104 protein-coding genes and 3 tRNA genes (2 of these 107 running past the window's edge) are annotated in these 113,743 nt (G+C 64.5%); 51 read left to right on the forward strand and 56 right to left on the reverse strand.

Translation table 11 applies throughout. The annotated features are described in order from the left end of the window. From BG457_RS00285 to BG457_RS00295, 3 genes are all read left to right on the forward strand, one after another. Positions 1–62 carry the 3' end of a thiamine ABC transporter substrate-binding protein gene (locus BG457_RS00285; RefSeq protein ID WP_071794947.1) on the forward strand. It extends 913 nt beyond the left edge of the window, so only the last 62 of its 975 coding nucleotides appear in the window; its start codon lies beyond the left edge, outside the window; it ends in the stop codon at positions 60–62. A gap of 68 nt (positions 63–130) precedes the next feature. Further along, positions 131–1,633 carry a thiamine/thiamine pyrophosphate ABC transporter permease ThiP gene (locus BG457_RS00290; protein WP_245770900.1) on the forward strand — a complete coding sequence of 501 codons (1,503 nt, stop codon included), beginning with the start codon at positions 131–133 and terminating at the stop codon, positions 1,631–1,633. Continuing rightward, positions 1,620–2,312 (forward strand): thiamine ABC transporter ATP-binding protein, encoded by a 693-nt coding sequence (locus BG457_RS00295; protein WP_071794949.1) that lies wholly within the window; start codon positions 1,620–1,622, stop codon positions 2,310–2,312. The genes BG457_RS00290 and BG457_RS00295 overlap by 14 nt, the downstream gene beginning before the upstream one ends. A gap of 33 nt (positions 2,313–2,345) precedes the next feature. Here the strand turns inward: BG457_RS00295 and mtaB are convergent, their stop codons facing one another. Continuing rightward, positions 2,346–3,596: a tRNA (N(6)-L-threonylcarbamoyladenosine(37)-C(2))-methylthiotransferase MtaB gene (gene mtaB, locus BG457_RS00300; protein WP_071794950.1), complete on the reverse strand. Its 1,251-nt coding sequence runs from the start codon at positions 3,594–3,596 to the stop codon at positions 2,346–2,348. Further along, a complete protein-coding gene (gene dapF, locus BG457_RS00305) occupies positions 3,593–4,426 on the reverse strand; it encodes a diaminopimelate epimerase (RefSeq protein ID WP_071794951.1) in 834 nt (277 codons plus the stop codon). Before dapF ends, mtaB begins: the two co-directional genes overlap by 4 nt. A gap of 130 nt (positions 4,427–4,556) precedes the next feature. On the opposite strand from dapF, the gene BG457_RS00310 reads away from it, so the two are divergent. Beyond that, positions 4,557–4,632, forward strand: a tRNA-Lys gene (locus BG457_RS00310). Positions 4,633–4,899: 267 nt separating this feature from the next. Here BG457_RS00310 and ykgO read toward each other — a convergent pair. Further along, positions 4,900–5,025 (reverse strand): type B 50S ribosomal protein L36, encoded by a 126-nt coding sequence (ykgO, locus tag BG457_RS00315; protein ID WP_071479794.1) that lies wholly within the window; start codon positions 5,023–5,025, stop codon positions 4,900–4,902. A gap of 67 nt (positions 5,026–5,092) precedes the next feature. After that, positions 5,093–5,167, reverse strand: a tRNA-Val gene (locus BG457_RS00320). A 150-nt stretch (positions 5,168–5,317) separates the two neighbouring features. Between BG457_RS00320 and BG457_RS00325 the strand changes: the two genes are divergently transcribed. Beyond that, positions 5,318–6,181 carry an N-formylglutamate amidohydrolase gene (locus BG457_RS00325; protein ID WP_071795107.1) on the forward strand — a complete coding sequence of 288 codons (864 nt, stop codon included), beginning with the start codon at positions 5,318–5,320 and terminating at the stop codon, positions 6,179–6,181. 88 nt (positions 6,182–6,269) lie between these two features. Continuing rightward, a complete protein-coding gene (locus BG457_RS00330) occupies positions 6,270–8,822 on the forward strand; it encodes a cation:proton antiporter (protein WP_071794952.1) in 2,553 nt (850 codons plus the stop codon). Here BG457_RS00330 and BG457_RS00335 read toward each other — a convergent pair. After that, entirely contained in the window at positions 8,798–9,418 is a 621-nt protein-coding gene (locus BG457_RS00335) for a glutathione S-transferase (protein WP_071795108.1), read from the reverse strand. The two genes, BG457_RS00330 and BG457_RS00335, sit on opposite strands and share 25 nt — an antisense overlap. A 7-nt stretch (positions 9,419–9,425) precedes the next feature. Continuing rightward, positions 9,426–10,295, reverse strand: a complete 870-nt coding sequence (locus BG457_RS00340; RefSeq protein ID WP_071794953.1) for a branched-chain amino acid aminotransferase — start codon at positions 10,293–10,295, stop codon at positions 9,426–9,428. A 154-nt stretch (positions 10,296–10,449) separates the two neighbouring features. Between BG457_RS00340 and BG457_RS00345 the strand changes: the two genes are divergently transcribed. Both BG457_RS00345 and BG457_RS00350 read left to right on the forward strand, forming a co-directional pair. Beyond that, complete coding sequence (locus tag BG457_RS00345; RefSeq protein ID WP_071794954.1) at positions 10,450–10,956, forward strand: MarR family winged helix-turn-helix transcriptional regulator; 507 nt, start codon at positions 10,450–10,452, stop codon at positions 10,954–10,956. Next, positions 10,953–11,672 carry a response regulator gene (locus tag BG457_RS00350; protein WP_071794955.1) on the forward strand — a complete coding sequence of 240 codons (720 nt, stop codon included), beginning with the start codon at positions 10,953–10,955 and terminating at the stop codon, positions 11,670–11,672. Before BG457_RS00345 ends, BG457_RS00350 begins: the two co-directional genes overlap by 4 nt. Before the next feature lie 63 nt (positions 11,673–11,735). On the opposite strand, the gene BG457_RS00355 is transcribed toward BG457_RS00350, so the two are convergent. The 3 genes from BG457_RS00355 to ahcY all read right to left on the reverse strand — a co-directional run bounded on the left by BG457_RS00355 (position 11,736) and on the right by ahcY (position 16,587). Continuing rightward, on the reverse strand, positions 11,736–12,665 hold the full coding sequence (locus tag BG457_RS00355) for a calcium-binding protein (RefSeq protein WP_175546692.1): 930 nt from the start codon (positions 12,663–12,665) through the stop codon (positions 11,736–11,738). A gap of 195 nt (positions 12,666–12,860) precedes the next feature. Further along, the gene (pnp, locus tag BG457_RS00360; RefSeq protein ID WP_071794957.1) at positions 12,861–14,990 is read right to left on the reverse strand and encodes a polyribonucleotide nucleotidyltransferase; all 2,130 of its coding nucleotides are present in this window, start codon (positions 14,988–14,990) and stop codon (positions 12,861–12,863) included. Between the two features lie 208 nt (positions 14,991–15,198). Further along, on the reverse strand, positions 15,199–16,587 hold the full coding sequence (gene ahcY / locus BG457_RS00365; protein ID WP_071794958.1) for an adenosylhomocysteinase: 1,389 nt from the start codon (positions 16,585–16,587) through the stop codon (positions 15,199–15,201). 171 nt (positions 16,588–16,758) lie between these two features. Between ahcY and BG457_RS00370 the strand changes: the two genes are divergently transcribed. The 6 genes from BG457_RS00370 to BG457_RS00395 are packed head-to-tail and all read left to right on the forward strand — an operon-like array spanning position 16,759 to position 24,520. Continuing rightward, complete coding sequence (locus BG457_RS00370; protein WP_139257481.1) at positions 16,759–18,591, forward strand: autotransporter assembly complex protein TamA; 1,833 nt, start codon at positions 16,759–16,761, stop codon at positions 18,589–18,591. After that, entirely contained in the window at positions 18,591–22,442 is a 3,852-nt protein-coding gene (locus BG457_RS00375) for a translocation/assembly module TamB domain-containing protein (protein WP_084657342.1), read from the forward strand. The genes BG457_RS00370 and BG457_RS00375 overlap by 1 nt, the downstream gene beginning before the upstream one ends. A gap of 12 nt (positions 22,443–22,454) precedes the next feature. Next, positions 22,455–23,069: an enoyl-CoA hydratase/isomerase family protein gene (locus BG457_RS00380; protein WP_071794960.1), complete on the forward strand. Its 615-nt coding sequence runs from the start codon at positions 22,455–22,457 to the stop codon at positions 23,067–23,069. A 44-nt stretch (positions 23,070–23,113) separates the two neighbouring features. Next, a complete protein-coding gene (locus tag BG457_RS00385) occupies positions 23,114–23,467 on the forward strand; it encodes a hypothetical protein (protein WP_071794961.1) in 354 nt (117 codons plus the stop codon). A gap of 43 nt (positions 23,468–23,510) precedes the next feature. Then, positions 23,511–24,014, forward strand: a complete 504-nt coding sequence (locus BG457_RS00390) for a copper chaperone PCu(A)C (RefSeq protein ID WP_071794962.1) — start codon at positions 23,511–23,513, stop codon at positions 24,012–24,014. A gap of 20 nt (positions 24,015–24,034) precedes the next feature. Further along, entirely contained in the window at positions 24,035–24,520 is a 486-nt protein-coding gene (locus tag BG457_RS00395; RefSeq protein ID WP_071794963.1) for a low molecular weight protein-tyrosine-phosphatase, read from the forward strand. A 12-nt stretch (positions 24,521–24,532) separates the two neighbouring features. Here the strand turns inward: BG457_RS00395 and BG457_RS00400 are convergent, their stop codons facing one another. The 13 genes from BG457_RS00400 to BG457_RS00460 all read right to left on the reverse strand — a co-directional run bounded on the left by BG457_RS00400 (position 24,533) and on the right by BG457_RS00460 (position 49,159). Continuing rightward, positions 24,533–24,844, reverse strand: coding sequence for a hypothetical protein (locus BG457_RS00400; protein ID WP_071794964.1), 312 nt, complete (start codon positions 24,842–24,844; stop codon positions 24,533–24,535). Positions 24,845–25,118: 274 nt separating this feature from the next. Continuing rightward, positions 25,119–25,796 carry a 4'-phosphopantetheinyl transferase family protein gene (locus BG457_RS00405; RefSeq protein WP_071794965.1) on the reverse strand — a complete coding sequence of 226 codons (678 nt, stop codon included), beginning with the start codon at positions 25,794–25,796 and terminating at the stop codon, positions 25,119–25,121. Then, on the reverse strand, positions 25,793–30,280 hold the full coding sequence (locus tag BG457_RS00410; protein ID WP_071794966.1) for a MupA/Atu3671 family FMN-dependent luciferase-like monooxygenase: 4,488 nt from the start codon (positions 30,278–30,280) through the stop codon (positions 25,793–25,795). Before BG457_RS00410 ends, BG457_RS00405 begins: the two co-directional genes overlap by 4 nt. Positions 30,281–30,285: 5 nt before the next feature. Then, positions 30,286–31,278 (reverse strand): glycosyltransferase family 2 protein, encoded by a 993-nt coding sequence (locus BG457_RS00415; protein WP_071794967.1) that lies wholly within the window; start codon positions 31,276–31,278, stop codon positions 30,286–30,288. Further along, positions 31,275–37,580 carry a type I polyketide synthase gene (locus tag BG457_RS00420; protein ID WP_071794968.1) on the reverse strand — a complete coding sequence of 2,102 codons (6,306 nt, stop codon included), beginning with the start codon at positions 37,578–37,580 and terminating at the stop codon, positions 31,275–31,277. Before BG457_RS00420 ends, BG457_RS00415 begins: the two co-directional genes overlap by 4 nt. Further along, positions 37,577–39,067 (reverse strand): hypothetical protein, encoded by a 1,491-nt coding sequence (locus BG457_RS00425; protein ID WP_071794969.1) that lies wholly within the window; start codon positions 39,065–39,067, stop codon positions 37,577–37,579. The genes BG457_RS00420 and BG457_RS00425 overlap by 4 nt, the downstream gene beginning before the upstream one ends. Positions 39,068–39,084: 17 nt before the next feature. Next, complete coding sequence (locus tag BG457_RS00430; protein WP_071794970.1) at positions 39,085–40,368, reverse strand: GumC domain-containing protein; 1,284 nt, start codon at positions 40,366–40,368, stop codon at positions 39,085–39,087. Positions 40,369–40,401: 33 nt separating this feature from the next. Continuing rightward, positions 40,402–41,262 (reverse strand): P-loop NTPase family protein, encoded by an 861-nt coding sequence (locus tag BG457_RS00435; protein ID WP_071794971.1) that lies wholly within the window; start codon positions 41,260–41,262, stop codon positions 40,402–40,404. 170 nt (positions 41,263–41,432) lie between these two features. Next, on the reverse strand, positions 41,433–42,038 hold the full coding sequence (locus BG457_RS00440; RefSeq protein ID WP_071794972.1) for a LolA family protein: 606 nt from the start codon (positions 42,036–42,038) through the stop codon (positions 41,433–41,435). Positions 42,039–42,152: 114 nt separating this feature from the next. Beyond that, a complete protein-coding gene (locus BG457_RS00445) occupies positions 42,153–45,413 on the reverse strand; it encodes a DNA translocase FtsK (protein WP_071794973.1) in 3,261 nt (1,086 codons plus the stop codon). A 13-nt stretch (positions 45,414–45,426) separates the two neighbouring features. Next, positions 45,427–46,605: an aminotransferase class I/II-fold pyridoxal phosphate-dependent enzyme gene (locus BG457_RS00450; protein WP_071794974.1), complete on the reverse strand. Its 1,179-nt coding sequence runs from the start codon at positions 46,603–46,605 to the stop codon at positions 45,427–45,429. A gap of 174 nt (positions 46,606–46,779) precedes the next feature. After that, positions 46,780–47,829, reverse strand: coding sequence for a hypothetical protein (locus BG457_RS00455; RefSeq protein ID WP_139257482.1), 1,050 nt, complete (start codon positions 47,827–47,829; stop codon positions 46,780–46,782). Then, on the reverse strand, positions 47,822–49,159 hold the full coding sequence (locus BG457_RS00460; protein ID WP_071794976.1) for an amidase: 1,338 nt from the start codon (positions 49,157–49,159) through the stop codon (positions 47,822–47,824). Before BG457_RS00460 ends, BG457_RS00455 begins: the two co-directional genes overlap by 8 nt. A 129-nt stretch (positions 49,160–49,288) precedes the next feature. On the opposite strand from BG457_RS00460, the gene BG457_RS00465 reads away from it, so the two are divergent. Next, positions 49,289–50,515 carry an FAD-dependent monooxygenase gene (locus BG457_RS00465; protein ID WP_071794977.1) on the forward strand — a complete coding sequence of 409 codons (1,227 nt, stop codon included), beginning with the start codon at positions 49,289–49,291 and terminating at the stop codon, positions 50,513–50,515. Here the strand turns inward: BG457_RS00465 and BG457_RS00470 are convergent. Next, a complete protein-coding gene (locus BG457_RS00470; protein ID WP_071794978.1) occupies positions 50,512–50,988 on the reverse strand; it encodes a VOC family protein in 477 nt (158 codons plus the stop codon). The genes BG457_RS00465 and BG457_RS00470 overlap by 4 nt on opposite strands. Positions 50,989–51,156: 168 nt before the next feature. Between BG457_RS00470 and msrA the strand changes: the two genes are divergently transcribed. After that, positions 51,157–51,792: a peptide-methionine (S)-S-oxide reductase MsrA gene (gene msrA, locus BG457_RS00475; RefSeq protein WP_071794979.1), complete on the forward strand. Its 636-nt coding sequence runs from the start codon at positions 51,157–51,159 to the stop codon at positions 51,790–51,792. Here the strand turns inward: msrA and BG457_RS00480 are convergent. Further along, positions 51,772–52,650: a PfkB family carbohydrate kinase gene (locus BG457_RS00480; protein WP_071795110.1), complete on the reverse strand. Its 879-nt coding sequence runs from the start codon at positions 52,648–52,650 to the stop codon at positions 51,772–51,774. The two genes, msrA and BG457_RS00480, sit on opposite strands and share 21 nt — an antisense overlap. 221 nt (positions 52,651–52,871) lie before the next feature. Between BG457_RS00480 and mutS the strand changes: the two genes are divergently transcribed. Next, complete coding sequence (mutS, locus tag BG457_RS00485; protein ID WP_084657344.1) at positions 52,872–55,466, forward strand: DNA mismatch repair protein MutS; 2,595 nt, start codon at positions 52,872–52,874, stop codon at positions 55,464–55,466. Between the two features lie 21 nt (positions 55,467–55,487). Here the strand turns inward: mutS and BG457_RS00490 are convergent, their stop codons facing one another. Both BG457_RS00490 and hrcA read right to left on the reverse strand, forming a co-directional pair. Continuing rightward, entirely contained in the window at positions 55,488–56,048 is a 561-nt protein-coding gene (locus tag BG457_RS00490; protein WP_084657367.1) for a nucleotide exchange factor GrpE, read from the reverse strand. Positions 56,049–56,065: 17 nt separating this feature from the next. Next, the gene (gene hrcA / locus BG457_RS00495) at positions 56,066–57,145 is read right to left on the reverse strand and encodes a heat-inducible transcriptional repressor HrcA (RefSeq protein WP_071794982.1); all 1,080 of its coding nucleotides are present in this window, start codon (positions 57,143–57,145) and stop codon (positions 56,066–56,068) included. Between the two features lie 134 nt (positions 57,146–57,279). On the opposite strand from hrcA, the gene rph reads away from it, so the two are divergent. The 4 genes from rph to hemW all read left to right on the forward strand — a co-directional run bounded on the left by rph (position 57,280) and on the right by hemW (position 60,224). Then, positions 57,280–57,993 (forward strand): ribonuclease PH, encoded by a 714-nt coding sequence (gene rph / locus BG457_RS00500; RefSeq protein ID WP_071794983.1) that lies wholly within the window; start codon positions 57,280–57,282, stop codon positions 57,991–57,993. Beyond that, positions 57,990–58,598: an RdgB/HAM1 family non-canonical purine NTP pyrophosphatase gene (gene rdgB, locus BG457_RS00505; RefSeq protein WP_071794984.1), complete on the forward strand. Its 609-nt coding sequence runs from the start codon at positions 57,990–57,992 to the stop codon at positions 58,596–58,598. Before rph ends, rdgB begins: the two co-directional genes overlap by 4 nt. Positions 58,599–58,692: 94 nt before the next feature. After that, entirely contained in the window at positions 58,693–59,067 is a 375-nt protein-coding gene (locus BG457_RS00510; protein WP_071794985.1) for a RidA family protein, read from the forward strand. Between the two features lie 2 nt (positions 59,068–59,069). Next, complete coding sequence (gene hemW, locus BG457_RS00515; RefSeq protein WP_071794986.1) at positions 59,070–60,224, forward strand: radical SAM family heme chaperone HemW; 1,155 nt, start codon at positions 59,070–59,072, stop codon at positions 60,222–60,224. Here hemW and BG457_RS00520 read toward each other — a convergent pair. The 7 genes from BG457_RS00520 to hemJ form a co-directional block, all read right to left on the reverse strand. Then, positions 60,214–61,092 (reverse strand): ParB/RepB/Spo0J family partition protein, encoded by an 879-nt coding sequence (locus BG457_RS00520; protein WP_071794987.1) that lies wholly within the window; start codon positions 61,090–61,092, stop codon positions 60,214–60,216. The genes hemW and BG457_RS00520 overlap by 11 nt on opposite strands. Next, complete coding sequence (locus BG457_RS00525) at positions 61,092–61,916, reverse strand: ParA family protein (RefSeq protein ID WP_425434894.1); 825 nt, start codon at positions 61,914–61,916, stop codon at positions 61,092–61,094. Before BG457_RS00525 ends, BG457_RS00520 begins: the two co-directional genes overlap by 1 nt. Continuing rightward, on the reverse strand, positions 61,900–62,517 hold the full coding sequence (gene rsmG, locus BG457_RS00530) for a 16S rRNA (guanine(527)-N(7))-methyltransferase RsmG (RefSeq protein WP_071794989.1): 618 nt from the start codon (positions 62,515–62,517) through the stop codon (positions 61,900–61,902). Before rsmG ends, BG457_RS00525 begins: the two co-directional genes overlap by 17 nt. After that, positions 62,514–64,385: a tRNA uridine-5-carboxymethylaminomethyl(34) synthesis enzyme MnmG gene (gene mnmG, locus BG457_RS00535; RefSeq protein WP_139257483.1), complete on the reverse strand. Its 1,872-nt coding sequence runs from the start codon at positions 64,383–64,385 to the stop codon at positions 62,514–62,516. The genes rsmG and mnmG overlap by 4 nt, the downstream gene beginning before the upstream one ends. A 2-nt stretch (positions 64,386–64,387) precedes the next feature. Further along, on the reverse strand, positions 64,388–65,674 hold the full coding sequence (gene mnmE / locus BG457_RS00540) for a tRNA uridine-5-carboxymethylaminomethyl(34) synthesis GTPase MnmE (RefSeq protein ID WP_071794990.1): 1,287 nt from the start codon (positions 65,672–65,674) through the stop codon (positions 64,388–64,390). Position 65,675: 1 nt separating this feature from the next. Continuing rightward, complete coding sequence (rho, locus tag BG457_RS00545) at positions 65,676–66,977, reverse strand: transcription termination factor Rho (protein WP_084657369.1); 1,302 nt, start codon at positions 66,975–66,977, stop codon at positions 65,676–65,678. A gap of 137 nt (positions 66,978–67,114) precedes the next feature. Then, positions 67,115–67,552: a protoporphyrinogen oxidase HemJ gene (gene hemJ / locus BG457_RS00550; RefSeq protein WP_071794991.1), complete on the reverse strand. Its 438-nt coding sequence runs from the start codon at positions 67,550–67,552 to the stop codon at positions 67,115–67,117. 379 nt (positions 67,553–67,931) lie between these two features. Here hemJ and BG457_RS00555 point away from each other — a divergent pair, with 379 nt between their 5' ends. The 4 genes from BG457_RS00555 to dnaQ are packed head-to-tail and all read left to right on the forward strand — an operon-like array spanning position 67,932 to position 70,643. After that, positions 67,932–68,525, forward strand: coding sequence for a Maf family protein (locus tag BG457_RS00555; RefSeq protein ID WP_071794992.1), 594 nt, complete (start codon positions 67,932–67,934; stop codon positions 68,523–68,525). After that, positions 68,522–69,340 (forward strand): shikimate dehydrogenase, encoded by an 819-nt coding sequence (locus tag BG457_RS00560; protein ID WP_071794993.1) that lies wholly within the window; start codon positions 68,522–68,524, stop codon positions 69,338–69,340. Before BG457_RS00555 ends, BG457_RS00560 begins: the two co-directional genes overlap by 4 nt. Beyond that, positions 69,337–69,915 carry a dephospho-CoA kinase gene (gene coaE / locus BG457_RS00565; protein ID WP_071794994.1) on the forward strand — a complete coding sequence of 193 codons (579 nt, stop codon included), beginning with the start codon at positions 69,337–69,339 and terminating at the stop codon, positions 69,913–69,915. Before BG457_RS00560 ends, coaE begins: the two co-directional genes overlap by 4 nt. Further along, positions 69,915–70,643 carry a DNA polymerase III subunit epsilon gene (gene dnaQ, locus BG457_RS00570; protein ID WP_071794995.1) on the forward strand — a complete coding sequence of 243 codons (729 nt, stop codon included), beginning with the start codon at positions 69,915–69,917 and terminating at the stop codon, positions 70,641–70,643. The genes coaE and dnaQ overlap by 1 nt, the downstream gene beginning before the upstream one ends. A 34-nt stretch (positions 70,644–70,677) precedes the next feature. On the opposite strand, the gene secB is transcribed toward dnaQ, so the two are convergent. Both secB and BG457_RS00580 read right to left on the reverse strand, forming a co-directional pair. Then, complete coding sequence (gene secB, locus BG457_RS00575; protein WP_071794996.1) at positions 70,678–71,199, reverse strand: protein-export chaperone SecB; 522 nt, start codon at positions 71,197–71,199, stop codon at positions 70,678–70,680. A 65-nt stretch (positions 71,200–71,264) separates the two neighbouring features. After that, entirely contained in the window at positions 71,265–71,711 is a 447-nt protein-coding gene (locus BG457_RS00580) for an FxsA family protein (RefSeq protein WP_071795113.1), read from the reverse strand. Positions 71,712–71,818: 107 nt separating this feature from the next. Between BG457_RS00580 and BG457_RS00585 the strand changes: the two genes are divergently transcribed. The 6 genes from BG457_RS00585 (at position 71,819) to BG457_RS00610 (ending at position 75,901) form a co-directional block, all read left to right on the forward strand. Beyond that, the gene (locus BG457_RS00585; protein WP_071794997.1) at positions 71,819–72,487 is read left to right on the forward strand and encodes a Tim44/TimA family putative adaptor protein; all 669 of its coding nucleotides are present in this window, start codon (positions 71,819–71,821) and stop codon (positions 72,485–72,487) included. Next, positions 72,484–73,083: a Smr/MutS family protein gene (locus BG457_RS00590; RefSeq protein ID WP_071794998.1), complete on the forward strand. Its 600-nt coding sequence runs from the start codon at positions 72,484–72,486 to the stop codon at positions 73,081–73,083. Before BG457_RS00585 ends, BG457_RS00590 begins: the two co-directional genes overlap by 4 nt. An 83-nt stretch (positions 73,084–73,166) precedes the next feature. After that, positions 73,167–74,291, forward strand: a complete 1,125-nt coding sequence (tgt, locus tag BG457_RS00595) for a tRNA guanosine(34) transglycosylase Tgt (RefSeq protein WP_071794999.1) — start codon at positions 73,167–73,169, stop codon at positions 74,289–74,291. A gap of 16 nt (positions 74,292–74,307) precedes the next feature. After that, the gene (locus tag BG457_RS00600) at positions 74,308–75,009 is read left to right on the forward strand and encodes a phosphatidylserine decarboxylase (protein ID WP_071795000.1); all 702 of its coding nucleotides are present in this window, start codon (positions 74,308–74,310) and stop codon (positions 75,007–75,009) included. A 1-nt stretch (position 75,010) separates the two neighbouring features. Beyond that, on the forward strand, positions 75,011–75,745 hold the full coding sequence (gene pssA, locus BG457_RS00605; protein ID WP_071795001.1) for a CDP-diacylglycerol--serine O-phosphatidyltransferase: 735 nt from the start codon (positions 75,011–75,013) through the stop codon (positions 75,743–75,745). Positions 75,746–75,824: 79 nt separating this feature from the next. After that, a tRNA-Asp gene (locus BG457_RS00610) sits at positions 75,825–75,901 on the forward strand. A gap of 81 nt (positions 75,902–75,982) precedes the next feature. Here BG457_RS00610 and BG457_RS00615 read toward each other — a convergent pair. The 3 genes from BG457_RS00615 to BG457_RS00625 all read right to left on the reverse strand — a co-directional run bounded on the left by BG457_RS00615 (position 75,983) and on the right by BG457_RS00625 (position 77,691). Next, positions 75,983–76,348 carry a Fur family transcriptional regulator gene (locus BG457_RS00615; protein WP_425434895.1) on the reverse strand — a complete coding sequence of 122 codons (366 nt, stop codon included), beginning with the start codon at positions 76,346–76,348 and terminating at the stop codon, positions 75,983–75,985. A gap of 143 nt (positions 76,349–76,491) precedes the next feature. Continuing rightward, the gene (locus tag BG457_RS00620; RefSeq protein ID WP_071795003.1) at positions 76,492–77,238 is read right to left on the reverse strand and encodes an SDR family oxidoreductase; all 747 of its coding nucleotides are present in this window, start codon (positions 77,236–77,238) and stop codon (positions 76,492–76,494) included. Positions 77,239–77,283: 45 nt separating this feature from the next. Beyond that, positions 77,284–77,691 carry a hypothetical protein gene (locus BG457_RS00625; protein WP_139257484.1) on the reverse strand — a complete coding sequence of 136 codons (408 nt, stop codon included), beginning with the start codon at positions 77,689–77,691 and terminating at the stop codon, positions 77,284–77,286. Positions 77,692–77,832: 141 nt separating this feature from the next. On the opposite strand from BG457_RS00625, the gene BG457_RS00630 reads away from it, so the two are divergent. Next, positions 77,833–78,792, forward strand: a complete 960-nt coding sequence (locus BG457_RS00630) for a LysR family transcriptional regulator (RefSeq protein WP_071795005.1) — start codon at positions 77,833–77,835, stop codon at positions 78,790–78,792. Between the two features lie 81 nt (positions 78,793–78,873). Here the strand turns inward: BG457_RS00630 and BG457_RS00635 are convergent, their stop codons facing one another. Genes BG457_RS00635 through BG457_RS00650 form a run of 4 tightly spaced genes read right to left on the reverse strand, consistent with a single transcriptional unit; the run spans position 78,874 to position 82,702 of the window. Beyond that, positions 78,874–79,899, reverse strand: a complete 1,026-nt coding sequence (locus tag BG457_RS00635; RefSeq protein WP_071795114.1) for an extracellular solute-binding protein — start codon at positions 79,897–79,899, stop codon at positions 78,874–78,876. A 20-nt stretch (positions 79,900–79,919) separates the two neighbouring features. Continuing rightward, the gene (locus BG457_RS00640) at positions 79,920–80,723 is read right to left on the reverse strand and encodes an ABC transporter permease (RefSeq protein WP_071795006.1); all 804 of its coding nucleotides are present in this window, start codon (positions 80,721–80,723) and stop codon (positions 79,920–79,922) included. Beyond that, on the reverse strand, positions 80,716–81,636 hold the full coding sequence (locus tag BG457_RS00645) for an ABC transporter permease (RefSeq protein ID WP_071795115.1): 921 nt from the start codon (positions 81,634–81,636) through the stop codon (positions 80,716–80,718). The genes BG457_RS00640 and BG457_RS00645 overlap by 8 nt, the downstream gene beginning before the upstream one ends. Beyond that, positions 81,629–82,702 (reverse strand): ABC transporter ATP-binding protein, encoded by a 1,074-nt coding sequence (locus BG457_RS00650; RefSeq protein WP_071795007.1) that lies wholly within the window; start codon positions 82,700–82,702, stop codon positions 81,629–81,631. Before BG457_RS00650 ends, BG457_RS00645 begins: the two co-directional genes overlap by 8 nt. Before the next feature lie 94 nt (positions 82,703–82,796). Between BG457_RS00650 and BG457_RS00655 the strand changes: the two genes are divergently transcribed. After that, complete coding sequence (locus BG457_RS00655) at positions 82,797–83,483, forward strand: TetR/AcrR family transcriptional regulator (RefSeq protein WP_071795008.1); 687 nt, start codon at positions 82,797–82,799, stop codon at positions 83,481–83,483. Then, on the forward strand, positions 83,480–85,126 hold the full coding sequence (locus tag BG457_RS00660) for an amidohydrolase (RefSeq protein WP_071795009.1): 1,647 nt from the start codon (positions 83,480–83,482) through the stop codon (positions 85,124–85,126). The genes BG457_RS00655 and BG457_RS00660 overlap by 4 nt, the downstream gene beginning before the upstream one ends. A gap of 67 nt (positions 85,127–85,193) precedes the next feature. Here BG457_RS00660 and cobD read toward each other — a convergent pair whose 3' ends face one another. The 7 genes from cobD to BG457_RS00695 all read right to left on the reverse strand — a co-directional run bounded on the left by cobD (position 85,194) and on the right by BG457_RS00695 (position 92,275). Continuing rightward, positions 85,194–86,159 (reverse strand): threonine-phosphate decarboxylase CobD, encoded by a 966-nt coding sequence (gene cobD, locus BG457_RS00665; protein WP_071795116.1) that lies wholly within the window; start codon positions 86,157–86,159, stop codon positions 85,194–85,196. An 87-nt stretch (positions 86,160–86,246) separates the two neighbouring features. Further along, complete coding sequence (locus BG457_RS00670; protein ID WP_071795010.1) at positions 86,247–87,119, reverse strand: dimethyl sulfoxide reductase anchor subunit family protein; 873 nt, start codon at positions 87,117–87,119, stop codon at positions 86,247–86,249. A 3-nt stretch (positions 87,120–87,122) separates the two neighbouring features. Next, positions 87,123–87,866: a 4Fe-4S dicluster domain-containing protein gene (locus BG457_RS00675; protein ID WP_071795011.1), complete on the reverse strand. Its 744-nt coding sequence runs from the start codon at positions 87,864–87,866 to the stop codon at positions 87,123–87,125. 74 nt (positions 87,867–87,940) lie between these two features. Then, complete coding sequence (locus BG457_RS00680; RefSeq protein ID WP_071795012.1) at positions 87,941–90,760, reverse strand: molybdopterin-dependent oxidoreductase; 2,820 nt, start codon at positions 90,758–90,760, stop codon at positions 87,941–87,943. Between the two features lie 129 nt (positions 90,761–90,889). Beyond that, positions 90,890–91,204, reverse strand: a complete 315-nt coding sequence (locus BG457_RS00685) for a hypothetical protein (RefSeq protein ID WP_071795013.1) — start codon at positions 91,202–91,204, stop codon at positions 90,890–90,892. Further along, the gene (locus tag BG457_RS00690) at positions 91,201–91,875 is read right to left on the reverse strand and encodes an NUDIX hydrolase (RefSeq protein WP_071795014.1); all 675 of its coding nucleotides are present in this window, start codon (positions 91,873–91,875) and stop codon (positions 91,201–91,203) included. The genes BG457_RS00685 and BG457_RS00690 overlap by 4 nt, the downstream gene beginning before the upstream one ends. Continuing rightward, positions 91,859–92,275: a DUF983 domain-containing protein gene (locus BG457_RS00695; protein WP_071795015.1), complete on the reverse strand. Its 417-nt coding sequence runs from the start codon at positions 92,273–92,275 to the stop codon at positions 91,859–91,861. The genes BG457_RS00690 and BG457_RS00695 overlap by 17 nt, the downstream gene beginning before the upstream one ends. A gap of 183 nt (positions 92,276–92,458) precedes the next feature. On the opposite strand from BG457_RS00695, the gene BG457_RS00700 reads away from it, so the two are divergent. Genes BG457_RS00700 through BG457_RS00715 form a run of 4 tightly spaced genes read left to right on the forward strand, consistent with a single transcriptional unit; the run spans position 92,459 to position 94,390 of the window. Then, positions 92,459–92,923: an EF-hand domain-containing protein gene (locus tag BG457_RS00700; RefSeq protein WP_175546693.1), complete on the forward strand. Its 465-nt coding sequence runs from the start codon at positions 92,459–92,461 to the stop codon at positions 92,921–92,923. Between the two features lie 53 nt (positions 92,924–92,976). After that, a complete protein-coding gene (locus tag BG457_RS00705) occupies positions 92,977–93,555 on the forward strand; it encodes a sigma-70 family RNA polymerase sigma factor (RefSeq protein ID WP_071795117.1) in 579 nt (192 codons plus the stop codon). Then, positions 93,545–93,910, forward strand: a complete 366-nt coding sequence (locus BG457_RS00710; protein WP_071795017.1) for a hypothetical protein — start codon at positions 93,545–93,547, stop codon at positions 93,908–93,910. The genes BG457_RS00705 and BG457_RS00710 overlap by 11 nt, the downstream gene beginning before the upstream one ends. 12 nt (positions 93,911–93,922) lie before the next feature. Continuing rightward, positions 93,923–94,390, forward strand: a complete 468-nt coding sequence (locus BG457_RS00715) for a periplasmic heavy metal sensor (RefSeq protein WP_175546694.1) — start codon at positions 93,923–93,925, stop codon at positions 94,388–94,390. A gap of 10 nt (positions 94,391–94,400) precedes the next feature. Here the strand turns inward: BG457_RS00715 and BG457_RS00720 are convergent, their stop codons facing one another. Continuing rightward, on the reverse strand, positions 94,401–95,783 hold the full coding sequence (locus BG457_RS00720) for a diguanylate cyclase (protein WP_071795019.1): 1,383 nt from the start codon (positions 95,781–95,783) through the stop codon (positions 94,401–94,403). A gap of 127 nt (positions 95,784–95,910) precedes the next feature. Between BG457_RS00720 and BG457_RS00725 the strand changes: the two genes are divergently transcribed. Together BG457_RS00725 and aspS are read left to right on the forward strand one after the other, a co-directional pair. Continuing rightward, positions 95,911–96,198, forward strand: a complete 288-nt coding sequence (locus tag BG457_RS00725; RefSeq protein ID WP_071795020.1) for a DUF3572 family protein — start codon at positions 95,911–95,913, stop codon at positions 96,196–96,198. Positions 96,199–96,271: 73 nt separating this feature from the next. Further along, positions 96,272–98,053 carry an aspartate--tRNA ligase gene (gene aspS / locus BG457_RS00730; protein ID WP_071795118.1) on the forward strand — a complete coding sequence of 594 codons (1,782 nt, stop codon included), beginning with the start codon at positions 96,272–96,274 and terminating at the stop codon, positions 98,051–98,053. Between the two features lie 62 nt (positions 98,054–98,115). Here aspS and BG457_RS00735 read toward each other — a convergent pair whose 3' ends face one another. Beyond that, positions 98,116–98,811, reverse strand: coding sequence for a response regulator (locus tag BG457_RS00735; protein WP_084657352.1), 696 nt, complete (start codon positions 98,809–98,811; stop codon positions 98,116–98,118). Positions 98,812–98,975: 164 nt separating this feature from the next. Here BG457_RS00735 and mce point away from each other — a divergent pair, with 164 nt between their 5' ends. Continuing rightward, on the forward strand, positions 98,976–99,380 hold the full coding sequence (gene mce / locus BG457_RS00740) for a methylmalonyl-CoA epimerase (RefSeq protein ID WP_071795120.1): 405 nt from the start codon (positions 98,976–98,978) through the stop codon (positions 99,378–99,380). Next, positions 99,380–99,646, forward strand: coding sequence for a DUF1467 family protein (locus tag BG457_RS00745; RefSeq protein WP_071795021.1), 267 nt, complete (start codon positions 99,380–99,382; stop codon positions 99,644–99,646). Before mce ends, BG457_RS00745 begins: the two co-directional genes overlap by 1 nt. On the opposite strand, the gene BG457_RS00750 is transcribed toward BG457_RS00745, so the two are convergent. The 3 genes from BG457_RS00750 to BG457_RS00760 are packed head-to-tail and all read right to left on the reverse strand — an operon-like array spanning position 99,630 to position 101,610. Next, a complete protein-coding gene (locus BG457_RS00750) occupies positions 99,630–100,334 on the reverse strand; it encodes an EI24 domain-containing protein (RefSeq protein WP_071795022.1) in 705 nt (234 codons plus the stop codon). The two genes, BG457_RS00745 and BG457_RS00750, sit on opposite strands and share 17 nt — an antisense overlap. Next, positions 100,331–101,044: an EI24 domain-containing protein gene (locus tag BG457_RS00755; protein WP_071795023.1), complete on the reverse strand. Its 714-nt coding sequence runs from the start codon at positions 101,042–101,044 to the stop codon at positions 100,331–100,333. The genes BG457_RS00750 and BG457_RS00755 overlap by 4 nt, the downstream gene beginning before the upstream one ends. Beyond that, positions 101,041–101,610 (reverse strand): nitroreductase family protein, encoded by a 570-nt coding sequence (locus tag BG457_RS00760; RefSeq protein ID WP_071795024.1) that lies wholly within the window; start codon positions 101,608–101,610, stop codon positions 101,041–101,043. Before BG457_RS00760 ends, BG457_RS00755 begins: the two co-directional genes overlap by 4 nt. Positions 101,611–101,689: 79 nt before the next feature. Between BG457_RS00760 and BG457_RS00765 the strand changes: the two genes are divergently transcribed. Both BG457_RS00765 and BG457_RS00770 read left to right on the forward strand, forming a co-directional pair. After that, the gene (locus BG457_RS00765) at positions 101,690–101,938 is read left to right on the forward strand and encodes a DUF167 domain-containing protein (RefSeq protein ID WP_071795025.1); all 249 of its coding nucleotides are present in this window, start codon (positions 101,690–101,692) and stop codon (positions 101,936–101,938) included. A 63-nt stretch (positions 101,939–102,001) separates the two neighbouring features. Continuing rightward, positions 102,002–104,185, forward strand: coding sequence for a response regulator (locus tag BG457_RS00770; protein ID WP_071795026.1), 2,184 nt, complete (start codon positions 102,002–102,004; stop codon positions 104,183–104,185). 11 nt (positions 104,186–104,196) lie between these two features. On the opposite strand, the gene yaaA is transcribed toward BG457_RS00770, so the two are convergent. Further along, the gene (gene yaaA, locus BG457_RS00775) at positions 104,197–104,970 is read right to left on the reverse strand and encodes a peroxide stress protein YaaA (protein WP_071795027.1); all 774 of its coding nucleotides are present in this window, start codon (positions 104,968–104,970) and stop codon (positions 104,197–104,199) included. 160 nt (positions 104,971–105,130) lie between these two features. On the opposite strand from yaaA, the gene BG457_RS00780 reads away from it, so the two are divergent. The 7 genes from BG457_RS00780 to BG457_RS00810 all read left to right on the forward strand — a co-directional run bounded on the left by BG457_RS00780 (position 105,131) and on the right by BG457_RS00810 (position 113,444). Further along, positions 105,131–105,418: a YggT family protein gene (locus BG457_RS00780; RefSeq protein WP_071795028.1), complete on the forward strand. Its 288-nt coding sequence runs from the start codon at positions 105,131–105,133 to the stop codon at positions 105,416–105,418. Positions 105,419–105,422: 4 nt separating this feature from the next. After that, entirely contained in the window at positions 105,423–107,468 is a 2,046-nt protein-coding gene (recQ, locus tag BG457_RS00785; protein ID WP_071795029.1) for a DNA helicase RecQ, read from the forward strand. Between the two features lie 67 nt (positions 107,469–107,535). Continuing rightward, on the forward strand, positions 107,536–108,066 hold the full coding sequence (locus BG457_RS00790; protein WP_071795030.1) for an acyl-CoA thioesterase: 531 nt from the start codon (positions 107,536–107,538) through the stop codon (positions 108,064–108,066). A 146-nt stretch (positions 108,067–108,212) separates the two neighbouring features. Continuing rightward, positions 108,213–109,199: a cytochrome-c peroxidase gene (locus BG457_RS00795; protein WP_071795121.1), complete on the forward strand. Its 987-nt coding sequence runs from the start codon at positions 108,213–108,215 to the stop codon at positions 109,197–109,199. Positions 109,200–109,435: 236 nt separating this feature from the next. Continuing rightward, positions 109,436–109,855: a c-type cytochrome gene (locus BG457_RS00800; RefSeq protein WP_071795031.1), complete on the forward strand. Its 420-nt coding sequence runs from the start codon at positions 109,436–109,438 to the stop codon at positions 109,853–109,855. 172 nt (positions 109,856–110,027) lie between these two features. After that, positions 110,028–110,780: an SDR family NAD(P)-dependent oxidoreductase gene (locus tag BG457_RS00805; RefSeq protein WP_071795032.1), complete on the forward strand. Its 753-nt coding sequence runs from the start codon at positions 110,028–110,030 to the stop codon at positions 110,778–110,780. A gap of 15 nt (positions 110,781–110,795) precedes the next feature. Continuing rightward, positions 110,796–113,444 (forward strand): cation-translocating P-type ATPase, encoded by a 2,649-nt coding sequence (locus BG457_RS00810; protein ID WP_071795033.1) that lies wholly within the window; start codon positions 110,796–110,798, stop codon positions 113,442–113,444. 120 nt (positions 113,445–113,564) lie between these two features. Here BG457_RS00810 and BG457_RS00815 read toward each other — a convergent pair whose 3' ends face one another. Further along, on the reverse strand, positions 113,565–113,743 hold the 3' end of the coding sequence (locus tag BG457_RS00815) for a ring-cleaving dioxygenase (RefSeq protein WP_071795034.1). It continues 730 nt past the right edge of the window; 179 of the gene's 909 nt are visible here — the last part of the coding sequence; its start codon lies off the right edge, out of view; the stop codon is at positions 113,565–113,567.

Below are 113,743 nucleotides of genomic sequence, written 5' to 3' on the forward strand. Positions count from 1 at the left end.
ATCAGGCCGAAGCCCGTCGCAGCCCCGCGCTGGAGATCTGGCTGCAAGGCATGACGCGTTGAGCGACCCCGCCCGCCAAGCCCGCGCGCTGGCGCTTCTCTTCGGGGGGCTGGTGGCGGGCTGGCTGGTGATGCTGAATTTCGGCGCGCTGGGGGCTGTGACCTGGCGCGCGGAAGGGCTGAGCGCCCTGCGCGGCTCTGACTGGGCGGCGGTGCGGTTTACTGTGCTGCAGGCGCTGTTGTCGGCGGGATTGTCGGTGCTGCTGGCGATCCCGATTGCGCGGGCCCTGGCGCGGCGGGAATTCGCCGGGCGGGGGCTGTTGATCACGCTGATGGGGGCGCCTTTCATCCTGCCGACGCTGGTCGCGGTGCTGGGCCTGCTCGCGGTTTTTGGCCGCTCGGGGCTGGTCAATCAGATGTTTGAGGCGCTGGGCTTCGCGCGGTTCAATATTTTCGGCCTGCATGGGGTGGTGCTGGCGCATGTGTTCTATAACCTGCCCTTGGCGACGCGCATCCTGCTGCAGGGCTGGGCCGCAATCCCGGCAGAGCGCTTTCGTCTGGCAGCCGCACTTGGGTTCAGCGGGCGCGACACCTTCCGGCAGTTGGAGGCGCCGATGCTGCGCGATCTGGTGCCGGGGGCGTTTCTGGTGATCTTCCTGATCTGCCTGACCAGTTTTTCCGTCGCGCTGACCATGGGCGGGGGCCCTCGCGCGACGACAGTGGAACTGGCGATCTATCAGGCCTTCCGGTTTGATTTCGACATGGGGCGCGCCGCACTTCTGGCGCTGGTGCAATTCGGACTTTGTGCTGTGGCGGGGGTGATCGCGTGGCGCGTGGCTTTACCGTCGAGCCTTGGGGGCGGGCTGGACCGGCCTGTGCAGCGCTTTGATCTGGGCGCCCGCGGTCTGCGGCTGTGGGATGCGGCGCTGATTCTGGCGGGCGCGCTGTTTCTGCTGGTGCCGCTGGGGATGGTGATCCTGCGCGGGGCGCCCTATGTGGCGGGCCTGCCCGCCGAGGTCTGGCAGGCGGCCGGGCGGTCGCTGATGGTGGCGCTGGGGGCGACGGCTGCGACCATCGCCATGACGCTGGCGCTGGCGCATGCGGTGCTGGCGCTGGGAGGCACGCGCGGGGCGGTGCTGGAATGGCTGGGGCTGGCGGCGCTCGCGGCCTCGCCCCTGGTGATCGGCACGGGGCTGTTTTTGCTGATCCGCCCCTTGGCCAATCCGCGCGACTTCGCGCTTCTGGTGACGATGCTGGTGAATGCGGGCATGGCGATGCCTTTTGCGCTGCGGCTGATCCTGCCGGATCTGCGCGCGGAGATGGCGACGCAGGGCCGTCTGGCTGCGGCGCTGGGGTTGCATGGCTGGGCGCGGCTGCGCATTGTCACCCTGCCCCGCCTGCGCCGCCCGCTGGGTTTTGCCGCAGGCTTGACCGCGGCGCTGTCGATGGGCGATCTGGGGGTGATCATGCTGTTTGCCGAGCGCGAAGGGGCGACCCTGCCGATGCAGCTCTACCGGCTGATGAATGCCTACCGGCAGGATGATGCGGCGGGCGCGGCGCTGGTGCTGCTGGCGGCGAGCCTTGCGCTGTTTGTGGTCTTCGAGCGATGGGGGCGCGGACGTGCTGGAACTTGACGATTTGCGCATCCTGCAGGAGGATTTCAGCCTCTCTGCCAGTTGGAGCATTGCGCCCGGCGCGCTGGTGGCGGTGATCGGCCCGTCAGGGGCGGGCAAATCCACGCTTCTGAGCGCAGTGGCAGGGTTCGTGCCGGTCAGTGGCGGGCGGGTGCTGTGGCGGGGGGCGGATATCACGCGGGCCAGCCCTTCGGCGCGGCCTGTCTCGATCCTGTTTCAGGACAATAACCTGTTCCCGCATCTGACGGCATTTCAGAATGTCGCGCTGGGGCTGAGGCCCTCGCTGCGTTTGACTGCGGATGAGCGCGGGCAGGTCGAGGCCGCGCTTGCCCGCGTGGGGCTGGAAGGGTTCGGGGCGCGCAGACCGGCGCAGCTCTCGGGCGGGCAGCAAAGCCGGGTGGCGCTGGCGCGGGTGCTGTTGCAGCGCAGGCCGCTGGTGCTCTTGGACGAGCCGTTTGCGGCGCTTGGCCCGGCGCTGCGCATGGAGATGCTGGGGCTGGTGGCGGAGATTTGTCGCGAGACGGGGGCGACGCTGCTGATGGTCAGCCATGATATTCGCGATGCCGAGGCGATTGCGGATCATCTGGTGCTGGTCAGTGACGGGGTGGCGCTGGGCCCGGTGCCGACCGCCGAGATGCTGGCCGATCCGCCCGAGTCGCTGCGGCGCTATCTGGGGTGATGTAGGGTGCGTGCTCAGCACGCACCTTACCTGTCACGCCAGAAGCTGGCTGCCGTCATGGCCCCTGACCCGCGCGGCGATGATCGCGCCGACAGGCTGGGCAGTCTCAAAGCGTATCTCGGTGAATTGCGCGGTGCGGCCCATATCCGGCGCTTCCATCAGCACCTGATGCTCAAGCCCGATCTGCGCGCGCAGATGCCGCTCCAGTGCCTGCGCCCCCGCTGCGCGCAGCCGCGCCGCGCGCGCTTTCACCACATTGCCCGGCAGTTGCGGCATGCGCGCCGCAGGCGTGCCCTTGCGCGGGCTGAAGGGAAAGACATGCAGGAAGGTCAGGTCGCAGTCCTCGACCAGCCGCAGCGAATTGTCGAACATCGCATCCGTTTCCGTCGGGAAGCCCGCGATGATATCGGCGCCGAAGACCATATCCGGGCGCAGGCGTCGGGCGTCCTGACAGAAGCGGATCGCATCCTCGCGCAGATGGCGGCGTTTCATCCGTTTCAGGATCATGTCATCGCCCGCCTGCAGCGAGAGATGCAGATGCGGCATCAGGCGGGGCTCAGAGGCGATCGCCTCCATCAGCGCCTCATCGGCCTCGATCGAATCGATCGAGGAAATCCGCAGCCGCGCCACATCGGTGAGCCGCAGGATGCGCCGCACCAGATCGCCCAGACGCGGGCCACCCGGCAGATCCGCGCCCCAGGAGGTCAGATCGACCCCGGTCAGCACCACCTCCAGATAGCCCTGCGCCACCAGCCGGTTGATCTGATCGACCACCACGCCCGCAGGCACCGAGCGCGAATTGCCGCGACCATAGGGGATGATGCAGAAGGTGCAGCGGTGATCGCAGCCATTCTGGACCTGCACATAGGCGCGCGCCCGCGTGCCGAACCCATCGATCAGATGCGCGGCGGTTTCGCGCACCGACATGATATCATCGACCTGCACCCGTTCGGTGGCGCCGATCAGGTCGGGCACCATCTGCGCCCATGTCTCGGGGCGCATCTTCTCGGAATTGCCGATCACGCGGGTCACTTCGGGCATGGTGGCGAAGGTTTCGGGTTCGGTCTGGGCCGCGCAGCCGGTGACGATGATGGGCGCATCCGGGTTCTCGCGGCGCAAGCGGCGGATTTCCTGTCGCGCCTTGCGCACGGCTTCCGCCGTCACCGCGCAGGTATTGACGACCAAAGCATCGCGCAGGCCCGCTGTTTCGGCCATGTCGCGCATGGCCTCGGTCTCATAGGCGTTCAGTCGGCAGCCAAGGGTGGTGAAACGTGGCGCGCTCATGCCCCGTCCGCCAGAAATGCGGGCGTGAACAGCCCGTCATAGACATGCGCCACCGGGCCGGTGAGCCAGACGCCATCCTCGCGCCAGTCCACTTCCAGCCTGCCGCCATCGGCCTCGATCACCACGCGCCGCCCGGTCAGCCCGCGCTGATGGGCGGCCACGGCAGTCGCGCAAGCCCCGGAGCCGCAGGCCAGCGTGATCCCGGTGCCGCGTTCCCAGACGCGCAGGCGCAGATGGTCGGGCGCGATCAGCGAGGCGAATTCGACATTGGTGGCTTCCGGAAAAAGCGGGTCATGCTCGACCTCGGGCCCGCGCAGGGCGACAGGGGCCGCGTCGGCATCGGGCACGAAATGGATGCAATGCGGATTGCCCATGCCCACCGCCACCGGACCCCCAGGCAGCGGCAGATGCAGCAGATCCACTTCGCGCGCCAGAGGCACGCCCTGCCAGTCGAGGATCGGGGCGCCCATATTGACCCAGACCTGCGCCCCGCGCCGTTCGGCGTGCAAAAGCCCGCGCGCGGTGCGAATCGTCAGCCTGTCGGTGCCGCGCGCATTCATCACCGAGGCGGCCACGCAGCGGGTGGCATTGCCGCAGGCGCCCGCGCGCGAGCCGTCGCTGTTCCAGAAATCGAGATCGAGATCCGCTGTGTCCGAGGCGCGCAATTCGGCCAACTGGTCAAAGCCCACCCCGCGATGCCGGTCGCCGATGGCGCGCGCGAGTTCAGCCGTGACCACGCCGCCCGCGCGGGCGCGCGAGTCGATCACGACGAAATCATTGCCCGCGCCATGCATCTTGGCGAAGGCGAGAGGGGTGGTTTCTCCGAACATGGCGGCGATATAAGCGCGGGACGCGCATCTGACCAGACATCTTGCGCCACAGCCGATACGATTCCCGCATATTGCGGCAGATTAGCCCTTGACCCCGTGCCGGGGCTTTTCTAAGTAGCGCGCAATGTGTGGGCCCGTAGCTCAGTTGGTAGAGCAACTGACTTTTAATCAGTGGGTCACAGGTTCGAATCCTGTCGGGCTCACCATGTTTTAGAAACATGCAGCGATATCAATTTCTTGCGGCGCGAGTCGCGGATGGATGGCGCGTGTTTGCAGTGGCCCGGTCCGGCGCTCTCCCCCGTTACATGGTTTCACAGACCGCCGCCCCCGGCGGGCGGGAAATTTCGGTCCGGCTGCGGTGGCCGGGTCTGCAGGAGACTCGCGCCCGCCCCGGCCAATGGAGTCGCCACAAACGAAAACCGCCCCGGCGCAGGCGCGGGGCGGTTTTCATGAAATCCTGATCGCGGAAATCCTCAGCCCTGACGGGCCTTGAATTTCTTCTGGGTCTTGTTGATCACATAGACCCGGCCCTTGCGGCGCACGATCTGACAATCGCGGTGACGCTGCTTGAGCGACCGGAGCGAGTTTCTGACCTTCATCGGCCTATCTCCTGTTCGCGGCGCACGCGCGCCTTGAGGGTTATCCTGCCAGTGAAGCAGGGGTGAATGGTGGGCACGACAAGGTTCGAACTTGTGACCCCTACGATGTCAACGTAGTGCTCTACCACTGAGCTACGCGCCCTGAGCGGATCATTCCTGCGCCCCAAACAAAAGGGACGCGGCAACAAGCCCGCGTCAATTGAGATGCCCTATAAAAGGAGTCGCGGCCATGATCAAGGGCTTTCGAAACAGGAAAGGCTTGGTCTATAGTCAAAAAAACAGTGATCCCGAAATGCAAGCCTATCAATATATTCCGGCCCTCACCCCCAGCAGCGCTGTGGTCTTCGCCTCGCCCCATAGCGGGCGGGATTATCCGGCGGATTTGCTTGACCGTGCGATTCTGGAACCGACCGCGCTGCGCTCTTCCGAGGATGCCTATGTGGACTGTTTCCTGCGCGAAGCCAGCCCTGCGGGCGCGCCGGTCCTGCTGGGCGGCGTGCCGCGCGCCTATGTCGATTACAACCGCGCCGCAAGCGAGCTGGACCCGGCGCTGATCGCGGGTGTGGCCGCGCATGGGCTTAATCCGCGCATCACTTCGGGGCTGGGGGTGATTCCGCGCGTGGTGGCGGGCGGGCGTGCGATCTATCGCGGCAAGATCCCCCGCGCCGAGGCCGAGGACCGGTTGCGGCGGTTCTGGCACCCCTATCACGCCAAGCTGGATGAGCTGATGGCGGCGCAGCGCGCGCGATTCGGCCGCGCGATCCTGCTGGATATGCATTCCATGCCGCGCGATGCGGTCAGCATGAGCCGCCAGCATAATGCGCTGCGCCCCGATATCGTGCTGGGCGACCGATTCGGCGCGGCGGCCCATTCCGCCATCACCGAATCCGTCGCCGCTGTTTTCGCGGATGCGGGGCTGCGGGTCGCGCGCAACTCGCCTTTTGCCGGGGCCTATATCACACAGCGCCATGGCACGCCCTCGATCGGGCAGCATGCGATCCAGATCGAGATTGATCGCGGGCTCTATCTTGACGAGAGCCGCGTCGCGCCGAATGACAGTTTCGAGAGCTTCCAGCGCGTGATGGATCAGATCGTGCGCAAGCTTGTGGATCTGGGCCGCGCGCAGCCGGACAGGATGGCACTCGCGGCAGAATAGCTGCAGCACCGGCAAAAAATGCCCCAATTGCACGCAATTTGCAGTGAATCCCGTCGCTTGCGCTGATCTGTGGCTTATAGTGCAGGTTATGGATATCATCGCACTTGTCGGCGCTATTGCCGCATTGTTCATCATCATCGGCCTGTCCGAGCCGCTGGCCGAGCGCTTGCGCCTGCCATTTACCGTGATGCTCGCGATCATGGGAGCGGTGATCGGCGGGCTGGCAGTCTATATGCTGTCGAGCGATCTGGCGGGCACGATGAACCCGACCTATCTGCGCCTGCTGGAACTGCCGATCCGCTCGAATATCTTTCTCTATGTGCTGCTGCCGACGCTGCTGTTTCAGGTCGCACTCATGGTCAATGCAAGGCGGATGCTGGATGACTGGATGCCGATTCTGGTCATGGCGGTGGGGGCGGTGGTCGCCTCGACCGTGATCATCGGCTATGCGCTGACGCCGTTTACCACCCTGCCGCTGACGGCCTGTCTGCTGATCGGCGCGATTGTCTCGACCACCGACCCGTCCGCGGTGGTCAGCATTTTCCGCAATATCGCCGCCCCCCAGCGGCTGACGCGCATTGTCGAGGGCGAAAGCCTGCTCAATGACGCTGCCGCCATCGCGCTATTTGGGTTTTTCATGACTTTCGTGATGCTGGGCGTGCCGGATCCGAGCCTGAATGATGCGCTGGTGATCTTTCCCTGGCTGGTGATCGGCGGCGTGATGCTTGGGCTGGTCTTTGCCCGGCTGGCGATTGCGCTGATGTCGCTGATGCCGGGTTTCGAGCGCGCGCAAATCTCGGTGAGTCTGGCGCTGCCCTATCTGACCTATATCGTCGCCGAACAGCTGCTGCAGACATCGGGGGTGATTGCGGTCGTGGTATCGGGGCTGGCGCTGAATCTGATGGGGCCGGGGCGCATCGCCCCGGCAAGCTGGGCCTATCTGCGCGAGGTCTGGGATGTGCTGGCCTATTGGGCGGGGGCGCTGATCTTCATTCTGGCGGCCCTGCTGATCCCGCGCCTGATGGGCGATCTGCGCCTGTCGGATCTGTATCTGCTGCTGGTGATGATCGCTGCGGCCTTCGGGGCGCGGGCGCTGCTGCTATGGGGCATGCTGCCCGCGCTCAGTTTTCTGCATCTGTCGCCGCAGGTGGAACCAGCCTACCGCGCCGCGATCCTCTGGGGGGGGTTGCGCGGCGCGGTGACATTGGCGCTGGCGCTGGCTGTCACCGAGAGCGCGCTGGTGCCGCCGGATATCAAGCGCGAGGTGGGTATTCTGGCGACCGGGTTCACGCTGTTCACGCTGCTGGTGCAGGGGACAAGCCTGCGCTGGATGATCGCACGGCTGGGGCTGAACCGCTTGCCGCGTCTGGATCAGGCGCTGTCGCATCAGGTGATCGCGGTCGCGCTGCAGAATGTGCGCGAGGAAATCGCCGAGACCGCGCGCGACTACCAACTGCCGCAGGATGTGATCCGCTCGGAGGCCAAGCGCTTCGCCGAACGGCTGGACGAGGCGGTCGAACTGGCCGAGGCCGCTGAGGAAATCCCCGACCGCGACCGTATCACGCTGGGGCTGGTGGCGCTGGCCGGGCGCGAGCGCGATCTGATCATCGAGAATTTCCGGCAGCAGCTTTTCTCGGCGCGGCTGGTGGACCGGATGCTGTCGGATGTGGACCGGCTGATGGAACAGACCCGCGGCGGCGGGCGCAATGAATACCGCGCTGCGGCCCGCAGGAGCCTGGGCTATGGTGGCTGGTACCGGCTGGCGGTCTGGCTGCACAACCGGCTGCGCTGGTCGCTGCCCCTGGAACAGATGACGGCGGATCGTTTCGAGATCCTGATGAACCAGCGGCTGATCCTTGGCGAGTTGCATGGCTATATCGACAGCAAGATCCGGCGCATCCATGGGCGCCGGGTGGCCGATCTGCTGCATGAATTGCTGCGCCGGCGCGAAGAGGAAACCGATGCCGCATTGCAGGGGCTGCGGCTGCAATATCCCGGCTATGCCGAGGAAATGGAGCGCCGTTTCATCCGCCGCACCTCGCTGCGGCTGGAAGAGCGGGAATATGAGCAGCTACATGATGACGGGCTGATCAGCCGCGAATTGCATGCGACCCTGCTTGGCCGCATTTCCACGCGCCGCACCCGGATCGAGGCCCGCCCGCATCTGGACTTCGCACTGCAGAAGGATGCGTTCCTGCGCACATTTCCGCTGTTTCAGGACATGTCGGACATCCAGCGCCGCCAGCTTGCCCGTGCGCTGCGCACGCAGCATGTGGAACCCGGCACGATCCTGTTGCGCAAGGGGGACGTGCCCCATTGTGTCTATTTCATTGCCTCGGGCGCGGTCGAGATGGAGCGCAAGGGCCAGAAGCTGCGGCTGGGCAGCGGGGAGTTCTTCGGGCATATCGGGATGCTGACCCGCGAACCCCGCCGCGCCATGATCAGCGCCATCAGCCATTGCACGCTGCTGTCGCTGGACGAGACGCGCTTCAAGCGCCTGCTGGCGCGCAATCGCACGCTGTATGAGGCGGTACTGCACAGCGCTGAGTTGCGGGGCATCACGTTTGAGAAATCGGAAATCCCGGCAGCGCCGGTGCAGTGGCACAAGCGCCGCGTTCAGGGGAATGACAGGCCGGGCTGACCCTCTTGCCAGCGCGGGAATTTCGGCATCACGGCTGCGAAGGCATTTGATGCCATGAACCGCGCCAGCCAGCCCTGCAGGTGGGGCCAAGGTTGCGCATCGAACCACGGTTTGTCGATATGGGCGAACTGGCGGATGAAGGGCAGGATGGCCATATCCGCAAGCGTGGGGCGGTCGAATAGCCAGAGGTCAAGCTGCGCCTCCAGATCGGTGAGGAATGCGCGTGCTGCGGCCAGATGCTGCGCCGGGTCATCCTGCGGGTAGCGGCTGGCATATTTCACCCGGTCCAGCGCGTGCTTGAACGGCCCGTCGCAGCGCGTGATCCAGTCCGCCCCCTCGGGCGGCATGTCGCGCCATGCTTCGGGGTCATTCTGGCGCAGCGCCCAATGCATGATATCAAGACTTTCGTCGATCACGCGCTCGGGCGTGACCAGACAGGGCACGGTCGCGCTGGGCGAGGCGGCAAGGAAAGCGGGCGGCTTGTCGCGCAGCACGATCTCGCGCAACTCGACCGGCACGCCGCTGCACCGGATGGCCAGCCGCGCGCGGATGGCATAGGGGCAGCGGCGAAAGGACCAGAGGACCGGCCGGGGCATGGCGCGCTCAGGCGCGCACCAGCGCCTCATAGGTCTCGGCGACTTTGCGGGTCATCTGGCCGACCTGGAAATGATACTCACCGATCTGGCCCACCGGTGTTACCTCTGCGGCGGTGCCGGTCAGCCAGCATTCCGAGAAGCTTGCCAGTTCTTCGGGCAGGATATGGCGTTCATGCACCACGATCCCCATATCATGCAGCATCGCGATCACGGTCTGGCGCGTGATGCCGTTCAGGATCGCATCGGGGATCGGCGTATGCACTTCGCCATCCTTGACGAAGAACACATTGGCGCCGGTCGCTTCGGCCACATAGCCGCGATAATCCATGAACAATGCGTCCGAGCAGCCCTTTTCCTCGGCGGCATGTTTGGACATGGTGCAGATCATGTAGAGCCCTGCAGCCTTGGCGGCGGTCGGGATCGTCTCGGGCGAGGGGCGCTTCCATTTGGCGATATCGAGCTTCGCGCCCTGCCATTTGGCATCGCCGTAATAGGCGCCCCATTCCCAGGTCGCGATCGCCAGCCGGACCGGATTGCGCCGGGCTGCGACACCCATATCCTCGCCCGCGCCGCGCCATGCGACGGCACGCAGATAGGCATCGGTCAGACCATTGGCGGCCAGAACAGCGGCCTTGGCCTCTTCGATCTGATCGACCGTATAGGGGATTTTCATGTCCAGCAGACGCCCCGATTCCAGCAGGCGCTCGGAATGTTCGCGGCTTTTGAAGATCTTGCCCGAATAGCAGCGCTCGCCCTCGAAGACCGAGGAGGCATAATGCAGCGCATGGGTCAGGATATGCACATTCGCATCGCGCCAGGGCACGAGCTTGCCATCCATCCAGATCTGTCCGTCCCTGTCATCATACCCGCCAGCCATGCGTGCCTCCTCTAGACCGCGATTTTCATATATTGCGCAAATTAGGTCCGATACGGGCATAAAGTTACGCGATTTCGGGGAATCGCTACCAATTCGCACTTGGAATGTCAACAAGGCTGACATAAAATGCCCGCAGAGGTGAAGGGGCGTGCCAATGGCCGACGGACCAACAAATAGCAGCGGTGAGAACCTGCTGTTCCTGACCGACGAGCAGTTGCGCAAGGGGATCGAGGCGATGTTCTTCGCCTATCGCGGCTTCACGGCGGATCCTGACCGTATTCTGGACGAACATGGCTATGGCCGGGCGCATCACCGCGCGCTGCATTTCATCAACCGCACCTATGGCACGACGGTCAATAACCTGCTTCTGGTTCTGGGCGTGACCAAGCAATCGCTCAATCGCGTGTTGCGCACCCTGATCGAGGATGGGCTGGTCGAAAGCCGTATCGGCAAGACCGACCGGCGCGAGCGCAATCTCTATCTGACCGAAGCCGGTGCCGCGCTGGAGCGCGCCCTGTCCGAGGCCCAGCGCGAACGCATGCGCGCGGCCTATCGCGCCGCAGGGCCGCAGGCCGTGGCAGGGTTCCGGCAGGTGCTGGAAGCGATGATGGATGACGAGATCCGCCGCCAGTACAACACGCTGCGCGAGCGCCGGACATGAGTTCTGAAACGCCGGTCCATCTGCTGATCGTCGATGACGACACCCGCATCCGCTCGCTGTTGCAGAAATACCTGCTGCGCAACGGCTATCTGGTCACGGCGGCGCGCGATGCCGCCCATGCAAGGCGGCTGCTGCAGGGGCTGAGTTTCGATCTGGTCGTGCTGGATGTGATGATGCCGGGCGAGGACGGGATCAGCCTGACCCGCCATATCCGTGCGCAGGGGTCGATGCCTGTGCTGCTGCTGACCGCGCGGGGCGAGGCAGAGGACCGCATTACCGGGCTGGAAGCCGGGGCGGATGATTACCTGCCCAAGCCGTTCGAGCCGCGCGAATTGCTGCTGCGCATCAATGCGATCCTGCGCCGCAGCCCGCAGCCGGACCCGGTGGCGGTGCAGGTGAAGATGCTGGTCCTTGGTGCCCTGCGCTATGATCTGGAACGGGGCGAGCTGAAACGCGGCGATACCCCGGTGCGGCTGACCCAGACCGAGGCGGCGATCATGCGGCTCTTTTGCCAGAACCCCGGCGAGGTGATCACCCGCGAGGCGCTGGTCGAGCATCTGAGCCGCGACCGCGCCGCGCATGGCGGCATGGTCGGGCAGGAACGCGCGGTGGATGTGCAGATCACCCGGCTGCGCCGCAAGATCGAGCGCGACCCCAAGGCCCCGCGCCATCTGCAGACCGTGCGCGGGGCGGGGTATGTGCTGGTGACGGATTGATCCGCTGGTGACAGACCTTCGGATCAGAGCGGCGCGAAGGCCGCTCGGACCGCAGGCTGGATGTTAAACCGGAAGCGCTGGCAGAACAGGCACTTCGGGCGGTGTATTGACCGACAGAATGACCCCATCCTCGGTGACGCTGAGTTCCACATCATCCACGACATCGACATTCTGCAGCAAGATGGCCGCCCGGAATGTCGTCCCCTGCTCAAACTCGAAATAGGGGGCGATATCCACGCGCAGCAGGATGCGTGTATGCTCGCCCTCGCGCGAGATCGATTCCAGCTCTACATTCTCGCTGCCCTGAGGCGGTAGCAGCACGACGAGCCTGTCTTCTTCGGGGTCGAAGTCGCGAATCACGACATCTCCGATTCCAGGGAAACCACGCTCCAGCGGGAATGGAGGGGCTTGCTGATCATCAACTGCGGGGCGATCATATTCGAGAATGAATGTATCGGACCCCTCTCCGCCCCGGATGTCCGCATAGCCATTGACAACGGCAATCGTATCATCGCCATGACCGCCGCGCAGGGTCATCACCCGCGCTTCCTCGCCCAGATCGTATGAGCGCGCGATGATCAGGTCATCACCTGATCCGCCATGCATATCCGCACCGACCCCGATCAGCGTATCATCGCCTCCACCGCCATAGAGCGTGTTGGAAAAAGTGCCATGGCTGATGATCAGGTCATCTCCGGGCCCACCATAGATCCGCATCCCGTCCTGCCCGGAGAGATGGCGATCATCGTCGGGGTGGCCATAGGCATCCGCCACGATGGTATCATTGCCAGCGCCGCCGCGAATCTCGTCCAGACGCGCAAGGTGGTGTTCTTGCTCCTGGACCATCTGCTGCGCATTTTCGATATCCATTGGCAGGATCAGATCTGCCCCCGATGTGCCATGCAGAATGAAACGCCCGTCCTCGTCGCGCTCAAGCGTCAGGTCGTCGTCTTCCGGTTCGGGCTCTGAATTGCCGTCAAAGGAAACAGTCATCGCCAAAAGCGCGCCAATGCCTAAAAATAGAAACAAATATTCCATCATACCCCCAAAAATAACGCTTTTGTGAGAAGTCCCGAAAGCTTTTGATTCGTCAATCTTTTTTTCACCACGACTCAGTCCGGGCCTGAACGCAAAAAGAGCCCCGAGGCGATGCCCGGGGCTCTGTCTTTCAGTCCAGCGATGTCAGGCTTATTCCGCCTGCTCGCCCACGATTTCCTCGCCGGTTTCCTGATTGACCATTTTCATGGCCAGACGGACCTTGCCGCGGTCATCGAAGCCCAGAAGCTTGACCTTCACTTCCTGACCTTCCTTCAGCGCATCCGAAGGGTGGTTCAGGCGGCGGTTCTCGATCTGCGAGACATGCACCAGACCGTCGCGCTTGCCGAAGAAGTTCACGAAAGCGCCGAAATCGACCAGCTTGACCACGCGACCGGTGTAGATCTTGCCCACTTCCGGCTCTGCCACGATCGAATAGATCATGTCATAGGCTTTCTGGATCGCGGCCTGATCGTTCGAGGCAATCTTGATCGTGCCGTCATCGTTGATATCGACCTTCGCGCCCGACACTTCGACGATTTCACGGATCACCTTGCCGCCGGTGCCGATCACTTCGCGGATCTTGTCGGTCGGCACCTGCATCGTCTCGATCTTGGGCGCATATTGGCTGAAGCCCTGCGGCGCGGTCAGCGCCTGTGCCATCTCGCCCATGATATGCATGCGCGCATCCTTGGCCTGCGCCAGCGCCTGCTCCATGATCTCGAAGGTGATGCCTGCAACCTTGATATCCATCTGCAGGCTGGTGATGCCGTCCGAGGTACCCGCAACCTTGAAATCCATGTCGCCGAGGTGATCCTCGTCGCCCAGAATATCGGTCAGGACAGCGAAACGGCCATCATCTTCGAGGATCAGACCCATGGCCACACCGGCGACCGGGGATTTCAGCGGAACGCCCGCATCCATCATCGACAGCGACGAGCCGCAGACCGTGGCCATCGAGGAAGAGCCGTTCGATTCCGTGATCTCGGAGACGACGCGGATCGTGTAGGGGAAATCGGTCGCGGCGGGCAGCACGGCTTGCAGCGCGCGCCATGCCAGTTTGCCGTGACCCACTTCGCGACGCCCCGGAGGGCCGAAGCGGCCAACCTCGCCCACCGAATAGGGGGGGAAGTTGTAATGCAGCAGGAAGCTGGATTTCGAGGTGCCGGTCAGCGCGTCGATGAACTGTTCGTCATCGCCGGTGCCCAGCGTGGTCACGCAGAGCGCCTGCGTCTCGCCACGGGTGAAGAGCGACGAGCCATGCGTGCGCGGCAGAAGGCCGGTTTCGGCCACGATCTGACGCACGGTCTTGGTGTCGCGCCCGTCCACACGCGGCTCGCCATTCACAACGGCACCGCGCAGGATCGAGGCTTCCAGCTTCTTGATCGCCGAACCAAGGTTCTCATCGGCCAGCTGCTCTTCGCTCAGGCCCGCCTTGATCGCCTCGCGCGCGGCTGCAATCGCGCTCACGCGCTCTTGCTTGTCGCGCAGTGCGAAAGCGGCGCGCATCAGCGGCTCGCCTGCGGCTTTCACTGCGGCATAGAGCTCGGAATAATCCGGCGGCGTGAAATCGAACGGCTCTTTTGCGGCATCCTCGGCCAGAGCGATGATCAGGTCGATCACCGGCTGATAGCTTTCATGGGCGAATTTCACCGCGCCCAGCATCTCGGCCTCGGTCAGCTCATAGGCTTCGGATTCGACCATCATCACCGCGTCGCGGGTGCCGGCCACGACCAGATCCAGCCGCTGCTCGGGATTCTCGCGCAGCTTTTCCATGTCCTGACATTCGGGGTTCAGCACATATTCGCCATCAACAAAGCCCACGCGCGCCGCCGCAACCGGGCCCATGAAGGGCACGCCGGAAATCGTCAGCGCGGCCGAAGCCGCGATCAGGGCAACCACATCGGGTTCATTGACCAGATCGTGCGACAGCACGGTGCAGATGACCAGAACTTCATTCTTGAAGCCATCGACAAAGAGCGGGCGGATCGGACGGTCGATCAGGCGCGAGGTCAGCGTTTCCTTGTCGGAGGGACGCGCTTCGCGTTTCAGAAAGCCACCGGGCACCTTGCCTGCGGCATAGTATTTCTCTTGGTAATGTACGGTCAGCGGGAAGAAATCCTGCCCCGGCTTCGCGGCTTTGGCGAAGGTCACATTGGCCATGACGCTGGTTTCGCCCAGCGTGGCCACGACCGAGCCATCGGCCTGACGGGCAATCTTGCCCGTTTCCAGTGTCAGCGTCTCCTGCCCCCACTGGATGGATTTGGTAACGATATTGAACATCTCTTGCGGTTCCTCAGGGAAAGCGCCAGCCCTCTGGCCTTTCCGTTTCCTATGGCGGCCCCATTGCCGCCGACCCCAATCATCCAGCATCACGCCGGGGCCCCTGCGTCACGTCTCAGATGCGCCGCGCCATACAGGAAAACCGCGCATAAGAAAAGCGGGAAAGCCGTGGGGCTTTCCCGCTTGCGCGTCTGACATGGTGTCTGTGTCAGTAGCGATAATGCTCGGATTTGAACGGGCCCGCGACCGGCACGCCGATATACTCGGCCTGATCGTCGCGCAGTTCCGTCAGCTTCACGCCGATGCGCTCCAGATGCAGGCGCGCGACCTTTTCATCCAGCGCCTTGGGCAACAGATAGACGCCGGGCGCATACTCCTCGCCCTTGGTCCACAACTCGATCTGCGCCAGCACCTGATTGGTGAAGCTGGCCGACATCACGAAGGACGGATGGCCGGTCGCATTGCCAAGGTTCAGCAGGCGGCCCTGCGACAGCAGGATGATGCGATTGCCCGAGGGCATCTCGATCATATCCACCTGATCCTTGATATTGGTCCATTTGTGGTTGCGCAGCGCCGCGACCTGAATTTCATTGTCGAAATGGCCGATATTGCCGACAATCGCCATATCCTTCATCTCGCGCATATGCTCGATGCGGATCACGTCGCGGTTGCCGGTGGTGGTGACGAAAATATCCGCCGTCTTGACCACATCTTCCAGAGTCGTGACCTGAAACCCGTCCATCGCGGCCTGAAGCGCGCAGATCGGGTCGATCTCGGTCACGATCACGCGCGCGCCTGCGCCTTTCAGACTGGCGGCAGAGCCCTTGCCGACATCACCATAGCCGCAGACGACCGCGACCTTGCCCGCCATCATCGTATCGGTGGCGCGGCGGATGCCATCCACGAGCGATTCCTTGCAGCCGTATTTATTGTCGAATTTCGACTTGGTGACGGAATCGTTGACATTGATCGCAGGGAAGGGAAGCTTGCCGGTCTTGTGCAATTCATAGAGCCGGTGCACGCCGGTGGTGGTTTCTTCCGACACGCCCTTGATCGCATCGCGGGTGCGGGTGAACCAGCCGGGGCTTTGCGCCATGCGCTTGAGGATCTGCGCCTTGATCACGGCTTCTTCTTCGGATTGCGGGGCCGGGATGATATCCTCGCCCGCTTCGGCCCGCGCGCCCAGCAGCACATAAAGCGTTGCATCGCCGCCATCATCGAGGATCATATTCGCGCCGTCAGCGAACTGGAAGGAGCGGTCCAGATAATCCCAATGCTCTTCCAGCGTCTGGCCCTTGATGGCGAAAACCGGCGTGCCGCCTGCCGCGATTGCCGCCGCCGCATGGTCCTGCGTCGAATAGATGTTGCAGGACGCCCAGCGCACATCGGCGCCCAGCGCGGTCAGGGTTTCGATCAGGACGGCGGTCTGGATCGTCATATGCAGGCTACCCACGATGCGCGCGCCTTTCAGCGGTTGTGCCGCGCCATATTCCGCACGCAGCGCCATCAGGCCGGGCATCTCGGTTTCCGCGATATCCAGCTCCTTGCGGCCGAACTCTGCCAGAGCAATATCCTTGATGATGTAATCATCTGCCATAAGTTCAATGTCCTTGCATGAGTGGCGTTGCGCGGCGACATAGCATCAGGGGGTCACATCGGCAAGACAGAGCCATTGCGCGCAGACCCACGCCTGTTCTGCCCGCCTTTACAGTTGTAGGCTTCGGTCCGATCTGCGATTGTCGGGCCATACGGGATCAAGGACGCGTCAGTGCCAGTTCATCGTTTGAGCATACCCCCTTCCTTCCGGGCCAGCCTGTTTCCGGCCCTGTTGCTGATCGCGGTTCTGTTGCTCGCGCCGCTCCGGGCAGAGGCGTTCGATGCGCTGGAGTTCCGGGTGCAGGGCGAGGACGCGGAACTGGAAAGCGCGCTGCGCCGCGCCTCGCTGCTGCAGGGCGCGCAGAATGAGGGGGTCAGTGACCCGTTCGAGCTCTATACGATTGCGCGTGCCGAATACGGGCAGCTGATCGGCATCTTCTACGAGCAGGGCTATTATGCGCCGGTGATCTCGGTCCGGATCGACGGGCGCGAGGCCGCCGATATCTCACCGCTGACGCCGCCCTCGTCTGTGCGGCAGATCGACGTGATCCTGACGCCCGGCCCTGCCTTCGTCTTTGGCCGCACTGAGCTTGGCCCGCTCGCGCAGGGCACTTCCCTGCCGTCAGATTTTGCGCGTGGAGAAGTCGCGCGCTCGACCGTGATCCGCGATGCGACGGGCGATGCCGTCGAGGGCTGGCGCGCCCAGGGCCATGCCAAGGCCGAACCCACCGATCAGCAGATCACCGCGCGCCATCCCGGCAATACGCTGGATGTGGCCGTGCAGATCGCCCCCGGCCCGCGTCTGCGTTTCGGAGAATTGCGCCCCGATGGCCATGTGCGCACCCGCACCGCGCGCATCCACAAGATCGCGGGCCTGCCCTCGGGTGATGTCTATTCCCCGCGCGAGATCCAGCGCGCCGCCGAGCGGTTGCGCCGCACCGGGACATTCTCTTCGGTCGCGCTGCGCGATGCCGATGCGATCAACCCCGATGGCACGCTCGATATCGACGCGGCGCTGGTCGAGGCGCCGCTGCGGCGGATCGGCGCTTCTATCGAGTATGATACGGAACGCGGCGGGAAGCTGGGTGCCTTCTGGCTGCATCGCAATCTTCTGGGCGGGGCGGAACGCTTTCGCATCGAAGCCATGGTCGGCGGCATCGGCGCGCGCAGTGGCAAGCTCGATTACCAGCTTGCGCTGGAATATGCCCGGCCCGCAACGCTGACACCGGAAACGACGCTGAAACTCGGGGCATTGATCGAGACCGAGAACGAATCCGATTTCGAAGCCCGCCGCTTGCGACTCGACCTTCGGCTGGAGCATCGCTACAGCGACACGCTGACCTTCGGCGCGGGTCTGGGCCTTCTGGCCGAGCGCGCCGATTTCGGGCCGGGCTTCGCCACAAGGCGCGATTACCGGATGGTGCTGCTGCCGCTCTCGCTGACCTGGGACCGGCGCGACAGCGAGCGCAACCCGACGCGCGGCTTCTATCTGCAGAGTGAACTGACACCCTTTCTGGGGCTGAAAGGCACCGATAGCGGCGCGCGGCTTACGGCGGATGCGCGCACATATCGCGGTTTCGGGAATGACGACCGTTTCGTACTGGCCGGACGGGCGCAGATCGGTGCCATACTGGGCGCCGAGATTGACCGCACCCCGCGCAATTTCCTGTTCTATTCGGGCGGGGGCGGCAGCGTGCGGGGCCAGCCTTTCCGCTCGCTGGGGGTCGATGTGGGCGGCGTGCGCTCGGGCGGCAAGGGCTTTGCCGCACTCTCGGGCGAAATGCGGATGCGGGCCACCGAAACGATTGGCCTCGTGGCCTTTGCCGATGCGGGCTATGTCTCGCAGGGTACGTTCTCGGGCCCGTCTGACTGGCATGCGGGGGCTGGACTGGGGCTGCGCTATGACACGCCGATCGGCCCGCTGCGGCTGGATGTGGGCTACCCGGTCGCGGGCCCCACCGGGCGGGGCTTTCAGGTTTACCTTGGCATCGGGCAGGCGTTCTGATGCGGCTGCTGCGCCTTCTCCCGGCCCTGCTTCTGGGCCTGATGCTGGGCTTTGCCCCTGCCGCACAGGCGCAGGACTTTGAAGAGCTGCTGCCCCGCGCCGATGAAAGTGATGCGGGATATCTGACCAGATTGTTGCAGGACAGTCTCTCGGGGGCGGGCCGCGAAGTACGTCTTGGCGGCTTCCGTGGGGCGCTGTCCTCGCGCGCGACCTTCGACGAGCTTTCCATCGAGGATGAGATCGGCGTCTGGATGCTGATCGAGGACGCGGCGCTGCAATGGAACCGCGCTGCGCTGTTCCAGCGCCGGATCGAGATCGCGGAGATTTCCGCCCGCCGCGTCACCATCCTGCGCGCCCCGGTCAGCGACGAGCCAAGCGACGAGTTGTTCACCCTGCCCCGGCTGGAACTGCCGGAACTGCCGGTTTCGGTCAATCTGGACCAGATGCAGATCGACGAGGTGATCCTTGGCCCCGATGTGCTGGGCGAGCCGCTGCGCGCCAGTATCCGGGGCAATGCAGCACTTGCGGATGGCGAAGGCACGGCCAGCCTGCGGATCGAGCGCATCGACGAGATCGACGGGCTGATCCGGCTGGATGCGGGCTTTTCCAACGCGACACGCATCCTGTCGGTCGATCTCTCTGCCGAAGAAGCTGCCGGTGGCCTTGCGGTCTCATTGCTTGGCATCCCCGATGCGCCCTCTGCCGCGCTGACCATCGCGGGCGAAGGGCCGGTTTCGGATTTCACCGCCGATATCACGCTTGCGACCGATGGCGTACCGCGTGTCGAGGGGGAATTTCAGCTCCAGACCGCGCTACAGGATGTGGCCCAGGCTGTAAGGCTGGATCTGAGCGGCGATCTGCGCCCGCTTATGGACCCGGAATTCCACCCGTTTTTTGGGCCGCAAAGCAGGCTTCGCACCCAGGCCCGACGGTTCGAGGATGGGCGTCTGCGGCTTGATGATCTGGATATCCAGACGCAGAGGCTGGCGCTCAGCGGGCGGTTCTATCTGGGCGCGGACCGGCTGCCCGAACTGATCGACCTGCGCGGGCAGGTCGAGGATCCGGCGGGCGAGCGTGTGCTTCTGCCCGTCCCCGGTGGGCGTACTACGATTGAAAGCGCCAATCTGCGGCTTGGTTTCGATGCTTCGGTCAATGAAGACTGGGATCTGGTTCTGGACCTGCTGGGTTTCGAGAATGAGGATTTCACGGTCGAAAGCCTTTTCGTCAACGGGATCGGGCGGATCACCTCGGACGGGTTCGGCGAAGATATCGATGTGATCGACGCGCTGATCGATTTCTCGGCGCTGGGTCTTGCCGCCGCTGATCCGGGGCTGAACGCGGCGCTGGGCAATTCCGTTACCGGCTCTGCCTCGCTTCTGTGGCGCGAAGGGCGGCCCTTGCTGTTGCCCGGTTTCCTGCTTGAAGGGCGCGATTATGCCCTGAATGGCCGCGCGCGGCTGGAAGATGGTGTGATCTTTGCCAATGCGCAGGGCCAGTTCCGCGATGTCTCGCGCCTGTCCACGCTCGCGGGTCGCCCGCTATCGGGTGCGGTGACGGCCGAGGTTGATGCCACGATCGGGCCGGAGCGCGACCGTTTCATGGTCGCCGCCGAGATCTCCGGGCAGGATCTGACACTGGATCAGGCGCAACTGGATGCGCTGCTGTCGGGCCGAAGCCAGATCACGATTGATGCGCATAGCGCCGATGGCACGATTTCGCTGCGCCGCTTGCAGGCCGAGGCCCGCACATTGCGCAGCGATCTGCGCGGCACGATCACCGGCAGCGAGATCGATCTGCGCGGCGAGGTGGATTTTGCCGATATTGCGGTGCTGGGCAATGGCTTTGGCGGCGCGCTGGATGCGCAGATTGCGCTGCGTGGCCCGCGCGAGGCCGAGCGCCTGACGCTGGAGGCCGTGGCGCGCGACCTGACCGTCGGGCAGGAGGATGTGAACCGTCTGCTGCGCGGCGAGACGACCCTTGCGCTGGACGGGCAGCGCGATGGCACGGCCTTCGATCTGACCAGTCTGAGCCTGTCGAACAACGCCATAGAGGCCAGCGCCGAAGGGCGCTATGACCCCGGTGCCTCGCGCCTTGAGCTGCGCGCGACCCTGCCCAATCTGAGTGCGATCCGCCCCGGACTTGGCGGGCGCATCACCGCGGAAGCGAGCCTGCGCGAAGAGGGCGAGACCCGGCATCTGGCGCTGGATGCAGTGGCCAATAACCTGCGCCTTGGCGCACCGACCGCGGATAATCTGCTGACCGGCACGCATCGGCTGAACGCAAGAGTGGTGCAGCGCCCGGACGAGATTCTGCTGGAAACGCTCACGCTGGCCGGGTCGCAGCTGAACGGGACGGTCACGGGGCGCATTGCCGACGGGCGCCCGGAATTGCAGATTGATGCGCGGCTGAACAATCTTGCCGTTCTGGTGCCCGGGATCACCGGTGCCCTCTCGGTTTCGGGCAGCGCGCGCGACACGGACGGGGCCTATGCGCTGGACCTCGGGGTCAGCGGGCCAGCCGGGCTCACCGCGCAGGTGAGCGGCAGCATTGCCAGCGATCTGACCGGCGATCTGCGCGCCACCGGCAGCACGGATCTTGCGCTGATCAATCCCCGGCTGGAGCCGCGCTCTATACAGGGGCCCGCGCGTTTTGATGTCACGCTGAGCGGACCGCTGGCGCTGTCCTCGCTGCGCGGTACGGCCGAAGCGAGTGATGTGACGCTGGTGCTGCCCCGCAACAACCTGCGTATCACTGATATTGTGGCCTCTGCCCAGCTTGACGGGCCGCGCAGTACGGTCACGGTACGCGGTCGCGCGGCGACCGGCGGCTCCGTCGCGCTGGACGGCACGATCGGGCTGGGCGCGCCCATCACTGGCGATCTGCGCGCCAGTCTGAACGAGTTGCGCATCGTCAATCCGCAGCTTTTCGATACCACCGTGTCGGGCGATGTCGCCATCACCGGCAATCTGACCCAGGGGCCGGATATCACAGGCGCGCTGTCGCTGGACCGCACCGAGATCCGGATCCCGCGTGTGGGACTGGCCGGTCGCGGCTATATCCCGCCCAATATCACCCATCAGGGCGACGCAGCCGCTGTGCGCGCGACCCGCGACCGGGCCGGGATTTTTGCAGGCGAAACCTTTGGCCGTCGGCCCAACCCGGCAAGACTGGATATCAGCGTCGATGCGCCAAACCGGATCTTCATTCGCGGACGCGGGCTGGACGCCGAACTTGGTGGCACGCTGCGGCTGACCGGCACGACTGCCGACCTGATTCCCATCGGCCAGTTTGGATTGATCCGGGGGCGGCTTGATCTCTTGGGCAACCGCTTCAATCTGAACGAGGGCTTTGCCAGTCTTGAAGGGGATTTCGTGCCCTATGTGCGCCTTGTCGCCTCGACCGAGCGAAGCGGCGTTCTCGCCCGGATCGTACTCGAAGGCCGCGTCGACGCGCCGGAGATCCGCTTCGAATCTGTCCCTGAACTGCCCGAGGAAGAGATCGTCTCGCTGCTTCTCTTCGGGCGCGGCTTCGAGTCGCTCTCGCTGTTGCAGGCCGCGCAACTGGCCTCTTCCATCGCCACGCTCTCGGGGCGCGGCGAGGGGATCTTTGAGCGTCTGCGCCAGAATATCGGGCTGGATGATCTGGATGTGCGCACCGATGAGGATGGCGAAACCTCGATCCGGCTGGGGCGCTATCTGACCGAGAATATCTATACCGATGTCGAGGTCAGCCCGCAGGGCAGCAGCGAAGTGTCGATCAATATCGACCTGTCGCCGTCGCTGACCGCGCGCGGACGGGTCGATAATCAGGGCCGCGCCAGTGTCGGCCTGTTTTTCGAACGCGATTACTAAGGAACCCGCCCCTTGATCCGCATTGACCAGACGGATGGTATCTGGACCATCACCCTCGCGCGCCCCGACAAGGCCAATTCCCTGACCGCCGCGATGCTGGAACAGCTTTGCGACGCCATCGACGCCGCGACACAGGCGGGCGCGCGCGCGCTGATCCTGACCGGTGAAGGCCGCGTCTTCAGCGCCGGGGCCGATCTGGATGAGGCCCGCGCGGGGCTTGCCACCTCGCCGCTCTGGGAGAAGCTGTCGGGTCGGATCGCGCAGGCGGAATGCCTGAGCATTGCCGCGCTGAACGGCACATTGGCCGGGGGCGCTTTCGGCATGGCGCTGGCCTGTGACCTGCGGCTGGCTGTGCCCGAGGCGCGGTTTTTCTATCCGGTGATGAAACTGGGCTTTCTGCCGCAACCCTCGGATCCGGTGCGGATGGCTGCGCTGATCGGGCCTGCGCGTGCCAGGATGATCCTGATGGCGGGCGCCCGGATCGACGCCCAAGAGGCGCTGAACTGGGGTCTGATCGACCGTATCAGCGCGCCGGACCAGCTGCTTGCCGATGCCCGCGCCCTGTGCGCGGATGCGCAATCCGCCACAGCGGCGCATGTCGCTGCGATCAAACGCCTCATTCCGTGATATCGCGCTTTGCAGCGGGGCGCGCGCGGGATAGAAGCCCTGTCATGCAAGCCCTGATGCGCATATCACTGACCCTGGCGCTGGCGCTGTCTGTCGCGCTGGCCAGTATCGGCCATGCGCAGGCCCGCCATCAGTCGCTGGGCGCGACCGCGATGGTCATCTGCACCGGCTACGGGCTGGTGCGGATCACGCTGAATGCGGATGGCGAACCGGTCGAACTGACCCTGCCCTGCCCCGACTGTATCCTGACCCCGGCGGCGCTTCTGCCGGAGAGCACCCCGACCGCGCCGCCGGAGCTGCACCCTGCGCGCATGATCCTGACGCAGGGCGAAACCCTGCATCACCGGGGGTCTGCAGGTATCTGGCACCAGAGCCGCGCGCCCCCTGTCCCTGTCTGAGTCACACCGGAAACACTCTGAAACTCAGACGAAGGACATTCCCATGAAACGTCTCACACTTGCGGCGGCTTTTGCTGCCTTCACCGCCCTGCCCGCTTTTGCCTGCGAAGGCATTCATATTCATGACGCCTATGCGCGCGCATCGACGGCGATGTCGCAATCCGGCGCGGCCTTCATGCAGATCATCAATCACGGTGCGATGGATCGGCGCCTGATCGGCGCGCGCTCGGATGTCGCCGAGCGCGTCGAGATCCACACCCATATCGAGGATGATGCCGGGGTCATGCGCATGATCGAGATCGAAGCGGGCATCGTCATTCCCGCCGATGGCGCGCATCTGCTGGAACGCGGCGGCGACCATCTGATGTTTCTGGGCCTGACCCGCCCGCTGGAACAGGGCGATGAGATCACCGTGACCCTGATCTTCGAGGAAGGCGAGGATATGGAGGTCGTGATCCCGGTTGATCTGGAGCGCATGCCGGAGCATGGTGGCAGCCATTCGCACGACCATTCGCATGATCATTCCCATGGGCACAGCCGCGACTGACCCATCCTGAAAGCCACGCCATGCGCATTCTTTTCGTCTGTCTGGGCAATATCTGCCGGTCGCCGAGCGCGCATGGTGTGGTCCGGCATCACGCCGCGCAGGCGGGGCTGCGTGTTCGGGTCGATAGTGCCGGAACCGGCGGCTGGCACAGGGGCGATCCGCCGGACAGGCGGGCGATCAGGGCTGCCGCTGCGCGCGGATATGATCTGTCCGACCTGCGCGCGCGGCAGATCACAGCGGCGGATTTCACAAGCTTTGACCGGCTCTATGCCATGGACCGCCAGAATCTGCGGGATATCGAGGCCCTGCGCCCGGCGGGAAACACCACCCCGGCGGCGCTGTTTCTCGACCTGCTGGGCCCGCCGCAACAGGAGGTGCCCGACCCTTATTACGACAACAGCTTCGGGCGGATGCTCGATCTGATCGAGCGCGGCGCTGAGGCGCTGCTGCGCGATCTCATGCAAAAGGGCGCCACCCCGCAAGGAGTGCCGCCCCGTCAGCCGTAATCCGGCCGACTCTTAGCTGCAGCTGCGCTCCGCAGCTTCGCCAAAGGCGCGGTAGCGTGCCCAGAAAGCGTTGTCGCGGTCGCTCTTGGACATACGCACATCCTGCGCCAGTTGCGGATCGCGGAAAAAGCTGGCCGCGCGGCGCTGCTCGGAGCGCGTCAGGGTGCGCTGCGCCACGGAATCGATGCAGCGGCACAGGGCGCGGGTGGCTTGTTGCCGGTCAGAGCGCAGGCAGGCCGATTCAATCGGGCCGGCATTGGCGATGGCGGGAAGAAGCGGGGCTGCCAGAATGGCAAGGCTCGCGGCAAGAAGTGTCTTTCGCATGAGTCCCTCTCAGGTTTCGGTCCTGTCACGCTGTCGTCGGTTCTTTTGACCCCCCGTTCGGGCGACAACGATCACTGCCTCGGTTTATGCCGCGACAATAGCAGAATTCATGCCAGATTCGCCAACAGTTTCGCCGATTTGAGGCGAAGTGTCTCAGCCTGAAATCGCGCCGTGCACAGATATTGAGGAGTGTCTCAAACCGACCACCAAGGCTGGAATTTCGCGCCGGGCAGGGCGCCGGGTGATGAGCGGAAATCCGCTCAAATTCTGCTGCTCAGGCGGGCAGTTCGACCGCTGCCACAAAATTCGTCGAGAGAATCGCGAAACGCCCGGCGATGAATTCGCCTGCCGCGAAGCCCGGAACATCGGTATTCAGCTGCGCGCTGAACCGCCCGCCGCGCAGATCCATGATCAGCGTCAGGGCGTGGAACTCCAGCAAAGTCCGGCTGATCTGATATTGCGCCTTATAGACCGCTTCCTTGGCGCAGAAGATCAGCTTGGCGAAATGCCCGCGCTGCGACGGGCCCAGACTTGCCAGCCATTGCATCTCTTCCATGGTGCAGATCTCGGGCCAGAGTGCGGGTTCCAGCGGGGTCGAGGGTTCCAGATCCAGCCCCAAGGCCGCGATCTCGGGCGCGTCGGTGACAACGGCCAGACAATCGCGCTCCGTATGGCTGATCGAGCCTTGCAGCCCGACGGGCCAGACCGGGGCGCGGTCCTCGCCCTGCAGGACCGGGCGCGGCACCTGGCCCAGCATCTCCATCGCGGCGCGCGCCGCCGATCTGCCCGCAGCGAATTCACGCGCGCGTGCCGCCGTTACCTGCTCGATGGCCAGCACCTCGTCACCCATCAGGCGCGGCATCGGCGCGCGCGGGTCACTCCAGGCCATGGCCACGCGGTCCGAGAAGAGCGGCCGCGCGAATTCCGAGAAATCGAACTTCTGCTGGATCATCTGCGCCCCATCCTTTGCTCGCGCATCGCGCGTCTGCGCGCCATCGCATCCATCCGCCCCGCAGTCGCCCCCCCCTCTGGCGCAGGTTCAGGGGCAGTCGCACGCGCCTGCGCCAGTTTCGCCACCGGGGCCGAACTCACAGGGCGCTGCTTGCCATCCAGATGCCGCGCCAGATCGCCCAGCACCGGGAAGCGGAACACATCAGTGATCGACACGCCGGGCAGGTTCAGCCGCGCGCGGATCTCGCGATGCGCCTGCACCGCCAGCAGCGAATGGCCACCAAGGTTGAAGAAATTATCCGACGCGCTGACCTGTGCCAGCCCCAAGACATCGCACCAGATCTGCGACAGTTGCGCCAGCGTATCGCCGCCACCCTCTGCCACCACCGGCGCGGTTTCGGGCGCGCGGCTGATCTGCGGCGCGGGCAGCGCCTTGCGGTCGATCTTCCTGTTCGGTGTCAGCGGGAATTCCGCGACCGGCACCAGCGCCGAGGGCAGCATATGCGCAGGCAGGCTTTGCGCCAGCGCGGCGCGCAGATCACTGCCCGGCGTGCCGGTGTAATAGCCCACCAGCCGCTGATCGCCGGGTTGGTCCTCGCGCGCGATGACCACGGCTTGGGTGATCCCCGGTTGCGCTTCAAGCGTGGCCTCGATCTCGCCCAGCTCAATGCGGTGGCCACGGATTTTCACCTGATGGTCAACCCGGCCAAGGAAATCGATGCCGCCCGCCGCATTGCGCCGCACCAGATCGCCGGTGCGATAGAGCCGCCCCGGCCCGAAGGGATTGTCGATGAACCGCTCTTGGGTCAGGTCCGGGCGGTTCCAGTAGCCGCGCGTCACGCCCGCGCCACCGATCAGCAATTCGCCCTCAATGCCCACGGGCTCTTCGCGCAGATCCGCGCCCACCACATGCAGCGTGGTATTGGCAATCGGCGTGCCGATGCCCACGGTCCCCGCGCCGCCGCGCGTGAGACAGGTTGATGACCAGATCGTAGTCTCGGTCGGCCCGTACATATTCTGCACCGGCTGTCCGGTCAGACCCGCGATATCCTGCGCCAATGTGCCCGGCAGCGCCTCGCCGCCGATCATCACATGCGGCACCTGCGCCAGCGCCGTGCGCGCATCATCATTCATGCACAGCATCCGCGCCATCGAGGGGGTGCACTGGAAATGCGTGACCTTGTGGCGCAGGATCTGGGCGGCAATCGAATAGTCATCCTCGGGCAGATCCACCCCGGCATTTGACCGCCGCACCACTTCGGCCAGCGGATAGAGCCCTTCCAGCACCTGCTCGGAGGCAATACCATAGTCGATCAGACAGGCGACTTCATTGACGCCGATGGCCTTCAACTGCTCGACGCGCGCCAAGCAATCCTCGACTGTGCCAAAGAGGCCCGAATCCTCGAAATAGCGGTTGAAAGCATAGTCCAGAATCCCGTCCACCTCGTCCTGGCTCAAGGTGGAGAGGTCGATATCCATCGGGTTCTTCGCCCCCTCCGGCCGTTTGAAGGCCGGGAAGGCCCAGGCATATTGCTTGACCAGCGCGGCGGCCGCCTGCAGGTAGCTTTTCATCGGCCCGCGCGCCACTTCGCGGGCATGGTCGCGGTCGCGCGCCACGAATGTATGCAGCATCAGCGTGACCGTGAAATCCGCCGGGTCACGGCCCGTCTCGCGCAGGGCGTCGTGGTAGATCGCGATCTTCTCGGCCACTTCGGCAATCGACTGGCCCAGAAGATGGGTCAGCACATGCGCGCCCAGACGGCCCGCCTCGCGCCATGTCTCGGGGTTGCCGGCGGTGGTCAGCCAGATATTCAGCTCTTTCGATACCGGACGCGGCAGGGTCTGGATCGGCACCGGCCCGTCGCCCTTGTCGAATTCGACCTTCTCGCCGCGCCAGAGTTTGCGCACGGTCTCGATCGCCTCCATCATCGCGGGCTTGTTTTTGGGAACCTGATTTTCGGGGCGGATCACGAAATCGACCGGGTGCCAGCCCGAGGCAATCCCGATCCCGGTGCGCCCATTGGTCAGGTTGTCGATGACCGCCCATTCCTCGGCAATACGGATCGGATGGTGCAGGGGGGCCACGCAAGAGCCCGCGCGCACGGCCAGATTCTTCGTCACCGCTGCCACAGCCGCGCCGGTCACCGACGGATTCGGGAACGGCCCACCGAAAGCGTGGAAATGCCGCTCGGGCGTCCAGATGGCGCAGAAACCGTGCTCGTCGGCGAATTTCGCGCCTTCCAGCAGCAGGCGGTATTTCTGCGGCCCCTGCCCGTCATCATTGCCCCAATACATCAGGCTGAAATCCATGCCCTGACCAGAGACGCGCACCGGCCCTTTGGAGACCATCGCGCGATCCTCGTCGCCCATCAGCACGATCTTGAAGCCGCGCGCGAGGGTCCAGAACAGTTCCAGCACCGAAATGTCGAAACTCAGCGAGGTGACCGCCAGCCAGACCCCCGGCGGGTCGTGGCGGATGCGGTCATCCATACCGGCAAAGAAATTCGCGACATTGCCATGCTCGACCATCACCCCCTTGGGCAGGCCGGTCGAACCGGATGTATAGATCAGATAGGCAAGATCATCGGGGGTGACGCCGCTTTCGGGGTTGCTAGCGGGGGCGGCCGCCAGCCGGATATCGGTATCCAGTTGCAGGATATCGGCCTGATGCGCGGGCAGCACATCCAGCAGCGCATGTTCGGTCACGAGGACCGGCGCACCGGAATCGCTCAGGAAATGCGCCAGCCGGTCTGCGGGATAGCCGGGATCCATCGGCACATAGGCGCCCCCGGCTTTAAGGATGCCCAGCGCGCCGATGAGCAGCCCCGGCCCGCGCCTGACGCAGAGCGCCACAGGCGTATCCGGCCCCACGCCCATGCTGATCAGCACATGGGCCACGCGATTGGCGCGGGCGTTCAATTCGGCATAGGTCAGGGTCTGCGCTTCATGGCTCAGCGCCACCGCATCGGGTGTGCGCGCGGCCTGCGCCTCGAACGCGTGATGGATGCAAATCCGGTCATAGCTGCGGGTGGTGTCGTTCAGGTCGGGCACGCGCTCGCCGTTCAGATGTGCCACCATCCCCGCCACCAGCGCTGCGGCCTGATCTGCCGAAACCACCGCCGGGTCATGGCGCAGGCAGCCCGCGCCAAGGTCCAGCACCAGCGCGGCCTTTTCCGCCTCTGCCCCGTCACAGACCGCGACCGGCGGCGCGATCAGGACGCCAAGTTGCGGATCGCGCGCCGCGATATCGCGGGCGAAACCCGGCGCGCGGGCGGCAAGGTCCAGCTGGCGGGCAATTGCATCGTCAGACGCGGCCATATCCACGCGCAGGGGCACCCAGCCCGACAGGATCTCGGGCGCGTGCTGCATTGCGGCACTGACATAGCGCAGGTCAAAGGCGCGCAGGCCAAGCTGCACGGAGAGCGCCGCGCCGAAAGCCGCGATCAGGGCGGGTTCTTCGGCTTCGGGCAGGGCCAGAGGGGCGGAGGCCACCCCCGCCCCCAGATCCGCAGGCCGCATCTGCCGCAGGGCGGCGCGATAGGCCCCTTCGCCCGGCGCCACATGCGCTAGCGCCTGCGCAAAGCGCGGCTCTGGCGCGGGCAGCATGTCACCGACCGAGATCAGCGCATCCGGCGCGACCGGCAGTCCCTGCTGGCACAAAAGCCCCATGCAGACCAGCGCGCCCGCCGCGCAAGCCACGGTCACGCTATCGGCATCAACCGCCAGCACCTGCCCCGGCAGGCCCGCACCCTCGGCGACAGCGGCAGTGCTGACACAGACCACCTGCCCGCCAGGGCGCAGTTTCGGTGTGGTCAACGGGTTCCAGTAGGGGCCGTGATCCAGCGCGCGCACCAGCCGCGCCAGATCGGCGGACGGGCGGGTGAAATCCAGAAATCCGGCATGGTCGGGCCGGTCATCGCGTTTGCAGAGCGTCCGTTGCCCCGGATCCTGCGCAACCCCGGCCGCGCCCTGTTCCAGCGCCTCGACTAGCTCGGCGAAACTCTCGGACCCGGCCGCGAAACACTTGGCATTGATCGTCAGCGCAGTGTCATCCGCGTCAATCGCAAAACGCCGCGCGACCAGTACCGCGCCCTCATCCACGCCCGGCGTGATATGGTGCCAGGTGATGCCATGTGCGGCCTCGCCCGCGATCAGCGCCCAGACCGGTGCATTCAGCCCGGCATAGCGCGGCAGGGGGCCATCGTGGAAATTCACCGCCCCCTTGCGCGGCAGTGTCAGCACGTCCTGCCCCAGCAGATCCAGCCCCGCGATATTCAGCAGCCAGTCGAAAGACAGCCCTGCCAGCCGCTCTGCCAGACCTGTACCCGGCGCAACTACCGTGATCCCGCGCTGGCTGGCCCAGTCCGACAGGCGCGGGTTGCGCGTTGCAACCGCCGCGATCTCATGTCCGCGCGCCAGCCATTGCGCCCCACATTCCGCCAGAAGCGCCTCGTCCCCGATCAATACTGCACACAGGTTCTGCATCACTCTTACCTTTCGACGGGTGCCCCTTGCCCCCGTGGTCTGCCCTCACTGACCGTCGCGCGCGGCATGAGGTTTCGCCATGTCTGTGACACAAGATCGCGGAGAAAATATGGCGCGATCCGTTCCTCTTTGCGTTCCAGCAGGCGGCGCAGCTTCCAGATCGCCGCCCCCGCGAGATGCGCCAGCGTCACCGCCGCCAGATAGAACGCCCCGCCGCGCTTGCGGAAATAATGCGCGCGCGAGTCGAACCAGTAGCGCGGCTGACGTTTCCATTCCTTCATGCCGGTACTGACCGAGCCGATATGCACCACGCGCGCCTGCGGCAGATAGACACCGCGAAAGCCTGCATCCCTGATCCGGTGGCAGAGGTCGGTTTCCTCGAAATAGAGGAAAAACACCTCGTCAAAAAGGCCCGCGCGGTCGAGCACCCCCATCGGGAACATCACGCTTGCCCCCGCGCACCAGTCAATCTCGGTGGGCTGATCCGGCACGCCCATGGGCACGATATGGCGCGCGAGCAGCCGCGAGATCACGCCGGTATGCGCCGCGCCCTCGAACTCGGACCGGATCGAGGGGAAGCGGAAGGCCGTGACATGGGCCAGATCATCCTCGCCGCGCACATGGCTGCCGACGAAACCGCAATCGGGGTTTTCCAGCAGATAGTCCCGCAGCCGCGCAATCGCCTCGGGTTCGGGGAAGGCGTCCGAGTTCAGCAGATAGACGAAATCGGGCTTCGTGCCATCCGGCAGCCCGGCACGGATGCCGACATTATTGCCCGCACCAAAGCCGCCGTTATGCCCTGACTGGATCACCCGCACGCGCGGCCAGCCTGCGGTCGCCTTGACCAGCGCCTCAAATGAGCCGTCCTGACTGTCATTATCGACAATCGTGATCGCGCCTTCGATCCCTTCCATCGCCCTGACCGCAGTTTCCGCCGCGCGCAGGGTCATGTCTGCCGTGCGGTAGTTCAGGATGACTGTCAGAACGGTTGCACTCATTCCGCCGCCTCCTGCCTGCGCGGGGCGGCGCGCATCAGCGTGCGCAGCTTTGCCGCCAGCGCCCGGACATTCGGTTCCAGCACCATCGAATCGTGATCGCCGGGCACCTCGAATACCTGCAGCTTGGGCGCGAACTGGCGCCATTCATTATCGTCAAAGACATATTCCTTGCCCGCGCTGACCCAGGCACCGCCGGAGACCTGCCAATGCTTGTCGAGCGGCGGGCGGAAGAGGATCAGATTGCCATCCCAGGGCTGCACCTTGTAAGCGCCGACCGCCTGCCGGAAGGCCGCTTCAATCGCGGCATTATGGAAGGCATCGGCGCTGTCTGCCGCTGGCCCCTGCGCCAGATGCGCCTGCCATTCTTTGCGCGCGCGCCACCATTCCAGCGCATAGCCCGGCCCTTTGCGCCGGAACTCCGCGAGCTTTATCAATGCCTTGTCTTGCCGTGTGAGGCTCGGGCGCGCGGGCAGCGGCGTATCGAGCAGCACCACCATCTCGACCGTCTCGCCTGCCGCTTCCAACTGCCGCGCGATCTCATAGGCCGTGATCCCGCCGCCCGAGAAACCGCCCAGCAGATAGGGGCCATGCGGCTGGACCTGCTGCATCTCGGCAATATAGTCGCGCGCGGCATCCTCGATCCGGTCATGCGGGGCCTCGCCCCCGAAAAGCCCGCGCGCCTGCAAGCCATAGAAGGGCCGCTCGCGCCCCAGAAGCGTGGCCAGATGGCGTAGGTTCAGCACATTGCCGAACATGCCCGCGACAAGGAAGAAGGGTGTTTCCGGGCCGCCCTCGCCCTCATGCATCGGCACCAGATGGGTGAAGCGCCGCCGCTTGGGCATTTCGTGCACTTCTGCCCCGCCATCGAGCGAAGCGCCTGTCACCTCTGCCACCATCGCGGCGCAGGCGGAAATCGTGGGGGCCTCGAACAGCACGGAAATCGGGAATTCGACGCCGAATGCCTTTTTCACCTGCGCAAACAGCCGCACCGCGATCAGCGAATGGCCGCCCAGATCGAAGAAATTATCCTCAACCCCGATCTGCTCGATGCCCAGAAGTTCGGCCCAGAACCCGGCCAGCATGCGCTCGACATCATTGCGCGGGGCAACATAATCGGTGCCCAGATCGGGCCGCTCGAATTTCGTGTCGCCGCCTGCGCGCGTGCTCTCGCTTTCCACCTGCGCGATCAGCGCCCTGGGGTCGATCGAGGAGACCACCACTGGCGACACACCACTGGCCAGCGCCCGCAGGAAGGCCTCGCCCCCTTCGCGCGGGGTGATCCCCAGCGCCAGCATGTCGCGCAGGCGTTCTTCGGCGGGGGACAGCGTTGTGCTTTGGGCCGGGCCGTCGCGTTCAAGCTCTGACGCGCGGATGGGGGGCGCATCAGCGAAGCCGCCGGCCTCCAGCCGTTTGATGGTGAAGCGGGTGATCTCGGCCACGACCGTCCCGTCCGGCGCGGCCAAAGTGATGTCGAAACTGGCAAACCCCGGTTCCGGTTCGGGGCGCAGGCGTACATGGCTGAACACCTCGCCGGGCAGATCGCCCCAGACGCGCAACCGGCCATAGGAGAGCGGCACCCAGAGATGCGCACCCTGATACGACGGGATCAGTTCCATCGCCCAGCCGGTTGCCAGATCCATCAGCGCCGGATGCAGCACATGGCCTGCGTCCAGATCGCCGCGATAGGGGGCGGGCAGGGACAGTTGCGCCAGACCTTCGCCCTGACCAAAGGCCATGCGGGTCAGCACCCGCCAGCGCGGGCCGAAATTCAGATGCGCCTCTTGCGGGCTGGTCAGCCCCTGCCCTTCGCGGGGGCTACCCATGCGCGCGGCAATCGCGCCCAGATCCAGCGCCGCCGGGGCCGCATCCCTGATCAGCCCAAGCTGCGCCTGTGCGTTCAGCACGAAGCCTTTTGCGCCGCCCTGCATCACATCGCTGCGCAGGGCAAAATCATAGCCCTCTGCCGTGCGCGCGAGCGTCGCGCGGATCTCGCGCGGCCCCGGCACCGAAAGCGCACGGAAGAAATAGAGATCGCGGATTTCAAACGCGCCCATCTCGCCCTGCGCGCGCAGCGCCTGCGCGGCAAGGTCCAGAACCCCGGTGCCGGGCAGCACCGCCGCGCCGTCCTTGGTGCGGTGCTCATCCACGATCCAGTCGGCGGGGGTGATATGCTTGACCAGCCGCCGGTTGCCCTTCGGATCGAAGCCCATCTCGTCATAAAGCGGCATTGCGCAGGGCGTCATCGGGGCTGAAGGTGTGGTGCCCAGCCGAACCGCCATCGCCTCGGCGGCCATTCCGGCTTCGGCCCAGATGCCCCAGTTCAGCGCGATAACTTTCGTGCGTCCGCCCACACGCGACCGGGCAAAGGCGTTCAGATATTCATTGGCGGCGACATAATCGACCTGCCCCACCGGTGCCGTGAGCGTCGAGGTCGAGGCGAAGAGCACCATCGCCTGCAGCGCCCCGTCCGGCAGGAGCGCGTCAATCACCTGCAGCCCGTGCAGCTTGGGCGCAAAGACTTCCTCGATATCGCCGGTGGATTTCGCCAGCAGCGGCGCATCCGCGATATGCCCTGCGGCATGGATCAGCCCATAGGGCTTGCCCAGCGCCGCCTCGGCCCCGGTCAGGGCCGCGCGCATCTCGTCAATGTTGCAGACATCGGCCACGGCGACATGGATCTGACCGCCCAGCGCCTCCAGCCGCTCGATGGCCATGATCCGGCGTGTCGTTGCCTCCTGCGGGCCGTGATCGGCCTGCCAGGCGGCCCAATCGGCGCGCGCGGGCAAGGGCGTGCGCGCCAGCAGCGTGATCTTTGCCCCGAACCGGGTGATCAGCTCCTCGGCCAGTGTCAGCCCGATCCCGCCGAAGCCGCCGGTAATCAGCCAATGCGCGCCCTGGGGCATCTCTGGCAGGCGCGCGTCCAGCCTCAAAGCGCGCAAGACCTGCGCGTAGCGTTTGCCCTTGCGGATCAGCGCTGTGCCATTGCCGGGCGTGGCGCAAAGCTCTTCCAGCAGGGCTGTCGTATCGGCGCTGGCGTCAATATCGAGCGTGGCGCATGTCAGCCCCGGCATTTCACGCGGGCCAACCCGCGCTGGCCCTGCGATCATCGCCTTTTCGGGATGGCGCAGCGCCTCGCCCTCCAGCGCCTGCGCGCCATTGGTCACGATGGTCATATGCACCGGCAGCGGCAGGCTTTCGCTTTGCATCGCTTGCGCGAGGAACAGGAGCGAGTAGAAACCCTGTTCGATATTGCGATGCAGGAAGCTGGAACCCGGCCGGAAGCTTTCGCGCCCTGTCACCAGCCAGAAATGCGCGATCCTTGTGGGCGCGATCCCAGCCGCCACCAGTTCCGCGATCAGCCGCGCATAGGCGTCGCGGCCATGTTCGGGCGCAAGCGTATAGAGCCCGTCGGATTTGCGCGCAAACGTATCGCCTGCGCGCAGTTCCACCACCCTTTGCCCGGCCGCGCGCAGCGCCGCGATCACCGGGGCGGCGATGCCAGTTTCATCGGCGAAGATCAGCCATGTGTCCGACAGCGTGCCCAGATCGCGCGTCACATCCAGATCGCAATCGGCATAGGCGGGCTTCCAGCCTAGCCGCGTGCCCCAATCGCGCGTGTCCTCCAGCCGTTCCAGCATGGGCGCGTCCGCCTGCGCCGCCTGCCCCGGTTCGATGAAGAAGCGCTGGCGCTGGAACGGATAGGTGGGCAGGCTGACGCGGCGGCGCCGCGCCTCGCCCCAGATCTGGCCCCAGTCGAATGTGCCCCCCAAGGCCCAGATTCGCGCCAGAACCACCAGATGATAGAGGTCATCGGCGATCTCTTCCTCGGGGTGGCGCAGGGCCGAAAGCACCTGCTGCCCCGGCACCGCCCCATGCATCCGCGCGAGCGAGGACAGCGCCTTGCCCGGTCCCATCTCGATATAGATACGGTTTTTCCGCGTGCTCAGGGTCTGCACACAATCGCCGAACCGCACCGTATTGCGCAGATGCTGGACCCAGTATTCCGGGTCCATCGCCTGTTCCGGCGTCAGCTCGACCCCCGTGCGGTTCGAGATGATCGGGATTTGCGGCGCCTGCAGCGGGATCGAGCGCAAATAGGCGCGGAAGCGCTCAAGGATCGGCTCCAGCATGCGGCTATGGGCGGCGATATCAATCGCCACACGCTGCGGTGTGATCTCATCGGCGCGCAGGGCGGCCTCCAGCCCCTCCAGCGCGGCTTGCGGGCCGGAAATCACCGTCAGCTCCGGCGCGTTCAGCGAGGCGATGTCGTGATCATCGCCCAGATAGGGCTGCAGGGCGTCCAACGACAGCGGCACCGAGAGCATGCCCCCCGCAGGCACCGTATCGAAAAGCTGCCCGCGCAAGAGGACCAGCCCGATACAATCCTCGAAACTCATCACCCCCGCCAGACAGGCGGCGGTGTTTTCACCCATCGAATGGCCGACCAGCACCGCAGGGCTGACCCCCCAGCCGATGAACATCTGCGCCAGCGCCACTTCGGTGATCAGGATCAGCGGCAATTGCACCGAAGGGCGCTTCAGCGCCGCTTCCGCCGCGGCCTCTTGCCCTGGTTCGGGCAGCCAGAGCGCGCGGATGTCATAGTCGAGCTTCGGCTCCAGATACGCGAGCCCCCGATCCATCCATTCCGCGAAAACCGGCTCGGTCTCGTAAAGCTCGCGCGCCATGCCCGCATATTGCGCGCCGCCGCCGGGGAACATGAAGGCGATATCGGGCTGATCGAGCGCGGTATGGCTGAACACCCGGCGCGGCGCGTCCTCCGTCAGCAGTTGCGCGGCCTCCTCATGGCTTTCGGCCACGACAACCCGGCGCTGGTCGAAGGCCATGCGCCCTTCTTTCAGCGTATAGGCCACATCGGCGAGCGGCTGATCAGGGTGAGCCGCGAGATGTGCCGCCAGATTGCGCGCCGCATCGTTCAGCGCCGCTTTCGACTTGGCCGAAAGTGTCAGTATCTGGAACGGCCAGTCGCTTTCTTCCGACGCGGCGACGGCGGGCGCTTCTTCCAGCACGACATGCGCATTGGTCCCGCCCACGCCCAGCGAGTTGACGCCCGCGCGCAAGGGGCCATCCCCTTGCCATGGCGTCAGACGGTCATTGACCAGAAACGGGCTGTGCTCGAAATCAATCGCCGGATTGGGGGCTTCATATCCCAGCGAGGGCGGCAATTCGCGGTGATGCAGCGCGCTTGCGACCTTGATCAGCGACGCCACCCCGGCGGCGGTGTCCAGATGCCCGATATTGGTCTTGACCGACCCGATCCGGCAGAAGCCGCGCTTTTCGCTGTCGAAAGCCTGCGTCAGTGCCGCGACTTCAATCGGATCGCCCAGGTAGGTGCCGGTGCCGTGGCATTCGATATAGCTGATCGTTTCGGCCTCGACGCCCGCGACCATATGCGCCTCGGCCACGGCCTTGGCCTGCCCCTCGACCGAAGGGGCCAGATAGCCCGCTTTCTGCGCGCCGTCATTGTTGATCGCGGACCCCTTGATCACGGCGAAAATCTGGTCGCCATCGGCCAGCGCATCTTCCAGCCGCCGCAGCACCACCGCGCCTGCGCCCGAGCCGAACACCGTGCCTTGCGCGCGATGGTCAAAGGCATGGCATTCGCCATCAGGCGAGAGGATCTCGTTTTCCTTGAACAGATAGCCGCGCCCCTGCGGCAGTTCGATGGTGACACCCCCCGCCAGCGCCATGTCGCATTCGCCGGTCAGAAGCGCCTGCACCGCATAATGCACCGCCACCAGCGAGGTGGAACAGGCGGTCTGCACATTCACCGAAGGGCCGTGCAGATCGAAGATATGGCTGACGCGGGTTGAGAGGAAATCCTTGTCATTGCCGGTATGGCGCAGCAGGAACATGCCCACATCCTCGACCAGATGCGGGTTCGAGCAGATGTTGAAATAGAAATAGCTGCCCATGCCGCAGCCCGCGAACACGCCCACCGGGCCGGGAAAGCCGCGCGGCGGATGGCCTGCGTTTTCAAACGCCTCCCATGCCACCTCAAGGAACTGGCGATGCTGCGGGTCAAGGATCGCGGCCTCTTTCGGCGAAAAGCCGAAGGCCTCGGGGTCGAACTCGGCAAACCCGTCCAAGGGCGCGGCATAGGGGACGTAATTCGCCGCCCGCATCTTCGCCGGGCTTTCGCCTGCCGCCAGCAATTCGGCCTCGGTCAACTGCCTGATGGACGAGCGGCCTGCGCGCAGGTTCTCCCAGAAAGTAGCGACAGACTCCGCCCCCGGCAAATGCGCCGCCATCCCGATGATGGCGATATCCGTGTCTCGGCTCATGATTTTGCGTCCTGAAACTGTCGTGCAGAAAGGTTTTTGATCCGTGCGCCCGACAACAGCCCGTCACGCGGTAGAGTGTCGAAGCGGCGCGCGCGTGTATCGCGCAAGCGGGCGCGTTGCAACTCGGCATGGCCCAGCAATGCCCCCGCCAGCAGCCATGTCAGCGGCACAAGTGTGGCATTGGGCAGCAAATCGACCAGATTGGCCCCCAGCAGCAGCGCACAGACACCGACCGGCAGCGGCACCTGCGCCGCCGGGACGCGCCGATAGGCCCAGTAGAGCGCAAAGAGCGGCAGGCAGAGCAACCCGAATGTGCCCAGATAGCCCAGCCAGCCATATTGCCCGATCACGATCACCCACATGCCGTCCGAGATGGTCACGATCTCGCCCGACATCGGATCGCGGATCAGGTTGCGGCCCCAACCGCCCCAGCCGACCAGCGGCTTTTCCCAGGCATGGGCCAGCAGCAGATCCTCGTTGTCAAAGCGGAATTCCAGCGATTGCGCGCGCTCGGGGCGGGTCTGGTACAGATATTCGACAAAGGCCCCGGTCGGCACCAGCCCGGCCCCGCGCAAGAGCGGATAGATCATCGTCACAGCCGCCAGCGCCGCCGCCACGCGCAGATGCATCTTGGCGCTGAACACCAGCACCAGCGGCGCAAGTGCCAAGAGGATCATGCGCGGCCCCATGCTTTTGCACAGCCACACAATGACCACCAGATAAAGCGCGATCAGCACCTTTTTGGTGCGCTCCTGCGGAAGTGCCTCGCGCGCGAAATAGAGCGCCGAGACCGCACAAAGCACGGCGAAGAAGGCCACCCACAGCCCATGCGGCATGAACACGATGGGCCGGAAGCCACCTTCGCGGATCATCTGGCCGAAATCATGCTGGAAGAAGCCATAGACCCAGGTGTGAAGCTGCGGGCTGACGCGCATCTCGAACAGCATCGGCAGCGAATAGATCAGCCCGGCAATGACCAGCGCGCGCATCAGCTCGACCAGCGCGGCCTCTGAGGCCAGCAGCTTGCGCGCCATGAAGAAGGGCAGCACCAGAATGAGCGACCGCACCAGCGCCGAGACGGAATCGTAGATCCGCATCCCCGGCAGGACGGTTTCCTGCTCGATCACGATCCGCAGCCGACCCATGTCGATCCCGCCGAAATGCAGCGCGTCACTATTGGCAAAGACCGAGGCCACAGGTGACAGGACCAGCAAGCCGGTCAGGATCTTGCCGAAAGTCCCCTCGGGCAGGAAGGAAAAGCGCATCTGCAGCAGCATCACGCAGACCGCAAAGGCGGTCAGATTCGGGATCGAGGATTTGTCGAAGGCCGGGATCATCGGCAGGTTGAACTCGGTCGCTTCCGGCAACAGCATGTAGCCGCCCAGAATTGCCCAGATGAAGGCGCGCTCGGGCGGCATCTTGCGGAACATCCACAGAATCGCAACCGGCCAGAGCAGAAGCACCAGATAGGCAATCGGGTTTGGCATGAGTGGCGCGCCCCCCGCTACAATGCCTGCTGCGACAACAGGATCGCCGCGAGCGCCAGAATGAACAGGCAGGCCCCGGCGATCCAGCCCAGCCAGATTTTCCGCCGCTCGCCCGGCATGACCAGTTCCGGCAGCACCAGAACCGGGCGCATGCCCAGTTCACGCTCGACCTGCCGCGCGCTGCGCAGGGCCGGACGCAACAGCTCCAGCGCGAAGGCCCCGATCACCCCGAGGATCACCCCGGCAGCCGCGCCCATCATCACCGTGCGCTTTTTCGAGCGCGAAATCGGATATTCGGGAACCGTGGCTTCCTCGACCAGCTCGAATGTAGCGCTTTGCGAATCCGCTTCCAGCCGCAAGGCCGCCTCGGCGGCAGAGACCTGCCCCGAGATCTCGCGCAGCCGGTCCTGCAGCCGCGCCTCGCGCTCGGTCAGGATCGCGAGTTCCCGCTCGGCCTGCGCGACGCGTTGGAAAAAGGGCTCGAACTCGGCCTGCTGCGCGAGCAGCCGCTGCAACTCGGCATTGCGCACGGCGATCAGATCGCGCAACTGCGCCTGCCGCCGCTGCGAGGTATTCTGCTCCACAAGCGTCGAAAGTTCCGATTCGGCCGCCGTGATATCGCGCCGCGCGTCCTGAATATCGCTGACGATCTGGCTCAGTTCGGTGCGGCGCACATCGGCGTTGAAGGACATCACATCGTAATTCTGCGCCATGAACAGGCGCGATTCTTCCTGCAATGCCCGCAATTCGGTATTCAGCCGCGTCTGTTCGGTCTGCAGGAATTGCAGCGTCTGACGCGCCCGCGCGGTGCGCCCCGCGCCGGTTTCGGCAATGACCATTTCAGCCAGTTCATTGGCGATCGCCGCCGATTTCGGCCCGGTATCCGCCCGCGCCATGATGATCATCGACGCGAGCGAGCCATCCGAGCCGAACCCCACAGTCACAGCCGCCTGCGACATCAGCGTGATCGAGGCGCGCATCAGATCCGCACGCTCCTGCGCCGGTCGCCCGAGGAACATCTCGTAATCATCCGCCAGACGCAGCATCGTCTCGCGCGAGGTCAGGCGTTGCTCGATCAGCTGCATCAGCCGCGCTGCATTGCCGCCCGAGGCATTGCCCACCGCCGTATCGGCCACTGCCTCGACCCGCGTCGAGAGCACCGAAACCGCCTGAAAGACCGGGGCGCTGCGCAGCGCGACCAGCACACTTAGAAGCAGGGCCACGCCCAGCGCCAGCACGATCAGCGCCATGCGGCGGCGCAGGAAATCGCGCAATTCCTGAAAGGACTGGATCGGACCCATCTTGACGTTTCTCTCGCTTCCGCTCGGGCAGGTTCAGATCTGCTCACTGCCACTGTAATTGTTCAGGATTACCCCCAGAAATTCGGTCTGCCCGCTCAGCAATCTTTCGCAGGCCAGCATCTCCTCGGCGCGGGTGCGGCGGCTGTCGGCGATCAGCAGCACCGCATCAAGCTGACTGCACATGCTCAGCGCCAGATCGCCCTGCAAAAGCGGGGGCAGGTCGCAGATGATCATGTCAGGCGCATAGTGATCGGTGAGTTCGGCCAGCGTCTCGGCCAGATCATCCACTGAGAACCCCCAGCCGCCCGGCAGTTCGGCCCCGGCCTGCCCGAAGCCCAGCGCCACTGTATCCGTCAGCCGCTGCAGACAGGCTTCCGGCGCGGCGTCACCCTGCAACAGATCAAGGACGGACGCAGCCGGTGCCAGCTCGAAATAGCGCTGCAGCGCGGGCGCGGCCGGGTTCAGATCCAAACCGATCCCCCGCAGACCGCCCCGTCGCGCGAGCGCGGAAATCAGCCCCGCCGCCACGAAAGAGGCGCCCGCACCCGCAGCAGGGGCCGAAATGCCCAGTGTGATCAGATTGCGCTGGCGGAAATTCTGGACAAGCTGCGTGCGCAGCAGATCGAAACGGGACATCACGTCCCGGTCATGCGCCAGGGCGTTGAACTGGCGGGTTTTGCGGTCATGATCCTGATCCGGCACGCCGCGCGGTAGCGCCTGCCAATTGGCATCGATCACGCTCTGGCGCTGCGCCGAGCGGCCTCGGGTCTGACCGGCGCGACGCAATTCGCGATGCCCCGACAGCGCGAGCGAACGGCGCGCCAAAGCGGCCTCGCCCGCCGGGGCGGGCGGGGCATGGCTCATCAGCTTTTCCAGACGCCGCGTGTCAACCATCTCTAGACCTGATTCCAAATATCGGCCGAAAACAGGTAATTGTTTCCAGCGCACAATCTATTATCAGATTTTTAAGCGGTTTGACGACGACTTTAAGGCAAAACCAAGGCAGCGTTCTGTCACGTTACCTTGTGATGCCCTCCAGCGCCCGGCAAGGGCGCAGGGGGGGATCAGCGACGGCGCGCCGTGGTTTCGGCGGTGATGTTGAACAACCGCGCTGAAAGATTGCCGCCGAAGGTCAGTTCACCCAGAATCACGGTGGTTTCCGCCCCGGTATCGTCGCGGATCACCCATTGGCGCAGCTCGGTCGGATTGGCCGAAAAGATCAGCCGGATCGAGCCATATTGCGGATTCTCCGGATCCTGCGCCACCACAGTCGTGGTGGTGCCGTCATCAGTATGGCCGACAATCATGCGCCGGTTCGAGAAATCGACATTCTGTTCCAGAATCAGGTTCAGCGGCGTCTGGCGCAGCGGATACTGGTTCGGCCCCTGATTGGAACGACCGTCAAACACCGCGACCTGTCCGCCGCCGGCCATGACCAGCGACTGTTCCGGCGGGTTATATTCAAAGCGCACACGGCCGGGCCTGCGCATGAACATGCGCCCGGTCGAGATGCTCCCATCCGGGTTGATCTGGGTGAAATCCGCCTGCGCCGTGGAGAAGCTGTTGAAATAGCGTGACAGCTCGTTCAGCGGGATCCGCTGGGCGAAGGCGGGGGAGGCCAGCGCGAAGGCGGGCAGCGACAACAGAAGGGTACGGCGTGAAATACTCATACCGGTTACATAGCGGTTTCTCGGAACTTCGGAAGACAGGATCTGCTCACGCAGGCAACACAAGGCAGAGAGTTGCCGAGATCTGCGCGTAGGGTGCGTGCTACAGCACGCACCTTACCCCTGCTCCGGCACCAGAATCTCGCGCTTGCCGACATGGTTGGCGGGCGTGACCAGCCCTTCCTCTTCCATCTGCTCGACCAGACGCGCGGCCTTGTTATAGCCGATGCCGAGCTTGCGCTGAATATAGCTGGTCGAACATTTGCGGTCCTGAATGACGACTTGCACCGCCTGATCGTAAAGCGCATCCTCGCCCGTGGTGTTGCCGCCCAGACCCAGCACCGCGTCGATATCGGCCTCGCGCTCCTGTTCCGGCCCGTCCACCACGCCCGATTTGTAATCCGGCGGCCCGAAGCTCTTGAGGTGATTGACCACCTCCTCCACTTCCTCATCGCTGACAAAGGGGCCATGGATACGGCTCACGCGCCCGCCGCCCGCCATATAGAGCATGTCGCCCATGCCCAGAAGCTGCTCGGCCCCCTGCTCGCCCAGAATGGTCCGCGAGTCGATTTTCGATGTGACCTGAAACGAAATCCGCGTCGGGAAATTCGCCTTGATCGTGCCGGTGATCACATCGACCGAAGGTCGCTGCGTCGCCATGATCAGATGGATGCCAGACGCCCGCGCCATCTGCGCCAGACGCTGGATACAGGCTTCGATCTCCTTGCCCGCGACCATCATCAGATCGGCCATCTCATCGACCACCACCACGATGAAGGGCAGCAGCTCGGGCGCGAATTCTTCCGATTCGAAAACCGGATCGCCGGTTTCATCGTCAAACCCGGTCTGGATCGTGCGCTTGAACATCTCGCCGCGCTCCAGCGCCTCGCGCACGCGGCCATTATAGCCCTCGATATTGCGCACGCCCATCTTGGACATCTTGCGATAACGTTCCTCCATCTCGCCCACGACCCATTTCAGCGCGACCACGGCCTTTTTGGGGTCGGTCACAACCGGCGAGAGCAGATGCGGGATGCCGTCATAGACCGAAAGCTCCAGCATCTTGGGGTCGATCATGATCATCCGGCATTCTTCGGGCGGCAGACGATAGAGAAGCGACAGAATCATCGTGTTGATCGCCACCGATTTCCCCGAACCGGTGGTCCCGGCGATCAGCAGATGCGGCATCTTCGCCAGATTGGCCACGATCGGCTCACCATCAATCGCCTTGCCCAGCGCCAAGGGCAGGCGCATGTTGCTGTCGCCATAATCGCGCGCCGAGAGGATCTCGCGCAGCACCACTTTCTCGCGGTGGATATTGGGCAGTTCGATCCCGATGATCGAGCGGCCCGGCACCGTCGAGACCCGCGCCGACAGGGCCGACATCGAGCGCGCGATATCATCGGCCAGTCCGATCACGCGGCTTGCCTTCAACCCCGGCGCCGGTTCCAGCTCATATTGCGTGACCACAGGGCCGGGCCGCACGCTGACGATCTCGCCGCGCACGCCGTAATCATCCAGCACCGCTTCCAGCATGCGCGCATTCTCTTCCAGCGCCTCGTCGCCCAGCGTGTAGCGCTGCACATTCGAGGGGTTCTCCAGCAGCGACAGCGGCGGCAACTCAAAAACCGGGGCAGAGCGGGTCTCGAATTGCAGCGCGGGCTGCGCCTCGGCCTGCGCTTGCCGCGAGGGCATCACCTTGCGCGGCGCATTCGGCACCACGCGGCGCTGCAGCACATGCGCGCCGCGCTGCGGCTCGGGCGCGGGGTGCATATCCATGTCATCGGGCACGAAATACCCGTCATCCTCGTCCCGCATGGGTGCCTGCGCGGTGGGCATAGCTGCGGCCAGAGGCGGCTCGACCCGCGGCGCGGGGGAAAGCGGGGCCTCTGTCGCCGGGCGGGTTGCCATCATCCAGTCCGGCATCGGCACCGCCACCAGCGGCGCGGCGGTCAGGCTGGCCTGAAACCCTGTCGGGGCCATGCTTGCCTGCGCCATCGCGGGCGGCGCCATATGCGGACCCCCGGCGGCAGGGCGCTGCGCGCGCAGCGGCGGCTCGGAGATCGGGAATTGCGCCCGGTTCATCTTGAGCACGGGTTTGGCGGATTTGCGGTGCCGGATCGCATCGGCAATCCGCGACTTGATCCGCGCATCCTCCGGCGGCTGCGCCTGCAGGGCCGTGGTGCTCAGCATCGGCTCGACCAGTTCATTGCGCAGATCAGGGGCCGCGGGCTCGGGCGCGCGCCCGCTCAGGGCCTTCAGTCTGGCCAGAAGCCCGCTGCCCTGCGCGCTGGCCGAATGATCGCCCATATCATGGCGCGGCGGCGCACTCAGCGGCCGGGGGGCCGCGACAGGGGCGGCAGGGGGCGGCGCGGCATAGCCCGGTTCGTCGATCTCATAGAGATCCTCGTCATATTCCGGGTGAAACTGCGCGACCCGCGCGTCATGGTTTGATGCCCGGATCACCGGCGGGCCACGCCGGACCGGCTCTGGCCGATAGGCGGGCGCGGGCTCCTGCTGCGGCGCGCGCGCGGCGCGCATCACCGGCTCGGGCTGGCCGTAATGGTTTCCGGCCCAAGGCTGTTCCTGTTCCTGCTCGTAATGCTGGGTCGCCTCATAGGCCTGCATCGCGCGCCGCTCGCGCGCGGCGGCATGGGCCGCGCGCCCGTCCTGCACCTTGCGCGCAACAACCCCGCCCGCAACCCGCAGACCCTTGACGCCGCCGCCGACACCGCCGCGCAGCAGATGCCGGATGCCCGCATAGCACAGCACCATTCCCGCAGCGACATAGCGCCCGTATTGCAGCAATTCGAACCGGTCCACGCCCAGCACGAAAGCCCAGATGGCAAGGGTGGCAAAGAGCATCGCTACTCCCATGAAGGTCACACCGGCCCCCGCGCTCATCGGCAGGGCATTCACGACCGCCGCCAGAACCGTGTCGCCGAAGATCCCGCCCAGCCCGTAGATCGTGTCCCAGCCCGCGCCGGGCACGAGTGTCGCGCACCAGACTGCCGTGATCGCCAGCGCAATCGGCACAAAGACCGCCCGGCTCAGCGCCTGTTCATGCCCGCGCCCCAGAACCAGCCGCAGGCCCCAGCCACCGAAGAAGGCCACCAGCCCCCAGGAAGCGATGCCGATGATGATCATCAGGGGCGAGGCCATCGCCGCCCCGATCCGGCCCAGCGAGTTCTGCACCGGCATGTCGGTCGAGGCCATCCAGCTCGGATCACTCGGCGCATAGGATCCCAGCATCATCGCCAGGAGCACGGCAAGCGCCAGAAATCCGAGGCCCAGCAATTCCCGGCCCCGTTTCTGCAGCACCTGATTCAGATTGCTGTCCAGAAGCGGATCGCGCCCATGCGTGTTCCAAGATGCCATCGAACTTGCCCCGTTAGCTGTATAGACTGTTGCGAAGCCGCCTGAGCGCGTCTTCCAGTTCATCAATTGGCGTGACCATCGCCACGCGGATAAAGCCCTTGCCGGGATTTCCTCGCGCATCATCGCGCGCCAGATAGGCGCCCGGCAGCACGCGGATGCCGGTCTCGCGCCAGAGTTTCAGCGCAGCCTCTTCACCATCGCCGACCCGCAGCCAGAGGAAGAAACCGGCCTCCGGCCCCTTGTATCCCGGCACACCTGCGAAGATGCGATCCGCCAGGGCATATTTCTGCTGATAGAGCGCGCGCGAGCGGTTCACATGCGCCTCGTCATTCCAGGCCGCTGCGGCGACATGCTGCAAGGTCTCGGGCAAGGGCGCACCGGCATAGGCGCGCAACTGGCGGATATGGCGGATGCATTCCGGCCCGCCCGCAACAAAGCCGGAGCGCAGCCCCGGCAGGTTCGAGCGTTTCGAGAGCGAATGGAACGAGAGCACGCGCTCGGGATCGGCGCCCATCTCCTGCGCCACCTGCAACACCCCCGGCGGGGGCGTGTCGCGATAGATCTCGGAATAGCATTCATCCGCGAAGATGCGGAAATCATGGCGCTCGGCCAGCGTCAGCATCTCGCGCCAATAGGCGACATCCGCGACCGCGCCCTGCGGATTGCCGGGCGAGCAGATATAGGCAATCGCCACCCGGTCCAGCAGTTCCGGCGCCAGATCAGCGTAGCGCGGCAGATAGCCGGTCTCCTCGGTCGCGGGCACATAGACCGGCTCGGCCCCGACCGCCAAAGCGGCAACCGCATAGACCTGATAAAACGGGTTCGGCGTCAGGATGACGGGCACGCCCCCGGCCTTGCGTTCGGGGCAGAGCGCAAGGGCTGCATTGAACAGCCCCTCGCGCGTGCCGTTCAGCACCATCAGCCGGTCCTGTGCCAGATCCACCCCGTAACGCCGCGCGATCCAGCCCTGAATCGCCTCCAGCAAGGGCGCGATCCCCTCATTCGCGGGGTATCTCGCGAAACCGTCCAGATGCGCATTCAGCACCTCGGCCAGAAAGGGCGGCAATTCATGGCGCGGCTCGCCGATCGACATGGCGACAGGCACACCACCGGGCTGGTGGTGATCCAGAAGCGCCCGCAAACGCGGAAACGCATATTCCGGCAGGTTCGAAAACCGCTCAGGGAATGCCATGGACTGCCTCAACTGCTCGGGATCTTTTGCCCCTTTTGCGGGCAGGATAACGCGACAGGCGGCGCGGGTCCAGAAAAACGCATGAACTTTGCCAGATAAACCCGCGAAATTGTGGCTTTTTCGCAGATCACTCGGTGCGAATACTACATATCGACGTCGGCCCGGCTCTAACGACTACAGATAGCCCGGTTGCCCTTGCCCCGCCCTCTCGGGCCGGGTCCAGTGCAGCAGGATGGCGAGCATCAGGGCAAGAAACTGAACCGCAATTCCCAGAGCAGACAGGAGCCGGATTGCGAAATCCGGGTCCAGATGCGCGCGCAGCCAGAGTTCTGTCGCGAATACCACCGCCTCGCTTCCAATGGCCAGCACAGCAAAGACCAGCGCGATGCGCCGCAATGGCCATCCCGCGTTCAGGCTCAGCAATGCCGCAACCACCAGCGCCTTTGCACTGGTCAATTCATAGGAGAAATGGGCGGAGGTAAAAGCCAGCAGCGCGCGTTCCAGCCGAAGGGCAACGCTGTGCTGACCCAGTGCAAGAACAAGATCCGGCACGACATAGATGAAGAATGACAGGGCAAAACTGGCCGCAGCTGCCAGCATCCAGGGCCGGGCCGCTGCGGGAACATCACCGCGCCGGGACGGGCGCAGGGCGAGTACCGTGACCAGCGCGATCATCAGCCCCCAGAATACCGGCAAAGCCTCATGGCGCAGCAAGGGAATGCCGAAGGACAGGATCACAAGTGCCGCGAACAGGCCCCATGCCAGCGGGCGCGGATAGAATCTCAGACAGGCCAGCGCGAGCGCAAAGCCCATCGTCACCGGCACCACCCACAAGAACATTTCGGCGAGAGACAGCAGCGGGGCAACCATCGCGCCCTCCATGCCGCCGGACAGAATGCCGAAGGCCAGCAGATCCGGCAGCACGACGATCAGCACTGCGCCGCCAAGCCCTACGCGGAAGGCGAGGCGCCCATAGGCAGAGGCCGCAAGCCCCATTGCCAGAACCGCAAGACCAAGCGCTGCGACCTGCTGCATCGCCGAGGACAGGACCACCAGCCGGGCAACCGGTCCGTCAAAACCCGTGCGCTCGATCTCTGCAACATAGGCGCCCGCCAGCGAGTACTGAAACATCGGGGCGGCGAAATAGACGACCAGCAGTCCCGTCATCACCGAGCACAGGCGCTGCGGAGCCGCGCTCATGCGCTTGCCGGGTAGGTCATGCACGCGCCAGCGCCAGTTCCACCCCCGCCCCCAGACGCAGCAGCCGGTCTTCCTGCATCGGCGGACACATCAGGCTGATCCCGACCGAGGGCACGCCCGTCGGCAAGGTCAGCACGCAAAGCCCCAGCAGATTGCCGATCCTTGTGTTGCGCAGCGTCAGCAGGTTCTCGGTGGTGAAATAGGCGTGATCGCGCAACAGCCGCGCGGCATTGGGCGGCAGGTTGGGCGTGGTGGGCAGAAGCACCGCATCATAGCCCGCCACAGCCGCCAGATAGGCCGCGCGATGGCGCTCCAGCGCCGCCCATGCATCCAGATAATCCGTCGCCAGATGATCGCGGCCCGAGCGGAAGCGCTCCAGCACCGGTGAGAACATCACGCCGGGATCGGTCTCGATCAGATGGCGCCATTGCGCAAAGCATTCGGGCGTGTAGATCACCGCCGAGAGCGCCAGCGCCTCTTCCACCGGGGCGAGCATGGCCGTCTCGACGCTGGCCCCGGCGCTTTCCAGCGCGGCCACGGCATCGCTGAACCCGTCCTGAATGGTCGGGCGGCTGTCCACGAAAGGCGCGCCTTCCAGCACCAGAAAGCGCCGCCCGGCCACTGTCGCGCCGCGCAGATCGGGCAGGGGGCGGTTTTCCATGCCCGCCAATGCCAGCGCGCAATCCTCGACCGTGCGCGCAAGCGGCCCCACAGTGTCGAATTTCGGCGCCAGCGGCACCGCGCCTTGCAGCGACAGCCGCCCCGATGTGGTCTTGAGCCCGACCAGATCATTCCAGGCCGCCGGAACCCGCACCGACCCGCCCGTATCCGACCCGATGGCCAGCGCCGCCAGCCCGAAGGCCACCGATGCCGCCGCGCCCGAGGATGACCCCCCCGGCACCGCCTCCAGATCATTATAGCAAGGCGGTGTTGCCGTGACCGGGTTCAGCCCCAGCCCGGAATAGGCAAACTCGGTCATATGGGTCTTGCCCAGACAGATCGTGCCCGCCGCCGTCAGGGCGCGCAGCACTGCGGCATCCGTATCGGGGATGCGGCCCTTCAACAGCGCGGTGCCCGATTCCGTGGCCACGCCCGCCGTGTCGAACAGGTCTTTCCACGACAGCGGCACCCCATCCAGCGGGCCAAGCCGCAGCCCGGCGCGGGCGCGCGTGCGCGCGGCCATAGCTTCGGTCAGGGCGCGTTCGGGCGTGGTGCGCGCATAGATGCGGGTGCCCATCGGATGCGCCTCGATTGCGGCAAGATAGTCTTCGGTCAGGGCAAGCGGGCAAAGCCCCCCTGCACCGATCCTGCGCCCGGTTTCAGCGGCGGACAGGGTAAGCGGGCTGGACGTCATGGCAGTCACCTTTCAGGGGGGCCGGGCTATCTACCCCGCGCTACTGGAAGATATTTGGACAAAACAGAAATGGGAAGAGCGTAGCTTTTGCCGCATGGACAAGCGCCGCCCGCATGCCATATCTCAATCATGACACATGATACTGACATTCTGATCATAGGCGGCGGGCTGAACGGACCTTCCCTTGCGCTGGCGCTTGCGCAGGCCGGTCTGCGGGTAACTGTGCTCGACGCGCTGCCCCGCGAGACCCGCGCCGCGCCGGAATTTGACGGGCGCGCCTATGCGCTGGCGCTGGGCTCCAGCCGGGTTCTCGCTGCATTGGGGGTCTGGGAGAAGCTGGCCGATCACGCCCAGCCGATCCTGCAGGTCAAGGCCAGTGACGGGCGTGCAGGCGAAGGCGCCGCGCCCTTCTTCCTGCATTTCGACGCGGCCGAGCTGGAAGAAGGCCCGATGGGCCATATGCTGGAGGACCGCTTCCTGCGCGCAGCACTTCTCGACGCGATGGATGCGGCGCCGGAAATCACCCATCGCGCGCAGGCGCGCGTTGTGGCGCAGAGCACTGACGCGACCGGCGCGCAGGTCGCGCTGGCAGATGGCAGCATTTTGCGCGCGCGCCTGCTGATCGGCTGTGACGGGCGCGAAAGCGGCACCGCGCAGCGCGCAGGCATCCGCCGCAGCGGCTGGGATTACGGCCAGACCGCGCTGGTCTGCGCCATCGAGCACGCCCTGCCGCATGACGGGATCGCGCATCAGTTCTTCATGCCCGCCGGGCCGCTGGCGATCCTGCCCCTGCCCGGCAACCGCTCGTCGATTGTCTGGAGCGAGGCCACCGCCACCGCTGCCGCCATCCACGCGCTGGATGATGCGGCCTATCTCGACGCCCTGCGCCCGTGTTTCGGCGATTTTCTGGGCGAGATCGCACTTGCAGGGCAGCGCTATGCCTATCCGCTGAAACTGACCATCGCCAACAGCTTCATCGGCCCGCGCCTTGCACTGGTGGGCGATGCGGCGCATGGGATGCACCCGATTGCCGGTCAGGGCTTCAATTTCGGCCTGCGCGATGTGGCGGCACTGGCCGAAGTCGTGACCTTGGCGGCCCGACGCGGCGAGGATATCGCCTCGCCCCTCGTGCTGGAACGCTACCAGCAATGGCGGCGCTTTGACACGATGCTGATGGCGGTCGGCACCGACAGCGTGAACCGGCTGTTTTCCAATGACAACACGCTTCTGCGCGGGCTGCGCGATCTTGGCATGGGCGCGGTCTCGGCCATCCCGGCGCTCCGCCGCAGCTTCATGCGCGAAGCGGCGGGCCTGACCGGCGACCTGCCCCGGCTGATGCGCGGGCAGCGGGTCTAGGCTTCGGCCAGCAGCGCCGCCACATCCAGTCGCGTATTGCCCATGCGCAGCGCGCCCTCCGCATCGCGCGGCCAGTCCTCGGGCGCACGGTCGCGGTAAAGCTCCACCCCGTTCCCGTCCGGGTCGCGCAGATAGACCGCCTCGGACACACCGTGATCGGCGGCGCCCTCCAGCGCATAGCCCGCCGCCAGAACCCGGCCCAGCGCCTGCGCCAGCCCGCGCCGGTCGGGATAGAGCACCGCCAGATGATACAGCCCCGCAAATCCGCCCGGCGCGGGCGCGGCGCCCGCACTTTCCCAGGTGTTCAGCCCGATATGATGGTGATAGCCATCCGCGCCCATGAATGCCGCCTGCGGCCCGTAGCGCTGGGTCAGCTCGAACCCCAGCAACTGATAGAACCCGATCGCGCGTTCCAGATCCGCGACTTTCAGATGCACATGGCCGATCTGCGGCCCGCCTGATGACCTCTGCATGATAGAACTCCTTCTGCCATGATTTCAGATAGCCCCCGGAGGCCCCTCCCGATAGTCTCCAGAAATGCAGAGCCCCTGTGCGGCACCTCACCACCTTGTGACAATGCGCCCTGAACGAAAACGCCCCCAGACATCGTACTGTTCCGAAACAGCCAACCGGAGAGCCCCATGCCCCTGCGCGCCCTGACCCTTGCCCTGTTCACGCTGATGGCCAGTCTGACCCCTGCAGCGGCCCAGTCCACCCAGACCGCGCTTGTCGCAGGCGGCTGTTTCTGGTGCGTCGAGTCGGATTTCCGCCGCGTCGAGGGCGTGAGCGACGTGCGCGTCGGCTTTGCCGGTGGCACCACCCCCAATCCCGTCTATGACGATGTGGCGCGCGGGCGCACCGATCATCTGGAAGTCGCCGAAATCCGCTTCGACCCCGATCAGATCAGCTATGACCAGATCCTGCATCTCTTCCTGCGCTCGGTCGATGTGACCGATGCGGGCGGGCAGTTCTGCGACCGGGGTGCGCATTACACCACCGCGATCTTCGCCACACCCGGCCAGATGGCCAGCGCGCAGGCCGCCATCACCGCGGCCGAGGCCGAACTGGGCCGCGCCATCGTCACCCCCGTGCGGCCCAGCGCAACCTTCTACCCCGCCGATGAGTTCCACCAGAATTACGCCAATTCCACCGAGCGCACCCTGACCCGCTTCGGCTGGGTCGAACGCCGCGACGCCTATAAGCGCTATCGCGAAGCCTGCGGCCGGGACGCGCGGGTGCGCCAGATCTGGGGCGCCTCAGCCGCTTTCGCCAAGTAACGCCTCGATCTCTTCCAGCACGGGCATCGCCGCCGCCGTGCCCGCGCGCGACACTTGCAGCGCCGCCGCCGCTGCGGCAAAGCGCATCGCCGCATCCGGGGTCTGGCCCGCATCCAGCGCCGCCGCCAGCGCCCCGGTGAAACAATCGCCCGCGCCGGTCGTATCCACCACCGCGACCGGCAGGGCCGCGACCTCGATCACCTCCATCCCGCGCGAGCGCCAGCTTGCCCCGGCAGCGCCGCGCGTGATCACCACATTCGAGACCGGCAGATCCTCGAAAGGCACATCCAGCGCCGCCTGCAATTGCGCCGCCTCGACCTCGTTCAGAACCAGTGTGTTGACGAAGGGCATCACCGCCTGCACCGCCGCCAGATCAAAAGGCGCTGCCGAGTAGATCACATCCATCCCCAGCCCCATCGCCGCTTCGGCCAGCGCCGCCTGATGCGCGGTCTCGTTCTGGATCAGCAGGATGTCATCCAGTTCGACCCCTTCCAGCGCCGCCAGCGCCGCGCCCAGATCCAGCGCGCCATTGGCTCCGGCATGCAGCACGATACTGTTCTCGCCCGCAGGATCGACCAGAATCACCGCATGTCCCGTCGCCCCCTCCAGCCGCTGCACGCCCCGGCAATCCACCCCGGCGGCTTCCATCTCGAACAAAGCCGGGGCGCCATCCGCCCCCACCGCGCCGATATGGCGTACCTCGGCCCCGGCCCGCGCCGCCGCCACGGATTGATTGGCCCCTTTGCCGCCCAGTTCCTGACGATAGCCGGACGAGGCCAGCGTCTCGCCCGGTGCGGGCAGATGCGGCAGCGCATAGAAATGATCAATATTGATCGACCCGAAACACCAGACCGCCATATGCGCCCCCTGCCTGCAATTTCGCCGCAGAATGGCACTCCGCCGCACTGCTGTCGAGCCTGCGGCCTGTTTCATTTTCTTGCCGCAAATACTCTGGGGGTGAAACCAGCCCGTCAGGGCTGGTGAGGGGGCAACGCCCCCTTTCCCCCGTCCGCCCCTTTCGCTAGTTTCGCGCGGAATGCGCAAACAGGAGCGGTGCCAGCGTGACCACCATCACCCCAATGATGCAGCAATATCTGGAGGTGAAATCCCAGCACCCCGATGCGCTGCTGTTCTACCGCATGGGCGATTTCTACGAGCTGTTCTTCGACGATGCCGTCGCCGCCGCGCAGGCGCTTGATATCGCGCTGACCAAACGCGGCCAGCATCTGGGCAAGGATATTCCGATGTGCGGCGTCCCCCATCACGCCGCCGAGGGCTATCTGCTGACGCTGATCCGCAAGGGCTTCCGCGTCGCCATTGCCGAACAGATGGAAACCCCCGAAGAGGCGAAGAAACGCGGCTCCAAATCCGTGGTGCAGCGCGATATCGTCCGCCTTGTGACCCCCGGCACGCTGACCGAGGATTCGCTTCTCGACGCCCGGCGCCATAATTTTCTGGCCGCCTATGCCGAACTTCGCGACGAGGGCGCGCTCGCGTTCGCCGATATCTCCACCGGCCAGATCCGCGTCACCCCCTGCACCCGCGCGCGCCTCTCGCCCGAGCTTGCCCGTCTCGCCCCGCGCGAGCTTCTGATCAGCGATCCCAAGGCCGAGGAGATCCGCCCCATCGCCGATGATCTGAATATCGCGCTCACCGGGCTTGCCCCCTCCAGCTTCGACAGTCAGGCCGCCGAGGCCCGCCTCTGCGCGCTCTACAAGGTCTCATCCCTTGACGGTTTCGGCCAGTTCACCCGCGCCGAGCGCGCCGCCCTTGGCGCGCTGATCGACTATCTCGACCTCACCCAGCGCGGCAAGCTGCCGCTGCTGCAACCCCCGGCCCGTGATCAGGCAGAGGCGCTGGTGCAGATCGACGCCGCCACGCGGCGCAATCTCGAACTGACCCAATCGCTCAGCGGTGCCCGCGAAGGCGCGCTGCTGCATGCCATCGACCGCACCGTGACCGCCGCCGGTGCGCGCCTGCTGGAGCGCCGCCTCGCCTCGCCCGCGCGCCATCTCGACACGATCCTCGCGCGCCAGCACGCGGTCACCGCCCTGCGTGCCGCCCCGCGTCTGCGCGCCGATCTGCGGTCGGCGCTGAAATCCGTCCCCGATCTCGACCGCGCGCTGTCGCGCCTTGCCCTTGACCGCGCGGGCCCGCGCGACATGGCCGCGATCCGCAACGCGCTTGCGGCGGCGCAGGATATCGCCGCCCTCGCCCCGCCCGATCTGCCGCCGCTCCTGCTTGAGGCCGCGCAATCCCTCACCGGCCATGACGCATTGCTCGACCTTCTCGACACTGCTCTGGTGGCCGAACCGCCGCTTCTGGCCCGCGACGGTGGCTTCATCGCCCCCGGCCATGACGCCGATCTCGACGACGCCCGCCGCTTGCGCGATGAAGGCCGCGGCGTTATCGCCGCCATGCAGGCCGACTATGCGCAGGATACCGGCATCCCCTCGCTGAAAATCAAGCATAACAATGTGCTGGGCTATTTCATCGAAGTCACCACCACCCATGCCGAGAAGATGCATGCGCTGTCAGAGCGCTATATCCACCGTCAGACCACTGCCAATCAGGTCCGCTTCACCACGCTGGATCTGTCGGAACTGGAAACCCGCATCCACAACGCCGGCGCCCGCGCGCTGGAGATCGAGAAACGCCATTTCGACGCGCTGCGCGCCGCCATCCTCGATCAGGCCGCACCCCTCGCCCAGACCGCCCGCGCGCTGGCCGAGATTGACCTCGCGAGCGCGCTGGCAGAGATCGCCGAGGCCCAGAGCTGGTGCGCCCCGACCCTCGACACCTCGCGCGCCTTCCAGATCACCGGCGGGCGTCATCCGGTCGTGGAACAGGCGCTGACCCGGCAGGGCCAGCCCTTTATCCCCAATGACTGCGACCTCAGCGCCTCGGACAGCGCCAAGATCTGGCTCCTGACCGGCCCCAATATGGCGGGTAAATCGACCTTCCTGCGCCAGAATGCCCTGATCGCCATACTCGCCCAGATGGGCGCGCATGTGCCCGCGCAAGCTGCCCATATCGGCCTTGTGTCCCAAGTGTTCAGCCGTGTCGGCGCCTCGGACGATCTTGCGCGCGGGCGCTCGACCTTCATGGTCGAAATGGTCGAAACTGCCGCGATCCTCAATCAGGCCGATGACCGCGCCCTTGTCATCCTTGATGAGATCGGGCGCGGCACTGCCACTTATGACGGGCTCTCCATCGCCTGGGCCACACTCGAACATCTGCATGACGTGAACCGCGCCCGCGCGCTTTTCGCCACGCATTACCACGAAATGACCGCGCTCGCAGGCCGGCTGCACGGGGTCGAGAATGCCACTGTCAGCGTCAAGGAATGGGAAGGCGAGGTCATCTTCCTGCATGAAGTGCGCCGGGGCGCTGCTGATCGCAGCTACGGCGTACAGGTCGCCCGCCTCGCCGGTCTGCCCGATGCCGTGATCACCCGCGCCCGCGAGGTGCTGAGCGCGCTGGAGCAAGGCACCGACAGCTCGCCCAAGGCCGTGATCGACGATCTGCCGCTCTTCTCGGCGGCCAAACCCCCGGCCCCGAAACCGGCCCCAAACCCCGCCATGGAAAAACTCGCCCGGATCAATCCGGACGAGCTGACCCCGCGCGAGGCATTGGAGCTGCTTTACGAGCTCAGATCGCTCAGCACATCCTGATCATTTTCTTGCCAGAAATACTCAACTCGCCGCTGGCGTCGAAGACACCCCGACCTGGGCGGGGCGCAACAACTGGTCATGCAGCATGAAACCCTCGGCCATCACCTGAATGATCTCGCCTGCCTTCGTCCCCGGCACCGGCGCCTCGAACATCGCCTGATGCGTATGCGGGTCGAACTGATCCCCCACTTCCGGGCAAATCCGTTCCACCCCATGCTTGCCCAGAATATTGGTCAATTCGCGCAGCGTCAACTCCACCCCCTCGACCAGCCCGGCGGCGGCGGCGCGCGTCTCGTCCGTCGCCGCATTCAGCGCGCGCGACAGATTGTCATAGACCGGCAGCATGTCCCGCGCGATCCGCGCACCGCCATAAAGCTGCGCATCGCGCCGGTCCTTCTCGGCCCGTTTGCGGCTGTTCTCGGCATCCGCCAGCGCCCGCATCATCCGGTCGCGCATTTCCTCGCGTTCCGCCAGCGCCACGGCCAGTTCCTCTTCCAGCGGGTTGCCTTCGTCCGGCGCAACCGCCTCCGCTGCGTCCTGCGCTTCCTCCGACATGTCGGGGGTCATTTTCGCTTCCGCCATCTTTCGCCCTTCTTCCTTCATTCGTTGCGCCGGTCCGTCAGCATCCGCCCGACCAGTTGCGCCGTGTAATCCACAATCGGCACGATCCGCCCGTAATTCAGCCGTGTCGGCCCGATCACGCCCACGGCCCCGATCACCTTGCGTTCGGCGTTCATATATGGAGAAACCACCAGAGTTGAACCCGTCAGCGAAAAAAGTCGGTTCTCCGCGCCGATAAAAATGCGTACCCCCTCGCCTTGTTCGGTCAGTTCCAGAAATTCGGTGATATCCCGCTTGCGTTCCAGATCATCAAACAAGGTCCGGATGCGCTCGATATCCTCAGCCGCCGCCCCCTCGTCAAGCAGATTTGACCGCCCCCGCACGATCAGACGCGCATCGGACACACTCTCGCCGTCCCAGACCGCCAGCCCCTGCTCGACCAGAGTTGTGGCCAGCGCATCGATCTCGCGCCGGTTCTGCGCGATCTCGGATTTGAACCGCGCCAGCAGCGAGGTAACGGTCGCGCCGTCGATCATCGAATTCAGGTAATTCGCGGCCTCGCGCAGCGCCGAAGGCGTGATCCCGGCAGGCGGCGTGAAAATCCGGTTCTCGACATGCCCGTCGGCAAAGACCAGCACCACCAGCGCCCGCTCGGGCGAGAGCGAGACAAATTCGATATGCTTGACCGCCGCCTCATGCTTGGGCGACAGCACCAGCGACGCGCCCTGCGTGATCCCGCTCAGCGCGCCGCCCACCTGTTCCAGCAATCCCGCCACATCGCGCTCATTGCTGCCCAGCGTCAGATCCAACTTCTCGCGGTCGCGCGCATCCAGCGGCGCGACTTCCAGGAGCGAATCCACGAACAATCGCAGCCCCGCCTGGGTCGGCACCCGCCCGGCCGAGACATGCGGGCTGCCCAAGAGCCCCAGATATTCCAGATCCTGCATCACATTGCGGATCGTCGCCGCCGAGACCTTCTCGCTCATGTCGCGTGTCAGCGTGCGCGAGCCCACAGGCTGGCCCGATTGCAGATAGCCCTCGACCACGCGGCGGAACACCTCGCGCGAGCGGTCGGTCATCTCACCCATCAGCGCTCGGGAATCTACAGGTTTGACCATCTCTTACTCCGGCAGGACACCACGGACGCAACGCACAGAGGACAGCAATTTCACCCAAGGATCAAGGCCGATCAGGCTTGCATCCCAAGGCCGGGCCCCTGTATCGAGACAGGGTAATCCAAGAGGTATCCCCGATGCGCCCTTCCGGCAGAAATCTAGACGAAATCCGCGCCATTTCAATCGAACCGCATGTCACGAAACATGCCGAAGGCTCCTGCATGATCTCTGTGGGCGATACGAAAGTGCTCTGCACCGCCTCGCTGGAGGACCGCACGCCGCCCTTCCTGCGCAATACCGGGCTGGGCTGGGTGACGGCCGAATACGGCATGCTGCCGCGCGCCACCAATACCCGCGTGCGCCGCGAGGCCGCATCGGGCAAGCAACAGGGCCGCACGGTCGAGATCCAGCGCCTGATCGGGCGCAGCTTGCGCGCCTGCGTTGATCGCAGCGCGCTTGGCGAGCGTCAGATCACGATTGATTGTGATGTGATTCAGGCCGATGGCGGCACCCGCTGCGCCGCAATCACCGGCGGCTGGGTCGCGCTGCGTCTGGCCGTGAACAAGCTTCTCAAGGCAGGCGATGTCGTTTCCGACCCGATCACCGATCATCTGGCCGCCGTGTCCTGCGGCATCTATGCGGGCCAGCCCCTGCTCGATCTCGACTATGCCGAGGACAGCACCGCGGGCGTGGATGGCAATTTCATCCTCCTGGGCTCGGGCCGCATGGTCGAGGTGCAGATGAGCGCCGAAGGCGCCACTTTCTCGCGGCCTGAGATGGACCAGCTCGTGAACCTCGCTGAAAAAGGCGTTTCCGAACTGGTCGCCGCCCAGAAAGCCGCGCTCGCATGAGGAAGTTTGCAGGCAATACCCTGCTGATCGCCACCCATAACGCGGGCAAGCTCGGGGAGTTTCAGGAAATCCTCGGGCCCCTTGGCATCACGGTCACATCCGCCAGGGAACACGGCCTGCCAGAGCCAGAGGAAACCGGCACGACCTTTGTCGAGAATGCCCGCCTGAAAGCCCATGCCGCCGCGCAGGCCACCGGCCTGCCCGCGCTGGCGGACGATTCCGGGCTGGAAGTCGCCGCATTGGATGGCGCCCCCGGTGTCTATACCGCCGACTGGGCCGAAACCCCCTCGGGCCGCGATTTCGCCATGGCGATGGAAAAAACCCATGCCAAGCTGATCGCGGCAGCGGCCCCCCGGCCCTGGACCGCGCGCTTCTGCTGTACCCTCGTCCTTGCCTGGCCCGATGGCCATGACGAGGTGGTCGAGGGCCATGCCAATGGCCAGCTTGTCTGGCCCCGGCGCGGCAGCGATGGTCACGGCTATGACCCGATGTTCCAGCCCGAGGGCCAGACCCGCACCTTCGCGGAAATGACCCATACCGAAAAAAACGCCCTGTCGCATCGCGGCGCGGCGATTTCAGCCCTGCTGAAGGGCTGTTTCCAGTGACCCCATTTTCTTGCCCCAAATACTCGCGGGGGAGTCCGGGCTCGGCCCGGACGGGGGCGGCAGCCCCCCTCGCCTTCACCCAAGGACCAAACCCATGAAACGTATCTCCACAGGCTCCCCTTTCGAGAAAACCCTCGGCTACAGCCGCGCTGTGGTCAAAGGTGACTGGTGCTTCGTCTCCGGCGTCACCGGCTATGACTATGCCACCATGACCATGCCCGAAAGCGTCGCCGATCAGGCCCGCAACTGCTTCGCCACCATCGCCAAGGCCCTGACCGAGGGCGGCTTCACCATGCAGGATATCGTGCGCGTGCAATACACACTCACCGATGCCGCGCTGGTGGAAGAAGCCACCCCCGCTCTGGGCGAGGCCATGGGCGAGATCCGCCCCGCCGCCACCATGGTCATTGCCGGGCTGATCAAGCCCGAGATGCTGATCGAGATTGAAGTCACCGCCTTCAAGGGTTGATCATGGATGACTGGCAGAATGGCGGCTTCGGCCTGTATCTCCATTGGCCCTTCTGCCAGTCCAAATGTCCCTATTGCGACTTCAATTCCCATGTCAGCGCGAGCATCGACCAGCGCGCATGGGAAGCGGCCTATCTGTCGGAAATCGACCGCCTCGCCGCCCAGACCGAGAATCGCCTGCTGAACACGGTTTTCTTCGGCGGCGGCACGCCCTCGCTGATGGATCCCGATCTGGTCGCGACGCTCATCGATCGTATCAAGACCCGCTGGACCCCCGCCAATGATCTGGAAATCACGCTGGAAGCCAATCCCGGCTCGGTCGAGGCCGCCCGCTTCCGCGCCTTCGCGGGTGCCGGCGTCAACCGTATCTCCATGGGCATTCAGGCGCTCAATGATACTGACCTCAAGCGCCTTGGCCGCCTGCACAGCGCGCAGGAGGCCCGCAAAGCCTATGACATCGCCCGCGATGCCTTTGCCCGCGTCAGTTTCGACCTGATCTATGCCCGCCAGCACCAGAGCCCCGAGACATGGGCGCAGGAACTGCGCGAGGCGCTGGCCATGGCCGTGGATCACCTCTCGCTCTATCAACTGACCATCGAACAGGGCACGGCTTTCGGCGCGCGTCACGCGGCAGGCGGTCTGCGGGGTCTGCCCGATGACGAGATCGCCGCCGATATGTATCTGCTGTCGCAGGAAATCTGCGCGGCCCATGACATGCCCGCCTATGAGGTGTCGAACCACGCCCGTGATGGCGCGCAGTCCCGCCATAACCTGATCTACTGGCGCTATGGCGATTACGCGGGCATCGGCCCCGGCGCGCATGGCCGCCTGACGCTGAACGGCTCCCGCACCGCCACCGCGACCCCGCTCATGCCGCAGACATGGCTCGATCAGGTGGGCACCCTTGGCCACGGCGAGATCCCGCGCGAGATCATCCCGCGCGAGGAACAGGCCATTGAATATCTGATGATGAGCCTGCGCCTGCGCGAAGGCATGGATATCAAGCGATATCAACAGCTTGCGGGCGAATCCTTAGCCGATGCACGAATTGCCGATCTGGTGGATCAGGGCCTCTTGACCCGCAGCGCGACCCATATTGCCGCCACCGATCAGGGCCGCCCGGTTCTGAACGCCCTGATCCGCGCGCTTATGCTCTGACCGGATTGCCCAGCACCTTGCACAGCTTGTCCAGCTGCTCCATCGAGCGGTATTCAACCGTGATCCGCCCCTTGCCGCCGCCATCGTAATCGATCAGCACCTTCATCCCCAGCGCCGCCGACAGGTCATTCTCCAAAGCGCGCGTATCAGCGTCTTTCTCGTAACCCTTTGATTTCGCAGGTGTCTTCTTCTCAACCCCGGTCTTGGTCAGGGTCTCGGTTTGGCGCACGGACAGTCCTTCCAGCACCACTTTGCGCGCCAGCATCGACGGATCATCGGCTGTGATCAGCGCCCGCGCATGGCCCGCACTCAGCTTGCCCTCGCGCAGCAGCGCCTGCACATCCTCGGGCAGGTTCAGAAGCCGCATCAGATTGGCGATATGCGACCGGCTCTTGCCCATCGCTTCTGCCAGTTTCTCCTGCGTATGCCCGAAGCGTTCGATCAGCGCCCGATAGCCCATCGCCTCTTCGACCGGGTTCAGATCGGCGCGCTGGATATTCTCGATGATCGCGATTTCCAGCACTTCCGTATCGGTGAACTCGCGGATGATCACCGGCACCTCATGCACCTGCGCCCGCTGCGCCGCGCGCCAGCGCCGTTCCCCGGCCACAATCTCGAACATCTCGCCGCGCGCCCGCACGATCAGCGGCTGGATCACACCCTTCTCGCGGATCGAGGCTGCAAGTTCGGCAAGGGCCGTATCATCAAAATGCCGCCGCGGCTGGTCCGGGTTCGGCACCAGTCTTTCGACCGGCAATCTCTGCTCGCGCCCGCGCTGCTCGGTTCCCGCCTCTGGCCCGACCGAAACCTCCGCCATCAATGCGGACAATCCGCGCCCCAATCCGCGTCGTTCTGCCTTGCGATCCATTACGACACCACCCCTTCACTGTGCATCTTGTTATGCTTGACCAACAACTCACCGGCCAGATCCCGATAAGCCACCGCCCCTTTTGACATGGGATCATAGCTCAGGACCGAGACCGCATAGGACGGCGCCTCGCTCAGGCGGACATTCCGCGGAATCATGGTCTTGAACACCAGATCCCCCAGATTGCCGCGCGCATCCGCTTCGACCTGCTGCGCCAGATTGTTCCGCCGGTCATACATCGTCAGCAAGATCCCCTCGATCCGCAACTGGGCATTGGCGGTTTCGCGCAATTCCCGCACGGTCAGCATGAGTTGCGACAACCCTTCCAGTGCGAAAAACTCGGCCTGCAGGGGCACCAGAACCGACTGCGCCGCAACCATCGCATTCAGCGTCAACAGATTCAGCGAAGGCGGGCAATCAATCAGGATATAGTCAAAGGCCAGATCCTGGATATCGCTCTGGCGCAAGGCATCCTGCAACAGATAGCTGCGCCGCGCCCGCGACATCAGCTCGATATCCGCCGAGGACAGATCGGTGGTTGCAGGTACTATCCATAGTCCAGATTGCGCCGTCTCCAGCACGATATTGCGTGCAGGCACATCGCCAAACAGCAGATCATAGGTCGTATACTTGCGCGCGCCCATCTCCAGCCCCAGCCCGGTCGAGGCATTGCCCTGCGGGTCAAGGTCAATCAGCAGAGTTCGTTGCCCGGCTTCAGCAAGTGCGGCAGAGAGGTTGATCGCGGTGGTTGTCTTGCCCACCCCGCCCTTCTGATTCGCTATCGCAATGATTCGTGTCTTTGCTCGATCAGCCACGGATAATATCCTTTACTATCAGCAATCGTGCCAGATTATCCGTCCGGCTTTCGATACTTGTCGCGTTAAACTGCCATTCTGCGCGCGCTGCTGCAAGCTCCTGTTCATATGTTTTTCCCTTGGGCAGCAGCGCCACGCCTTCGGGGCGCATATGCCGCGCGACCATCGCCAGAAGCAAATTCAACGGCGCCAGCGCCCGCGCAGAGACGATATCGGCCTGCTGCGGCGCCACCGCCTCTACGCGCTTTGCCAAAACCGTCACGGCCAACCCCAATTCGCGCGCCGCGGTCATCAGAAAAGCCGATTTGCGCTGATCGCTCTCGATCAGGGTAAAGCGACATTCCGGCATGACCTCCTGCGCCAGAATTGCGCAGACCAGCCCCGGCAAGCCGCCGCCCGAGCCGATATCGACCCAATGCTGGGCATCGCGAGGGGCATGGGCGAAGAGCTGCGCCGAATCGACAATATGGCGCTGCCACAGGTCGGGGATGGTGGAGGGCGCAACCAGATTGATCTTCGGGTTCCAGCGCCTGATCAGATCGGCATAGGCGCGCAGCCGGGCCAATGTTTCACGTGAAACATCGAGACCATCCAGATCCTCCGCGCTCATGCTGATGCACGCTTCGCACTGCTTTGCAGCCGCGACAGCAGCAACACCAGGGCCGCAGGCGTCATGCCGTCAATCCGCGCCGCCTGCGCGAGCGTTTCGGGGCGGATGCGCGACAGCTTTCCCGCCAGCTCATGCGACAGGCCAGATACCGCGCTGAAATCGAACCCCTCGGGAAAGCGCTTTTCCTCGTCCGATTGCAGCATCCTGATCTGCGCTTCCTGCCGGTCCAGATAGGCGTGATACACCATCTCGCGGGCAATCTGGGCCTTGATCGGTGCCTCGATCCCTTCAACCTCTGGCGCGAGTTCCTGCAACACATCAAAATCGAAACCCGGCAGGCCCAGAAGCGTCAGCCCGTCCCGGCGCACGCCATCTTCGCTGACCTTGTGCCCCACCGCGTTCAATTGCCTGGGCGTGAAAGACACGCTACGAAGCTGATCCTTCGCGCGTTCCAGCTTCGCGAGCTTGCTCTCGAACGCTTCTTTCCGCGCATCACCGATACAGCCCAGTGATATGCCCAGCGGCGTCAGGCGCTGATCGGCATTATCGGCGCGCAGCGACAGACGATACTCTGCGCGCGAGGTGAACATGCGATAGGGCTCCATCACCCCGCGCAGGGTCAGGTCATCGACCATGACGCCGATATAGGAATTCGAACGGCTGAAACTGAATGGCGCGCGGTCCTGAGCATAGAGCGCGGCATTCAGACCCGCGAGCAGCCCTTGCGCCCCCGCCTCTTCATAGCCGGTGGTACCGTTGATCTGGCCCGCCAGATAGAAGCCGCGCATATCTTTCAGCTGCAAAGCCGATGTCAGCGCACGCGGATCGATATAGTCATATTCGATGGCATAGCCGGGCTGCAGGATGCGGACATTCTCCAGCCCGGGAATGGTGCGGACATAGGCTTCCTGCACCTCGGCGGGCAACGAGGTGGAGATGCCGTTGGGATATACCGTGTCATCGTCCAGCCCTTCGGGTTCCAGAAAGACCTGATGCGACTCCTTTTCAGCGAATCGGGTGATCTTGTCTTCGATCGAGGGGCAATAGCGCGGCCCGACGCCTTCGATATGGCCGCCATACATCGCCGATTTCGACAGATTCGCGCGCACGATCTCATGCGTCTGCGCATTGGTATGGGTGATCGCACAGGCCAGTTGCGGGGCGATGGTGTGATCGGTCAGGAAGGACAGGTACTCCGGGGAGTCGTCGCCGGGCTGGCTTTCCAGCGCGTCCCAGTCGATGCTGCTGCCATCCAGTCGCGGTGGTGTGCCAGTTTTCAGGCGGCCCATCGGCAGGCCCAGATCACGCAATTGCGTGGCAAGAATGCTTGACGCCTGATCGCCCATGCGACCGGCGGGATAGCTGACATCGCCGATGAAGACCTTGCCGCCCAGGAAAGTGCCGGTGGTCAGGACGACCGCTTTCGCGGTCAGGTTGGTCTCGCCATTCACCTCGATCCCGGCAACCGAATCACCCTGAAGGATCAGCGCCGTGACCTCGGCGGTCACGACTTCCAGCCCCGGTTGCGCGGTCACTTCGCGGCGGACGAATTCGCGGAATCGCTTGCGGTCGGCCTGAACCCGTGGACCTTGCACGGCGGGGCCCTTGGAGCGGTTCAGCAGGCGGTACTGGATCGCCGCGTAATCCCCTGCCCGGCCCATCAGCCCGTCGAGCGCGTCAATCTCGCGGACCAGATGCCCCTTGCCCAGCCCACCAATCGCGGGGTTGCAGGACATGGTGCCCAGATCGTCAAGCCGGAATGTCACCAGCGCGGTGCGCGCGCCCATCCGCGCCGAGGCCATTGCGGCCTCGACCCCGGCGTGACCGCCGCCGACAATGATGACATCGTAATGTTTCACGTGAAACACTCCTACTTGCCGATACAGAAGGACGCAAAGATATCGCCCAGCAGATCCTCGACATCGATCTTGCCGATCAGCGCGTCAAGCGCAGTCATGGCATGCCGGATATCCGCCGCTACAAGTTCCGGGATATACTCTGCGCTGCGGAGTTTTTCAATCGCAAGTGACAGGGCAGTTTCGGCGTTCTGCATAGCCTGAAGGTGACGGCGCCGGACTGTTACCCCATCGCGCGCCACGCGGCTTTCGAGTTCGGTCTGGATACGGTTCAGTAGCGACTCGAGTCCCTGACCCGTCAGGCCAGAGACCCCATCTGGCCGGTCGGAATATAGATCGGCCTTGCTGAACAAGGTGATATCGCCTGATTTCGGCGCAATGGGTGGTGGCGCTTCTGGGTCATCACACAATATGATGCGGATATCAGCTTCATCTGCGCGTTTCCGACCGCGCGCGATACCAATCGATTCGATGGTCTCTTCCGTCTCGCGCAGCCCCGCCGTGTCGAGCAGGGTCACGGCATAGCCGCCGATATCCATGCGCAATTCGATCACATCGCGCGTGGTGCCCGCGATATCAGAGGTGATCGCGGCCTCGCGCCCGGCAAGAGCGTTGAGAAGCGTGGATTTGCCGGCATTGACCGAGCCCACCAAAGCAATCTCGAACCCGGACTGGACGCGTTCGCGCGCGCCCTGCCCTGCGATCTCGCGCTGCAATTGCGCCTGGACCAGATCAAGCTCTGCGAGGATCTGCGCGTCGAAATTGCCGATATCCTCTTCAACGAAATCAATCGAGATTTCGACCAGTGCGGCGGCCTTGATCAGATGCTCGCGCCAGCCTGTGACCAGCTTGCCGATGGCGCCATCAAGCACGCGCAGCGCCTGCCGACGCTGGCTTTCGGTCTCGGCCTCCAGCAGGTCACTCAGCCCTTCGACCTGGGTCAGATCGAGCACGCCATTTTCCAGCGCGCGGCGGGTGAACTCGCCGGGCTCAGCCAGCCGCAAGCCATGGTCATTCGCCAGACAGGATTCGAGGGCGCTGATCGTGGCCAGACTGCCATGCACCATCAGTTCGGCCACATCCTCGCCGGTGAAGCTGGCGCCCGCGTTGAAAATGACGATCAGGCCGGTATCGAGCGCGTCGCCGGAGGCATTGCGCAGCGTCCGCAAAGCGGTCTGGCGCGGTTCTGGCAGCGTGCCCGCCATGGCGCGCGCGACAGCATGCGCGCGCGGGCCAGAGATGCGGAGGACAGCGACACCCGATTTCCCACGGGCCGAGGCCAGTGCGAAGATCGTCTCCATGTCAGGCATTCATGGAATCGAAGAAATCGCTGTTGGTCTTGGTCTGTTTCAGCTTGGAAATCAGGAATTCGATGGCGTCGGTCGTGCCCATCGGGTTCAGAATCCGGCGCAGGACGAAGGTTTTTTGCAGATCGGTTTTCTCGATCAGCAGATCCTCTTTCCTTGTGCCGGATTTCAGAATGTCGATGGCCGGGAAGACGCGCTTGTCGGCGATCTTGCGATCCAGGACGATTTCGCTGTTACCGGTGCCCTTGAACTCCTCGAAGATCACTTCATCCATACGCGAGCCGGTGTCGATGAGCGCGGTGGCGATGATCGTCAGCGAGCCGCCCTCTTCGATATTCCGGGCCGCGCCGAAGAAGCGCTTGGGGCGTTGCAGCGCGTTGGCATCGACACCGCCGGTCAGAACCTTGCCCGACGAGGGCACAACCGTGTTGAAGGCGCGGCCAAGGCGGGTGATCGAGTCGAGCAGGATCACCACATCGCGCTTGTGTTCAACAAGGCGCTTGGCTTTCTCGATGACCATTTCGGCGACGGCAACATGGCGGGTCGCGGGTTCGTCAAAGGTCGAGGCGATGACCTCGCCCTTCACCGAGCGCTGCATATCGGTGACTTCCTCGGGGCGTTCATCGATCAAAAGCACGATCAGGTAACACTCGGGATGGTTCTTCTCGATGCTATGCGCGATATTCTGCAAGAGCACCGTCTTACCTGTGCGCGGCGGGGCCACGATCAGGGCGCGCTGGCCTTTGCCCAGGGGCGACACGATATCGATGATCCGGGCCGACCGGTCCTTGGTCGCGGGGTCGCCGGTTTCCATCCAGAGGCGTTGATCGGGATAGAGCGGCGTCAGGTTGTCGAAATGGACCTTGTGGCGGGCTTTCTCGGGCGTGTCGAAATTGATCTGCGTGACTTTGGTGATCGCAAAATAGCGCTCATTCTCGGCCGGGGCCTGCATCACGCCCTCGACCGTATCACCGGTGCGCAGGGAATAATGGCGGATCATGTCGGGCGAGACATAGATATCGTCAGGACCGGGCAGATAGTTCGCTTCGGGCGCCCGCAGGAAGCCGAAACCGTCCTGCAGCACTTCGAGCACGCCCTGGCCGGATATGGTCCAGCCTTCCTCGGCGCGTTCCTTCAGGATCGAGAACATCATCTCGCCCTTGCGCATCGAAGGGGCGTTCTCGATTTCCAGCTCTTCGGCCATCGCGAGCAATTCGGCAGGGCTTTGGGCCTTCAGATCGGCGAGGTTGAGCGAGTCGGTGCTCTCGGTGCTGGCGGGGCGGTCTTCGATCATCATGTCGGACATGGGAAAAATCCTGTGCGCCCGGACAGGAGCCGGGACAATGGGTCAGGTCGGTTGCGTGAAACGCGATCCGCCGGACGGCGGGGCTTGAAAGCCAGATAGGCTTTTCGCGTCATCAAGTCAATCCGGGCCTAGAATTTAAGGATGACCGAGAGGACAATGAGGACCATCAGCACGGTCGGGACTTCGTTCATCATGCGGTAGTCACGCCCGGTCAGGGTATTGCCGCCCTCTGCGAAGATACGGCGGCGGCGGGCGCACCAGATATGAAACCATGTCATGCAGATGATCCCGGCGAGTTTGGTCCAGGGCCAGATGCTGCCCCAGATCCCGGCTCCCAGCATGACGGCCATGGTGACGCCTGTGGCCCATGCGACGATCATGGCGGGGTTCATGATCACGCGCAGGAGCTTCTTTTCCATGATCTGGAACACGGCGCCCATGGCTTCGGTGTTTTCGCGTTCGACATGATAGACGAAGAGCCGTGGCAGATAGAAGAGACCAGCCATCCAGCTGATCACTGCCATGATGTGTAATGCCTTGATCCAGAGATAGGGGTCGGTGAGCATGATCGGTCCTTGGTCGTCTCTGCTTCTTCTAAATAATTAAAGTAAGAATAGGAATGTTGTTGTTAGTAGGGGCTGTGGATATGGGGATAGTTTTTCTGATCACAGGGTTATCCACAGGCGGTTTTTTTACCGAGTGTTCTGGAAGGAATAAAAAACAACTAATTATCATATAGTTACATGGGAACAAAAAGTGAATAAACCGTTAATCCGTGAGACCTGTCCGAGTTTTGCACAGCCGGGGGGACGCAGTCATCCCTTGTGGTTTTCTCGTGCCGAACGCTTGCGGAAGCGGCTGCAACATGGCAGCACCATGCCTGTCAGGGGATAACCGGAATGCTTCCCTTGGGTTGTCCTGCCGCTTTCACACAGGGTTGTCCACATGGTGCTTGTCCTTGCCTCGCAATCCGCCAGCCGTCGGGAGATGCTGGAACAGGCCGGGCTGAGGGTCGAGGCTGTTCCCGCGCGGGTGGATGAAGCGGCGATCCGCGATGCGTTGCTGGCCGAACAGGCCAGCCCGCGCGATATTGCCGATGCGCTGGCCGAGACCAAGGCGCGCAAGGTTGCCGGGCGGATGCCAGAGCAGCTCGTGCTGGGCTGCGATCAGGTGCTGGCCTATAAGGGCATGATTTTCGAGAAACCCCCTAGCCTGCAAGCGGCGCGCGACCAGTTGCGGATCCTGCGCGGTGGCACTCATCAGCTTTTGTCGGCGGCGGTGCTCTATGAGGGCGGCGAGCCGGTCTGGCGGCATGTCGGTGTTGCGCGGCTGACCATGCGGCAGTTTTCAGACGACTATCTGGAAAGCTATCTGGGGCGGAACTGGCCGGAGATCGGCGGATCGGTGGGCGGCTATATGCTGGAGCGCGAAGGGGTGCGGCTGTTTGCGCAGGTGCAGGGGGATTATTTCACCATCCTTGGGCTGCCGCTGTTGGAATTGCTGAACTATCTGAGCTTGCGCGGGGAGATCGAGGGATGAGCAGAATACCACTTGCCGGGGTGATCGGGGCGCCGGTCGGGCATAGCCGCTCGCCGCGCCTGCATGGGACATGGCTGCGGGACTACGGGATTGCGGGGCATTATGTGCCGCTGCATGTCGAGGCCTGGGATCTGGAGCGCGTGTTGCGGGTGATGCCGCGCATGGGTTTCGTGGGTGCGAATGTCACGATCCCGCATAAGGAAGCCGTGCTGGCGCTGGCCGATGAGGTCACGGATATGGCCGCGCGGATCGGGGCGGTGAATACGCTGACATTCAAGGATGGCCGGATTCTGGCCGATAATACAGATGGGTATGGATTCATGGCCAATCTGCGGCAGGGCGCGCCTGATTGGCGGGCCGATGCAGGGCCAGCACTGGTGCTGGGCGCGGGGGGTGCGGCGCGGGCGGTGATCGTGGCCTTGCAGGATGCGGGGGTGCCGGAGATCCGGCTGACCAATCGCACGCGGGCGCGGGCGGAGGAATTGGCAGCGGAATTCGGCTGCGCGGTGCAGGATTGGGAGAAGCGGGCCGAGGGGCTGGGCGATCTGGGGCTCTTGGTGAATACGACGGCGCTGGGGATGGAGGGGCAGGCCCCGCTTGAGATGCCGCTGGACGGGTTGCCAGCGGGGGCGCTGGTTACGGATATCGTCTATACGCCGCTGGACACGCCGCTTTTGTGCGATGCACGGGCGCGCGGGTTGCAGGCGGTCGATGGGCTGGGAATGCTGCTGCATCAGGCGGTTCCGGGGTTCGAGCGCTGGTTCGGCAGGCGGCCCGAAGTGACAGACAGCTTGCGCGCAGCGGTGCTGGGATGAGGCCCTATCGGCTGGGGCTGACCGGCTCGATCGGGATGGGGAAAAGCACGACCGCCGGGTTCTTCCGCGAATTTGGCGTGCCGGTCTGGGATGCGGATGCGGCGGTGCACCGGCTCTATGCGCCGGGTGGGGCCGCTGTGGGGCCGGTGGGGGCGCTCTGCCCTGCGGCGATTGTGGATGGCACGATTGACCGCGGCGCGTTGAAAGACTGGATCGCGCAGGATAAAGAGGCACTCGCGAAGCTGGAAGCGGTGGTGCATCCGCTGGTCGCCGAGGATCGCGCGGCATTTGTCGCGGGCGCGCAGGCGCCGCTGGTGGTACTGGATATCCCGCTGCTGTTCGAGGTCGGCGCCGATGTGGACGGGGTGCTGGTGGTCACCGCCCCGCCGGAGGTGCAGCGCGCCCGCGTGCTGGCCCGACCGGGGATGACGGCGGCGCAATATGAGGCGATCCTTGCGCGGCAGATGCCGGATGCGGAGAAACGCGCCCGCGCGGATTTCGTGATCGAGACACTGGATATGGACAGCACGCGGCGGGATGTGCGAAATCTGGTGGAACTTCTGGGGGCAAAGTGATGCGTGAGATTGTTCTGGATACGGAGACCACGGGGTTCGAGCCGGATCAGGGCGACCGGATTGTGGAAATCGGGGCGCTGGAACTGATCAACCATATGCCGACCGGACGGACCTATCACCAATATATCAACCCCGAACGCGACATGCCGGACGGGGCCTTTGGCGTGCATGGGATCGGGCCGGATCTGTTGCAGCCGCCGCGGGCGGCCAAGCCCGGCGAGATCACGCTGCGCGACAAGCCGGTGTTCAAGGATGTCGGGCGGGAGTTCGTCGATTTTGTCGGCGACGCGAAGCTGGTGATCCATAACGCCGCCTTCGACATGAAATTCCTGAATGCCGAATTGCGGTGGATGGGGCTTGCGGAACTGGAATGGGGGCGCGCGGTCGATACGCTGGCGATTGCGCGCAAGAAATTTCCAGGCTCTCCGGCCTCGCTCGATGCGCTGTGCCGCCGTTTCGGGATCGACAATTCGTCGCGCACGCTGCACGGGGCGTTGCTGGACAGCGAGATACTGGCCGAGGTCTATCTGGAGCTTCTGGGCGGGCAACAGCCGGATTTCGCGCTTTCGACCGCGGCGCAGCATGATGCCGGATCGGGCCGGGCCGCCCTGCCCTTGCCCAAACGCCCAAGACCCCTGCCCCCGCGCGTGACCGAGGCCGAGGCCGAGGCGCATGCGAGCTTTGTCGCGAAACTGGGCGAAGGGGCGATCTGGAAGAAATACGCGTGAGAAAAAGCCCCCGGTGGCGGGGGCTTTCATCGGATCAGTTCGGGGCGGGCGCTTGTCCCTGCTGGGCCTGCAGCGCGGCCTGCCGCTGCAATTCCTGCTTGTAGAGCGCCAGAAAATCCACTGTGTCGAGATTCAGCGGCGGGAAGCCGCCATCGCGGGTCACATCGGAAATGATGCGGCGCGCGAAGGGGAAGATCATGCGCGGGCATTCGATCAGCAGGAAAGGATGCAACTGTTCCTGCGGGACGCCCTCGATCAGGAACAGTCCGACATAATCCAGCTCGACGATGAAGAGCACCTGATCGTCGCTCTTGTTCTTCGAGGTGATCTTGAATTTGGTGGCGACATCATACTGGTTCTCGCCCTCGCGCTTGTTCGCGTCGAGGCTGACCTGAACCTGAATATCGGGCTGGACATTGCTGCCCTGAAGCTTCTTTTGCGCGGCGACATTCTCGAAGGACAGATCGCGCATATATTGCGCGAGGATACGCATGTTCACCTTGGGCGGGGTTGCTGCGGGCTGGGCGCCATTGCCGGGCGCTTGGGTTTCGGTCATGTCCTGCTCCTGATGGTTTGGTCAAATAGATCTGGCCGCGCTTGTATCAGCGGGGGCTGTCTGGCTCAATCCCGGTTTTCCGGGCGCTCGATGCGCGGCTGTTCAGCCGGGGGTGTATGTTCATACTCGCCCTCGATGATGGTGGTCTCGCTGCGGCTGTGGCGGGTTCTGATCGAGATCAGCACCCGCGCCAGCAGCAGGTGGCGCAGGGGCGGGATCAGCAGCAAAAGCCCCAGCGCATCGGTGAAGAAGCCGGGGATGAAGATGAGAATGGCCCCGATCATGCGCAGCGCGGAATGGGCCATCGGGCTTGCGGGGCTGGCATCGCGTTCAAGTGCTGCGCGCAGATCCTGCGCGTTGCGCTGTGGTTCCAGCCGCATCAGCACCAGCCCAAGCGCCGATGTGGCAAAGACCCAGGCAAGCGTGCCGATCACGCCAAAATGACCGCCGATCTGCACGAAAAGCGCGATTTCGATGACGGGAACTGCCAGAATGCCAAGTAAAAGCCACATATCTTCGCCCTTATCGCAGAACATCAGGTCAGGTAAGGTGGACTTGCCCTGCATCCCACCTTACATAGGCACGAGACCCGTCCTACCAACCCCGGGCCGAGGAAACAATGGAACCAGCCGTGATCCAGCTTCTGATACTTGCCGGCATAGCCGTTTTTCTGATTCTGCGCCTGCGCGCTGTTCTGGGATCGCGTGACGGTTTCGAACAGACCCCCCTGCCGCGGCAGGAGGGCGGGACTGATCAGGTCGCGAAACGGCGGTTCGAGGTGATCGAGGGCGGGCCGGATACGGATATCACCGATCATGTGCCCGAAGGCTCGGACTCGGCCAAGGCGCTGGCGCGGATGAAGGCGGTGGATCCTGATTTCAGCGTGGGCGAGTTCCTGCAGGGCGCGCGCGGGGCCTATGAGATGATTCTGATGGCGTTTGAATCCTCGGATATGGATTCGATCCTGCCCTTCCTGTCGCGCGATGTGTTCAACAGTTTTGATGAGGTCGTGCAACTCCGCGAGCGCGAAGGGCTGCGGGTGGATGCGACCTTTGTGGGTCTGCGCGAGCTGGAGCTTGTCGAGGCGACATTCGATGCCGAGACGCGCGAGGGCGAGATCACGGTGAAATTCGTCGGCGAGCTGACCTCGGTGGTGCGCAAGGCGGATAGTGGTGAAGTGGTTGACGGCGATCCGAATGTCGTGAAGCGGCAGAAGGATGTCTGGACCTTTGCGCGGGATATGGGGTCGGAGAGCCCGAACTGGAAGCTGGTGGCCACGGGCGAATGAGCCGCAAGCGACGGGATCTGTCGCCCGAGGACCGGGAGTTATGGGGCCGCGTGGTGCAGACCGCGCGGCCTTTGAAATCCGCGCCGCTGGCGCTGCCCGTTGCGGCGGCCACCCCGGCACCGCCGAAGCCCGCAATGGTGCCGCCGCCTGGCCGCGCGCCGCTGGTGTTGCGGCCCGAGGGGGGCAAGGGATCTGTCCGGCATGATCTGGCGCAGCCTTTGTCCGAGGCATTGGCGCAGGTGCCGGTGCAGATGGACAAGCGCCGGTTCCAGCGCCTGAGCCGGGGCAAGCTGGACCCGGAAGCGCGGATCGACCTGCATGGGATGACACTGGCGCAGGCGCATGGGGCGCTGAACGGCTTTATCCTGCGCGCGCATGCAGCGGGGTTGCGGCTGGTGCTGGTGATCACCGGCAAGGGCAAGACGGTTGCGGATGACGGGCCGATCCCGCGCAGGCAAGGGGCGTTGAAGCATGATGTGCCGCAATGGCTGCGCATGGCGCCGCTGGGGCCGGTGGTGCTGGAAATCCGTGAGGCGCATATAAAGCATGGGGGCGCGGGGGCGTATTATGTGTATCTGCGCCGGGCGCGGGGGTAGGGTGCGTGCTCAGCACGCACCCTACGGTCGCGCGGCTGTTCTGTGGGCTTGGCTTTGCATGGGATTTCAGGCATGGGGCGCTGATGAAATTCCAGTTTGACATATCGGCCCGCGACGGGCGTGCACGCGCAGGCGTGATCTCGACCCCGCGTGGGGAAATCCGCACGCCTGCCTTCATGCCTGTGGGCACGGCGGCGACGGTGAAGGCCATGCTGCCCGGATCGGTGCGCGCGACGGGCGCCGATATTCTTCTGGGCAATACCTATCATCTGATGCTGCGTCCCACCGCCGAGCGGATTGCAGCCCTCGGAGGCCTGCACCGGTTCATGAACTGGGACCGGCCGATCCTGACGGATTCGGGGGGGTTTCAGGTCATGTCGCTGGCCAGTTTGCGCAAGCTGACCGAGGAGGGGGTGCGCTTTGCCAGCCATATTGACGGGTCCAAGCACCTGCTGACGCCGGAACGGTCGATGGAGATTCAGCGTCTGCTGGGGTCCGACATCGTGATGTGTTTCGATGAATGCCCGGCCCTGCCTGCGGATCGGGCCACGATTGCCGCCTCGATGGAATTGTCGATGCGCTGGGCGCAGCGCTCGCGCGATGCGTTCGGCGACCGGCCCGGACATGCGCTTTTCGGCATCCAGCAGGGCGGGCTGGAGCCCGATTTGCGCGAGCAATCGGCCAAGGCGCTGCGCGGGATCGGCTTTGACGGCTATGCCATTGGCGGCCTTGCCGTGGGCGAGGGGCAGGAGGCGATGCTGGGCGTGCTGGATTATGCGCCGGGGCAGTTGCCCGAGGACAAGCCGCGCTATCTGATGGGCGTGGGCAAGCCCGACGATATTGTGGGCGCGGTCGAGCGTGGGGTGGATATGTTCGACTGCGTGCTGCCCTCGCGTTCGGGGCGGACCGGGCAGGGCTGGACCGCGCGCGGGCCGGTCAATCTGCGCAATGCGCGGCACAAGGATGATCCGCGCCCGCTGGAGGAAGAGTGCGATTGTCCTGCTTGCCGCGACTATAGCCGCGCCTATCTGCATCATGTGATCAAGAGTGACGAGATCATCGGGTCGATGCTGTTGACCTGGCATAATCTGCGCTATTACCAGCGCCTGATGCAGGGGCTGCGCGACGCGATCCGCGCAGGCACATTGGCGGCTTTCGTGGCAGAATTTCACGCCCGGCGCGCGCAGGGCGATATCGAGCCGATCTGAGAACAAGGAGACTGGAATGAGGCAGGACGACATGCTCTCGACCGTGGTGAAACCGATCCACAAGGAGGGCTACAAGTTCATCAGCATCTTTGCGGCTGTCACCTTTGTACTGTTCCTGATCTGGCAACCGCTGGGCTGGATCGGGGTCGGGCTGACGGTCTGGTGCTATTATTTCTTCCGCGATCCCGAGCGCCAGACGCCCTTTCGCGAGGGTCTGCTGGTCAGCCCCGCGGATGGGGTGGTCTCGCTGATCGAACCTGCCGTGCCGCCGGTCGAGCTGGAGATGGGCGATCAGGCGCTGACGCGGGTGTCGGTTTTCATGAATGTGTTCGACTGCCATGTGAACCGCGCGCCCATCGGCGGGCGGATCACCAAGATCGCCTATCGGCCGGGGAAATTTCTCAATGCCTCGCTGGACAAGGCGAGTGAGCATAACGAGCGCAATTCTCTGGCCATCGAGATGGCGGATGGGCGCAAGATCGCAGTGGTGCAGATCGCCGGGCTGGTGGCGCGGCGGATCCTGTGCGAAGTCGAGGAAGGGTCAGTGCTGCAGACCGGGGAGCGCTTCGGGATGATCCGCTTCGGCAGCCGCGTGGATGTCTATCTGCCCGAGGGGGTGGAGCCGCTGGTGGCGCTGGGCCAGACCATGGTTTCGGCGGAAACGGTGATTGCGGATCTGGAGAGCCGCGAGCCGCGCCGGATGGCCGAGGCGCGCTGAGATGCCGACCCGCGACCGCCTGCCGCTTTTGCAATTGGTGCCCAATCTGGTGACGATCCTGGGCATGTGCGCGGGGCTGAGCGCGATCCGCTTCACCTTTGACGGGCGATTCGAACTGGCGGCGGCGCTGATCATTCTGGCGGCGGTGATGGACGGGTTCGACGGGATGCTGGCGCGCAAGCTGAATGCGGCCAGTTCCTTCGGGGCCGAGCTGGACAGTTTCGCCGATTTCGTAAGCTTCGGCGTGGCGCCCGGCATTCTGGTCTTTGGCTATGCGCTGGCCGGGCCTTTCGCCGGTGTGGGCTGGATTTTCGTCCTGATCTTCGCGGTCTGCGCCTGTCTGCGGCTGGCGCGGTTCAATATCTCGCGCGCAACCCCCGAGGGGGCGCCGATGCGGCATTTCGTCGGTGTGCCTGCGCCTGCGGGGGCGATGCTCGGGCTTCTGCCGGTGTTTCTGGGCCTGTCGGGGCTGGTCGATCCGTCGCGCGCCCCGGTTCTGGTGGCGCTGTATCTTGCCGGGGTGGGGCTGTTGATGGTCTCGCGCCTGCCGACGCCATCGCTCAAGGCGGTGCGGATCGCGCGCGAGAATGCGATCTGGCTTTTGATCGCGATGAGCGGGTTTGTGGGCTTTCTGTTCGTGCGGACCTGGCTGACGCTGGTGATCGCGGATCTGATTTATCTGGGCGTGCTTCTGGCGCTGGCGCTGCGGCACAGGCGGAGTGTTTCGGCGCGGTAGGTTTTCCCGCGGCGATGCAGATTTCTTTTCGCTTTCTGCTTGACGGGGGAAATGGGATTGCGTAGATCGCCCCTACCGCGCGGTTGTAGCTCAGTTGGTTAGAGTACCGGCCTGTCACGCCGGGGGTCGCGGGTTCGAGCCCCGTCAACCGCGCCATTATCAAAACCCCTGCCAGACCGGCGGGGGTTTTGCTTTTCCGGGCCATTGCGGGATGTCAGCGGGTCACGGGTGGCGGGCTTACGATCTGAGCTTGCGGCCCAGAAGCTCCAGCCGGTGCCCTTCGAGCCGGTAGCCCAGACGCCGCGCGATCTTTTCCTGCAAGGCTTCGATCTCGGGGTCGCAGAACTCGATGACCTCGCCGGTATCAATATCAATCAGATGGTCGTGATGGGCGCGGTCGCTGTCTTCGAACCGTGCGCGGCCATCGCCGAATTCGAGTCGCTCCAGAATGCCGGCCTCTTGCAGCAGCTTGACCGTGCGATAGACGGTTGCGAGCGAGATTCGCGCATCGAGCGCATTGGCGCGGGCATGGAGTTCCTCGACATCGGGGTGATCCTCGGCGGCCTCGATCACACGCGCGATGGTCCGGCGCTGGTCTGTCATGCGCACGCCCTGCGCTTCCAGCCTGTCGAGAATGGATTTGCTCACACTGTCCCCATGTCTTGCTGCGCCTTTTTAGCACGATACGCGGCGCGCAAAACCCGATTTCGACAGGGCAGGGGGCAGGGGCGGGCCTAAGCGCGCCTTCAGGTCGCGTATTGGCGCACCATGTGACCGCCATCCACATCAAGCACATGGCCGGTCATATAGCCGCAGGTGGCGGCAAGAAGCACGGCTTCGGCGATTTCTTCGGGCTGTCCGATTCGTTTGACGGGCAAGGAGTTTCCCGTACTCTGGAACATCGCTTCGCGCCGTTCCGGGGGGGCGCGGTCGTGCAGCTCGGTCCGGACCATGCCCGGCGCGATGCAGTTCACGCGCAGGCGCGGTCCCAGTTCCAGCGCCAGCCCGCGGGTCAGCGCCTCGATGGCGGCGCAGGCGGCCCCAAGCGCGGCGCAGTTGATGCCGGGGCGGCGGCTCAGGACGCCCGAGAAGAGGGTGATCGACCCGCCGTCACGAAGGCTGGGAAGTGCGGCGCGGGCAAGGCCATAGGCGCCCCAGAATTTCGCATCGAACATCATGCGCAACTCTGTCACCGGCTGGGTTGCAAACGGGCCGTGGGTAACGCTGGCCGCGCTGATTACCAGATGATCAATGCCGCCCGCAGGCAGCTGCAAGAGCGCCCGATCCACCTGATCGAGATCGGTCATGTCGAGCGCGAGCGACGTGACGGCAGGGCTATTGCCGAGTGTCTGCCGTGCACGCTCCAGCCGGGCGGCAGAGCGCCCGGCAAGGATGACAGTGGCACCAAGGCCGTGAAAGAGCCTCGCAGCCGCGAAGCCCATGCCGGAACTGCCGCCGACGAACAGTGCGCGGCGACCCGTGAGATCACGCATCCCAACTCTCCCTGATTGCCCGAGCGCGGCGCGGGTGCTACCGGCTCAGTGCCCTGCCAGCACGTCGCTTTCGGCAAAGTAGAGATGGAGCTGATAGAGCGGCTCCTGAAACGGCCCGACGCCGTCAGGTTTGTACTCCATGTCGATCCGGGTGATTGGCGGGGTCTGCATTCCGGGCAGCAGGCTGGTCCAGTCCGCGCCCGAGGAAAGCTGGCTGGCGAGGAACATGTATTCGACGCAGACGACATGCCCCTCGATTTCGCAATATATCGGCCCCAGCGGCAGATTGGCGGGTTCGGCCCAATGCGCGCCCATATGCGGGACATGCGGGCTGATGGCGACGGCGTTGGGCGCGATATCTGTCAGCAGGGGCAGATGCGACAGACCATCTGCGGCAGCGGGCAGGGCAATTCCCAAACAGGCGGTGGCGAGTGCTATGGATTTCAAGCTCATCGGTTTTTCCTCCCTTTTGATCCGAAAAACTTTTGTGATCAGTTTCTTGGCGGTTCTGCGCTGCTCGATCGGACCCTCGCAGATATCATACGCGAAAGCAGATCATTTGATAAATCGATTGATGTGATATAAGCTATTTGCATGACAAATTTTGGTAGGTTTGATCTGAACCTTTTGCGCGTGCTTGACGCCCTTCTGAGCGAGGGATCTACAGTTGGGGCGGGGCGGCAACTGGGGATGTCCCAGCCAGCGGTTTCGGCGGCGCTGGGGCGGCTGCGTCATGCGCTGGGAGATCCGCTTTTTGTCCGTCAGGGGCAGGGGCTGGTGCCGACCAGTTTCGCGGCCGGGCTGGAAGTGCCGCTGCGGTCGGTTCTGGACGGGCTTGAAAATGTTCTGGCCGGTCCGGGCGAATTTGACCCGCGCGAGGCGCGGCTGGATTTCAAATTGTCCGGGACCGATTTCTTCGCCACCATGCTGATGCCGCAACTGGGCGCGCGCGTGCAGCAGGAGGCGCCCGGAGTGCGGCTGCAACTGGTGGATCTGGTGCCGGATCATTATGTCGAGGCGCTTGAACGCCAGAATATCGACATTGCTTTGCTGCCAGATCAGAACTTTCCGGGCTGGATTGCGCAAGAGCCCCTGTTTCGTGCGGAGTTCGCGGTCATTGCGCGCGAGGGGCATCCGATGCTGACAGCGGCAGGTGTCACGCCGGGCGATGTGATTCCGATGGATCTGTTCTGCGCGCTCGATCATGTGCTGTGCTCGCCCGATGGACGGTTTCACGGCCTCGGCGATGCGGCGCTGGCCCGCAAGGGATTTTCGCGCCGCGTGGTGATGTCAGTGCCGGTCTTCGAGGGGGTGCTTCAGGTCGTGGCGGCGAGCGACATGATCGCGCTTTTTCCGCGTGTTCTTGCCGAGCATCGGGCGCCGGGAAGCGGGATTGCGGTCTATGTCCCGCCTTTCGTGGTGCCGCCGCCGCTGCTGTGCATGATCTGGCATAGCCGACACAACAACGCGCCCGCGCATCTGTGGCTGCGCGGCAGGATCCGCGAGATCCTTGCACCGCTCTGCATGCGCAGCGGCGCGGGTGAGACAGGCTGAGGGGCGCATCCCGCTATGCGCCCCTTTATTGATCCCTGAAGGGGTTTCCTGTCCCGCGCTTTTCCTCGCACGCGGTGCGGCTCAGCGCATCACCTCGGTCCAGATCCGGCTGTAGAGTTCCTGCACTTCGGGCGGGCAGAGCCGCTGGTCAATCGCGGCCCCGACCAGTTCTGCGGGGATGGTCAGTTCCGGGGAGTCCAGCAAGCCTGGGTCCATGAAGGCCTCGGATCCGGTGATGGCATTGCCGTAGCGGGTGTAATTCGAGATCAGCGCCGCGTTTTCCGGTGCCATGATGTAATCGAGGAACAGGCGCGCATTCTCGACATTCGTCGCATCCGCCAGAATCGCGGCATTGTCGGTCCATTGCATATAGCCGGTGGCGGGCCAGCCATAGGCAAAGCCCGGATTCGCTTCCCTGATGCGTCCGGCAGCGCCGCTCCAGAAGATTGATGCGTTCAGATCCTCGTTCACGAACTTTTCAAACGAGGGATAATCGACCGAGGCCCAATGCGGTTTGGCCACCAGCAGCAGATCGCGGGCCTCGCGCAGCGCCTCGCGGTCCGAGGTGCAGGTTTCGGCCCCGAGATAACGCAGCGTCATGTCGATAGTGTCATTCATCTGCGGCACCAGATTGACCTGCCCGCGCAGTTCGTCGGGCGGGTCGAGGAAGATCGCTGCAGTATTGATGTCGCCGGAATAGCGCGCGGTATTCACCATGACCCCGGTGGTGCCCCAAACCCAGGGCGCGGTGTAATGCCGATCAGGATCGCCCGTGACCGATCTGAAACCCGGCGCGACATTGGCGAAATTCGCCATCTGGTCGGGGCGGCTTTCCAGCAGCAGACCCTGTTCCAGATAGACCGGGATGTAATAGGCGCTGACCACCACCACATCCAGCCCATGCCCGCCCGCCTGTATGCGCGCGATGGCTTCCTCATTGGCGGCGAATTCGGTCAGCGTGACCTCGACCCCGGTTTCGGCAGAGAATTGCTCCAGCAGTTCCGGCGGGGTGTAGAGGCCGAAATTGAAGATGTTCAGCCGCCCTTCGGCATGGGCAGGCAGGGCAAGGCAGGCGCTCAGCGCGGCAAGGATGGCGGTTCTGGTCATCGGCAGATCTCCGTTCAGGGTCAGGGTTTGCGGCGGGTGATGAGCCACGAGGCGGCGACGACCGCGACGCTGGCGAACAGCAAGAGCGCCGAGATGGCGTAGATTTCCGAGCTGAGATTGCGGCGCAATTCGCCCATCAGATAGGTGGGCAGGGTTTCCTGCCCCGGCGATTTGACGAAAGTGCTGACCACGACATTATCCAGCGAGATGACGAAGGCCAGCATGAAGCCCGCCAGCACGCCCGGCGCCATCAAGGGCAGGGTCACGCGGCGGAAGGTGTAGAAACGGCTGGCATAGAGATCCATCGCCGCCGTTTCCAGCGTGAGATCCATCCCCTCCAGCCGGGCGCGGATCGGCATATAGGCAAAGGGAATGCAGAAGGTGGAATGCGCGATGATCAGCCAGCCCAGCCCGTGATAGCCGGTGGCCTGCTTGATTTGCGCCAGAAGGATCATCAGCGCGACTGCGAGCACGATTTCCGGCACCAGAAGCGGCTGGTTCAGGACCAGATAGATCCCGCCCTCGCCCCGGAACCGCCGCCCCCGCGTGGTGGCGAGCGCGGCCAGTGTCGCGCAGAGCGTGGCGACAAGCCCCGCCACACTGGCCACGATCAGCGAGTTCCGCGCGGCATTGCGGAAAGCGGCATTCTCCAGCGCGGCGGTGAACCAGCGCAGCGAGAATCCTTCCCAACGGCCGATCACCGGGCCTGCGTTGAAAGCATAGATCACAAGGATCAGGACGGGGGTGTAGAGCACCACGAAGGTGATCAGGGCGATCCCCGAAACCCCCGGCAGATGCCGGACGGAAAAGCGTCGGTCAGCCATCACGCCCGCCTTTCGCGGCGGTGGCGCGGACATACCAGACCAGCGCCCCGGCCACGACCAGCGTCAGCACCACCGAGAGCGCGGCCCCCAGCGGCCAGTTGCGGCCCTGCCCGAATTGCAGGTCGATCAGGTTGCCCCACATCATCGCCCGTCCGCCGCCCATCAGGCGCGGCGTGACATAGGCCCCGAGCGCGGGGATGAAGACAAGGATCGACCCGGCCACGATCCCCGGTTTCATCAGCGGCAGGATCACCCGGCGCAGGCAGTAAAGCCGCGAGGCATGCAGGTCATAGGCGGCCTCTGCCAGCCGGAAATCGAATTTCTCGATGGCGGCATAGACCGGCAGCACCATCAGCGGCAGGAAGACATAGCTCATCCCCAGCAGGACCGCGCCATTGGTGAACATCATGGCAAAAGGTGCATCAATGACCCCCATCGACAGCAGGATGCGGTTGATGGTGCCATCGGCGCGGATGACTTCCTGTATCGCGATGGTGCGCACCAAAAGGTTGGTCCAGAAGGGAATTGTGATCAGAAACAGCCAGAAGGCGCGGGTTGACGGGTGCCGGGTGGCGATGAACCATGCGGTCGGCAGGCCGAAGACCAGCGTCAGCGCGGTTGTCGCCAGCGCCAGCGCGACCGAGCGGCCGAGGATCGTGACATGCGCCCAGGCGATGCCCAGCGTGTCGTCAAACAGGTCGCGCTCGGTAAAGACCCCGGCCCAGCCCCTAAGCGAGAATTCCCAGATCACATTGCCATAGAGGCCGGGGGCGAGAAAGGAATAGACCACCATCACCATCAGCGGCAGGATCGAGAAGAGCGTGATCACGATCATGGCCGGGCTGGCCAGCGCCCAGCGGCGGCGCAATTCGTCGCGCCACACGCGGGTTTCGGGGGTGGATGTCTCAGCCATGCGCGGCCTCATCGGGCAGGAGCCGCAGCGCCTCCAGCGGCAGGAAGGCGTTGACCGCCGCGCCCTGCTCCAGCGCGGTGCCCGAATGCAGGCTGTTCTGGGTCCGCGCGACCAGCGTCTCGCCTTGCCCCAGCCGCAGATGCACATGCGTGTCGGTCCCGGAAAAGACCAGCCGCTCGACCCGGCCTTCGACCTGCAGCGCCTGCGGCACGGAGTGGCCGATGACCACATGCTCGGGCCTGACCAGCACCGTGACAGGGCCGCTGCGCGCATTGGCCCCGGCCAGCGGCGCGGGCGGCAGACCGGCCAGCGTGACGCTGCCGCCCCGCGCCTCGCCTTGCAGGAAATTCGTATCGCCGATGAAGCCCGCGACAAAGCGATTGGCGGGGTCATCATAGAGCGTGCGCGGTGTGGCGACTTGTTGCAGCCGCCCGCCTTCCATCACCGCGATACGGTCCGACATGGTAAGCGCCTCGTCCTGATCATGGGTGACGAAGATGAAGGTCAGGCCGGTTTCCTGCTGCAACCGCTTGAGTTCGGTCTGCATATCCTTGCGCAGTTTCAGATCCAGTGCGCTGAGCGGTTCGTCCAAAAGCAGGATGCGCGGCTTGGGGGCCAATGCCCGCGCCAGCGCCACGCGCTGTTGCTGCCCGCCGGACAATTCCGAACTGCGCCGGTCGCGCAGATGGCCCATCTGCACCAGATCCAGCATCTCGGCCACCCGCGCTTTGACCTCTGTGGCCGGGCGGCGCTGTGCCTCCAGCCCGAAACCCACATTCTGCGCCACGCTCAGATGCGGGAAGAGCGCGTAGTTCTGGAACACGGTGTTGACGGGGCGGCGGTTCGGCGGGATCGCGGCGATATCGCGCTCGTCCAGCACCAGCCGCCCTGCGGTCGGCTGTTCGAACCCCGCAATCAGCCGCAGCAGCGTGGTCTTGCCGCAGCCCGAGGGGCCGAGAAGGGTGAAGAACTCGCCCTCTGCAATCGTCACATCCACAGCGCGCAGGGCATGATAGGCGCTTGCGCCGATACCGAAGGTTTTTGACAGGGACTGAACTTCCAGCATGCGGCGCCTTTTCGCGTTCGACTGGAAAGAAAAGTTATTGACTAAAAAATTTTTGTCAATAAATATTTTTATAGAGTTAAAAAAGGTGACAGCGATGGCCGAGGGTGTTCTTGACGATTCCGCAACCGGGTTGCGCGACCGGAAGAAGGCGCGCCGTCGCGACGAGATTATCGCCGTGGCGCGCGACCTGTTTGCCCGCAACGGCATTGACGCCACCACGATCAACGATATCGCCCAGGCCTGCGATATCTCGGCGCCGACCGTGTTCAATTATTTCGGCTCCAAGGACGGTATCCTGATCGCCATCATCGACGAAGGCACCCGCAATGCCCGCGCGGGCGAGTTTTCGCGCCGCAGCCGGGATGGCATGCCGCTTCCTGACGTGGCGGAAGCGCTTTTCTCGCGGATCGCCGCGCAAACATTGGCCATCGCCGGAAAGCGGGTCTGGCGCTATGCGGAATCCTCGGCCATCCGCCACCCCAATGCCGAACTTTCGCAGACTTATCGCGAGGTCACAGAGGCGCTGATCGGCGCGATCGCCTCGGTCTTCGATGAGTATTCTCTCACTACCCGCGCGGGCAAGCCTGCCAGCAGTGCCCAACTGGCCGAGATGCTGCATGATCTGTGGCTGCCCTGCTTCATCCGCCTGATCACCGAAGACGCGATGACGCTCACCGACCATGACGCATTGGTGCGCGCGCGGGTGCTGCCGCTGCTGGATCTGGCGCTGGAGGACGCGAGCCTTCACTCCCCCCGCCGCAAGACCGGAAACCCGCAATGACGCCAAGCCTGATCCTGTACAATGCGCGGATCCTGACCATGGATCCGCGCCGCACCCGTGCTTCGGTAGTGGTGGTTGCGGGCGACAGGATCCTAGCGGTGGGCGAGGAGGAACTGCGCGCGCTGGCCGGTCCCGGAACCCGGCTGATCGATGCGGGTGGCGCGACGCTGCTGCCCGGTTTCGTGGAATCGCATCTGCATCTGTTTTCGGGCGCCTATGGGATGACGCATATGCAGCTTGGGGGTGTGCAGGGACTGGACGCGCTGCGCGTCGCTGTCGCGGAGTTTGGCGCCGCCAATCCTGATGCGGCGCTCTTGTTCGGGCAGGGGGCGGATTACGCGATGCTGGGGCCGGATATGGCGCTGGACCGGCATGTGCTGGATCAGGTCTGCCCGGAGCGCCCGCTGGCGGTGATGGCCTATGATTTCCATACGCTTTTTGCCAATACCGCCGCACTCCGGGCCGCCCGGCTGCTGCAGGGGCGCGATCTGCCGCCCGGCAATGAGGTGGTGATGGGGCCGGACGGGTGCGCAACCGGCGAGCTGCGCGAGAAACTGGCGCTGTTGCCGGTGCTGGAGCTGCGCAATACCGGCGGGCGGGAAATGCTGGGCATGTCGGGGATAGAGCCGCCCGTGCCGCCCACCGAGGCCGAAAGGCAGGAAGATCGCGCCGCGCTGAAACTTGGCCTGCGCCATGCCGCGCAGCATGGGATCACCGCCATGCATAACATGGATGGCAACCGCTATCTGCTGGAATTGTTGGAGGATCTGCAGGGCGCGGGCGCGCTGACGGCCCGCGTCAAGGTGCCCTTCCACCTGACCCCTGAAATGGACCTGTCGGAACTGGAGCGCGCCAGTGCGATGACGCGGGATTTCAGGACCGACAAACTGTGCTCCGGGCTGGTCAAGATGTTTCTTGACGGGGTGATCGAAAGCGGCACAGCGGCGCTGCTGGCCCCCTATGCTAACCGCCCCGGTCATCGCGGCGAGACATTGTTCACGCCCGAACATTTCCACGCCGCCGCGACAGAGGCCGACCGGCGCGGGCTGCAGATCGCGGTGCATGCCATTGGTGACGCGGCGGTGCGGCTGGCGCTGGACGGCTATGCCGCTGCCGCCGCCGCGAATGGCCCGCGCGACAGCCGCCACCGAATCGAACATGTCGAGATGATCCACCCCGAGGATATTCCGCGCTTTGCGGTACTTGGTGTCACCGCCTCGATGCAGCCGCCGCATGCGCCTGTGGGCGAAAGCGGCACCACGGCGGGCATCGGGCCGGAGCGCACGCGCCATGCCTATGCCTGGCGCGGGATCGTCGAGACGGGGGCGGATTTCGCCTTTTCTTCGGACTGGCCGATTGTGCCGATCTCACCGCTGGCGGGTATAGAGGCGGCGATGACCCGCGAGCCCTGGCTGCCGGGCCTGCCTGATCAGCGGCTGAGCCTGCATCAGGTGCTGGAAGCCTATACGATCCGTGGCGCGCGTGTCGGCCATATGGATCATATCACCGGGCGTATTGCGCCGGGGATGAAGGCCGATCTGGTGCTGCTGTCGGGGGATATCGAGGCCACGCCCCATGACGAGATCGGGGCCATGGGCATCCGGCTGACGCTTTGCGATGGTGAGATCACGCATGAAGCCTGAAAGCCCCGATATGACCGCGCCGGGGGCGTGAGCTATCCCGCGTGTATGCGGCAAACGGGCCTGAAGCTCAGCGGGCGATGCTCAGGAACGCCTGCTCCAGCCGCGCCCATTCGCTTTCGCAGCCGGGCAGGCCGAAGCGGATCCATGTCGGGGAATAGGGGAAGATGCGCGTCCAGATTTGCGCCTGTGCAAATTGTTCCTGCGCGGCGATTGCATCCGGCGCGGCATAGGTCCGAAACAGGCCGGTGCCCCCGATCAGCTGCCATCCGGCGCGGGCGGCCATGCTGTCCAGCCGCGCGGCATCGCTGGCAAGGCGTGTCCGGGTCTGGTCCTGCCAGTCGCGATCGGCCAGGGCCAGACGACCGATTTCCAGCGCGGCACCGCTGACCGGCCACGGCCCGGCGTGATCCGCGATCCGGGCGATGGTCTGCGCGCCCGCCAGCGCGAAGCCAAGGCGCAGCCCGGCCAGCCCCCAGAATTTGCCGAAAGAGCGCAGCACGATCAGCCGGTCGCTGGCCTGCGCGGCAAGCGACAGGGTGGGCGCGACATCAACGAAGCTTTCATCGACAATCAGCCGCGTGACCTTGGTGCTGAGCCTCAGCAGCGCCTGCGGGTCATGATGCTGGCCGTCGGGATTGTTGGGGTTCACGACCACCGCCAGATCAGCGCCTTCAAGCGCGACAAGGGTCGCGACCTCACTCACCTCCCATCCTGCCGCCCGCAGGGCTGCGGCATGTTCGTTATAGGTGGGGCTGAGGATGTGCGCGCGGCCCGGATTTGCAAGATGGGGCAGGATCTGGATCGCGCCCTGCGCGCCTTGCAGAGCGATCATCGGCGCGGCGGTCGCGAAACCCGCCTGCGCTGCGCGGATCAGCGCGTCCTGCGCGCTGCGGGTCGGCAGGTCGGTCCAGACATGGGCGGGCAGGGGCGGCAGCGGATAGGGCTGGCGGTTGATCCCGGTCGACAGGTCGATCCAGTCACTGCCGCCAAACCGGGCTTTCGCCGCGTCGATATTGCCACCGTGGTCGCGCATTCTGTCCTCCGGGCCTGCGCGGTTGCTGTGCCGTCCCGTGGCGAAAAGCGCAAGCCCGTGCCGCACAGCTTTGTCACCTCAGAACCTTCACCTTTTGCCGTAATAGAGCCCGACGACATGCTCGGCCTCTGCGAAGAAGAGCCAGCGCTGGGCCGCCATGCCGGTCAGATGCAGGACCAGCGCGAGGGTGATCGTGCCATAGCTCGCGGGCAGCATCAGCAGCAGTGCCGGGATGATCGCGCCGAAGCCAAGGGCGATCAGGCGCAGCTTATGCGCATGTTTGCGGCCCACCACATGGACCATCTCGCGCAAGAGATAGTTGCGCCCGGAATGGGGCGGCTCCAGCAGGCGGACGCGACCAAGGGCGCCAAGCCCGGTTGCGGTGCCCGTGTTGCTGCCCGATTGCACGAAACGGCGGTCACCCGCGACCCAATGCGCGACCATTGCTGCGGCAAGGGCCAGCATCAGCCAATGGGCGAGGGTGTTTCTTGCGGCCAGCATTGCGCCACCGGCAAGGGCTGCGAGGACGAAAACCGGCGGGGTGGACCAGTGATGCCAGCGCGGCACGGCCCTGATCTGGGCGTAGATCATCGCGGTGGCAAAGATCGTGGCCAGTGCCAGCACCGCACCAAGCCCGCCGAATAGCGGCAGGGGTGTTGCAGCGAAAGCGGAACTCGCGGCATGGGGGGCCATCACGGCCAAACTGGCGGTGGCCAGCACCGCCTCGCGCGAGAGCCAGCTTGAGCGCCATTGCGTAAAGGCTTTGAGCGCGCGTTCGGGGTGGCCAAGGTGGAAGGCTGCGGCGATCAGCCCGGCGCCCGCCAGCCCATAGCCAAGGCCAAAGAGGATGAAGGCCGCAAGGCCAAGCGGCGCGCTGAGACCGAAGCCGAGCCAGACCAGAAGGCCGAAGCCAGTGCCGGAAAGCACGGTGAAAAGGATGAGCGAGGGGGCGGGATGCATCGCTCAGAGCCTTTCCAGCGCGCGGTCGAGCCAGCCGAGAAAGCCTTTGGCGGTTTTGGGCGCGGGCTCGCACATGCTGGCAAGATCAGGGACATCCAGCGTGTCGCGCCCGCGCGGGGGCAGGTATTTGTTCACTGGCGCTGTGCCCTGTTCGGGCATCAGATCGAAGCCACCTCGCGCGGCGCTGAGTTTCGAGACATGGCTGTCCGGGTCGCTGAAATCGCCGAAATGGCGCGCGCCTGCCGGGCAGGTACGCACGCAGGCGGGGGTTCGGTCCTCTTCCGGCAGGTTCTCGTTATAGATGCGGTCGACGCAGAGGGTGCATTTCTTCATCACCTTCTCCGCGCCATCCATTTCCCGCGCCCCATAGGGGCAGGCCCAGGCGCAGAGGCCACAGCCGATACAGGCGGATTCGTTCACCAGAACGATCCCGTCCTCGACCCGCTTGTAGCTGGCCCCGGTCGGGCAGACCGTGACGCAGGGTGCATTGTCGCAATGCAGGCAGGATTTCGGGAAATGCACGACCATGGGCGGGGCGGTCTCGCGCGTGACCTCGAATGTATGGACGCGGTTGAGGAAGGTGCCTTCGGGGTTGCCGCCATAGGCGTCGAGATCCGCGAGCGGCGCGCCGTAATTCTCGGTATTCCAGCCCTTGCAGGAGATCACGCAGGCATGACAGCCGACGCAGGTATCAAGGTCGATGACAAGGCCAAGCTTTTTCTGAGTGGTGGCGGGCAGTGTTGTCATCTGGGGCGCGCCTCTGGCGTCAGGCTGGGGGCGGGGTTGTATTGAGTATTTTTGGCAAGAAAATGGGGCATGGATCAGGCTTTGACCTGATGTGTCAGGTTTTCGGGCGCTGCCGGAACAGGGGATGTCTGCGCCGGGTGGGCCGGATAGCTGCGGCTTTGGCCTTTCGGGGCTTTCTCGATACGCACGCGCAGGTCATACCATGCCGCCTGCCCGGTGACGGGATCGGAATTGGCCCAGCGGAGCCCGTCGCCCTTGGGCGGCAGGAGTTCATGAATCAGGTGGTTGAGAAGTGCGCTTTGCGTGGCCTCGGGGGCGTCTTCGCCCAAGGCCCAGGCGCCGCGCCGTTTGGCGACGGCGTTCCATGTCCAGACGGTGCGGGCGTTCAGCGCGTCCATGCGCAGGACGGGCAGGGTGATCTTGCCATGGGGCGAGGTGAGGGTGGCCCAATCGCCCTCGGTGAAGCGCTGCTCGGTCCAGATCTCGCCCGAGACATAGAGCGGTGTATGGCCGTGGATCTGGCGCAGCCATGCGTTCTGGCTGCCCCATGAATGGTAATGCGCCATCGGGCGCTGGGTCAGGGCGTGCAGCGGGTAATCCTCGGGGTCGGTCCCGGCATCGGTGAAGGTCGGATACCAGAGCGGCAGCGGGTCCATGGTGTCCACCAGCCGCGCGCGCAGATGATCCGGGGGCTGGCGGAGGCCATGGCCCTCGGCGGCAAGCTGGAATTTGCGCAGCGGTTCGCAATAGAGGTTGAACAGATAGGGCTGCGGGCTGTCATAGAGGCCGCGCGCCACCGCCCAGCCCTGATAGGCGGCGTTCCAGGGTTTGTAGAACTGCGCCTCTGGCGGAATATGGTCGATCCAGAAGCCGCCATTCTCGATATAGCGCGCGATCTGCTCGGGATTCGGGGCGCCGCGCCCCTGCGCGGTGCCATCCGCCCCGCGAAAGCCTGCGAGCGGGCCGATACCGGGGCGGCGTTCGTGATGGGTGATATACTCGGCATAGTCGCGGAATTTGGGCCTGCCATCCTCTGTCACCATGCCGGGCAGGCCAAGCCGCGCACCCAGATCCAAGAGCACCGACTGGAAAGGGCGCACATCGCGGTCGGGCTGCACCACGGGCCAGCGGATACTGTCTGCCAGCGCCCCGGCCTCGCAGATCGGGCGGTCCAGAAGCGAGATGCAGTCATGGCGTTCCAGATAGGTGGTGTCGGGCAGCACCAGATCGGCGAAAGCCACCATTTCGGAACTATAGGCATCCGAATAGATGATGCGCGGGATACGGTAGCTGCCATCCTCCTTCTGGTCGGTCAGCATCTCCATGACCTGAGACGTGTTCATGGAGGAGTTCCACGCCATATTCGCCATATAGAGAAACAGCGTGTCGATCTCATAGGGATCGCCCGCATGGGCGTTCGAGATGACCATATGCATCATGCCATGCGGTGACATCGGCGCGTCCCATGAAAACGCCTTGTCGATGCGTTTGGCGCTGTTGTCATCATTGATCAGCAGATGTTCCGGGCCCAGCGGATAGCCCAGATGCGGCCCGTCAAGCGGCTGGCCGGGGGTGAAACCGGCATGGGGGCGGGGGTGCGCCTCGGGCGGTTTGGGATAGGGCGGCTTGAAGCGGAAACCGCCGGGGGTTTCCACGCTGCCGATCAGGATTTGCAACAGATGCAGCGCGCGGCAGGTCTGGAAACCGTTGGAATGGGCCGAAACCCCGCGCATGGCATGCATGGCGACAGGGCGGCCGGTCATGGTCTCATGCCGCTGGCCGCGGAAATCGGTCCAGGGCTGGTTGATGGTGATTTCCTCGTCAAAGGCCACGCGCGCGATCTCGGCGGCAATGGCGCGGATGCGCGGCGCAGGGATGCCGCAACGCGCGGCCACGTTCTCGGGCGCATAATCGTCGGAGAGGTAGCGATCCGCCAGATGGCGGAAGACGGGCAGATGGGTGACACCGCCGATCCTGACCCCGCTCGCCAGATCGGGGGAGATGCCGGGGCTGTCCCATGCCACGGCCCGCCCGCTGCGGCGGTCACGCACCAGCGGTTTGCCATCTTCCCCGCGCAGGAACAGGCCCTTGTCGGGGCCGTCATGGGCATTCACCAGATAGGGGGCGTTGGTGTAGCGGATCAGATAGCCAAGGTCGATCTTGCCTACCTGCAGCAGTTCATGCACCAGCGCGAGGATGAACAGGCCATCAGTGCCCGGCGTGATGCCCACCCAGTCATCGGCCACGGCATTATAGCCCGTGCGGATCGGGTTCACCCCGATCACCCGCGCACCCCGCGCTTTCAGCTTGCCCAGACCCATCTTGATCGGGTTGCTGTCGTGATCTTCTGCCACGCCGAAGAGCAGGAACAGTTTCGTGCGGTCCCAGTCGGGCTGGCCGAATTCCCAGAAGGCGCCGCCCATTGTGTAGATGCCCGCCGCAGCCATATTGACCGAGCAGAAACCGCCATGCGCGGCCCAGTTGGGGGTGCCGAAAGCCTGTGCCCACCAGCCGGTGAAGCTCTGGCTCTGGTCGCGGCCAGTGAAGAAGGCGAGTTTTTCGGGTGCGGTCGCGCGCAGCGGCGCCAGCCAGTCGGTCGCGAGTTGCAATGCCTCGTCCCAGGAGATTTCCTGAAATTCGCCCGATCCACGCGGGCCGACCCGCTTGAGCGGCGCGCGCAGGCGGGCGGGCGAGAGGTGCTGCATGATGCCCGCGCTGCCCTTGGCGCAGAGCACGCCCCGGTTCACCGGATGATCGCGATTGCCCTCGATATAGGCGACCTTGCCGCCCTTCATATGGACATTGATACCGCAGCGGCAGGCACACATGTAGCAGGTAGTCTTGCGGACCTCCTCTGAGACCTGTGGCGACAGGTTCACGATGGGTTGCGTCATGCCCTGCTTCCTCCCATGCGTTCCGGTTTGTGGCACCAAATTGGAACGATGTACCGCTATCAGTGCAGAAACAGGGAGGATATGTCCAGAATTTTGATGCGGATAGCGCCAGATCGCGCTGTCAGAATCTCAGGCGCGGGACTGCAGCCAGCGCCGGATCAGATGCAGGACCAATACGACGATCCACCCGGTCAGGGCCATCGCGCCAAGGGGAAGGGTCATCAGCCCGAACCATGTCATGACGAAGAGGACATACAGCATGCCGCCTAGGTCGATGCCAAGCACGACGCAGGAATGGACCGTGGCTTCGTTCAGCCTGCAATCATGTGCAGAGGCGATCACGCTGGCCAGAAATCCCCCGAGCAGGGGGGCGGACGCGAAGAGCAGGAGTCCTGCCAGTGACCAGAGATAGGCTTTCCACGGAAAAGCCCGCCCCGCGGTCATGCGATACGTCGGAAGATCGACTCGCCGGTCGAATTGTCGAAAAACGGCACCGAGGGGGCAAGCGCCTCGCCCTCGATATGCGCCTGTGCCTCGGCCAGAACAACCTCGGTGATGAAGGGCAGGTTCAGGCGCCTCGCCTCGCGCAGCGGCACCCAGTGCAGATGGCTGAGCTCGTCGCAGGCGGCAGAGAAATCATCGAGATCGCCCGTGACCGCCTCGGCCTGTGCCAGAAAGAAGCGCGCATCGAAGCGCCGGGGGCGACCGGGGGGCGTGATCGCGCGGAAAATATAGCGCAGATGGCTGGCATCGGGGATCAGCCCCTTGGCGGCAAAGCCCTGCCAGTCGGCGGGCGGCGCGGGCCAGTCGCCGGGGGTGCCAAGGATCAGTCCGGTTTCTTCCCAGAGTTCGCGGATGGCCGCGACGGCAAGCGCGTGCGGCCCGGCATGGCCCTGCGCCAGACGCGCCATGCAGGGCACAGGCATCGGATGCGCGAGCGGGATGGCCGCATCCTCGGCATCGACCGCGCCACCGGGAAAGACGAATTTATCGGGCATGAAGACCGCTTTCGCCCCGCGCTGGCCCATCAGGACACGTGCATCAGGCCCTGTGCCCCGGATCAGCAGGATCGTCGCTGCGTCGCGGATGGCGGTCTTGTCAGTGCTGTCTTGCATCCTTCCCCTCGAACCCGTGCATGCGGCGCGACCATTGGATGGCGACGATCATGCCCTTGAAGCGGGGAAGAAGGAACAGGGAAAGTGCGACAAGCAATGTGGCGAAGAGCGAAAACAGCACCGCCGGATGCAGATCCCACAGGAACATGGCCGCGACCATCATCGGCGTGACCGTCTTGAGCGTGACCAGCATGGTCAGATAGGCCGGGCCGTCATCGGCGCGCTGGTGGCTCAGATCCTCGCCACAGGCGGGGCAGGTATCGGCCACTTTCAGAAAGCCCTGCAGCATCGATGCTTCGCCGCAGGCCGGGCATTTGCAGCGCAGGCCGCGCAGAATGGCCGGGGTGAGGGGGCGGTCGTCCGGGGTTTCGGTCTTGTAGCCGGTGTCGGCGAATGTCATGGCAAAGTCCTGTCGTTGAAGCCCCCGATATAGGCTTTTTGCAGAAAAAAGATACCCGTGATGTGTGATTTGCGGCACCATGCCGCAAGCTTTGGCGGAAAGCTGCGACGGAACCGGGCGGGGAGCGCGTTTGATGTCATGTCCGGGGTACAAGAGGCGCCCCATCTGACAGGAGAACAACAGATGACACGACCGATTCACATGATTCTGGGCGCTTGTGCTGTCCTGATGCTGCCCGCGCTGGCCGAGGCCCGCAGCATGGGGCAGGGCGGCCCGATGCTGCCCGGTTTCGAGGCGATGGACGCAGATGGCAGCGGTCAGGTGACGCTGGAGGATTTTCAGGCCGCCCTTGCCGATCCGCGCGGCCAGATGCGCGAGCAGATGATCGCGCGGCTGATGCAGGAAGCCGATGCCGAGGGCAGGCTGGATGAGGATGCCTTGCGCGCGGGGCTGGAAGCCTATGCCACAGAGCGCCGGGACGCGCGGCGCGCAGCGATGCAGGCGCGGCTTTTCGCGCGGATTGATGCCAATTCCGATGGTGTGATCTCTGCAGAGGAATATGAAGCCTTCCGCAACCGGGCTGCCGAGCATATGCAGCGGCGCGGGATGCGGGGCGAGCACCGGATGGAGCGGCATCGCCAGCGTTGAATGACAGGCAGGGCGGGCGCAGACCCGCCCCGCAAGACGGCAGGAAGCAGGCAGTGCTGCAGGATGTGACCGAAGGCAGTGAACAGGCGGCATTGCTGGCGCGGGTCGTCGCGCGCGACCAGTCTGCGGCGGCGGCGCTGACCGATCTGATTGCGCCCCGTGTCCTGCGCTATGCCGCGCGGATGCTGGGCAGTCGCGAAGAGGCCGAGGATGTGACGCAGGAAGCCATGTTGCGGCTGTGGAAGATGGCACCGGACTGGCAGGCCGGGCTGGCCGAGCCCGCGACCTGGGTGTTCCGGGTGGCGCGGAACCTGTGCACGGACCGGTTGCGGCGGCGCAAGCCGATGGTGCCGGAACTGCCCGATCTGCCGGATCCGGCGCTGGGGCAGGATGCGCGGCTGATGCGCACTGCGCGCGCCCGTGCACTGGAAGCGGCGCTTCTGGACTTGCCGGAACGGCAACGCGAGGCGGTGATCCTGCGGCATCTGGAAGGGCTGTCCAATCCCGAGATTGCCGCCATCCTGATGGTGGGGGTCGAGGCGGTGGAAAGTCTGACGGCGCGGGGGAAACGGCGGCTGACCGCCATTCTGGCGGGAGAGCGCGAAGCATTGGGGTTTGAAGATGACGACTGAAGAGTCTGACCGTCGCGATTCTGATCCGCTTGCGGCCTTTCTGGAGGCCGCCCGCGCGGAAGCCCCGCAGCTTTCGCCCGGATTGCGCGCCCGGATCATCGGGCAGGCAGGACCAGCCCCCGCGCCCGAAGCCGCCGGACCGGGACGGCTGCGCGGCTGGCTATCGGGCTGGGTGCTGTCGGGTCTGGCCGGTGGCGTGACAGCGGGGCTGGCGGGGCTCTGGGTCGGCTTTGTCCTGCCAATGCCTGTCGCCGCGCTTGATGCGCCGCTCTGGATGCAGGATGCGCTGAGCTATGTGGACATGATCACTATGCCCCTGATCGGGCTGGATGATCCGCTGCTGATGGGAATGTAGGCGATGGAGAACATGGAAACACGGAAGCGTTTTCCCTGGCTGAAAGCGGCGCTGGCGGTTTCGGTCATGCTGAATCTGGCGGCGCTGGGCGTGTTGGGGGGGATCATCACCCGCGCCGGCTCTGATGGGTCGGTGATGCGCGCCGCGATCTCCGCGCTGCCTGCGGATGAGCGGCGCAAACTGCGGCGCGAAACCCGCGAGATCTGGCGCGCCGCCCGCGCCGAGCGTCCGGGTCGTCCGGCGGCCCCGGCGATGATCGCGGCCCTGCGCGCGGAAGAGTTTGACGCCGATGCCTTTGCCGCAAGCCTGCAGCAGGCGCAGGATCGTCTGGTCAGGATGAGTTCCGAGATGCATCTGCGTCTGGTGAACAGCGTCAGCGCGATGACGCCTGAACAACGCCATGCTTATGCCGATGCCTTGCAGGAACAGATGCGCGCGCGCCGCTGGCATCCGCGCAGCGAGGCCGCGCGCGGAAACTGAGCGGGGCAAATCAGGCCACGGCAGAAAAGCCAAGCGCAACCCGGTTGCGACCCGAGGATTTGGCTGTATGGAGCGCCTGATCGGCCTGATCAATCAACCGCTGGATCTGTGCGCTGACAGGTTCGGCCGATGCCTGCTGGCTACCATCGTGCACGCTCACGCCGATCGAGGCGGTGATGCGCAGCCGCGTGTTATTCGGACCGGTCCGGTATTCGGCGCTTTCGATCCGGCTGCGGATCTGCTCGGCCATGGCGCGAGCGGAGAGCGCGTCCAGACCGGGCAGGGCGAGAAGAAACTCCTCGCCGCCGAACCGGGCCAGAAGATCGTCGGATCTGACGGCAGATGCCATGCGCGCGGCAACCTCGGTCAGAACAGCATCCCCGCTCAGATGTCCGAAAAGGTCATTCACCTGCTTGAAATTGTCGAGATCGATCATCAGAAGCGCGAAATGGCGCGCAGGCGTATCGGCGCGACCCTCGATCATCTCGGTCAGGCGCGACAGGGCATGGCGACGGTTGAACAGCCCTGTCAGCGCGTCGCGCGAGGCAAGATCCAGTTCTGCCCCAAGCGCCAGGCGCAGCGCATCGGCCCATGTCTTGCGCCGGATCACCGCGTCCAGACGCAGGCGCGTTTCCTCCGGGTCCAGCGGCAGGCGCAGCACGATTTCCGCGCCCAGATCCAGCACCATGCCGCATTCCACCGTCATGTCCTGCGGCAGGATCGCCACGATGGGGATCTGGCGCGTCATCGGTCGCGACTGCAATTCCGAGATGATGGCCAGACCCTGCCCGCCGATGATCTCGGGCGCGAGCAGGAACACGTCGGGCAGCGCACTCTGCTGTGGCGGGTTCAGCGCGTCGGACATCGCGATGCGCATGTCGATGGGTGCGGCGATGTCCGACGCGCTGCCGCCTTCGGGCTCGACGAGACCGACCCGGCCGGAGCGGGCATTTGTGCGCACCGCATCTGCCAGACCGGCGCGCAGGGCGGGGGTTTCCTGCCCCTGATAGTCGCGTTCCAGCGCGCTGCGGCGCAGCAGCGCGCGCAGCCGCGACAGCAGATAGTTTTCATCCAGCGGCCGGACGAGGAAATCATCGGCCCCTGCTGCCAGCGCCGCCAGCCGGTTCGCACGGCTGCCCTGTGCCGAGAACAGGATGACCGGAATATGCCAGGTGCGCGGATCGGCGCGCAGCATCCTGCAGACCTCTGCCCCGTCCAGATCGGGCAGACCGCAATGCATGAGCACCAGATCCGGCAATTCCCTGCGCGCGAGGTCAAGCGCTTCCTGACCGCTATGCGCGAGCAGCGTGTCATAACAGGCGGCGGATAACCTTGCCCGCAGGATAACGCGGGAGATCGAGAGATCATCCACGACGAGAACGCGGTTTGGCATCTATGCTGCCCCTTGCTGGTTGACACATCCTGCTGCAGTGAAGAATGCAGTGTCGCAGATCGCTGCATAGGGTTAAGGAATACGCATCAATGGTTAACAACTCTTTAAACACGCAGGTTTACCGCCCATGACCCCCGGACGCGCCGAAGAGATCGCGGCAGATGCCCTGCTCTGGCTCTGCGCGCAGGAGGCGTTGCTGCCGGTCTTTCTGGCCGCGACCGGCGCCAGCGCGGCGGATCTGCGCGACGGGCTGCAGGCGGGCGGGGATCCGGCGCTGGGCGGTGCTGCGCTGGATTTCATCCTGATGCGCGACGAGACCGTTATCGCCGCCAGTGGGGCGCTGGGCCTTGCCTTCGATCAGCTCGCCCTTGCGCAGGCGGTTCTTTCCGGTGCCGGACAGATGCACTGGACCTGAGCCCCCTTGACTTCCGCCCCCGCAGCCTGTGTATCGCCCAAAGCCTGAACTCCAGCATCTGAAGGGGCCGATCATGCATGCCTATCGCAGCCATACTTGCGCCGATCTGCGCGCTGCCCATGTGGGCCAGACCGTGCGTCTGTCCGGCTGGGTGCACCGTATCCGCGATCACGGGGGCGTGCTCTTCGTCGATCTGCGCGACCATTACGGGATCACGCAGGTTCTGTGCGACAGCGACTCGGCGGCTTTTGCGGCGATTGAAAAGCTGCGCGCCGAATTCTGTATCCGCATCGAAGGCACGGTCAAAGCGCGCGACGCCTCGCTGGTGAACACGAAGCTGCCCACTGGCGAGATCGAGGTCTATGTGCGCGGGGTGGAAGTGCTGGGCGCGGCGGATGATCTGCCGCTGCCGGTCTTTGGCGAGCCGGAGTATCCGGAAGAGACGCGGCTCTCCTACCGCTTCCTCGATCTGCGCCGCGACGGGCTGCACAGCAACATGATGCTGCGCTCGAATGTGGTGCGCTCGATGCGCCAGCGGATGTGGGACACGGGATTCACCGAGTTCCAGACGCCGATCATCACCGCGTCCTCGCCAGAGGGCGCGCGCGATTTTCTGGTGCCTTCGCGGCTGCATCCGGGCAAGTTCTATGCGCTGCCGCAGGCGCCGCAGCAGTTCAAGCAGCTGATCATGGTCTCGGGCTTCGACAAATATTTCCAGATCGCGCCCTGTTTCCGCGATGAAGACCCGCGCGCTGACCGCTCGCCGACCGATTTCTACCAGCTTGATGTCGAGATGAGCTTTGTCGAGCAGGAAGATGTCTTTGCCGCCGTGGGGCCGGTGCTGCAAGGCGTGTTCGAGGAATTTGCGGACGGCAAGACCGTGGATCCCTGCGCTGACTGGCCGCGCATCCCCTATGCCGAGAGCTTGCTGAAATACGGCTCTGACAAGCCCGACCTGCGCAACCCGATTGAAATGCAGGTGGTCAGCGAGCATTTCCGCAGCTCTGGCTTCGCGATCTTTGCGAAACTGCTGGAAAATGAGGGCACCGAGATCCGTGCAATCCCCGCGCCCACCGGTGGGTCGCGCAAATTCTGCGACCGGATGAACGCTTTTGCCCAGGCGCAGGGGCTGCCGGGGATGGGGTATATTTTCTGGCGCGCGGGCGAGAGCGGGCTGGAAGCTGCAGGACCATTGGCCAAGAATATCGGGCCTGAGCGGACCGAGGCGATCCGCACCCAGCTTGGGCTGGGCGAAGGCGACGCCGCCTTCTTCCTCGGCGGCAAGCCTGCGCAATTCGAGGGTGTGGCGGCGAAAGCCCGCGATGAGATCGGGCGCGAGCTGGGGCTGACCGAGACGAACCGTTTCGCCTTTGCCTGGATCGTCGATTTTCCGATGTATGAGGCGGATACTGAATCCGGCAAGATCGACTTCTCGCATAACCCCTTCTCGATGCCGCAAGGCGGCATGGACGGGCTCTCGGGCGATCCGTTGCAGGTGAAGGGCTATCAGTATGATCTGGCCTGCAACGGCTATGAGATCCTCTCGGGCGCGATCCGCAACCACAAGCCCGAAATCATGTATCGCGCTTTCGAGATCGCGGGCTATCCGGCCTCTGAAGTGGACAAGCGCTTCGGCGGCATGGTCAAGGCGTTCAAATTCGGTGCGCCCCCGCATGGCGGTTGTGCCGCCGGGATTGACCGGATCGTGATGCTGCTGGCGGATGAGGCGAATATCCGGCAGGTGATCATGTTCCCGATGACCCAGCGCGCCGAGGATCTGCTGCTGAAAGCCCCGTCGGAGCCGACCAATGAGCAGTTGCGCGAATTGGGGCTGCGGCTCGCACCCAAGGACTGACGGAAGGGCCGCAGGTAAGGTGCGTGCTACAGCACGCACCCTACGGGCAGCAAGCCTGTGCCTCAGATCAGCGGCTGATCCGCCAGCAACCTGCGCAGATGCGTGATGAGGGGCAGGATATTGCCCGAGAGGCGCGCCTCATGGACCGCCTCTGCCATCACCACATCGCCCAGACTGCGCGCCAGCGTCGCGGTGAATTGCAGCGCATAGCCGCGCCGGTCTTCTGGTGCGCGCCCGCAGAGCAGGTCGAGCGCAAGAAACAGATCGTCGCGTAGGGCCAGCGTCGTGCGGGGCGGCATATCCGGCCAGGCCGATGCGGCATGCAGCGGAAAGAACACCGGGGCCAGCAGGTTGCGAAACTGCGCGATGCTGTCGAAGGGCTTGGCCACAAAGGCATCGGCCCCGGCAGTCAGGGCCGCCGCCTCCAGCTCTGGCTGGCCGGAAATCGCGATGATCAGCGGCACGCGGGGCGGATGCGCGGTCATTTCGGCGATCAGCTCCAGCCCGGAACCATCCGGCAGACCCAGATCCACCAGCACCGCATCGGGCGTATAGAGCGACAGGTGCCGACGCGCCCCTTTCAGGCTGTCCGCGCGGCGCATACGCCCGCCTGCGCCCTGAAACATCAGCCGGATCGAATCGCAGGTCTGGCGGCTGTCTTCGATCAGCAGCATTGTGCCACCGCGGTGATAGGGGCGGCTGAGAATATTGAGCGGCAGGCGACCCGCTGCGGCGGGCCGGGTATGGGTGGTGGTCATGATATCCTCCAGGGCAGCTTCCCCTATCTCAGCGCAGACTCGCTAAATTTGCGTTAAGAGCGCTGGCGCGATGCGGCCCTTGGTCACGGCTGCGGATGCGGGGGCTTGCCTTGCCGCGCGGTTTTCGCATAGGCAATCTTCACCTTTGGCGCATGGAGGATGGAATGATCGGACGTCTGAATCATGTGGCGATTGCCGTGCCGGATCTGCAGGCCGCTGCCGCGCAATACCGCAATACTCTGGGCGCCGATGTGGGCCCTGCGCAGGATGAGCCCGACCACGGGGTGACGGTCGTTTTCATCACCCTGCCGAACACCAAGATCGAACTGCTCTATCCTCTGGGCGAGAACAGCCCGATTCAGGGCTTTCTCGACAAGAACCCGGCGGGCGGGATTCACCATATCTGCTACGAGGTCGAGGATATCCTTGCCGCGCGCGACCGGCTGAAAGCCGAGGGCGCGCGGGTGCTGGGCACGGGCGAGCCGAAGATCGGCGCGCATGGCAAGCCGGTGCTGTTCCTGCATCCCAAGGATTTCAACGGCTGTCTGGTCGAGCTGGAGCAGGTCTGATGTCGATTATGTCCGCCATCGCGCTATACGCGATCATCTGGTTCCTGACCATGTTTCTGGTGCTGCCCTTCCGCCAGCGATCGCAGGCCGATGCTGGCGAAGTCGTGCCCGGAACCCCCGCAGGCGCGCCGCAGGATGCGCAGATGTGGCGCAAGGCGAAGCTGGTCACGCTGATCGCGACAGTGGCCTTTGTCGTGATCGCCGGGACCATCCTCTCCGAAGTGATCACCTATGAGATGATCGAGACTATCACCCGGCGTCACTGACCTGCGCCGGGTGGAGCCGGTGATACATATGCGTGAACACCGCCGCCCCCACCAGCGGCATGGCCAGATTCAGGATCGGGATGCTCAGGCCGATCGCCAATAGAAGGCCCGGCAGCCAGAGCCAGTAGAAATCGCGCTGAAACAGGCTGGCTGCGGTGGCGGCATCGTTACGGCGCCGCGCGATCATGGTGAAATATTCGCGCGACAGCAGGAACCCGTTCAGCGCCCAGAGAATCGCGATACCCCAGCCGCTGGAAATGGCGAAGACCGCCATGCCCAGCAGGTTCACAGCAACCAGAATCCCGAAATAGCTCAGGCTGTCACGCGCCGCCTCACGCCAGGGAATGCGGTTGCGGGGCTCCTGCCCGCGATAATGCTCGGCCTCGACCGCATCGGCTACGTCATCGAGATAAAGCCCGGTGAAGATCGAAGCGACGGGCACCATCAGAAACACCGACAGCCAGGGCAGATAGAGCATGGTGCCAACCGAGAAGCCCGCAGAGACATCCTGCACGCGCCCCACCACCGGCAGGAACAGCGCACCGGGGACGAGGATCTGGATGATCAGAAAGGCAATCGCGGCCAAGCCGACCAGCAGCGCAAGCGAGAGCGCCATGCCGATCCATAACAGCCTGCGATAGCGCGGGTCGCGCAACTGGGCAAAGGCGTGGCGATAGGCAAAGATCATGATACTGCCCCCTGTGGCCGGGCCGCCCCCAGCCCGTGGATCAGATGCGTGAAGGCCGCCACCCCGATCACCGGCATCACGAGGTTCAGAACCGGCACCGAGAGCAGGATCGCCAGCGCAATGCCGGCCAGCAGGAGCGTGCGGCGGTGCTGGCGGTGGAAGGGCTTGATCGCGGCGCCATCATGGCGGCGCTCGGAAATCATGGTGCTGTATTCGCGCGACAGGAGCCACCCGTTCAGCACCCAGAAGAAAGCAATCCCCCAAAGCACACCCAAAAGCGCGAAGCTGGCGAAGGAAACCAGATTGATGAAAAACACCAGCCCGAAGTAATTGACGGAATCGAACCAGAGTTTCTGCGTGCTCTGGGGCCGCGCGGGCGCAAGCCGGGGATAGTGCTGCCCCTCGATCCTGTCTGTGACCGCATGCAGGTGCAGCCCGGTGAAGAGCGAGGCCGCCGGGGCCATCAGGAAGATGGACAGGATCATCATGGTCGCAAGCGAGACGACCGAGAAGAAACTGCCCAGCCGGTCCATGCGCGTACCATCGGAAAAGGTGAAAACCCCGTCCTCGAATGTGCTGAAAAGCTGGATCAGCAGCGCATAGAGCGCGAAGAGCAGCGCCAATGACAACGCCGCCCCGATCAGCGTGGTCTGGCGAAAGCCGGGGTCGCGCAGCTCGGCGAAGGCGCGCAGGTAGCTGTCGCGGATCATTCCCGCCACTCGGTCAGACTGTCGATATCGGGGCGCGGGCGTTCGGGCGGAGTGGCGGCACTGGTACCGATATGAATGAAGCCCGCGATCCATTCCTGCGGCGCAAGGCCCAGCGACGCCAGGATTTCCTTATCCGTCGCGGCCCAGCCGGTCAGCCAGCACGCCCCCCAGCCCGAAGCCAGCGCCGCATTGACCAGCGACAGGCAGACCGCACCTGCGGAAAGCGTCTGCTCGATCTGCGGGATTTTCTCGGATGGCTTTGGGCTGGCCACAACCGCGACGATCAGCGGGCTGTCGGCAAAACAGGCGGCGGCTTTTTCGCAGGCATCGGGCTGCAGCCCCAGATCGGCCCCGCGCTTGGCGACGCTCTGCGCAAGTTTCGCATTGGCCGCGGCCGTCAGCACTATAAAACGCCAGGGTTCGAGCTTGCCGTGATCGGGCACGCGCGCGGCGGCCGCCAGAAGCTGTGTCATCTGGGATCGGTCGGGCACCGGGGTTGCCAGCATCTTGGCAGGGCGCGACCGGCGCGAGAGCAGGAAATCCAGAACAGCATTGTCAGTGGTCATGTCACAGCCTGTCATCTTCGTGTTGCGCCGACAAGCTAGCCCTTACAGGGGCTGGCGAAAAGGGCTATCCCTGCAGATCATGGATTTGCGCGATCTTGCCGTGTCGGGAACCACATTCGCCATCCGGGTCAGTCCGGGGGCACGCCGCGCCGGTCTGTCGCGCGGCGAGGATGGTCAGTTGCGCGTGGTGGTGACGGCTGTGCCCGAGAAAGGCCGCGCCAATGACGCGGTGCGCCGGATGCTTGCCAAGGCGCTGGGCGTTGCGCCGACGCGGCTGACGCTCCTGCGCGGCCAGACCAGCCGCGACAAGCTCTTCCGCCTCGATTAAGGGTTTTTTCAGCCGGGATGCGGATAGTCGGGGCTTGTTCCCCTTTGGGTCAGAGCCCGCTGCATGACGATCCCCACGCCGCTACAGGACATGCTTGCCCGCGAAAAACGCGCGCGGTTGCGGGCGGAACGGCTGTATGAACAGGTACAGCGCGAGTTGCGCGCCGCGAATGAACGGCTGATGCAGCATGCCTATGCGCTGTCGGATCAGGTCATCGCGCAGCGCGAGGCGCTGATGCGCGCGCGCGACCGGGCCGAGAGCCTGGAAGGCGCGAACAGCCGCTATTCGCAGGATCTGTCGCTCGCCAATGAACGCCTGCGCGAAGCGGTTGAGACGCTGGAGGATGGTTTCGCGGTTTTCGACAAGGATCAGGTACTGATCCTCGCGAATCAGGCTTATCTGAGTGTATTTCGCGACTTTCCCGAAGTGCAGCCGGGGATCCGCTACAGGCGGATTGCCGAGATTTGCGCCTTCGAGGGGGTGGTCTTGCTGCAGGATATCGCACCAGAGGATTGGGTCGCGATGATGATGGCGCGCTGGAACAGCCCGACCATCGCGCCGGTGCAACTGGATTTCAGCACCGGGCTTTCCGTGCGTCTGGTCGAGCGTCGGGCGGGCAATGGCGATCTGGTCTCGCTGTCCAACAACATCACCGAAACCCTGCGCTACCAGTCGGAACTGATCGCCGCGCAGCAAAAGGCGGAAGCGGCGGCGGAGACCAAATCGGCCTTCCTTGCGAATATGAGCCATGAAATCCGCACGCCCATGAATGGCGTGATCGGCATGGCGGAACTGCTGGCCGAAACCGATCTGGATGACGAACAGCGCAGCTATACAGAAACCATCACCTCATCAGGGCAGGCGCTGGTCACGATCATCAATGACATTCTGGATTACTCGAAGATGGATGCGGGCAAGATGGAACTGCATCCGGAAATCTTTGATCTGGAAAAGATGATCCATGATGTGCTGAGCCTGTTGACCCCTCGCGCGCGCGAAAAGTCCATCGAACTGATTGTCGATTATGACATGTTCCTGCCCGCTCGGCTGATCGCCGATCCGGGGCGGATGCGCCAGATCCTGACCAATCTGGTGGGCAATGCGGTGAAGTTCACGGAATCGGGCTATGTGCTGGTGCGGGCGCTGGGCATGGGCAGTTCCGCGCATGGCCAGATGGTGACACTCACGGTCGAAGATACCGGGATCGGCATTTCCAGAGAGCATCAGGACCGTATCTTTACCGAGTTCAGCCAGGTCGAGGAAAGCGCCAGCCGCCGTTTCGAGGGGACAGGTCTGGGGCTGGCGATCACACGGCAGATCGTCTCGGCGATGGGCGGCAATATCTGGGTGGAATCCGATCCCGGAATCGGATCCTGCTTCGGGATTTCGCTGGAATTGCCGCTGTCGCCGGATCCCGGTCCGCTGGGGCCAGAGCCTTTGCCCAACACGATCCGGACCGTGCTGCTGATCAGCGACCATCTGATCAGCCGCGAGATCATCGCACGCCGTCTGCAGGCCGCAGGCGCGAAAATCCTGACCGCCACCCAGAGCGGCGTTGCGCTGCGCAACATCATCAATGCGCGGCCGGATCTGGCGCTCATTGATCAGGATCTGGGCACAGAACCGGTTGATACCGTGCTGGCAGAGCTGCGGGCGCATCGGGACGCCTTGCCGGTCATGCTCATGAGCTCCGATATGTCACAGGCGCGGGATCTGCTCGCGCGTGGCGATGTGCGGGCGGTCCTGCCCAAACCGCTGCTCTGGCGGGATCTGCTTGCCGCGCTGGGCACACCCGCGCCAGCGCCCGAAGACCACGACCAGCCCCCGGTCCTCCCGGAACCAACTGGTCGGGCGGATATCACCTTCCGGGTGCTTTATGCCGAGGATAACAAGACCAACCAGCTTGTTTTCTCGAAGATGCTCAAGGGCCTGCCGCTGGATCTGCATATGGCGGATAACGGGCGGCAGGCCGTGGCGGATTTCGGCGCGCTGCATCCCGATATCGTCTTCATGGATGTGTCGATGCCGGAAATGGACGGGCGCGAGGCCACGCGACTGATCCGGGCGACAGAGGCGGGGCGCGATGTGCCGATCATCGCCCTCACCGCCCATGCGATGCAGGAAGAGATCGACCGCATCATGGGGGCGGGCATGAATGCAATGCTGACCAAGCCCCTGAAGAAATCCGAATTGCTGAGCGCCCTGCGCGATCACGCGCCGCCCGGTCTGTTCCCGCAGGCGGACTGAGAGCCAAGCGGTCAGATTTCGCGCAGAAAGACCGGGGTGTCGGGTTCAGAGAGGCCCGGCGCGTAGCGATAGCCCGCAGTGTCGAAATCGCGCAGCGCGCCGGGATCGCTCAGGCGGTTTTCCAGAATGAAACGTGCCATGGCGCCGCGCGCCTTCTTGGCAAAGAAGCTCACGACCTTCGCCTGCTCGCCCTCGCGCTGGTCCTTGAATACCGGCGAAATCACGCGCGGGCGCAGCGCCGCGCGATCCACCGCGCCGAAATATTCCTGCGAGGCGCAGTTCACCACGATCTCGCTGCCCGCTGCATCGGCTGCGTCATTCAGCGCCTCTGCGATCCGGCTGCCCCAATAGTCATAAAGCGAGGCCCCGCGCGCGGTTTTCAGGCGGCTGCCCATTTCCAGCCGGTAGGGCTGCATCGCATCGAACGGGCGCAGCAGGCCATAAAGGCCCGAAAGGATGCGCAGGTGATCCTCTGCCCAGGCCAGCGCATCCGCGTCGAGCGATTGCGCGTCCAGCCCGGTATAGGTGTCGCCATTGAAGGCATGGATCGCCGGGCGCGTGACCTCTGGCGCGGGGGCACCGGCGAACCTCTCGAACCGCTCAAGGTTCAGCTGCGCGAGATTGTCACTGATCTTCATCAGGGTCTTCAGACCCTCGGCACCGATCTTGCGGGCCTCGCGCGCCAGCGCAACGGCGTCTTGCTGGAAATCGGGCGTGCTGAGGGCTTTGAGCGTGCCTCTGTGCGACCAGTCGAGTTTCTTGGCGGGCGAGAGAACAACAAGCATCCGTGCGCAATTCCTAGTGGAAAACTGGCGCCAACCTAGCCCTTGCGCGGTGATTGTCCAGTGTCCTTCATGTCGCAGGGGTAAATCTGCCCTTGCCCGTCTTGCCCTTTGCGCGCCGCCCCCTTAGGTTTGCGCAAGACCCCGGTGCGAGGAGCGTGCGATGCTGTCCCTGATCCAGATTCTGCTGCTTGTGTTGAACGTGGCGCAGTTCATCATCATCGTGCATATCATCCTGAGCTGGCTGATCAATTTCAATGTGCTCAGCCTGCGCTCGCCGATTGTGGCCTCGATCTGGGACGGGCTGAACCGGCTGCTTGAGCCCGCCTACCAGCGTATCCGCCGGTTCCTGCCCGATATGGGCGGGATCGATCTGGCGCCGCTGGTCGCGCTGATCGCGGTCTATGCCATCCGCATCGTGCTGATCAATAATATCGGTGTCTTTGTCTGACCTCATGACGGATACAGGTTCGGTCCTGTCGCGGGTCTTCGGCTTTTCCGCCTTTCGCCCCGGTCAGGCGGAAATCGTGGATGCCGTTCTGGGCGGTCTGGACACGCTTGCGATCATGCCCACGGGCGGCGGCAAGTCGCTGTGCTACCAGCTTCCGGCGCTATGCCGCGAGGGGCTGACCGTGGTCATCTCGCCGCTGATTGCGCTCATGCGCGATCAGGTGCGCGGGTTGCAGGAACTGGGCGTGTCGGCAGGGGCGCTGACCTCTGGCAATACCGAGGCCGAGACGGATGCCGTCTATCAGGCGCTCTCGCGCGGTGAGATGAAACTTCTCTATATCGCGCCCGAGCGGCTGGCCGGGTCGGCGACACTCGATCTGCTGCGGCGCTCGAATTGCAGCCTGATTGCCGTGGATGAGGCGCATTGCGTCAGCCAGTGGGGCCATGATTTCCGCCCCGATTACCTGCGTCTGGGCGATCTGCGCCGCAGTCTCGATGTGCCGCTGGCCGCGTTCACCGCGACCGCAGATGCCGAAACCCGCGCCGAGATCATCAAGCGGCTGTTCGACGGGCGCGCGCCGCAGGTTTTTCTGCGCGGTTTTGACCGGCCCAATATCCGGCTGAATTTCGCGGTCAAGGACAGCCCGCGCAAGCAGCTCATGGCCTATGCCAGCGCCCGCAAAGGGCAGGCCGGGATCATCTATTGCGCCACCCGCGCCCGGACCGAGGCGCTGGCGCAGGCGCTGACCGAGGCGGGCCATAACGCCCGCGCCTATCATGGCGGGATGGAAGCGCATGCAAGGCGCATGGTCGAGGAATTGTTCCAGCGCGAGGATGACCTGATCGTGGTCGCGACCATCGCTTTCGGCATGGGCGTGGACAAGCCCGATATCCGCTGGGTCGCCCATGCCGATCTGCCGAAATCCATTGAAAGCTATTATCAGGAAATCGGTCGCGCGGGCCGTGACGGGGCGCCTGCCGATACGCTGACCCTGTTCGGCCCCGATGATATCCGCCTGCGCCGCGCCCAGATTGATGAAAGCCCCGCGCCGATGGAACGCAAGCAGGCCGATCACGCGCGGCTGAACGCGCTTCTGGGGCTGGCAGAGGCCGTGCAATGCCGCCGTCAGGTGCTGCTGTCCTATTTCGGCGAGGTGTCACAGCCTTGCGGGAATTGCGACCTCTGCGCGAGCCCGGTCAAGCTGTTCAACGCGACAACCCCGGTGCGCAAGGCGCTGTCGGCGGTTCTGCGCACTGGCGAAAGCTTTGGCGCGGGCCATCTGATCGACATACTGACCGGCACTGCAACCCCCAAGGTCACGCAGCGCGGCCATGATGCGCTGCCGACATTCGCGGTGGGCCGCGATCTCAGCCGCGCCAAATGGCAGGCGGTGTTCCGGCAGATGATGGGGCGCGACCTGATCCGCCCGGACCCCGAACGCCACGGTGCCCTGCGCATGACCGACGCCGCCCGCCCCATCCTGCGCGGCGAGGCAGAGATCCATCTGCGCGAGGATACGATCGCGCGCGCGAAGGACGGGCCTGTGGTCAAGGCGCTGGTCTCGGAAGAGGATGCGCCGCTTCTCTCGGCGCTGAAAGCGAAACGCCGCGCCCTCGCGGAAGAGGCGCGCGTTCCCGCCTATGTGATCTTCACCGACCGCACTTTGATCGAGATGGCCGAGACCCGCCCGCGCGACATGGACGCGATGGCGCGGATCTCGGGCGTGGGCGCGAGCAAGCTGGAACGCTACGGCGCACTGTTTCTGGAAGTGATCACCGGGGCCGCGCCTGACGCCCAGCATCCCCAGCGGCGCAAGCTGGCCGGGCGTGATGCGGGCGGGCTTTATGACGAGTTGTTCGAGATCGCGCGCGGGCTGGAACGCGGCGCGGATGGCACCGGAAAGCTGCTGACGCTTTCGCCCGCCCTCCTGCGCGCGATTGCCGAGGCGCGGCCCGCCACCGAGGCCAGCCTAGCACGGATCAAGGGCATGGATGCCGCGCGGGTCGAACGTTTCGGCGGCGCGATTCTGGAACGGCTGCAGATGTTGTGACGCAACGATTGCCTTGACGCGGGCGCGCGCAGGGCCCAAGGCGCTGTCCCGACACAGGAGCCGCGCCATGTATCCGATCTTCCGTTTCCTCAAGGAAATCTTCAAGTTCCGCAATGCGCCTGCCTTGGGACTCACCGAAACCCATATCTCGCATCATCGCTGCTGGCCCTGGGATCTGGACCCGTGGATCGAACTGAACAATGGCCGCACGCTGACGCTCTATGATCTGGGGCGGATTCCGATGGGCATACGTTCAGGCCTGACCAGTATGCTGCGCACGCAGGGCTGGGGGATCACGGTGGCGGGCAATACCACGCGCTACCGCAAGCGGATCAAGGCGTTCCAGCGCTTCGAGATGCGCTCGCGCTGTATCGGCTGGGATGCGCGGTTTTTCTATATCGAACAGGCGATGTGGCTGGGCGAGGATTGCGCCAATCATATCCTGATCCGCTCGGCCATCACCTCGGCACAGGGGATTGTCCCGCCTGCGCGCGTGCTGGAAGCGATGGGCCAGCCGCCGCAAAGCCCCGACCTGCCGGGCTGGGTACAAGCATGGATCGCAGCAGATGCCGAACGGATCTGGCCGCCCGCGATCTGATCAGTTACCCCGAAAACATATTCGGAAAATACAAGATTAGAAATATTCTAAATCTTGACCCAGATCAAGGCGCATGACCTGCCGCCGCGCTAGACGTGATTCAGACGCGCGAAATCCGCAAGTTTGACCACGAACAGGAGGCTATCATGACCCCCAGACACCTGCACCGGCTTGGCGCGACCGCCATCGCGCTGGTGCTGAGTGCCACGGCAGTTCATGCCGAAGAGATCGCGGAATATATGGATTTCTTCGAGCCGCTGCCCTATCTGCCACCGATCCCGGCAGACAATACGATGACGCCGGAAAAGATCGAACTGGGCAAGATGCTGTTCTTTGAACCGCGCATCTCGGCCTCGGGCGTGATTTCCTGCGCCACCTGCCACAACCCGGCGCTGGGCTGGTCCGACCGTATCCCGCGCGCTGTGGGCCATGGCGGTCAGGTGGGCGAGCGCAACACGCCCACCGTGCTGAACTCGGGCTTCCTTGGTGCGCAGTTCTGGGACGGGCGCGAGCCGGATCTGGAGGGCCAAGCGCTGGGGCCAATTCAGGCCGATATCGAAATGAACATGACCCTGGCCGAGGCTATCGAGCGGCTCAAGGAATTCGATATCTATCACCAGCATTTCGCTGCCGCCTTCCCGGAGGATCCCGATCCGATCAATCAGGGCAATGTGGCGCTGGCGATTGCCGCTTTCGAGCGCACGCTGAACACGCCGAACTCGCCGCTCGACCGGTTCCTTGCCGGTGACGTGCAGGCAATGACCAGCCAGCAGGTCGAGGGGATGAAACTCTTTGTCGATGCCGGTTGCGTGGCTTGCCACAATGGTCCGGCCTTCACCGACAGCAATTATCACCGTTTCGAACTGCCCGGATCGCGCGATGAGGGCCGTTTCCTTGTCACCGGCGACGAGAATGACCGATTCGCCTTCCGCACGCCCACATTGCGCAACGTGGCCGTCACCTATCCGTATTTCAACAATGGATCGGTCGATAATCTGCGGGATGCGATCCAGCTTATGGGTCAGCAGATGCTCGGGCAGGATTTCGCGGAAGACGAGCTCGCCAGCCTCGTGGCCTTCATGGACGCGCTGACCGGGGAAATGCCGCATATCGAGATCCCGGCCCTGCCGTGATACGCGCGACGTCTTGACACAGCCGACCCGCCCGCCGGGCGGGTCGGATTGCTTTTTGCGTTTCCCGCAATGCCCCCAAGGGCATTTGCCGCCATCCGCAGGATTACACAAAAAGTCTATAGTCATTTTGTCGCCTTGCGCATTTCCGCGCAGGCCCTATTTTCACAAGTCATCAAGGCGAGATTCGCGCTTCCGTGGCGCTGTGTATCAGGGCCTTTGTGGATGAGGAGAGTGCAATGACCTTTTTGAAATCTATCGCCGTGGCTGCGGCACTTCTGCCCTTCGGCAGCCTTGCGCATGCAGGTGATGCTGCAGAAGGTGAGCAGGGTTTCCGCCAATGCGCAAGCTGTCATGGCATAGCGTCGCCCGATGGCGAGGTGATCCAGCGCGTGTCTCCGACCGGGCCGAATCTCTATGGTGTGGCCGGACGTCAGGCCGGAACCTATGAGGGCTATGCGCGCTTCTCGGGGGCGATCATGGCCGCAGGTGAAGCTGGAGTCGTCTGGGACGAAGAGAATTTCGTGGCTTTTGTCAGTGACCCAAGCGGTTTCCTGCGCGAAGTCACCGGCGATTCGCGCGCCCGGTCGAACATGAACCATCGTCTGCGGGGCTCTGCCGAAGATATCTACGCCTATCTGTCGCAATTCGGCAGCTGATCCCTTCGTCAGAACATGACCTGAAATTGAAGCAACCCGCCGAATCTTCGGCGGGTTTTCTTGTGACCGTCGCGTTTTCGGTGTGTTCAACTTGCGCCAGCGCAAGGACGCGGGGGTTGCAAGCTGCGATGATGCTGGTTCAGGCTTGGTCATGCCATGAAAGGAGACAGCCATGTTCGATTTTTCCGGGAAAACCGCCATTGTGACAGGGGCCGCATCAGGGATTGGCGAGGCCATCGCGCTGGAGCTCGCGGCCTCGGGGGCGCATGTGATCGTGTCCGATCTTGACGCCGACCATTGCGATCAGGTGGTGGCCACGATTCTGGATCGCGGCGGCAAGGCCACGGCTTTCGCTGCAGATGTGGCCGATCCGGCGGCAATGGAAGCACTCGTCGCCTGCGCCGAATCCGAGACCGGCGCGCTGCATCTGGCGGTGAATAATGCAGGCATTGGCGGCGTGCAGGCACCCACGGGCGAGTATCCGCTCGACGCCTGGCACAAGGTCATCAACGTAAACCTGAACGGGGTGTTCTACGGGATGCGCTATCAGATCCCGGCCATGGAACGCGCGGGCGGGGGTGCGATTGTCAATATGGCCTCGATCCTCGGCTCGGTCGGCTTCGCCAACTCCTCGGCCTATGTGGCCAGCAAACATGCGCTTCTGGGGCTGACCAAAACAGCGGCGATGGAATATGCGGCCAAGGGGATCAGGGTCAATTCGGTGGGGCCTGCCTTCATCGCGACCCCGCTTCTGACCAATAATCTCAGTCAGGACATGCTCGATGGTCTGGCCGGGCTGCATCCGATTGGCCGGATCGGCACGCCCGAGGAAGTCTCGGCCCTGACCTGTTTCCTGCTCTCGGAGCGGGCGAGTTTCATCACCGGCAGCTATCATCTGGTCGATGGCGGCTATACCGCGCCCTGACGCAATGGGGCAGGCATGAGCAATCCCAACTGGTGGACCCTTCCCGCAGATCAGGTGCTGGAGGGGCTGAAAACATCGCGCGACGGTCTGGACAAGGCACAGGCCGAGGAACGGCTGGCCGCGCATGGCCCGAACAAACTGCCCGAGGCCCCGCGCCCCGGCGCGCTGATCCGGCTGGCGCGGCAGTTCAACAACCTCTTGATCCTCGTGCTGATCGGGGCGGCAGCGATCACGGCGGCTCTGGGGCATTGGATCGATACCGGGGTGATCATGGCCGTGGTGATCATCAATGCCGTGATCGGCTTCGTACAGGAAGGCAAGGCCGAAGCGGCCCTTGAGGCGCTGCGCGACATGCTCGCGCCCAGGGCCAATGTGATCCGCGCGGGCGAGCGGATGAGCATTCCCGGCAGCGATCTGGTGCCCGGCGATGTGGTGGTGCTGGAAGCGGGCGACAAGATCCCCGCCGATCTGCGCTGGCTGGAACTCGCGGGGCTGACGGTCGAGGAAGCGATCCTGACCGGCGAGTCGGTGCCAGTGCGCAAGGCGCTGGATCCGGTCGGTGCAGAGGCCGCGCTGGGGGATCGCAGCTCTGCCGGGTTCAGCGGCACGATGGTGGCCGAGGGCACCGGTTCGGGCGTCGTGACTGCGACCGGCGGGCAGACCGAAATCGGGCGGATCAGCACGTTGATGGCCGGGGTCGAGACGCTGAAAACCCCGCTCATTCAGCAGATGGAGGTGTTTGCCAAGGTTCTGACCGGATTCATCATGGCGCTGGCCGCCGGGATTCTGGCCTTCACCATGCTCCTGCGCGACATGGCCTTCTCGGAAGCTTTCATGATCGTCGTGGGCCTTTTTGTCGCGGCCATTCCCGAAGGGCTGCCTGCTGTGCTGACCGTGACACTCGCGATTGGTGTGCAAAGCATGGCGCGGCGCAACGCGATCATCCGCCGCCTGCCGATCATCGAGACACTGGGCGCGGTCTCGACCATCTGTTCGGACAAGACCGGGACATTGACGCGTAACGAGATGATGGTGGCGTCAGTGGTGACCGCGCGCGATCTGGTTACTGTCACCGGGCAGGGCTACGCGCCCGAAGGTGATTTGTCAGGGGGCGACCGGAAAACACTAGCCGCAATCGGACGGGTCGCGGCGCTGTGCAACACGGCGGCGCTGGTCCGGGGCGATGCGGGCTGGCGGGTCGAGGGCGATCCGATGGAAGGCGCGCTTCTGGCCTTTGCGGGCAAACTGGGCGCAGCCGTAGATGCCCGCCCGCGCCCGGATGCGAGTATCCCGTTTGACGCCCGCTATCGCTATATGGCGGTGCTGCAGGACGGGCTGGTGCTGCTGAAAGGCGCGCCCGAACGGGTGATGGCGCATTGTGCCTCGCAGATGGGGCCAGACGGGCCAGAGCCGCTGGACAAGCCCTATTGGGACGCGGCCAGCGCGAAGATCGCAGCACAGGGACAGCGCGTTCTGGCCTTTGCGCAGATGCCCTTTGACGGGGGCGAGTTGTCGCATGACGCCGTGTCCGAAGGGCTGATCCTCTTGGGCCTTGTGGGTCTGATCGACCCGCCGCGGGATGAGGCGATCACCGCAGTCGCCGAGTGTCATCAGGCGGGGATTTCGGTGAAGATGATCACCGGCGATCACGCGGGCACAGCGGCGGCGATTGCGCGCCAGATCGGGTTGCGGCAGACCGACCAGGCGCTGACCGGGGCCGATATCGACCAGATGGATGACTGCGCGCTGGAAGGGGCGATCCGGCGCACCGATGTCTTTGCCCGCACCTCGCCCGAACACAAGCTGCGGCTGGTGCAGGCGCTGCAGGCGCGCGGGCAGGTTGTGGCGATGACCGGCGACGGGGTGAATGACGCGCCCGCACTCAAACGCGCCGATGCGGGCATAGCGATGGGGCAGAAAGGGTCCGAGGCCGCGCGCGAAGCGTCGGATTTCGTGCTGGCCGATGACAATTTCGCCTCGATTGCCGAGGCGGTGAAACAGGGGCGCACGGTCTATGCCAATCTCAAGAAGGTGATCGCCTTTCTGCTGCCGGTGAACGGGGGCGAGTCGATCTCATTGATCATCGCGGTCCTGTTCGGGCTGATGCTGCCCATCACGCCCTTGCAGATCCTGTGGGTGAATATGGTCAGTTCCGTGGCGCTGGCGATGTCGCTGGCCTTTGAGCGCCCCGAGGCGGCAATCATGCGCCAGCCCCCACGCCGCGCCGATGCGCCGATCCTGTCGCGATTCATCCTGTGGCGGGTGTTTCTGGTCTCGATCCTGTTTGCCATCGGGATTTTCGGGCAATTCGCGCTGGCGCAGGTGCAGGGCGCAAGCGTGGAAGCGGCGCGCACCATGGCGCTGAACACGCTGGTCGCGATGGAAGTCTTCTACCTGTTTTCCGTGCGCTTCCGGCATGGCTGGTCGCTGACCTGGGCCGGGGCGAAAGGCACGCCTGCGGTACTGATCGCGGTCGCGCTGGTCGTGGTGTTGCAGGCCGGGTTCACCTATCTGCCGGTCATGCAGGCGCTGTTCGACACTGTGGCGCTCTCGCCGGGCCAGGTGGCGCAATGCGCTTTCGCAGGGGTGGTGCTGCTTCTGGTGCTGGAGTTTGACAAGCATGCCGCAGCGCTGTGGAAGCGGCGGGGTGTGGCCCAGGCGTGAGCCGGAAGGCGGGCATTGGCGTTTCGGCTGCCATTCGGGGTGGCGAAACGCGCGAAGCAGCGCAGCGACTCCCGTGTCCGGGGGCGAGTACCAGCGCGCCGGCTTTTGCGGCGCGCCGGATCACGCGATCTTCAGCGCGGGCAAGCGCGCCTCGATCTGCGCACGCTCGGCCTCATATTGCGGCGGAAGCTTCAGCGCACGGCCAAGCCGGTCCATCGGTTCGTCCACGTCAAATCCCGGCCCATCCGTGGCAATCTCGAACAGCACACCGCCGGGTTCGCGGAAATAGATCGACCGGA

It is taken from the genome of Natronohydrobacter thiooxidans (assembly GCF_001884735.1).
Lineage (GTDB): Bacteria > Pseudomonadota > Alphaproteobacteria > Rhodobacterales > Rhodobacteraceae > Roseinatronobacter > Roseinatronobacter thiooxidans_A.

Bases quoted from the DNA above. Each gene is read 5' to 3' on its own strand.
- BG457_RS00290 (WP_245770900.1), top strand. From the start codon at position 131: ATGCTGAATTTCGGCGCGCTGGGGGCTGTGACCTGGCGCGCGGAAGGG.
- mtaB (WP_071794950.1), bottom strand. From the start codon at position 3,596: ATGAGCGCGCCACGTTTCACCACCCTTGGCTGCCGACTGAACGCCTAT.
- dapF (WP_071794951.1), bottom strand. From the start codon at position 4,426: ATGTTCGGAGAAACCACCCCTCTCGCCTTCGCCAAGATGCATGGCGCG.
- ykgO (WP_071479794.1), bottom strand. From the start codon at position 5,025: ATGAAGGTCAGAAACTCGCTCCGGTCGCTCAAGCAGCGTCACCGCGAT.
- BG457_RS00325 (WP_071795107.1), top strand. From the start codon at position 5,318: ATGCAAGCCTATCAATATATTCCGGCCCTCACCCCCAGCAGCGCTGTG.
- BG457_RS00330 (WP_071794952.1), top strand. From the start codon at position 6,270: ATGGATATCATCGCACTTGTCGGCGCTATTGCCGCATTGTTCATCATC.
- BG457_RS00335 (WP_071795108.1), bottom strand. From the start codon at position 9,418: ATGCCCCGGCCGGTCCTCTGGTCCTTTCGCCGCTGCCCCTATGCCATC.
- BG457_RS00340 (WP_071794953.1), bottom strand. From the start codon at position 10,295: ATGGCTGGCGGGTATGATGACAGGGACGGACAGATCTGGATGGATGGC.
- BG457_RS00345 (WP_071794954.1), top strand. From the start codon at position 10,450: ATGGCCGACGGACCAACAAATAGCAGCGGTGAGAACCTGCTGTTCCTG.
- BG457_RS00350 (WP_071794955.1), top strand. From the start codon at position 10,953: ATGAGTTCTGAAACGCCGGTCCATCTGCTGATCGTCGATGACGACACC.
- BG457_RS00355 (WP_175546692.1), bottom strand. From the start codon at position 12,665: ATGACTGTTTCCTTTGACGGCAATTCAGAGCCCGAACCGGAAGACGAC.
- pnp (WP_071794957.1), bottom strand. From the start codon at position 14,990: ATGTTCAATATCGTTACCAAATCCATCCAGTGGGGGCAGGAGACGCTG.
- ahcY (WP_071794958.1), bottom strand. From the start codon at position 16,587: ATGGCAGATGATTACATCATCAAGGATATTGCTCTGGCAGAGTTCGGC.
- BG457_RS00375 (WP_084657342.1), top strand. From the start codon at position 18,591: ATGCGGCTGCTGCGCCTTCTCCCGGCCCTGCTTCTGGGCCTGATGCTG.
- BG457_RS00385 (WP_071794961.1), top strand. From the start codon at position 23,114: ATGCAAGCCCTGATGCGCATATCACTGACCCTGGCGCTGGCGCTGTCT.
- BG457_RS00390 (WP_071794962.1), top strand. From the start codon at position 23,511: ATGAAACGTCTCACACTTGCGGCGGCTTTTGCTGCCTTCACCGCCCTG.
- BG457_RS00395 (WP_071794963.1), top strand. From the start codon at position 24,035: ATGCGCATTCTTTTCGTCTGTCTGGGCAATATCTGCCGGTCGCCGAGC.
- BG457_RS00400 (WP_071794964.1), bottom strand. From the start codon at position 24,844: ATGCGAAAGACACTTCTTGCCGCGAGCCTTGCCATTCTGGCAGCCCCG.
- BG457_RS00405 (WP_071794965.1), bottom strand. From the start codon at position 25,796: ATGATCCAGCAGAAGTTCGATTTCTCGGAATTCGCGCGGCCGCTCTTC.
- BG457_RS00410 (WP_071794966.1), bottom strand. From the start codon at position 30,280: ATGCAGAACCTGTGTGCAGTATTGATCGGGGACGAGGCGCTTCTGGCG.
- BG457_RS00415 (WP_071794967.1), bottom strand. From the start codon at position 31,278: ATGAGTGCAACCGTTCTGACAGTCATCCTGAACTACCGCACGGCAGAC.
- BG457_RS00420 (WP_071794968.1), bottom strand. From the start codon at position 37,580: ATGAGCCGAGACACGGATATCGCCATCATCGGGATGGCGGCGCATTTG.
- BG457_RS00425 (WP_071794969.1), bottom strand. From the start codon at position 39,067: ATGCCAAACCCGATTGCCTATCTGGTGCTTCTGCTCTGGCCGGTTGCG.
- BG457_RS00430 (WP_071794970.1), bottom strand. From the start codon at position 40,368: ATGGGTCCGATCCAGTCCTTTCAGGAATTGCGCGATTTCCTGCGCCGC.
- BG457_RS00435 (WP_071794971.1), bottom strand. From the start codon at position 41,262: ATGGTTGACACGCGGCGTCTGGAAAAGCTGATGAGCCATGCCCCGCCC.
- BG457_RS00440 (WP_071794972.1), bottom strand. From the start codon at position 42,038: ATGAGTATTTCACGCCGTACCCTTCTGTTGTCGCTGCCCGCCTTCGCG.
- BG457_RS00445 (WP_071794973.1), bottom strand. From the start codon at position 45,413: ATGGCATCTTGGAACACGCATGGGCGCGATCCGCTTCTGGACAGCAAT.
- BG457_RS00450 (WP_071794974.1), bottom strand. From the start codon at position 46,605: ATGGCATTCCCTGAGCGGTTTTCGAACCTGCCGGAATATGCGTTTCCG.
- BG457_RS00460 (WP_071794976.1), bottom strand. From the start codon at position 49,159: ATGACGTCCAGCCCGCTTACCCTGTCCGCCGCTGAAACCGGGCGCAGG.
- BG457_RS00465 (WP_071794977.1), top strand. From the start codon at position 49,289: ATGACACATGATACTGACATTCTGATCATAGGCGGCGGGCTGAACGGA.
- BG457_RS00470 (WP_071794978.1), bottom strand. From the start codon at position 50,988: ATGCAGAGGTCATCAGGCGGGCCGCAGATCGGCCATGTGCATCTGAAA.
- msrA (WP_071794979.1), top strand. From the start codon at position 51,157: ATGCCCCTGCGCGCCCTGACCCTTGCCCTGTTCACGCTGATGGCCAGT.
- BG457_RS00480 (WP_071795110.1), bottom strand. From the start codon at position 52,650: ATGGCGGTCTGGTGTTTCGGGTCGATCAATATTGATCATTTCTATGCG.
- mutS (WP_084657344.1), top strand. From the start codon at position 52,872: ATGATGCAGCAATATCTGGAGGTGAAATCCCAGCACCCCGATGCGCTG.
- BG457_RS00490 (WP_084657367.1), bottom strand. From the start codon at position 56,048: ATGGCGGAAGCGAAAATGACCCCCGACATGTCGGAGGAAGCGCAGGAC.
- hrcA (WP_071794982.1), bottom strand. From the start codon at position 57,145: ATGGTCAAACCTGTAGATTCCCGAGCGCTGATGGGTGAGATGACCGAC.
- rph (WP_071794983.1), top strand. From the start codon at position 57,280: ATGCGCCCTTCCGGCAGAAATCTAGACGAAATCCGCGCCATTTCAATC.
- rdgB (WP_071794984.1), top strand. From the start codon at position 57,990: ATGAGGAAGTTTGCAGGCAATACCCTGCTGATCGCCACCCATAACGCG.
- BG457_RS00510 (WP_071794985.1), top strand. From the start codon at position 58,693: ATGAAACGTATCTCCACAGGCTCCCCTTTCGAGAAAACCCTCGGCTAC.
- hemW (WP_071794986.1), top strand. From the start codon at position 59,070: ATGGATGACTGGCAGAATGGCGGCTTCGGCCTGTATCTCCATTGGCCC.
- BG457_RS00520 (WP_071794987.1), bottom strand. From the start codon at position 61,092: ATGGATCGCAAGGCAGAACGACGCGGATTGGGGCGCGGATTGTCCGCA.
- rsmG (WP_071794989.1), bottom strand. From the start codon at position 62,517: ATGAGCGCGGAGGATCTGGATGGTCTCGATGTTTCACGTGAAACATTG.
- mnmE (WP_071794990.1), bottom strand. From the start codon at position 65,674: ATGGAGACGATCTTCGCACTGGCCTCGGCCCGTGGGAAATCGGGTGTC.
- rho (WP_084657369.1), bottom strand. From the start codon at position 66,977: ATGATGATCGAAGACCGCCCCGCCAGCACCGAGAGCACCGACTCGCTC.
- hemJ (WP_071794991.1), bottom strand. From the start codon at position 67,552: ATGCTCACCGACCCCTATCTCTGGATCAAGGCATTACACATCATGGCA.
- BG457_RS00555 (WP_071794992.1), top strand. From the start codon at position 67,932: ATGGTGCTTGTCCTTGCCTCGCAATCCGCCAGCCGTCGGGAGATGCTG.
- BG457_RS00560 (WP_071794993.1), top strand. From the start codon at position 68,522: ATGAGCAGAATACCACTTGCCGGGGTGATCGGGGCGCCGGTCGGGCAT.
- coaE (WP_071794994.1), top strand. From the start codon at position 69,337: ATGAGGCCCTATCGGCTGGGGCTGACCGGCTCGATCGGGATGGGGAAA.
- dnaQ (WP_071794995.1), top strand. From the start codon at position 69,915: ATGCGTGAGATTGTTCTGGATACGGAGACCACGGGGTTCGAGCCGGAT.
- secB (WP_071794996.1), bottom strand. From the start codon at position 71,199: ATGACCGAAACCCAAGCGCCCGGCAATGGCGCCCAGCCCGCAGCAACC.
- BG457_RS00580 (WP_071795113.1), bottom strand. From the start codon at position 71,711: ATGTGGCTTTTACTTGGCATTCTGGCAGTTCCCGTCATCGAAATCGCG.
- BG457_RS00585 (WP_071794997.1), top strand. From the start codon at position 71,819: ATGGAACCAGCCGTGATCCAGCTTCTGATACTTGCCGGCATAGCCGTT.
- BG457_RS00590 (WP_071794998.1), top strand. From the start codon at position 72,484: ATGAGCCGCAAGCGACGGGATCTGTCGCCCGAGGACCGGGAGTTATGG.
- tgt (WP_071794999.1), top strand. From the start codon at position 73,167: ATGAAATTCCAGTTTGACATATCGGCCCGCGACGGGCGTGCACGCGCA.
- BG457_RS00600 (WP_071795000.1), top strand. From the start codon at position 74,308: ATGAGGCAGGACGACATGCTCTCGACCGTGGTGAAACCGATCCACAAG.
- pssA (WP_071795001.1), top strand. From the start codon at position 75,011: ATGCCGACCCGCGACCGCCTGCCGCTTTTGCAATTGGTGCCCAATCTG.
- BG457_RS00615 (WP_425434895.1), bottom strand. From the start codon at position 76,348: ATGACAGACCAGCGCCGGACCATCGCGCGTGTGATCGAGGCCGCCGAG.
- BG457_RS00620 (WP_071795003.1), bottom strand. From the start codon at position 77,238: ATGCGTGATCTCACGGGTCGCCGCGCACTGTTCGTCGGCGGCAGTTCC.
- BG457_RS00625 (WP_139257484.1), bottom strand. From the start codon at position 77,691: ATGAGCTTGAAATCCATAGCACTCGCCACCGCCTGTTTGGGAATTGCC.
- BG457_RS00630 (WP_071795005.1), top strand. From the start codon at position 77,833: ATGACAAATTTTGGTAGGTTTGATCTGAACCTTTTGCGCGTGCTTGAC.
- BG457_RS00635 (WP_071795114.1), bottom strand. From the start codon at position 79,899: ATGACCAGAACCGCCATCCTTGCCGCGCTGAGCGCCTGCCTTGCCCTG.
- BG457_RS00640 (WP_071795006.1), bottom strand. From the start codon at position 80,723: ATGGCTGACCGACGCTTTTCCGTCCGGCATCTGCCGGGGGTTTCGGGG.
- BG457_RS00645 (WP_071795115.1), bottom strand. From the start codon at position 81,636: ATGGCTGAGACATCCACCCCCGAAACCCGCGTGTGGCGCGACGAATTG.
- BG457_RS00650 (WP_071795007.1), bottom strand. From the start codon at position 82,702: ATGCTGGAAGTTCAGTCCCTGTCAAAAACCTTCGGTATCGGCGCAAGC.
- BG457_RS00655 (WP_071795008.1), top strand. From the start codon at position 82,797: ATGGCCGAGGGTGTTCTTGACGATTCCGCAACCGGGTTGCGCGACCGG.
- BG457_RS00660 (WP_071795009.1), top strand. From the start codon at position 83,480: ATGACGCCAAGCCTGATCCTGTACAATGCGCGGATCCTGACCATGGAT.
- cobD (WP_071795116.1), bottom strand. From the start codon at position 86,159: ATGCGCGACCACGGTGGCAATATCGACGCGGCGAAAGCCCGGTTTGGC.
- BG457_RS00670 (WP_071795010.1), bottom strand. From the start codon at position 87,119: ATGCATCCCGCCCCCTCGCTCATCCTTTTCACCGTGCTTTCCGGCACT.
- BG457_RS00675 (WP_071795011.1), bottom strand. From the start codon at position 87,866: ATGACAACACTGCCCGCCACCACTCAGAAAAAGCTTGGCCTTGTCATC.
- BG457_RS00680 (WP_071795012.1), bottom strand. From the start codon at position 90,760: ATGACGCAACCCATCGTGAACCTGTCGCCACAGGTCTCAGAGGAGGTC.
- BG457_RS00685 (WP_071795013.1), bottom strand. From the start codon at position 91,204: ATGACCGCGGGGCGGGCTTTTCCGTGGAAAGCCTATCTCTGGTCACTG.
- BG457_RS00690 (WP_071795014.1), bottom strand. From the start codon at position 91,875: ATGCAAGACAGCACTGACAAGACCGCCATCCGCGACGCAGCGACGATC.
- BG457_RS00695 (WP_071795015.1), bottom strand. From the start codon at position 92,275: ATGACATTCGCCGACACCGGCTACAAGACCGAAACCCCGGACGACCGC.
- BG457_RS00700 (WP_175546693.1), top strand. From the start codon at position 92,459: ATGACACGACCGATTCACATGATTCTGGGCGCTTGTGCTGTCCTGATG.
- BG457_RS00710 (WP_071795017.1), top strand. From the start codon at position 93,545: ATGACGACTGAAGAGTCTGACCGTCGCGATTCTGATCCGCTTGCGGCC.
- BG457_RS00715 (WP_175546694.1), top strand. From the start codon at position 93,923: ATGGAAACACGGAAGCGTTTTCCCTGGCTGAAAGCGGCGCTGGCGGTT.
- BG457_RS00720 (WP_071795019.1), bottom strand. From the start codon at position 95,783: ATGCCAAACCGCGTTCTCGTCGTGGATGATCTCTCGATCTCCCGCGTT.
- BG457_RS00725 (WP_071795020.1), top strand. From the start codon at position 95,911: ATGACCCCCGGACGCGCCGAAGAGATCGCGGCAGATGCCCTGCTCTGG.
- aspS (WP_071795118.1), top strand. From the start codon at position 96,272: ATGCATGCCTATCGCAGCCATACTTGCGCCGATCTGCGCGCTGCCCAT.
- BG457_RS00735 (WP_084657352.1), bottom strand. From the start codon at position 98,811: ATGACCACCACCCATACCCGGCCCGCCGCAGCGGGTCGCCTGCCGCTC.
- mce (WP_071795120.1), top strand. From the start codon at position 98,976: ATGATCGGACGTCTGAATCATGTGGCGATTGCCGTGCCGGATCTGCAG.
- BG457_RS00745 (WP_071795021.1), top strand. From the start codon at position 99,380: ATGTCGATTATGTCCGCCATCGCGCTATACGCGATCATCTGGTTCCTG.
- BG457_RS00750 (WP_071795022.1), bottom strand. From the start codon at position 100,334: ATGATCTTTGCCTATCGCCACGCCTTTGCCCAGTTGCGCGACCCGCGC.
- BG457_RS00755 (WP_071795023.1), bottom strand. From the start codon at position 101,044: ATGATCCGCGACAGCTACCTGCGCGCCTTCGCCGAGCTGCGCGACCCC.
- BG457_RS00760 (WP_071795024.1), bottom strand. From the start codon at position 101,610: ATGACCACTGACAATGCTGTTCTGGATTTCCTGCTCTCGCGCCGGTCG.
- BG457_RS00765 (WP_071795025.1), top strand. From the start codon at position 101,690: ATGGATTTGCGCGATCTTGCCGTGTCGGGAACCACATTCGCCATCCGG.
- BG457_RS00770 (WP_071795026.1), top strand. From the start codon at position 102,002: ATGACGATCCCCACGCCGCTACAGGACATGCTTGCCCGCGAAAAACGC.
- yaaA (WP_071795027.1), bottom strand. From the start codon at position 104,970: ATGCTTGTTGTTCTCTCGCCCGCCAAGAAACTCGACTGGTCGCACAGA.
- BG457_RS00780 (WP_071795028.1), top strand. From the start codon at position 105,131: ATGCTGTCCCTGATCCAGATTCTGCTGCTTGTGTTGAACGTGGCGCAG.
- recQ (WP_071795029.1), top strand. From the start codon at position 105,423: ATGACGGATACAGGTTCGGTCCTGTCGCGGGTCTTCGGCTTTTCCGCC.
- BG457_RS00790 (WP_071795030.1), top strand. From the start codon at position 107,536: ATGTATCCGATCTTCCGTTTCCTCAAGGAAATCTTCAAGTTCCGCAAT.
- BG457_RS00795 (WP_071795121.1), top strand. From the start codon at position 108,213: ATGACCCCCAGACACCTGCACCGGCTTGGCGCGACCGCCATCGCGCTG.
- BG457_RS00800 (WP_071795031.1), top strand. From the start codon at position 109,436: ATGACCTTTTTGAAATCTATCGCCGTGGCTGCGGCACTTCTGCCCTTC.
- BG457_RS00805 (WP_071795032.1), top strand. From the start codon at position 110,028: ATGTTCGATTTTTCCGGGAAAACCGCCATTGTGACAGGGGCCGCATCA.
- BG457_RS00810 (WP_071795033.1), top strand. From the start codon at position 110,796: ATGAGCAATCCCAACTGGTGGACCCTTCCCGCAGATCAGGTGCTGGAG.